111 protein-coding genes, 11 tRNA genes and 1 rRNA gene are annotated in these 115343 nt (G+C 36.1%); 29 read left to right on the top strand and 94 right to left on the bottom strand.

Going from position 1 to position 115343, the window contains the following annotated elements:
- Window positions 1-42: 42 nt before the first annotated feature.
- The 3 genes from PF028_RS00615 to nspC form a co-directional block, all read right to left on the bottom strand.
- A tRNA-Ile gene (locus tag PF028_RS00615) sits at window positions 43-119 on the bottom strand.
- A 223-nt stretch (window positions 120-342) separates the two neighbouring features.
- A 16S ribosomal RNA gene (locus tag PF028_RS00610) occupies window positions 343-1853 on the bottom strand.
- 354 nt (window positions 1854-2207) lie between these two features.
- A complete protein-coding gene (gene nspC / locus PF028_RS00605) occupies window positions 2208-3362 on the bottom strand; it encodes a carboxynorspermidine decarboxylase (RefSeq protein WP_270860730.1) in 1155 nt (384 codons plus the stop codon).
- A gap of 84 nt (window positions 3363-3446) precedes the next feature.
- On the opposite strand from nspC, the gene PF028_RS00600 reads away from it, so the two are divergent.
- A complete protein-coding gene (locus tag PF028_RS00600; protein WP_270860729.1) occupies window positions 3447-3668 on the top strand; it encodes a MoaD/ThiS family protein in 222 nt (73 codons plus the stop codon).
- 20 nt (window positions 3669-3688) lie between these two features.
- Window positions 3689-4123: a molybdopterin synthase catalytic subunit gene (locus PF028_RS00595; RefSeq protein WP_270860728.1), complete on the top strand. Its 435-nt coding sequence runs from the start codon at window positions 3689-3691 to the stop codon at window positions 4121-4123.
- 225 nt (window positions 4124-4348) lie between these two features.
- On the opposite strand, the gene PF028_RS00590 is transcribed toward PF028_RS00595, so the two are convergent.
- Complete coding sequence (locus tag PF028_RS00590) at window positions 4349-4840, bottom strand: DUF2628 domain-containing protein (protein WP_270860727.1); 492 nt, start codon at window positions 4838-4840, stop codon at window positions 4349-4351.
- A gap of 236 nt (window positions 4841-5076) precedes the next feature.
- Here PF028_RS00590 and PF028_RS00585 point away from each other — a divergent pair, with 236 nt between their 5' ends.
- Window positions 5077-5451 carry a RidA family protein gene (locus PF028_RS00585; RefSeq protein WP_270860726.1) on the top strand — a complete coding sequence of 125 codons (375 nt, stop codon included), beginning with the start codon at window positions 5077-5079 and terminating at the stop codon, window positions 5449-5451.
- A gap of 92 nt (window positions 5452-5543) precedes the next feature.
- Window positions 5544-6455, top strand: a complete 912-nt coding sequence (locus tag PF028_RS00580; protein ID WP_270860725.1) for an AEC family transporter — start codon at window positions 5544-5546, stop codon at window positions 6453-6455.
- Between the two features lie 10 nt (window positions 6456-6465).
- Here the strand turns inward: PF028_RS00580 and PF028_RS00575 are convergent, their stop codons facing one another.
- Window positions 6466-7695, bottom strand: a complete 1230-nt coding sequence (locus PF028_RS00575) for a TRAP transporter substrate-binding protein (protein WP_270860724.1) — start codon at window positions 7693-7695, stop codon at window positions 6466-6468.
- A gap of 222 nt (window positions 7696-7917) precedes the next feature.
- Here PF028_RS00575 and PF028_RS00570 point away from each other — a divergent pair, with 222 nt between their 5' ends.
- A complete protein-coding gene (locus tag PF028_RS00570; protein WP_270860723.1) occupies window positions 7918-9264 on the top strand; it encodes an FAD-dependent oxidoreductase in 1347 nt (448 codons plus the stop codon).
- 52 nt (window positions 9265-9316) lie between these two features.
- On the opposite strand, the gene PF028_RS00565 is transcribed toward PF028_RS00570, so the two are convergent.
- From PF028_RS00565 to ileS, 9 genes are all read right to left on the bottom strand, one after another.
- Entirely contained in the window at window positions 9317-9850 is a 534-nt protein-coding gene (locus PF028_RS00565; RefSeq protein WP_270860722.1) for an adenylate kinase, read from the bottom strand.
- An 8-nt stretch (window positions 9851-9858) separates the two neighbouring features.
- Complete coding sequence (locus PF028_RS00560; protein WP_270860721.1) at window positions 9859-10518, bottom strand: HesA/MoeB/ThiF family protein; 660 nt, start codon at window positions 10516-10518, stop codon at window positions 9859-9861.
- 210 nt (window positions 10519-10728) lie between these two features.
- The gene (locus PF028_RS00555) at window positions 10729-11547 is read right to left on the bottom strand and encodes a carbon-nitrogen hydrolase family protein (protein WP_270860720.1); all 819 of its coding nucleotides are present in this window, start codon (window positions 11545-11547) and stop codon (window positions 10729-10731) included.
- Window positions 11540-11749, bottom strand: coding sequence for an exodeoxyribonuclease VII small subunit (gene xseB, locus PF028_RS00550; protein WP_270860719.1), 210 nt, complete (start codon window positions 11747-11749; stop codon window positions 11540-11542). Before xseB ends, PF028_RS00555 begins: the two co-directional genes overlap by 8 nt.
- Window positions 11742-12842: a homoserine O-acetyltransferase MetX gene (metX, locus tag PF028_RS00545; RefSeq protein WP_270860718.1), complete on the bottom strand. Its 1101-nt coding sequence runs from the start codon at window positions 12840-12842 to the stop codon at window positions 11742-11744. The genes xseB and metX overlap by 8 nt, the downstream gene beginning before the upstream one ends.
- Window positions 12842-14290 (bottom strand): IMP dehydrogenase, encoded by a 1449-nt coding sequence (gene guaB / locus PF028_RS00540; RefSeq protein ID WP_270860717.1) that lies wholly within the window; start codon window positions 14288-14290, stop codon window positions 12842-12844. Before guaB ends, metX begins: the two co-directional genes overlap by 1 nt.
- A 2-nt stretch (window positions 14291-14292) precedes the next feature.
- Window positions 14293-15651, bottom strand: coding sequence for an Asp-tRNA(Asn)/Glu-tRNA(Gln) amidotransferase subunit GatA (gatA, locus tag PF028_RS00535; RefSeq protein ID WP_270860716.1), 1359 nt, complete (start codon window positions 15649-15651; stop codon window positions 14293-14295).
- The gene (locus PF028_RS00530) at window positions 15648-15773 is read right to left on the bottom strand and encodes a hypothetical protein (RefSeq protein WP_270860715.1); all 126 of its coding nucleotides are present in this window, start codon (window positions 15771-15773) and stop codon (window positions 15648-15650) included. Before PF028_RS00530 ends, gatA begins: the two co-directional genes overlap by 4 nt.
- The gene (gene ileS, locus PF028_RS00525) at window positions 15763-18522 is read right to left on the bottom strand and encodes an isoleucine--tRNA ligase (RefSeq protein ID WP_270860714.1); all 2760 of its coding nucleotides are present in this window, start codon (window positions 18520-18522) and stop codon (window positions 15763-15765) included. Before ileS ends, PF028_RS00530 begins: the two co-directional genes overlap by 11 nt.
- Before the next feature lie 131 nt (window positions 18523-18653).
- Between ileS and PF028_RS00520 the strand changes: the two genes are divergently transcribed.
- The 3 genes from PF028_RS00520 (at window position 18654) to PF028_RS00510 (ending at window position 21596) form a co-directional block, all read left to right on the top strand.
- Complete coding sequence (locus PF028_RS00520; protein ID WP_270860713.1) at window positions 18654-19766, top strand: CinA family protein; 1113 nt, start codon at window positions 18654-18656, stop codon at window positions 19764-19766.
- Complete coding sequence (locus PF028_RS00515) at window positions 19759-20484, top strand: hypothetical protein (RefSeq protein WP_270860712.1); 726 nt, start codon at window positions 19759-19761, stop codon at window positions 20482-20484. Before PF028_RS00520 ends, PF028_RS00515 begins: the two co-directional genes overlap by 8 nt.
- Before the next feature lie 92 nt (window positions 20485-20576).
- Window positions 20577-21596, top strand: coding sequence for a hypothetical protein (locus PF028_RS00510; protein WP_270860711.1), 1020 nt, complete (start codon window positions 20577-20579; stop codon window positions 21594-21596).
- 240 nt (window positions 21597-21836) lie between these two features.
- On the opposite strand, the gene ypfJ is transcribed toward PF028_RS00510, so the two are convergent.
- The 6 genes from ypfJ to PF028_RS00480 form a co-directional block, all read right to left on the bottom strand.
- A complete protein-coding gene (ypfJ, locus tag PF028_RS00505) occupies window positions 21837-22718 on the bottom strand; it encodes a KPN_02809 family neutral zinc metallopeptidase (RefSeq protein ID WP_270860710.1) in 882 nt (293 codons plus the stop codon).
- 158 nt (window positions 22719-22876) lie between these two features.
- Window positions 22877-22953, bottom strand: a tRNA-Arg gene (locus PF028_RS00500).
- A gap of 56 nt (window positions 22954-23009) precedes the next feature.
- Window positions 23010-23393, bottom strand: a complete 384-nt coding sequence (locus PF028_RS00495) for a response regulator (RefSeq protein WP_270860709.1) — start codon at window positions 23391-23393, stop codon at window positions 23010-23012.
- A gap of 12 nt (window positions 23394-23405) precedes the next feature.
- Window positions 23406-27614, bottom strand: a complete 4209-nt coding sequence (locus PF028_RS00490; RefSeq protein ID WP_270860708.1) for an ATP-binding protein — start codon at window positions 27612-27614, stop codon at window positions 23406-23408.
- A 207-nt stretch (window positions 27615-27821) separates the two neighbouring features.
- Window positions 27822-29624, bottom strand: coding sequence for an excinuclease ABC subunit UvrC (gene uvrC, locus PF028_RS00485; protein WP_270860707.1), 1803 nt, complete (start codon window positions 29622-29624; stop codon window positions 27822-27824).
- Window positions 29605-29994 (bottom strand): hypothetical protein, encoded by a 390-nt coding sequence (locus PF028_RS00480; RefSeq protein ID WP_270860706.1) that lies wholly within the window; start codon window positions 29992-29994, stop codon window positions 29605-29607. Before PF028_RS00480 ends, uvrC begins: the two co-directional genes overlap by 20 nt.
- A 48-nt stretch (window positions 29995-30042) precedes the next feature.
- On the opposite strand from PF028_RS00480, the gene PF028_RS00475 reads away from it, so the two are divergent.
- On the top strand, window positions 30043-30177 hold the full coding sequence (locus PF028_RS00475) for a hypothetical protein (RefSeq protein ID WP_270860705.1): 135 nt from the start codon (window positions 30043-30045) through the stop codon (window positions 30175-30177).
- Window positions 30178-30234: 57 nt separating this feature from the next.
- On the top strand, window positions 30235-31767 hold the full coding sequence (gene guaA, locus PF028_RS00470; protein ID WP_270860704.1) for a glutamine-hydrolyzing GMP synthase: 1533 nt from the start codon (window positions 30235-30237) through the stop codon (window positions 31765-31767).
- 35 nt (window positions 31768-31802) lie between these two features.
- Here the strand turns inward: guaA and PF028_RS00465 are convergent, their stop codons facing one another.
- The 5 genes from PF028_RS00465 to murC form a co-directional block, all read right to left on the bottom strand.
- Entirely contained in the window at window positions 31803-32006 is a 204-nt protein-coding gene (locus tag PF028_RS00465; RefSeq protein ID WP_270860703.1) for a hypothetical protein, read from the bottom strand.
- Between the two features lie 113 nt (window positions 32007-32119).
- Window positions 32120-32599 carry a class I SAM-dependent methyltransferase gene (locus tag PF028_RS00460; protein WP_270860702.1) on the bottom strand — a complete coding sequence of 160 codons (480 nt, stop codon included), beginning with the start codon at window positions 32597-32599 and terminating at the stop codon, window positions 32120-32122.
- A gap of 108 nt (window positions 32600-32707) precedes the next feature.
- Complete coding sequence (locus PF028_RS00455; RefSeq protein ID WP_270860701.1) at window positions 32708-34915, bottom strand: endonuclease MutS2; 2208 nt, start codon at window positions 34913-34915, stop codon at window positions 32708-32710.
- On the bottom strand, window positions 34912-35268 hold the full coding sequence (locus PF028_RS00450; RefSeq protein ID WP_270860700.1) for a hypothetical protein: 357 nt from the start codon (window positions 35266-35268) through the stop codon (window positions 34912-34914). Before PF028_RS00450 ends, PF028_RS00455 begins: the two co-directional genes overlap by 4 nt.
- A 39-nt stretch (window positions 35269-35307) precedes the next feature.
- Window positions 35308-36615, bottom strand: coding sequence for a UDP-N-acetylmuramate--L-alanine ligase (murC, locus tag PF028_RS00445; protein WP_270860699.1), 1308 nt, complete (start codon window positions 36613-36615; stop codon window positions 35308-35310).
- Window positions 36616-36802: 187 nt separating this feature from the next.
- Between murC and PF028_RS00440 the strand changes: the two genes are divergently transcribed.
- Together PF028_RS00440 and PF028_RS00435 are read left to right on the top strand one after the other, a co-directional pair.
- Complete coding sequence (locus tag PF028_RS00440) at window positions 36803-38212, top strand: multiheme c-type cytochrome (protein ID WP_270860698.1); 1410 nt, start codon at window positions 36803-36805, stop codon at window positions 38210-38212.
- A gap of 142 nt (window positions 38213-38354) precedes the next feature.
- A complete protein-coding gene (locus PF028_RS00435; RefSeq protein WP_270860697.1) occupies window positions 38355-39560 on the top strand; it encodes a multiheme c-type cytochrome in 1206 nt (401 codons plus the stop codon).
- Between the two features lie 58 nt (window positions 39561-39618).
- On the opposite strand, the gene recR is transcribed toward PF028_RS00435, so the two are convergent.
- The 3 genes from recR to PF028_RS00420 are packed head-to-tail and all read right to left on the bottom strand — an operon-like array spanning window position 39619 to window position 42112.
- Window positions 39619-40194: a recombination mediator RecR gene (recR, locus tag PF028_RS00430; protein WP_270860696.1), complete on the bottom strand. Its 576-nt coding sequence runs from the start codon at window positions 40192-40194 to the stop codon at window positions 39619-39621.
- 11 nt (window positions 40195-40205) lie between these two features.
- A complete protein-coding gene (locus PF028_RS00425) occupies window positions 40206-41441 on the bottom strand; it encodes an ArsS family sensor histidine kinase (RefSeq protein WP_270860695.1) in 1236 nt (411 codons plus the stop codon).
- On the bottom strand, window positions 41438-42112 hold the full coding sequence (locus PF028_RS00420; protein ID WP_270860694.1) for a response regulator transcription factor: 675 nt from the start codon (window positions 42110-42112) through the stop codon (window positions 41438-41440). The genes PF028_RS00425 and PF028_RS00420 overlap by 4 nt, the downstream gene beginning before the upstream one ends.
- A 122-nt stretch (window positions 42113-42234) precedes the next feature.
- Here PF028_RS00420 and dnaJ point away from each other — a divergent pair, with 122 nt between their 5' ends.
- Window positions 42235-43329 carry a molecular chaperone DnaJ gene (gene dnaJ / locus PF028_RS00415; RefSeq protein ID WP_270860693.1) on the top strand — a complete coding sequence of 365 codons (1095 nt, stop codon included), beginning with the start codon at window positions 42235-42237 and terminating at the stop codon, window positions 43327-43329.
- Window positions 43330-43374: 45 nt separating this feature from the next.
- Here dnaJ and PF028_RS00410 read toward each other — a convergent pair whose 3' ends face one another.
- The 33 genes from PF028_RS00410 to PF028_RS00250 form a co-directional block, all read right to left on the bottom strand.
- Window positions 43375-43905, bottom strand: coding sequence for a hypothetical protein (locus PF028_RS00410; protein ID WP_270860692.1), 531 nt, complete (start codon window positions 43903-43905; stop codon window positions 43375-43377).
- A 210-nt stretch (window positions 43906-44115) separates the two neighbouring features.
- On the bottom strand, window positions 44116-45084 hold the full coding sequence (locus PF028_RS00405; RefSeq protein ID WP_270860691.1) for a hypothetical protein: 969 nt from the start codon (window positions 45082-45084) through the stop codon (window positions 44116-44118).
- A 233-nt stretch (window positions 45085-45317) separates the two neighbouring features.
- On the bottom strand, window positions 45318-47393 hold the full coding sequence (gene fusA / locus PF028_RS00400) for an elongation factor G (RefSeq protein ID WP_270860690.1): 2076 nt from the start codon (window positions 47391-47393) through the stop codon (window positions 45318-45320).
- A gap of 10 nt (window positions 47394-47403) precedes the next feature.
- Entirely contained in the window at window positions 47404-47874 is a 471-nt protein-coding gene (rpsG, locus tag PF028_RS00395; protein ID WP_270859211.1) for a 30S ribosomal protein S7, read from the bottom strand.
- Window positions 47875-47948: 74 nt separating this feature from the next.
- Window positions 47949-48323, bottom strand: a complete 375-nt coding sequence (gene rpsL, locus PF028_RS00390) for a 30S ribosomal protein S12 (RefSeq protein ID WP_270860689.1) — start codon at window positions 48321-48323, stop codon at window positions 47949-47951.
- Between the two features lie 207 nt (window positions 48324-48530).
- Window positions 48531-49460 carry a tetratricopeptide repeat protein gene (locus tag PF028_RS00385; protein WP_270860688.1) on the bottom strand — a complete coding sequence of 310 codons (930 nt, stop codon included), beginning with the start codon at window positions 49458-49460 and terminating at the stop codon, window positions 48531-48533.
- 171 nt (window positions 49461-49631) lie between these two features.
- Window positions 49632-49808 carry a hypothetical protein gene (locus tag PF028_RS00380; RefSeq protein WP_270860687.1) on the bottom strand — a complete coding sequence of 59 codons (177 nt, stop codon included), beginning with the start codon at window positions 49806-49808 and terminating at the stop codon, window positions 49632-49634.
- Between the two features lies 1 nt (window position 49809).
- A complete protein-coding gene (locus PF028_RS00375) occupies window positions 49810-50097 on the bottom strand; it encodes a type II toxin-antitoxin system RelB/DinJ family antitoxin (protein WP_270860686.1) in 288 nt (95 codons plus the stop codon).
- 91 nt (window positions 50098-50188) lie between these two features.
- Entirely contained in the window at window positions 50189-50575 is a 387-nt protein-coding gene (locus tag PF028_RS00370) for a DoxX family protein (RefSeq protein ID WP_270860685.1), read from the bottom strand.
- 50 nt (window positions 50576-50625) lie between these two features.
- On the bottom strand, window positions 50626-55137 hold the full coding sequence (gene rpoC, locus PF028_RS00365; RefSeq protein WP_270860684.1) for a DNA-directed RNA polymerase subunit beta': 4512 nt from the start codon (window positions 55135-55137) through the stop codon (window positions 50626-50628).
- Window positions 55130-59272 (bottom strand): DNA-directed RNA polymerase subunit beta, encoded by a 4143-nt coding sequence (gene rpoB, locus PF028_RS00360; RefSeq protein ID WP_270860683.1) that lies wholly within the window; start codon window positions 59270-59272, stop codon window positions 55130-55132. Before rpoB ends, rpoC begins: the two co-directional genes overlap by 8 nt.
- A gap of 97 nt (window positions 59273-59369) precedes the next feature.
- Window positions 59370-59747: a 50S ribosomal protein L7/L12 gene (gene rplL / locus PF028_RS00355; protein WP_270860682.1), complete on the bottom strand. Its 378-nt coding sequence runs from the start codon at window positions 59745-59747 to the stop codon at window positions 59370-59372.
- Window positions 59748-59768: 21 nt separating this feature from the next.
- A complete protein-coding gene (rplJ, locus tag PF028_RS00350; RefSeq protein ID WP_270860681.1) occupies window positions 59769-60248 on the bottom strand; it encodes a 50S ribosomal protein L10 in 480 nt (159 codons plus the stop codon).
- 108 nt (window positions 60249-60356) lie between these two features.
- Window positions 60357-61058, bottom strand: a complete 702-nt coding sequence (gene rplA, locus PF028_RS00345; protein ID WP_270860680.1) for a 50S ribosomal protein L1 — start codon at window positions 61056-61058, stop codon at window positions 60357-60359.
- Window positions 61059-61114: 56 nt separating this feature from the next.
- Window positions 61115-61540: a 50S ribosomal protein L11 gene (gene rplK / locus PF028_RS00340; RefSeq protein WP_270860679.1), complete on the bottom strand. Its 426-nt coding sequence runs from the start codon at window positions 61538-61540 to the stop codon at window positions 61115-61117.
- A gap of 15 nt (window positions 61541-61555) precedes the next feature.
- Window positions 61556-62086 carry a transcription termination/antitermination protein NusG gene (nusG, locus tag PF028_RS00335; RefSeq protein WP_270860678.1) on the bottom strand — a complete coding sequence of 177 codons (531 nt, stop codon included), beginning with the start codon at window positions 62084-62086 and terminating at the stop codon, window positions 61556-61558.
- A 12-nt stretch (window positions 62087-62098) separates the two neighbouring features.
- Window positions 62099-62275 (bottom strand): preprotein translocase subunit SecE, encoded by a 177-nt coding sequence (gene secE, locus PF028_RS00330; protein WP_270860737.1) that lies wholly within the window; start codon window positions 62273-62275, stop codon window positions 62099-62101.
- 12 nt (window positions 62276-62287) lie between these two features.
- Window positions 62288-62363, bottom strand: a tRNA-Trp gene (locus tag PF028_RS00325).
- A gap of 14 nt (window positions 62364-62377) precedes the next feature.
- Entirely contained in the window at window positions 62378-62551 is a 174-nt protein-coding gene (gene rpmG / locus PF028_RS00320) for a 50S ribosomal protein L33 (RefSeq protein WP_270860677.1), read from the bottom strand.
- A gap of 64 nt (window positions 62552-62615) precedes the next feature.
- On the bottom strand, window positions 62616-63815 hold the full coding sequence (gene tuf / locus PF028_RS00315) for an elongation factor Tu (RefSeq protein WP_270860676.1): 1200 nt from the start codon (window positions 63813-63815) through the stop codon (window positions 62616-62618).
- Between the two features lie 76 nt (window positions 63816-63891).
- Window positions 63892-63966, bottom strand: a tRNA-Thr gene (locus PF028_RS00310).
- Between the two features lie 117 nt (window positions 63967-64083).
- Window positions 64084-64160, bottom strand: a tRNA-Gly gene (locus PF028_RS00305).
- Window positions 64161-64183: 23 nt separating this feature from the next.
- A tRNA-Tyr gene (locus PF028_RS00300) sits at window positions 64184-64268 on the bottom strand.
- 34 nt (window positions 64269-64302) lie between these two features.
- Window positions 64303-64378 (bottom strand) — tRNA-Thr (locus tag PF028_RS00295).
- Between the two features lie 83 nt (window positions 64379-64461).
- Window positions 64462-64620 carry a hypothetical protein gene (locus PF028_RS00290; RefSeq protein WP_270860675.1) on the bottom strand — a complete coding sequence of 53 codons (159 nt, stop codon included), beginning with the start codon at window positions 64618-64620 and terminating at the stop codon, window positions 64462-64464.
- Window positions 64621-64623: 3 nt separating this feature from the next.
- Window positions 64624-65715 (bottom strand): HP0729 family protein, encoded by a 1092-nt coding sequence (locus PF028_RS00285; RefSeq protein WP_270860674.1) that lies wholly within the window; start codon window positions 65713-65715, stop codon window positions 64624-64626.
- A gap of 7 nt (window positions 65716-65722) precedes the next feature.
- The gene (locus PF028_RS00280; protein WP_270860673.1) at window positions 65723-67303 is read right to left on the bottom strand and encodes a GTPase; all 1581 of its coding nucleotides are present in this window, start codon (window positions 67301-67303) and stop codon (window positions 65723-65725) included.
- Window positions 67297-69054, bottom strand: coding sequence for a hypothetical protein (locus PF028_RS00275; RefSeq protein WP_270860672.1), 1758 nt, complete (start codon window positions 69052-69054; stop codon window positions 67297-67299). Before PF028_RS00275 ends, PF028_RS00280 begins: the two co-directional genes overlap by 7 nt.
- Entirely contained in the window at window positions 69035-69619 is a 585-nt protein-coding gene (locus PF028_RS00270) for a hypothetical protein (protein WP_270860671.1), read from the bottom strand. Before PF028_RS00270 ends, PF028_RS00275 begins: the two co-directional genes overlap by 20 nt.
- Window positions 69619-70425: a GTPase gene (locus PF028_RS00265; RefSeq protein ID WP_270860670.1), complete on the bottom strand. Its 807-nt coding sequence runs from the start codon at window positions 70423-70425 to the stop codon at window positions 69619-69621. The genes PF028_RS00270 and PF028_RS00265 overlap by 1 nt, the downstream gene beginning before the upstream one ends.
- A 141-nt stretch (window positions 70426-70566) precedes the next feature.
- On the bottom strand, window positions 70567-70872 hold the full coding sequence (locus PF028_RS00260; RefSeq protein ID WP_270860669.1) for a hypothetical protein: 306 nt from the start codon (window positions 70870-70872) through the stop codon (window positions 70567-70569).
- A 58-nt stretch (window positions 70873-70930) separates the two neighbouring features.
- The gene (locus tag PF028_RS00255) at window positions 70931-71407 is read right to left on the bottom strand and encodes a hypothetical protein (RefSeq protein ID WP_270860668.1); all 477 of its coding nucleotides are present in this window, start codon (window positions 71405-71407) and stop codon (window positions 70931-70933) included.
- Between the two features lie 58 nt (window positions 71408-71465).
- Window positions 71466-72386, bottom strand: coding sequence for a helix-turn-helix transcriptional regulator (locus PF028_RS00250; RefSeq protein WP_270860667.1), 921 nt, complete (start codon window positions 72384-72386; stop codon window positions 71466-71468).
- A 161-nt stretch (window positions 72387-72547) separates the two neighbouring features.
- On the opposite strand from PF028_RS00250, the gene PF028_RS00245 reads away from it, so the two are divergent.
- Window positions 72548-72772 carry a hypothetical protein gene (locus tag PF028_RS00245; protein WP_270860666.1) on the top strand — a complete coding sequence of 75 codons (225 nt, stop codon included), beginning with the start codon at window positions 72548-72550 and terminating at the stop codon, window positions 72770-72772.
- Between the two features lie 50 nt (window positions 72773-72822).
- On the opposite strand, the gene PF028_RS00240 is transcribed toward PF028_RS00245, so the two are convergent.
- From PF028_RS00240 to hemB, 6 genes are all read right to left on the bottom strand, one after another.
- A complete protein-coding gene (locus tag PF028_RS00240; RefSeq protein ID WP_270860665.1) occupies window positions 72823-73839 on the bottom strand; it encodes a hypothetical protein in 1017 nt (338 codons plus the stop codon).
- Window positions 73840-73962: 123 nt separating this feature from the next.
- Window positions 73963-75237 carry a (Fe-S)-binding protein gene (locus tag PF028_RS00235; protein ID WP_270860664.1) on the bottom strand — a complete coding sequence of 425 codons (1275 nt, stop codon included), beginning with the start codon at window positions 75235-75237 and terminating at the stop codon, window positions 73963-73965.
- A gap of 1 nt (window position 75238) precedes the next feature.
- On the bottom strand, window positions 75239-76600 hold the full coding sequence (hemN, locus tag PF028_RS00230) for an oxygen-independent coproporphyrinogen III oxidase (protein WP_270860663.1): 1362 nt from the start codon (window positions 76598-76600) through the stop codon (window positions 75239-75241).
- On the bottom strand, window positions 76590-77111 hold the full coding sequence (locus PF028_RS00225; protein ID WP_270860662.1) for a DUF2603 domain-containing protein: 522 nt from the start codon (window positions 77109-77111) through the stop codon (window positions 76590-76592). Before PF028_RS00225 ends, hemN begins: the two co-directional genes overlap by 11 nt.
- Window positions 77084-78004 (bottom strand): ornithine carbamoyltransferase, encoded by a 921-nt coding sequence (gene argF, locus PF028_RS00220; protein WP_270860661.1) that lies wholly within the window; start codon window positions 78002-78004, stop codon window positions 77084-77086. Before argF ends, PF028_RS00225 begins: the two co-directional genes overlap by 28 nt.
- Window positions 78001-78978: a porphobilinogen synthase gene (gene hemB, locus PF028_RS00215; RefSeq protein WP_270860660.1), complete on the bottom strand. Its 978-nt coding sequence runs from the start codon at window positions 78976-78978 to the stop codon at window positions 78001-78003. The genes argF and hemB overlap by 4 nt, the downstream gene beginning before the upstream one ends.
- Window positions 78979-79040: 62 nt before the next feature.
- Here hemB and ribA point away from each other — a divergent pair, with 62 nt between their 5' ends.
- The 6 genes from ribA (at window position 79041) to lysM (ending at window position 82345) form a co-directional block, all read left to right on the top strand.
- The gene (gene ribA / locus PF028_RS00210) at window positions 79041-79604 is read left to right on the top strand and encodes a GTP cyclohydrolase II (protein ID WP_270860659.1); all 564 of its coding nucleotides are present in this window, start codon (window positions 79041-79043) and stop codon (window positions 79602-79604) included.
- Window positions 79601-80176, top strand: coding sequence for a 16S rRNA (guanine(527)-N(7))-methyltransferase RsmG (rsmG, locus tag PF028_RS00205; RefSeq protein WP_333720454.1), 576 nt, complete (start codon window positions 79601-79603; stop codon window positions 80174-80176). The genes ribA and rsmG overlap by 4 nt, the downstream gene beginning before the upstream one ends.
- Before the next feature lie 10 nt (window positions 80177-80186).
- Window positions 80187-80414: a PP0621 family protein gene (locus PF028_RS00200; RefSeq protein ID WP_270860658.1), complete on the top strand. Its 228-nt coding sequence runs from the start codon at window positions 80187-80189 to the stop codon at window positions 80412-80414.
- Complete coding sequence (locus PF028_RS00195) at window positions 80415-80963, top strand: hypothetical protein (protein ID WP_270860657.1); 549 nt, start codon at window positions 80415-80417, stop codon at window positions 80961-80963.
- 4 nt (window positions 80964-80967) lie between these two features.
- The gene (htpX, locus tag PF028_RS00190) at window positions 80968-81831 is read left to right on the top strand and encodes a zinc metalloprotease HtpX (protein WP_270860656.1); all 864 of its coding nucleotides are present in this window, start codon (window positions 80968-80970) and stop codon (window positions 81829-81831) included.
- A 91-nt stretch (window positions 81832-81922) separates the two neighbouring features.
- Window positions 81923-82345 carry a peptidoglycan-binding protein LysM gene (gene lysM, locus PF028_RS00185; protein ID WP_270860655.1) on the top strand — a complete coding sequence of 141 codons (423 nt, stop codon included), beginning with the start codon at window positions 81923-81925 and terminating at the stop codon, window positions 82343-82345.
- A gap of 77 nt (window positions 82346-82422) precedes the next feature.
- Here lysM and PF028_RS00180 read toward each other — a convergent pair whose 3' ends face one another.
- The 8 genes from PF028_RS00180 to PF028_RS00145 form a co-directional block, all read right to left on the bottom strand.
- Complete coding sequence (locus PF028_RS00180; RefSeq protein WP_270860654.1) at window positions 82423-83361, bottom strand: DUF3137 domain-containing protein; 939 nt, start codon at window positions 83359-83361, stop codon at window positions 82423-82425.
- 119 nt (window positions 83362-83480) lie between these two features.
- Window positions 83481-83786 (bottom strand): DUF1493 family protein, encoded by a 306-nt coding sequence (locus PF028_RS00175; protein WP_270860653.1) that lies wholly within the window; start codon window positions 83784-83786, stop codon window positions 83481-83483.
- A gap of 241 nt (window positions 83787-84027) precedes the next feature.
- On the bottom strand, window positions 84028-84801 hold the full coding sequence (locus PF028_RS00170; RefSeq protein ID WP_270860652.1) for a TPM domain-containing protein: 774 nt from the start codon (window positions 84799-84801) through the stop codon (window positions 84028-84030).
- Window positions 84798-85406, bottom strand: coding sequence for a hypothetical protein (locus PF028_RS00165; protein WP_270860651.1), 609 nt, complete (start codon window positions 85404-85406; stop codon window positions 84798-84800). The genes PF028_RS00170 and PF028_RS00165 overlap by 4 nt, the downstream gene beginning before the upstream one ends.
- A 3-nt stretch (window positions 85407-85409) precedes the next feature.
- Complete coding sequence (locus PF028_RS00160) at window positions 85410-86105, bottom strand: LemA family protein (protein ID WP_270860650.1); 696 nt, start codon at window positions 86103-86105, stop codon at window positions 85410-85412.
- Window positions 86105-87118: an alanine racemase gene (locus tag PF028_RS00155; protein ID WP_270860649.1), complete on the bottom strand. Its 1014-nt coding sequence runs from the start codon at window positions 87116-87118 to the stop codon at window positions 86105-86107. Before PF028_RS00155 ends, PF028_RS00160 begins: the two co-directional genes overlap by 1 nt.
- Entirely contained in the window at window positions 87111-87350 is a 240-nt protein-coding gene (cmeU, locus tag PF028_RS00150) for a CmeU family protein (RefSeq protein ID WP_270860648.1), read from the bottom strand. Before cmeU ends, PF028_RS00155 begins: the two co-directional genes overlap by 8 nt.
- A 1-nt stretch (window position 87351) precedes the next feature.
- A complete protein-coding gene (locus PF028_RS00145; protein ID WP_270860647.1) occupies window positions 87352-88719 on the bottom strand; it encodes a phosphomannomutase/phosphoglucomutase in 1368 nt (455 codons plus the stop codon).
- Between the two features lie 91 nt (window positions 88720-88810).
- Here PF028_RS00145 and PF028_RS00140 point away from each other — a divergent pair, with 91 nt between their 5' ends.
- Together PF028_RS00140 and ccsA are read left to right on the top strand one after the other, a co-directional pair.
- Window positions 88811-89287: a CreA family protein gene (locus PF028_RS00140; protein ID WP_270860646.1), complete on the top strand. Its 477-nt coding sequence runs from the start codon at window positions 88811-88813 to the stop codon at window positions 89285-89287.
- 426 nt (window positions 89288-89713) lie between these two features.
- Window positions 89714-92926, top strand: a complete 3213-nt coding sequence (ccsA, locus tag PF028_RS00135; RefSeq protein WP_270860644.1) for a cytochrome c biogenesis protein — start codon at window positions 89714-89716, stop codon at window positions 92924-92926.
- Between the two features lie 174 nt (window positions 92927-93100).
- On the opposite strand, the gene PF028_RS00130 is transcribed toward ccsA, so the two are convergent.
- From PF028_RS00130 to lepA, 4 genes are read right to left on the bottom strand one after another with little or no spacing between them, the layout of a single operon-like run.
- Window positions 93101-93562 (bottom strand): hypothetical protein, encoded by a 462-nt coding sequence (locus tag PF028_RS00130; RefSeq protein WP_270860643.1) that lies wholly within the window; start codon window positions 93560-93562, stop codon window positions 93101-93103.
- A gap of 12 nt (window positions 93563-93574) precedes the next feature.
- Window positions 93575-94468 (bottom strand): radical SAM protein, encoded by an 894-nt coding sequence (locus PF028_RS00125; protein WP_270860642.1) that lies wholly within the window; start codon window positions 94466-94468, stop codon window positions 93575-93577.
- On the bottom strand, window positions 94468-95490 hold the full coding sequence (hemE, locus tag PF028_RS00120; RefSeq protein ID WP_270860641.1) for a uroporphyrinogen decarboxylase: 1023 nt from the start codon (window positions 95488-95490) through the stop codon (window positions 94468-94470). Before hemE ends, PF028_RS00125 begins: the two co-directional genes overlap by 1 nt.
- A 21-nt stretch (window positions 95491-95511) precedes the next feature.
- Window positions 95512-97302 carry a translation elongation factor 4 gene (lepA, locus tag PF028_RS00115; RefSeq protein ID WP_270860640.1) on the bottom strand — a complete coding sequence of 597 codons (1791 nt, stop codon included), beginning with the start codon at window positions 97300-97302 and terminating at the stop codon, window positions 95512-95514.
- Between the two features lie 193 nt (window positions 97303-97495).
- On the opposite strand from lepA, the gene PF028_RS00110 reads away from it, so the two are divergent.
- Window positions 97496-98311, top strand: coding sequence for a transporter substrate-binding domain-containing protein (locus PF028_RS00110; protein WP_270860639.1), 816 nt, complete (start codon window positions 97496-97498; stop codon window positions 98309-98311).
- A gap of 328 nt (window positions 98312-98639) precedes the next feature.
- Here the strand turns inward: PF028_RS00110 and PF028_RS00105 are convergent, their stop codons facing one another.
- On the bottom strand, window positions 98640-99185 hold the full coding sequence (locus PF028_RS00105) for a YceI family protein (protein WP_270860638.1): 546 nt from the start codon (window positions 99183-99185) through the stop codon (window positions 98640-98642).
- Window positions 99186-99319: 134 nt separating this feature from the next.
- Between PF028_RS00105 and PF028_RS00100 the strand changes: the two genes are divergently transcribed.
- Window positions 99320-99481: a hypothetical protein gene (locus PF028_RS00100; RefSeq protein ID WP_270876332.1), complete on the top strand. Its 162-nt coding sequence runs from the start codon at window positions 99320-99322 to the stop codon at window positions 99479-99481.
- 73 nt (window positions 99482-99554) lie between these two features.
- Here the strand turns inward: PF028_RS00100 and PF028_RS00095 are convergent, their stop codons facing one another.
- From PF028_RS00095 to PF028_RS00075, 5 genes are all read right to left on the bottom strand, one after another.
- Window positions 99555-100490 (bottom strand): ribose-phosphate pyrophosphokinase, encoded by a 936-nt coding sequence (locus PF028_RS00095; protein WP_270860637.1) that lies wholly within the window; start codon window positions 100488-100490, stop codon window positions 99555-99557.
- A 66-nt stretch (window positions 100491-100556) separates the two neighbouring features.
- Window positions 100557-102347, bottom strand: coding sequence for a DNA polymerase III subunit gamma/tau (locus PF028_RS00090; protein WP_270860636.1), 1791 nt, complete (start codon window positions 102345-102347; stop codon window positions 100557-100559).
- A 208-nt stretch (window positions 102348-102555) separates the two neighbouring features.
- Complete coding sequence (locus tag PF028_RS00085) at window positions 102556-103128, bottom strand: c-type cytochrome (protein WP_270860635.1); 573 nt, start codon at window positions 103126-103128, stop codon at window positions 102556-102558.
- Between the two features lie 78 nt (window positions 103129-103206).
- Window positions 103207-104439 (bottom strand): major outer membrane protein, encoded by a 1233-nt coding sequence (locus tag PF028_RS00080; protein ID WP_270860634.1) that lies wholly within the window; start codon window positions 104437-104439, stop codon window positions 103207-103209.
- Window positions 104440-104663: 224 nt separating this feature from the next.
- A complete protein-coding gene (locus PF028_RS00075; RefSeq protein WP_333720459.1) occupies window positions 104664-105098 on the bottom strand; it encodes a hypothetical protein in 435 nt (144 codons plus the stop codon).
- 144 nt (window positions 105099-105242) lie between these two features.
- On the opposite strand from PF028_RS00075, the gene PF028_RS00070 reads away from it, so the two are divergent.
- Window positions 105243-105635, top strand: a complete 393-nt coding sequence (locus PF028_RS00070; protein WP_270860632.1) for a hypothetical protein — start codon at window positions 105243-105245, stop codon at window positions 105633-105635.
- 188 nt (window positions 105636-105823) lie between these two features.
- Window positions 105824-105915: transfer RNA gene (locus tag PF028_RS00065), tRNA-Ser, on the top strand.
- Window positions 105916-105970: 55 nt separating this feature from the next.
- Here PF028_RS00065 and PF028_RS00060 read toward each other — a convergent pair.
- Entirely contained in the window at window positions 105971-106558 is a 588-nt protein-coding gene (locus PF028_RS00060) for a transglycosylase SLT domain-containing protein (protein WP_270860631.1), read from the bottom strand.
- A 141-nt stretch (window positions 106559-106699) separates the two neighbouring features.
- Here PF028_RS00060 and PF028_RS00055 point away from each other — a divergent pair.
- From PF028_RS00055 to PF028_RS00045, 3 genes are all read left to right on the top strand, one after another.
- Window positions 106700-106775, top strand: a tRNA-Val gene (locus PF028_RS00055).
- A gap of 17 nt (window positions 106776-106792) precedes the next feature.
- Window positions 106793-106869, top strand: a tRNA-Asp gene (locus PF028_RS00050).
- Window positions 106870-106876: 7 nt separating this feature from the next.
- Window positions 106877-106952 (top strand) — tRNA-Lys (locus tag PF028_RS00045).
- A gap of 136 nt (window positions 106953-107088) precedes the next feature.
- Here the strand turns inward: PF028_RS00045 and PF028_RS00040 are convergent.
- The 8 genes from PF028_RS00040 to rpsB all read right to left on the bottom strand — a co-directional run bounded on the left by PF028_RS00040 (window position 107089) and on the right by rpsB (window position 114771).
- Complete coding sequence (locus PF028_RS00040; RefSeq protein WP_270860630.1) at window positions 107089-107835, bottom strand: DUF3108 domain-containing protein; 747 nt, start codon at window positions 107833-107835, stop codon at window positions 107089-107091.
- A gap of 147 nt (window positions 107836-107982) precedes the next feature.
- Window positions 107983-109587, bottom strand: a complete 1605-nt coding sequence (argS, locus tag PF028_RS00035) for an arginine--tRNA ligase (protein ID WP_270860629.1) — start codon at window positions 109585-109587, stop codon at window positions 107983-107985.
- A 3-nt stretch (window positions 109588-109590) separates the two neighbouring features.
- A complete protein-coding gene (locus PF028_RS00030; protein WP_270860628.1) occupies window positions 109591-109800 on the bottom strand; it encodes a twin-arginine translocase TatA/TatE family subunit in 210 nt (69 codons plus the stop codon).
- A gap of 11 nt (window positions 109801-109811) precedes the next feature.
- A complete protein-coding gene (gmk, locus tag PF028_RS00025; protein ID WP_270860627.1) occupies window positions 109812-110414 on the bottom strand; it encodes a guanylate kinase in 603 nt (200 codons plus the stop codon).
- A 1-nt stretch (window position 110415) separates the two neighbouring features.
- Complete coding sequence (locus PF028_RS00020) at window positions 110416-112200, bottom strand: hypothetical protein (protein ID WP_270860626.1); 1785 nt, start codon at window positions 112198-112200, stop codon at window positions 110416-110418.
- Between the two features lie 77 nt (window positions 112201-112277).
- Window positions 112278-112922 (bottom strand): ABC transporter ATP-binding protein, encoded by a 645-nt coding sequence (locus tag PF028_RS00015; protein ID WP_270860625.1) that lies wholly within the window; start codon window positions 112920-112922, stop codon window positions 112278-112280.
- A 2-nt stretch (window positions 112923-112924) separates the two neighbouring features.
- Window positions 112925-113977 (bottom strand): translation elongation factor Ts, encoded by a 1053-nt coding sequence (tsf, locus tag PF028_RS00010; RefSeq protein ID WP_270860624.1) that lies wholly within the window; start codon window positions 113975-113977, stop codon window positions 112925-112927.
- Window positions 113977-114771, bottom strand: coding sequence for a 30S ribosomal protein S2 (gene rpsB / locus PF028_RS00005; protein WP_270860623.1), 795 nt, complete (start codon window positions 114769-114771; stop codon window positions 113977-113979). The genes tsf and rpsB overlap by 1 nt, the downstream gene beginning before the upstream one ends.
- Window positions 114772-115343: the final 572 nt, after the last annotated feature.

Here is a 115343-nt window from a genome sequence, read left to right as displayed (position 1 = left end):
CCTAATTTGAAAGCTAAAATTTAGCGCTCAAATTAAACTTTATGGTGGGCCTAACAAGACTTGAACTTGTGACCTCACCCTTATCAGGGGTGCACTCTAACCAGCTGAGCTATAGGCCCATTTGCTCGTTCTTTTTGCTTTATACTATGTCAGTTTTTTAAAAATCTGCGTCACATACAATCAAGTATGCTCCTTGATTTTCTCAAAACTTCCTTGTCTAAAACAAAAATAACTTTGCAACAAGACTAATTTAACTACTTCTAAATCAATCCCTCAAACCTAAACAAGGACGATTGAGTTTATGATGAATATCTTGTGAGAGAATATTCATTTGTACTCTAGAAAGGAGGTGATCCAACCGCAGGTTCTCCTACGGTTACCTTGTTACGACTTCACCCCAGTCGCTGATTCCACTGTGGACGGTAGCTAGTTTAGCATTCCGGCTTCGAGTGAAATCAACTCCCATGGTGTGACGGGCGGTGAGTACAAGACCCGGGAACGTATTCACCGTAGCATGGCTGATCTACGATTACTAGCGATTCCGGCTTCATGCTCTCGAGTTGCAGAGAACAATCCGAACTGGGACATATTTTATAGATTTGCTCCATCTCGCGATATTGCGTCTCATTGTATATGCCATTGTAGCACGTGTGTCGCCCTAGGCATAAGGGCCATGATGACTTGACGTCGTCCACACCTTCCTCCTCCTTACGAAGGCAGTCTATTTAGAGTGCTCGGCCGAACCGTTAGCAACTAAATACGTGGGTTGCGCTCGTTGCGGGACTTAACCCAACATCTCACGACACGAGCTGACGACAGCCGTGCAGCACCTGTCTCAACATTCTAGCAAGCTAGCACTCTCTTATCTCTAAGAGATTTGTTGGATATCAAGCCTAGGTAAGGTTCTTCGCGTATCTTCGAATTAAACCACATGCTCCACCGCTTGTGCGGGTCCCCGTCTATTCCTTTGAGTTTTAATCTTGCGACCGTACTCCCCAGGCGGTATACTTAATCCGTTAGGTGGATTACTGCCATGACTAGCATAGCAACAACCAGTATACATCGTTTAGGGCGTGGACTACCAGGGTATCTAATCCTGTTTGCTCCCCACGCTTTCACGCATTAGCGTCAGTTAAGTTCCAGTAGATCGCCTTCGCAATGGGTATTCTTCTTGATCTCTACGGATTTTACCCCTACACCAAGAATTCCATCTACCTCTCCCTTACTCTAGATTACCAGTTTCCCAAGCAGTTTAACGGTTAAGCCGTTAGATTTCACAAGAGACTTGATAATCCGCCTACGCGTCCTTTACGCCCAGTGATTCCGAGTAACGCTTGCACCCTCCGTATTACCGCGGCTGCTGGCACGGAGTTAGCCGGTGCTTATTCGTTAGGTACCGTCAGTGTTCTTCCCTAACAAAAGGAGTTTACGCTCCGAAAAGTGTCATCCTCCACGCGGCGTTGCTGCTTCAGGGTTTCCCCCATTGAGCAATATTCCCTACTGCTGCCTCCCGTAGGAGTCTGGACCGTGTCTCAGTTCCAGTGTGACTGATCATCCTCTCAGACCAGTTATGCGTCATAGCCTTGGTAAGCCATTACCTTACCAACTAGCTGATACAATATAGTCTCATCCTACACCGAAAAACTTTCCCGACTTAACTTGTGTTAAGAAGGAGTATGGAGTATTAGCAGTCATTTCTAACTGTTGTCCTCCAGTGTAGGGCAGATTAACTATACATTACTCACCCGTGCGCCACTAACTCATAAGAGCAAGCTCTTACTTGTCCGTTCGACTTGCATGTATTAGGCACGCCGCCAGCGTTCACTCTGAGCCAGGATCAAACTCTCCATAAAAAATGTATCAAAGATAAAAAGAAACTTTTTATCTTTTAACTTCAATTTATGAAGTTTTTAATCTAAAAACTTAATTGTTTGTAACTTTTAAATTTGACAATTATAAAAATTGCCTTTGGCTCAATCGATCACTTGTTTAGATTTCAAAGATTGACTAAAAGATAGTTTAACAATACTAATTTAAAAAACGCTTTTTAACAAAAACAAAATCTAGGATTTAGTCCGAGAAGGTTGTTTCCGTGAAAAGGAAATGTGATTATATATGAGGGTTGCTTAAAGCTACATTAAATTTTGTAAAAAATTTGCCAAATTTATAAAAATTTTTCAAAATTTGGCAAATTTTATCTAAATTTTCTAATTTCTACGACTAAATTCGTCATAGCCAAATTTTTTGATTTTCAAAATTTCTCCGCTTTCATCAACCAAAACCAAATCAGGTAACTTTATGCCGTTAAAGGTCGTATTTTTGACGATAGTGTAGTGAATTTGGTCTTCAAATATCACTCTATCGCCGATTTTAAGCTCGTTTTCAAACCTATATATAGGATTTCCCGCTTCCAAGCCCACAATGTCGCCAGCCAAGCAGGTATTTCCACCAAGCAGATAGGCAAATTTACCATCTTTGCTCTCGCCACGCACAGCAGGGCGATACGGCATAAGCACGGTATCGGGCATGTGCGCTTCTGCCGAAGTATCCAAAATAGCGATTTTTTCGCCATTTTCTACAATGTCAAGCACGCTAGCTACCAAATAACCGCACTCCCAGCCCACAGCTTCGCCCGGCTCTAAATAAACTTCCACGCCGTATTTAGCGCGAAATTCTTTTATCAAATTTATTAAAAGCTCCCTATTGTAGCCTTTTTTGGTTATGTGATGACCGCCGCCGAAGTTGATATGGTGCATTTGCGGGATAAATTCTCCAAAATCTGCTTCAAATTTAGCCAAAACTTTTGCCAAACTTTCGCTACTTTCTTCGCAAAGTGCGTGAAAATGAAGCCCCGAAATGCCTTTTAAAAACTCGCTATCTGCGTTTATTGCCTTTAAAAAATTCTCTTTTGTTATGCCAAGACGGCTAAATTTGCCACACGGATTGTAAGCATCAGTGGGCGAAAACGAAGTTTGCGGATTTATGCGAAGTGAGCATTTTACACCACTTTCAAGGGCTTTTGAGCGATATTTTTGCCACTGAGCGTGGCTGTTAAAAACTATATGATCTGAAATTTGCAAAATCTCATTCATATCATCATCTTTAAAAGCAGGAGAATATGTGTGAATTTCACCTCGCCCAATAAATTCTTTGGCAAATTTGGCTTCGTGCAAACCGCTGCAAGTAGCCCCGCTAAGGTATTTTGCGATATATGGCATAGCAAAAGAAAAGGAAAATCCTTTCAAAGCACATAAAATTTTTGCGCCACTTCTATCGGCTACTTCTTTTAAAATCCCTAAATTTGCGATAAGTTTTGCTTCTTCGCAGACATACGCAGGAGTTTTGATTTCATCTATTTTCATAATTTTACCTTTAAATTTTTTGGTTAATTATATTAAATTTTATGAAATTTTGGTTAGAATTTGGCGAAATTTAAAGGATAAGGTATGGTAAAAGTTGAATTTTTAGGACCGATTGGGCTAGAAAGTGCCGAATTTAACGCTTCAAATTTAAAAGAGCTAAAAGAGATTTTATCAAAAGATGAAAATTTGAAAAAATGGCTTGAAATCTCAGCAGTTGCGATAAATGATAAGATGATTTTTGATTTATACCACGATTTAAAAGACGGCGATGTCGTTAGCATCTTACCACCTGTTTGCGGCGGCTAAAACTCCAAAAAGGCGATAAAATGGAACTTTATGACGGCAGTTTAAATGTAAATGAGATAACGGCTCGTTGGTATGATGAGATAAAAGATAAAAATTGTGGTGCATTTATCACTTTTGTCGGCATTGTTCGCGCAGAAGACGGCATAGAAGCTTTGAGTTTCGACATTTACGAGCCGATTTTGCGCTCATGGCTTAGCGAGTGGGAGCAAAAGGCAAAATCACAAAATGCGTATGTAAAATTCGCCCACGCAAAGGGCGATGTAGCAGTGCATACAAGCTCGTATGTGGCTGCGGTCATCAGCCCGAAACGCAAAGTCGCGCTAAAACTTATCAACGAATTTGTGGAAGATTTTAAGGCAAATGCGCCGATTTGGAAGTATGATGTTGTGGGCGGAAGACGAGTGTATGCCGAAAGTAGAAGTCAAAAGCTAAAAGGTGCAGGTTTGCTTGGCTAAATTTGCAATTGAAACTAGCCTAGTTTTAATTCCCCATACTTGACGGATTAAGGTGCAAATTTAGGCAATTCCTACGCTCATTACCGACACAGGTAACTTCGCTTAAAATTGCCTAAATTTGCACCTTGCTACGCCTATTCTGTCTTGAATATTTTTGTATAAAATTAAATAAATTTAAAACCGTCGACATTTGTTATTTAAATTTGCCATTGATTTTTTTTAATATTAAATTTTCAACACGCCAAAAGCCCAAATTATAAATACAATAAATAAAACTAGTAAAACATAAGCAAAATAATTTACTCCACCCTTTTTCACAAGCATTTCATCGTCTTGCAATTCTAAAATTTTTAAAAATCTTAAACAAACGCAGTATCTACTAAAAGCGCCACATAAAGCAGATATGCCTATCCTTATTACTCTATCTACTGTATCGTTCGCATCAGGAAATACGATTACACTCAATATAATAAAGGCTATAATCAGCCCTACTAACCAATAAATTTTTCTATAAATCAAAAAGAAAATAGTTCCAAAAAATCCCCAAAAGCTAAAAGTACTTCCATCTATGACTAGCTTTTCGCCATTTCCAGCTTTAAAAAATTTTTCGCAATCTTTTGCATAAAGTTCAATTTTGCTTGGCGTTTTTATATACAACGCCAATTTTTCTCTCAATAAATTTGGGTCAGAAAATACTGATTTTGCATATTCTGTCATATTATTCCTTTTAAAAAATTTTCAAAAGCGGTATTTTACAAAAAAAAAAAAAAACAAATCAATAAATTTGGGGATTAAAAACAAAAATTTAGCGAATTTAAAAACCAAAATTCGCTAAATTCTGCGAATTTGAATTTATATCAAAATTATAAAATTTAATAAATTTCATCAAATTTAAGCTCTAAAATGCCCTTGTTGTGCTAGAATTTATGAATTTTTTACCGAAAGGATTAATAATGCAAATTATCTCAACACATAGCGCTCCACAAGCCATAGGACCGTATTCGCAAGCGATTATCGCAAACGGATTTTTATTTACTTCCGGGCAAATCGCCCTTAAACCTGACGGCTCGTTCGTAGATGGCGACATAAAAGCCCAAACCGAACAAGTTATGGCAAATTTAAAAGCCGTTTTGGCTGCTTGTGATACCGAAGTCAAAAATGTCGTCAAAACAACCATTTTCTTGGCAAATATGGACGATTTTGCAGTGGTAAATGAAATTTACGGCGCGACTTTTAGCGAACACAAACCGGCTCGTTCTTGCGTGGCTGTAAAAACGCTACCAAAAGGCGCATTAATCGAAATCGAACTTATCGCAAAAGTAAAATAAATTTGCAAATTTAGCATTTAAAAACGGCAAATTTAGATAAATTCGCCGTTTTTAAATAAGAATTTAACCAAAATTTCAAAAAAAGGCTAAATATGCAAACTATCGTGAGTGCGATTTTATCGATATTTTTTCTCATTATAATCGGCTTTGTTTTAAAACATAAATTTTATAAAGTTCAAAAATTTTGGGACATTTTAGATAGCTTGACCTATTATATTTTAATGCCTTCGCTCTTGATTTATAAAATCGCGGTTGCCAAAATAGACGGAAGTAGCGCTATGATGAGCGGTTTTTTGGTCGTTTTGATAGCATTTTTTATAATTTCGCTTTTGTCTGTTTTATCAAATTTTATTTTCAAATTTAGCCCTAGCAAATTTACTTCCGTATTTCAAGGCGCAATTCGCTATAACACATATATTTTTCTAGCGATTGTGGGCGCACTTTACGGCGAAGAAGGTTTTGTGATCGCGGCTTTTTTAATGGCGTTTATGATACCGTTAATCAACATTTTTTGCGTTTGCATTTTTGCGATTTATGTTAGAAAGGGTAAATTTTCTCTGCGTTTGACTATAAAAAATATATTTAAAAATCCACTAGTTTTAGCCTGCATCATAGGAATTTGCGCAAATTTGATAAATTTGCCAAGCGTAATTTTTGAGCCTTTTAAACTAATAGGCTCAGCAGCCGTTACAACGGGACTTTTATCGGTCGGAGCCGGACTAAAATTTGGAGCCATTAAAAATTTAAAAAACGATTTATTTGTTTCGTCATTTTTAAAACTCGCACTTTATCCATTTTTAGTTTATATAGGCGTTACGGCTTTAAATTTGCCCGATTTTATCGCAATGGTTTGCATATTTTTTGCTGCTATGCCAACAGCCACATCAAGCTACATTTTAGCAGGACAGCTTGGCGGAGATAAAGAATTAATGGCTGTGATAATCACGCTAGAAACGCTACTTTCGATGATAACGATATGGGCGATTTACATTTTTGCTAGATAGGCGAATTTGACTACTTCGTCAAATTTGCTTCATCACCTGTTATCACAGAAGTAGTTTTGTTTTTGTCATTAGTTGAATTTTTATCCAAATTTGGCAAATTTAGCGAATTTTGCGTTTCGTTTTTATCACTAAATAACGCCAAATTTTCATCATTTTTTGGCTTGATATTTTGCGAATTTAAAAAGGCTATTTCGTTTGTCATTTTCCACTCTCTGGCGATTTTTTGAAATTTTTGCTGACTATGCAAAATCTCTTTAAAAAGTGGATCTTTTGCCGAATTTTCTTCTAAAATTTCTTGCGTTGCATTTTTAAAAGCGTTTATAATTTCATCGGAAAAGTGCTTGATTTGGATATTTGGATAATCAGTTTTTAATTTTTCTAAATTTTTTGCATTGCCAAAAAAGCTTTTGTTTTTAAAATTTTCACCCGCAAGTCTGGCAGAAGTTTCTAAAATCATCTGCAAATCTTTTGGCAAATTTTCAAAGGTCTTTTTATTAGCTAATAAATGCAAATTTGCGCTGGGTTCTTGCCAGCCGATATAATAATAATCAGCAACCTTATGCAAATTTAAGCCCATATCATAAATAGGATTTATCCATTTTACTGCATCGATTGTCCCCATTTTAAAGGCCTTGTAAAGCTCGTTTGTTGGCACCGTGTTTATCGTTACGCCAAGTTTGCTCATAACTTCTGCCCCAAAGCCTGTAATCCTAACTTTAAGTCCGTTCAAATCATCAAGAGAGTTTATCTCTTTTTTAAACCAACCGCCCATTTGCATTTGCGTTGAGCCCATTAAAAATGCCTTAACGCCGTATTTTGACAACATTTTTTCGCTTAGTTCTTTTCCGCCACCGTAATAATACCAAGCGTGTCCTTCATCGTTTGTCATACCAAAAGGAACAGCCGTAAATAGCGTAAATTTGGGATCTTTTTCGTGATAATAATAAAGCGCAGTATAACCTAGATCAAATTTACCGTCTTTGACAAAGTCAAAAATTTGCCCATTTGATTTGTGTTGCGACGGGGTGTAAATTTGGATTTTAAGCTTTCCCCCACTCATAATTTCAGCATAATTTTTAAATTCCAAAGCGCTTTGGTTAAGCAAAGGAAGCGTATTTTCCCAAGCAAGAGCTAGTTTTAGTATGTAATGTTTTTGAGATTTATTTGGTGTTTTATTTTGATTACCTGCGCCAAAAGCAAATACCGCAAAAATCGCTAAAATAATGGCAACCTTTTTCATTTTTTTCCTTGATATTTTTTTTTAAGGTTGGTATTGTATCTAAAAAAAATAAATTTAATTTCAATTAAATTTTGCTTAAACAAATTCATTATTTATAAAATCAAGTTGAATTCGAAATTTAATCTATTAAATTCAGCAAAAAATAATAAATTTATAACTAGATTTTAAGCAAAATTTTAGCAAAATTCTATGTTTAAACATTTTAAAAAAAGGATAAACAAAATGCAAGAAAAGCACTACGAAGTTGTCGTTGTCGGCGGCGGTATCAGCGGCTGTGCGTTGCTTTATACACTGGCGCGTTACACGGATATTAAAAGCATTGCCCTGCTAGAAAAATACGAAGGCGTTGCAACGCTAAATTCAAAAGGCACAGCAAATTCTCAAACTATCCACTGTGGCGATATAGAAACAAACTATACGCTTGAAAAGGCTAGAAAAACAAAGCGAACTTCCGATATGATTATCAAATACGGGCTTCAACACGGATATAATGAAAAGTTTATGTTCCAAGGTCAAAAAATGGCAATGGGCGTAGGCGATGAAGAAGTAGAAGCTATAACACAAAGATTTGAAACTTTCAAAGAACTATTTCCGTATTTGGAATTTTTTGACAAAAATACCCTAAAAGAGATCGAACCAAGAGTTATTTTTGATGAAAACGGCAATGAACGCCCTGAAAATGTCGTTGCAATGGGAGTTAAAAGCGGAGTTTATACAACGGTTGATTATGGTGCAATGTCAAATTCGTTTATAGAAAATGCAAAAAAAGAAGCTAAAAAAACTTGCGAAGTTTATCTAAACTCAGAAGTGCAAAATATCACAAAAGTGGGCGAAAAATTCTATATTCGCACGGCAAATAAGCTTTCGCTTAGTGCCGATTTTGTCGTAGTTGATGCAGGAGCTCACTCGCTTTGGTTAGCGCACAAAATGGGATACGGCAAAGATATGGGCTGTTTATCTGTTGCCGGAAGTTTTTATCTAACTAAACAAAAACTTCTAAATGGAAAAGTTTATATGGTTCAAAATCCAAAACTTCCGTTTGCCGCACTTCACGGCGATCCTGATATTTTAGCAGGTGGTTGCACTCGCTTCGGACCAACAGCTCTTGCTATGCCAAAATTAGAGCGATACAAAGGCATGAGAAGCTTCCCAGAATACTTACAAACTTTGAATTTTAGCAAAGAAATTGCCGGAATTTTGTTTGATTTATTTAAAGATAGCGAGATTAGAAACTATATTTTTAGAAATTTTGCATTTGAAATTCCGGGATACGGCGCACAACTTTTTATAAAAGATGCTAGAAAAATCGTTCCATCTCTTCGCGTTGAAGATGTTTATTATGCCAAAGGCTTTGGCGGCGTTAGACCGCAAGTTTTAAATAAAACAGAGAAAAAACTAATGCTAGGCGAAGCTAGTATTGATTCTGGCGATGGAATTATCTTTAATATGACGCCAAGTCCGGGCGCAACTAGCTGTCTAGGAAATGCGGAACGAGATGCGATGAAAGTTTGCGAATTCTTAGGCAAAAAATTCGACGAGAAAAAATTTAGCGCTGAGCTTGTTAATTAAATTTTTAAAAATTATCCCACAAATTCCAAAGTTCGCTTTGGAATTTGGCTTTTTATTTTAAATTCTCACTTAAAAGATTATTTATAGTTTTTTCGTAATCATCGTTTATTAAAACGATTTTTTCGCTGTTGTTTAAAAAGCCCTTTATAAAATTTTGATTATCCGCTTTTAAATTTTCTTTTGTGCAGGTCGTATCATCAAGCCTATTTTCTATATCACAGCTATGTTTTTTGATTTTATCAAAATTTTCATCGATAAATTTATCGCTCATCGCTAGGGCTATAAAACGAATTTGGCGCAAATATTTTTCACTAAAATCGCTCCGCCAAGAAAACGGCACATAACAACCTTCGATAATCAAATTTTGCCCATTTTCTATGGCGGTTTTAATTATTTCACGCACGATTTGCCACAGATACGGCGTTAGTGCTTCATCGTCATTTGGAGTGAGATTTGTATTTTTTGAGCGAATTAGCCCCATTTTTAGGTGGTCGATTGAAAAAGACGAAAATTTATAAATTTCAACCATTTTTTGTGCTAAAAGCGTTTTGCCCGTGTGCGAAGCGCCCGTTATGAGTATAACCATTTTTTGCCTTAAACAAGAGCGATTTTTTTGGTTTCAAATTCGCCCGAGAAAAAATTTAAGTAATAAAGCGTATCTTTTTTGACTTCCAAATTTGCCAAATAACGAAGTGCTAAATTTGCCGTAAAACTCGCCGCAAACATAACGATAGGCGCAGCAAGCCCTGCTGGTGCCACTTTCGTAGTAGGGAAAAATTTAAAATCGCTTTTTTCGATAAAGCAGACTTGCACCTGCCAGCTATCAACCGAAGTAAAAATCCACGGTGTCTCCGTTTTTTTCGCAAATTCGTCGATTTGCATACGCGTGGCAAGATTATCGGTCGCATCTAAAATAAGATCAAATTTTTCGGCGCAGGTTTTAAAAAATTCGTCAGCTTTCATCTTAAAAGGACGAACGCAAACCCCGTCAAATCTACTTTCAACACGAGTTTTAAAAATATCAGCCTTAAATTTACCCTCATCTTCGAGCGAAAAAAGAATTTGTCTATGGATATTATGAAGCGAAACCGTGTCAAAATCCACAACACAAATCTCGCCCACACCGCTAGACCCAAGCGCATAAGCAAAAGATGAGCCAAGACCGCCTGAGCCGATGATGAGAATTTTTTTATCTTTTAGCGAATTTTGCCTGTCTTCGCCCCAAAGCTGTATTTGTCTGTGAAAATATTCCATTTTTTACCTTAAATTACCACAATATTATTGCATTAATTTTGCAAATTTAAAAATTTAACCTACTTTAAAATTGCCTTGTAAGGGGGAAGTTGGCTGACTTGCGAAGCGCCCCCTTCCCCCTTACAATCCCCCAACCCCTGCACGCTAGGAGTGGCAAATTTAAAAGCTATCGCTTTTAAATTTGCGGATTTTACACTATATTATCGCTATCTAAATCAGCCCTTTTTTGGCTGAAATATCTCTAAATTTCCATAAATTTTTTGCAAAACTTAGCTCTTTTTTGGAAATTTCGCTTAGCAACACGCCCTCTTCATCTTTTAGCGAATTTATGATTTCTCCAAGCGGAGAAAAAACCGCGCTTCGCCCGTAAAAATCGCAATTTTCTTTGCCAAATTTCGCTTTTCCGATACGATTAGCTCTGATTATAAAAACAGAATTCAGCCACGAGCGAATTTTTAAAAGCTCTTCCCAACGCTCATTTGAGTCAAATGTCGAAGCGCACGGCAATAAAACACAATCAACCTTCTTTTTCATAAAATACACCCAAGCGGCGTCAAAATGCGCTTCAAAGCCAAATAAAATTCCATATTTCACACCGTTGTCACTAAAAATCGGAAATGAAATTTCGTCATTTTGCTCTTTTTTTGCATTTTTTGAATTTATAAAAAAACCATCTTCGTCCCAGTGAGCGTAGTTTATCAAAATATTTTGATCGAAATATTTAGTCGAGCTTGGGCTAAATTTAGCAACACTTTTTGCATAACCGCCGTTTTTAAGCAAAACAATCGGCGCAATTATCGTTAAATCATATTTTTTTGCCAAATTTGCAAAAAGAGTTTTTTTGTGATCGCTCTGCTCTTTTATCATCGGTTTTGGCATTTTTTTAAGCTCGGTAAAAAAGCTATTTAGCACATATTCGCCAAGAAGCACGATTTTAGCGTCATTATCTTTGGCGATTTTCATATAATAATCAATCCTGCTTTCGTTCATAGAAAGTGTCGGAAGCTGTAACACACAAACTTTACTCATTTTCGCCACCAAATTCTTTTATATCAAGTTCGGCGTTTTGCAAAATTTGCTTTGCGTCTTTTAGCAAATTTACGCCGTTTTTATAAAGCTCAACGCTTTCTTGCAGCGTCAAATCTTTTTCATTTAGCTTTTCTAAAATTTCATTTATTTTTTCTAATTTTTCTTCAAAATTTTCACTCTCATTTTGCAAATTTTCACTCATCTAAAACCCTTTTAATTATAAAATCAAATTTTTCTACTTCAACCAAAAACGCATCATGCCCGTAATCGCTGTCAATCTCGGCATAATGAGCTAAACTTTTTTTACCCAAATCCACCAAACAATCATAAATTTCCTTCATCAAATGTGGCGGAAAGAGATAATCGCCTTCAAAAGAGATAATATACATTTTTGATTTAATTTCGCTAAGTGCGTTTTTTAGGCTTCCATAATGTCTAGTACAATCAAAAATATTCATCATTTTAGCGATATATAAATAGCAAAGCGGATCAAATCGTTTGGCGAAATTTGCTCCGTTGTATTCAAGATAGCGATCTACTTGAAATCTGCCGTTAAGCTCGTATAGACCGTCTGTTTCTACATAGTTTCTGCCGAATTTTTTCTGCATTGAATTCGGACTAAGAAAGCTAATATGACCTGCCATTCTGCCGATTTCCATACCTTTTAAGCCGTTTTTTGCGATTTCATCTTTGTCGTAATTTCCGTTTTTAAAATTTGGATCACTAACAATGGCTTCGATTGAGATTTTATTAAAAGCTATCGCCCACGGATTTGTAGCATAAGTGGTCGCTAGTAAAAATATATTTTCGGCAAATTCTGGGTATTCGATAGCGTAGCAAAGTGCTTGCATGCCCCCTAACGAACCGCCAATGACGGCTTTTGCGTGAGTTATGCCTAGACGAGCAAAAAGCTTCATTTGCGCCTTTACCACATCGCTAATGACGATAACAGGAAATCTCGTGCGATACTCGGCGCCCCGCTCGTCCAAATCCAAAGGACAAGTCGAACCAAACGGACTAGAAATGATATTTACGCAAATTACAAAATATTTTTCGGTATCGACTGCTTTTTTATCGCCGATTAGATTGTCCCACCAACCGGCTTTTGTATCGTTTTCATATCTACCTGCTGCATGGTGAGAACCGGTCAGGGCATGGCAGACTACAACGACATTTGATTTTTCTTCGTTTAACTCGCCGTAAGTTTCGTAAGCGAGTTTAAAATTTGATAAAATTCGACCGCTCTCTAAATGGAGCGGTTCGTCAAAGTATTCTATTTTGGTTTGAATTTTCACTAATTTACTCGGTAATTTGGTGCTTCTTGCGTGATGATAACATCATGGACATGGCTTTCTTTAAGTCCGGCACTTGTAATCTCAACAAATTCGGCTTTTTCTTGGAAAGTTTTTATATCTTTACTACCGCAATATCCCATAGAGCTTCGTAAGCCCCCAACTAGCTGGAACACAACATCTTTTAAATAACCAGCATAAGGAACGCGACCTTCTATGCCTTCTGGGACTAGTTTTTCTTTTGCCGTGCCGTCTTGGAAATAGCGATCTGCACTTCCTTTTTGCATAGCTCCAAGTGAGCCCATACCGCGGTAAGTTTTGTATTGTCTGCCTTGGAAAGTGATTAACTCGCCAGGAGTTTCATAACAACCTGCTAACAAACTTCCTATCATAACTGAACTTGCTCCTGCTGCAAGGGCTTTTGCGATGTCGCCTGAGTATTTTATACCGCCGTCTGCTATGATTGGAATTCCAAATTTTTTAGCAGCTTCTGCGCAATCGCTAATAGCCGTGATTTGCGGCACACCGACACCCGCTACAATGCGAGTTGTGCAAATACTTCCCGGACCAATACCGACTTTAATAGCATCGGCCCCAGCCCCAGCAATATCAGCCACACTTGCAGGATTTGCTACATTTCCGACTATGACATCTACTTCGTAATTTCGTTTTAACTCTTTTAGCGTGTCTATTATGCCCTTTGAGTGTCCGTGTGCTGAGTCCATAACAAGCGCATCAACTCCTGCTTTTACCAGTGCTTCGGCTCTTTCAAAATGCCCTACGCTAATAGCAGCTGCAACTCTTAAACGACCAAATTTATCTTTATTTGCGTTTGGATATTCTATTCTTTTTTTCAAATCTTTAATGGTAATCAAACCTTCTAAATGTCCGTTTGCGTCGATTATAGGAAGTTTTTCAACTTTGTTACTTCTAAAAATAAGTTCAGCGTCATCCAAAGTGCAGCCTTTTGGAGCTGTGATTAGTGGAGCCTTTGTCATTTTTTCGCCGACTAATGAAGCTGTATCAGTTTCAAAACGCAAATCACGATTTGTTAAAATTCCGATTAGTATGCCGTTGTCATCGACAACAGGAACACCGCTGATATGGTATTCTGCCATTAAATCAAGCGCGTCTTTTACGGTCGCATCGGCTTTGATTGAAATTGGATCAAAAATAATACCGCTTTCGCTTTTTTTCACTCTTTTAACCATTTTTGCTTGGCTTTCGATGTCCATATTTTTATGGATTACGCCGATTCCGCCCATTCGCGCCATCATAATAGCCGTTTTTACTTCTGTAACCGTATCCATAGCAGCACTGACTAATGGCGTATTTAGCGTAATATTTCTTGTCAAATTCGTTCTAATATCAACATCTTTTGGCAAAATTTCAGAATACTGCGGCACTAACAAAACATCTTCAAATGTCAAAGCTTTTTTCAAAATTTTCATCACTATCCCCTTATAATTTTTTCTAAATTCAAACCGCCATCAAGAACCGCTTGTTCGTCATAAGCCTTGCCGATAAGCTGTGCGCTTATGTTTAAGCCGCCAGAGTTTTTACCCACAGGCACAGAAATCGCAGGAAGTCCTGCTAAATTTACGCCGATTGTATAAATATCGCTTAGATATGCACTTAGCGGATTGGCTAACTCGCCAAATTTATACGCTACACTTGGAGCAATCGGCATAAAAATAAGATCTGCTTCTTTAAAAATCTCTTCATATTCAGCCTTGATATAGGCTCTTGCTTTTTGTGCTTTTATGTAGTAAGCATCATAATAACCACTACTTAAAACAAATGTTCCAAGAAGCATTCTTCGTTTTACCTCATCGCCAAAGCCCTCGCCGCGGGTGTTTGCATAAAGCTCTTTTAAATTTGCCGATTTTGCACGATTTCCGTATCGCACGCCGTCGTAACGACTTAAATTCGCACTAGCTTCGGCAGTTGCGATGATATAATATGTCGCAATGTCATATTTTGAATTTAATAAATTTTTATAAACGATCTTATGTCCGAAAGCTTTAAGCTTATCGATAGCCAAATTTAACGCCGTTTTTATCTCATCACTAGCTTCATTTAAATAATTTTCAATCACGGCGATTGTAAATTTTCTATCACTATTTAATTTATCTGCCGTTTTTATAAACTCACCTGCGTAGCTTGTGCTATCCATTTTATCGTGTCCTGCGATAATATCATACAAAATCGCAGCGTCTTCGACATTCCCTGTAATCGGTCCGATTTGATCTAAGCTACTTGAATACGCCCCAAGCCCATAACGGCTCACTCTGCCGTAGCTTGGTTTAAATCCCACGCAACCGCAAAATGCAGCAGGTTGGCGAATACTTCCGCCTGTGTCGCTTCCAAGAGCTGCGATTGCAATTCCTGCACCCACAGCAGCCGCACTTCCGCCGCTACTACCGCCCGGAACGCGTGAGCTATCAAGCGGATTTAGCGTTTTGCCGTAATATGAAGTCTCTGTCGTGCTTCCCATAGCAAATTCGTCCATATTTGTGCGACCAAAAGGCGCAAGTCCTGCGTTTCGTAGTTTTGTGATAACGGTTGCGTCATAAGGCGCAACATAGCCTTGCAAAATCTTCGAAGCAGCCGTTACACTCCAATCTTTTACTTGAATATTATCTTTTATCGCAATCGGCACACCTAAGCCACTTTCATTTAGCTCTTCGCCTGTTAGCTGTTCGACATAAGCCCCTAAATTCTTTGTTTGTGCGATTTTTTCTTTTAGCTCTTTGCGTAAATTTAGTATCTCATCTGGCGTTAGCTTTAATGCTTCTTTTAAACTTATCAATTTTTCTCCTTTTTGATATTTTTTGCTTTTTTATTTACAAAATAAACGCCCACAAAGCTAAGTGCGATTATAAGGGCGATTGTAGAAATTATAAAGGCAAATGAAATCGGCTCACTTAACATTTAAAACCTTTGCACATCTTTGGCACAAGCTTTCGTCCGTTGCGGCGTTAAATTTCCAGCATCTTGGGCATTTGTGATTTTTTGCCTTGCAAAGTCTAAAACTTTCATCGCCGATTTTAAATTCAGCAAGAAATTCGCTATTATCAATATTTGAAATCTCGCTAACCATATACCAATCGCAAATTTCATCACTATCGCCACCTAAAATCTCAGCGCAACTAGTTTGCAAATTTAGCTCCAAAGTCGATTTTATGATTTTGTCTTTTTTAAGACTATCGATGATTTCAAAAAATTTCTCTCTTGAAGCCGTAAGTATCTCGCTAAATTCGGTAAATTTATCAAATTTAATCGCTTCATATTCTAAATCAAAAGCGTCATTTTTGCCGTCTTTTACGATATTTGGAGCAAATTCCATAACTTCATCGATCGTATAAGTTAAAGTCGGTGCTATCAAAGGTAAAAGCGCTCTTGTGATGATAACCATAACGCTTTGTGCGCTTCGTCTGCGAGACGAATTTACATCATCACAATACAATCTATCTTTGCAAATATCAAGGTAAATTCCGCTTAAATCTGCACTTAGGAAATTTAAAAGCAGGTTAAAGCCCTTTGAAAAATCATAATTTCTAAATGCGCTCTCAACTTCGCCAAAAACGCTTACCGCTCTTGTTAAAATCCATTTGTCAAGCTCTGTGAAATTTGCCGTTTCTAAATTTTGCAAATCGCTAACATTTGCTAGTAAAAAGCGAATTGTATTGCGAATTTTGCGGTATTGTTCGCTGACTTGTTTTAGGATATTTTGGCTGATTTTAAGATCTGTTGAATAGTCACTCAAAGCAACCCAAAGGCGTAAAATTTCCACGCCGTATTCTTTGGCTACTTCTTGTGGTGCGACGACATTTCCGACTGATTTACTCATTTTTTGACCTTTTTCATCAACCGTAAATCCATGCGTCAAAATGCTCTTATACGGCGCACACTCATTTATAGCGCAACTTACCAAAAGTGAGCTTTGAAACCAGCCTCTATGTTGATCGCTTCCTTCTAAATACATATCAGCCGGAAAACCACCGGCTTCGTAAATTCCGCTTTGCAAAACGGCTTTCCAAGTGCTTCCGCTATCAAACCAAACATCTAAAATATCCATAACTTTTTCTAAATTTTCAGCTTTAAATTTGCTATTTTTTGGCAGAAGCTCAGAAATTTCCATTTCCCACCAAGCATCAGCCCCGTTAGTTTTGAAAATTTCATAGATATTATCCATTAGTTCTTCATCGAAAATCGGCTCTTTTGTGGATTTATCACGGAAAAATGCAATCGGAACACCCCAGTCTCTTTGCCTTGAAATACACCAGTCAGGGCGATTTTCTATCATCGAAGTTAGACGATTTTCGCCGCTTTGTGGATAGAATTTAATCCTTTTTATTTCATCAAGTGCGATTTGACGAAGCGTTTTGCCATTAGAAAATTCTTTATCCATTGCGATAAACCATTGTTTTGTAGCTCTGTAAATCACGGGCTTATGCGTTCGCCAACAATGCGGATAAGAGTGCGTAAATTTGCCGACTTTTACCACCGCATCGCCTAGAATTTCGACGATTTTTTCATTTGCTTTAAAAACATGCATACCGATAAACTCATCAACAACGCTATCTCTAAATAGCTTTTTACCACGAAGCGTCTCATCATAACAGCCGTTTTCATCAACAGGCATTAAAACTTCGATATTGTATTTTAATCCAACAAAATAGTCATCTTCGCCGTGCCCAGGTGCAGTATGCACTAGTCCCGTTCCGCCGTCCATTAAGACATGTTCGCCAAGGATAAATTTAGAAAGTCTATCATTTAAGGGATTTATCGCATATAGATTTTCTAGCTCTTTTGCGCTAAATTCTTTGATAATTTTGCCACTTGTGATACCTAAATTTACCAAACTCTCCACCAAAGGCTTTGCAAAAATCAAATTTTCAGCCGTTAGCGCATAAATTTCATTTGGATTTAGGCTGATTGCGTTATTAGCAGGAAGCGTCCAAGGCGTAGTCGTCCAAATGACTGCCTTTGCACCTTTTGCACCGATTTTAGCATTTGCTTCGTCGCTTAATGCAAATGCCACATAAATCGAGTAATCTTCTTTATCTTTGTATTCGACTTCTGCTTCTGCTAAGGCACTTTTTGCCGCCCAGCTCCAAAAAACAGGCTTACTTCGTTCTATCAAAATGCCTTTTTTAGCGATTTGCGTTAGGGCTTTGTAAATTTCAGCTTCAAACTCAAATTTCATCGTCAAATATGGATTTTCCCAATCGCCCAAAATGCCTAAATCTTTAAATTCATCTCTTTGGATTCCCATAAATTCGGTAGCGTGAGCCCTGCAAAGTTTGCGAATTTCGCCTTTTGAAGTCTCTTTTTTCTTTTCCCCTAGTTTGATTTCGATTTGTTGCTCGATAGGCAGTCCGTGGCAGTCCCAGCCCGGCACATAGTTTATATTTTCGCCGAAAAAATAGTGAGTTTTTGTAATAATATCTTTTAAAATTTTATTCAACGCATGACCGATATGCAGGTGTCCGTTTGCATACGGCGGTCCGTCGTGCAGGTTAAAACTAACACTAGCATTTTGCCTTTTGGCTCTCATTTTTTCATAAACTTTTCGTTCATCATACCAAGATTTAAATCTTTTTGGTTCGTTTTGTGGCAGATTTCCGCGCATAGCAAAATCCGTCGTAGGGAGAAATAGCGTGTCCTTATAATCCATTTTTTGCCTTTTTAAAAGTATAAATTTTGATAAATTTGTGAATTTTATCCAAGTAGCCATTAAGAAGTTCTGAAAATTGAAAAATTTATAGAATTTATTGTGGTATAATGTGCCAAATTTAAAGGAATTTTATGAAAAGTATCGTTTTGCTTATCGGCGAAGAATTGCGACTAAACGGAAATTTTTTGGATTATATTTTTAGACATTGTCGTAACGGGCATTTAGAATTTGATGAGATTAAATTTGCAAACAAAAATGACAAAAATTTGCCAAATTTCATAGAAAATTTAGCCAAAAAGTGCGAATTTATAACGATTTTTGCTAGTAGCGAAAGCTATGGTATAGTAAGCAAAATTTTAGCCACTCTAACTTCTGATTTGCTCGAACTAAAAAACGAAACTTTGGTTCCGTCAATGGTAAAAAATGTCGCCAAAAATAGCTTTTTAATGCAAATTGGAGAGTGCCAAATCAATGTTTTAAAAGCTAGTGCGAACGAAAATTTACCGCAAATTTTAACGCCTTGCGAACAAAATAGCAGAATTTTTTATATTTTTGGATACGGGCTTAATTATGTAAAAACTCGCATTGAGCCACTGCTTAAAACCTACGATATAAGCGTAGTTTTATCACAATTTAACGAATTTTTAATCTGCATAAAAGCAAAAGAAAATAAATTTTACGGGCTTAATGATTTCTTGGGTGGCGTAAAGAAAATTTTTGATAATTTTGTGATTGATAGTGAAAATTTTATCGAATTCATTGCACGAAAACTTATACAAAATAACCTTAAAATCACATTTGCCGAAAGTTGCACGGCAGGGCTAATTTCGGCAAAATTTGGCGAAATCTCAGGCGTTTCGGAAATTTTTGAAGGCTCGCTAATCACATATAGCCAAAACGCAAAAAACGCTTGGCTAGGCGTTAGCGACGAGACTTTGGCGAATTTTGGCGTTTATAGCAAAGAGTGCGTTAGCGAGATGATTGACGGAATTTTAAAGCTTAGCAAGGCAGATTTTGCGATTGCCGTTAGCGGCGTAGCAGGTCCGTTTGATGACGGCGAAATACCTGCTGGAACGGTGTTTGTGGGCGTAGGCGACAAAAACGGAGAAAAAATCGTAGAAAAATTTCAAATTCACGGAGATAGAAATTTCGTGCGAAATGAGTGCGTAAATATCGCATTTTGCCTACTTTTGAGATTAAAAACTGAACTATTTTTTAAATTTGAAAGGATTAGCGATGAATAAATTTATCATTGCGGTTTTGGGTTGTGTTTTGTTTTTTGGCTGTTCTAGCGATGAAAAAAGCAAAAAAGATACGCTAAATTTAGAGATAAACGGCACTAAAAAAGGCGTTGCCGTGGGTAAGGCTGAGCCAAATTCTCAAAAATCCCAGCCGAAAATCGAAGCAAATTTAGGCGAGAAAAAAGATGAAAATTTGGCTAAAAATTCGCCAAATTCGGGTGAAAATTCGGCAAATTTAGGCGAAAATTCGCAAAAACCTGCACCGAATTTAGAAAATTTAAAAACAGAAGATATAAACAAAACTATCGATGAAATCGCAAAAAATGCTAAAATTTTAGGCGAGAATTTCGGTAAATTCGGACAAGATTCTATAAATGCGTTAAATGATTTTTTACAAAATAACAAAGAAAATTTAGAAAACTTGCGTCAAAACGGCGAAAATTTGGCAAAAGATTTAAATAAAACCTTTGAAATTTTTGGAAAAGATTTGGAAAATTTAGCCAAAGAAGCTGATAAAAGTTTTGGCAAATTTTTTGGCGATTTAAACGCTACATTAAATGAAAATATCGATAACGGCGAACTTGAAAAGATGTTTGGCGACATTTTGAAAAATTTAAATAAAAGTTTTCAAATGCACTTTAACGACCAAAATTCGAGCAATAAAAACAAAAAACCAAATATAGAAATCGAAGTCTTGCCTGAAAATACGATTAGAATTTGAAAATTTGCTTTAAAAAATTTAAATTCGGCACTAATGGTGGGCAAAATGCCCACCATACGATACTAATTTAAATTGGAAATAAAAGGATAAAAATGAAAAGACTATTTTTAATGATACTTTGTGGAGTGGGGTTGAGTTTGAATTTGGCGATAGCTGATAGTATGCCGAATTTAGAAAATTCAAATTCTGTATCATTGCAACAAAATCAAACCGAACTTAGCGATGAAGCTATAAAAGAACTCGAAAAATATGATAGAAATTTACACAATACACCAAAAACAGAACAAGAAAAAGCTGAACTTGAAAAACTTATTCAAGCTGTTACAAATGCTGATTATAATGCAACAAAGTCGATTTTGGATAAAAGTCCAAATTTAATAAATTTAAACTATGATATTTTTACAACGCCGATTAGTGCGTATTTCGATAGTTGTATTAAATTTAGAGATGATGATTTAAATTCAAAAATGCCATTTCAAAGCGATGAATATGTGAAAGAAAGAAAAGAAAAAATTCAAGCCATAACAAAAGGCAAGGTTTTTGATGAAAAAATGTTTGAACTTTTGATGAGCTATAAGCCAAAATTATACACAAATGATTTACTTCCGTTTATAATCATTGCTAATGAAAGCATTGACGATAATAAAACTGCACAAATTATGCAAATTATGTTTGATGAGGGTATGAGTGCGGAACTTTTCTACCCGCCAGTTTTCGCAAATGATATTTTTCCAAATTTAAAAAAATACCTAATAAAAGAACCACACCATATGGATAAAATCAAAACTATGGAGCTGTTTTTTCAAAATTTAAAAGATAAAACATTTACAAGTATGATAGGTATATCGACTGGACTTGGTAGTCTTGGCTTCGTTGATAATATGAGTATTAATATAAAAGAACCAATTAACGAAAAACAAAAAGAATACGCAAAAAGCGAAAAATATAAAAAAATGCGTGATAGACAGATAGAATATGCAAAATTAGTTAAACAATATGGCGGAGATGAAGCTTTGCCTTCATTAATTTCACTAGAAGTAACTTTTAAATATATAAACGACCAAGAAGGATTAGAAATACTAAAATCTCTTGGATATAAAGAACAACGATAAGTATTATCGTAGCTTCGTAGGGTGGGCATCCTTGCCCACCAAAATTTAAATTTTCTTTCCATCGTTATCACAAGAAGCGATTTTTGTTTTGGTGGGCAAGGATGCCCACCCTACAATACTAAATTTGTCTGTCCGAGTTTGCGTGACGAAAAAGCTAGGCTCGTTTCAATTTCAAATCAAAAAACCCGTGCAGGGTCGCAAAAATTCGCCAAATTCGCTAAATTTACTAAAATTCATAATTTACCAACTCTCCAAGCCCGTCAAACACGCATTCAAATCGCCTGTTTTAAAGCCTTTATAAAACCACTCTTTTCTATCTTTGCCGCTTCCGTGCGTAAAAGAATCAGGCACCACATAGCCACGAGCCTTTTTTTGCAAGGTATCATCGCCTATCATCGTGGCGGCATTTAGAGCTTCTTCCAAGTCGCCGTCTTCTAAAATTTTGTATTGATTATGTCCCCAAATTCCGGCAAAACAATCGGCTTGAAGCTCGACTTTGACCTGAATCGCATTTGCGCCAGATTCGTTTGTTCTAGCTTTTAATTTATCGGCATTGCTTAAAATTCCTAGCAAATTTTGCACATGGTGTCCGACTTCGTGGGCGATGACATAACCTTGTGCGAAATCGCCTGCTGCGTTATGATTTTTTGCTAAATCGCTAAAAAAGTCCGTATCTAGGTAAATTTTTGTATCAACAGGGCAGTAAAATGGTCCTACTTGTGAGCTTGCATAGCCACAACCGCTATTAATCGCTCCGTGAAAAAGTAACAATTTTGGCTCTACATATCTTGCATTATGGCGCGAAAAAATCGCTCCCCAAGTATCTTCTGTCTGTTTTAAGACGGTAGCGACAAAGTCTTTTGCTTCTTGATCGGCTTGTGTGTTTTGGAATTTTGAAGCACCTGCATTACCGCCAATGGCAGAGAAATTTAAAAGATTTAAAGGATTAAAACCTAAAAACGCTGCTACGACGCCCACTAAAAGGATAATTCTACCAAATTTAGTTTTTATCAAAAATTTTACAATCGGAATCAACAAGGCAAGATTTATCCCACCGCCACCACCTGAACTAGCTCTTTTGTCATCGACATTTAAGCTTTGATTGCCACCACGCCATTTCATTTTAATATCCTTTAAAGTTAAAATCATTAGATTTTAGCACAAAATTCCTTAATTATTTTGCGTAATTGATAATATTTAATAAATTTACTTAAAATTCTAGATGTTTTATATATTATACGCTTTATTTAGTTGGCAACAATATTTCAAATGGAAAATAATGGTATCCCCGACAGGATTCGAACCTGTGGCCTCAAAATTAGGAATTTTGCGCTCTATCCTACTGAGCTACGAGGACAAAAAAATAAAATTGTAGGGAAAATAAAAAATTTAGGCTGAGAACCAGCCTAAATTCTAATCTGCGATGATATTCATAACATCATCAAGTTTGCGAGCTAAATCCTTGTCATAAACAGGCTTTGTCATAAAGTCATAAGCACCTTTATTTAGTGCTTCTCTTTTCGCTGTTTCATCTGTCGTTAGGACGATAACAGGTATGTGAGCGACTTCGTCCCTAGCATGAAGGTTATCTAGGAATTCAAGCCCGTTCATAACCGGCATAACTATGTCAAGCAAAATAAGATCAATGTCCGGCCTGTTCTCCAAAATACTTAATGCTTCAAGACCATTGGCAGCTTTGACGATTTCATCAACTCTGCCATACTTTTTAAGCATAACTTCCAAAAGTTTCAAGTTGATAGCGTCGTCATCAACTGCTAAAATTTTAATGTTTCTCATATTTCTGTCCCATTATATAAATTTTTTGGCTAATTTCTCTAAATCAGCTTTTGTTATACTATATTTCATAACTTCATTAAATTTACCGCCAAATGTGCCATCTTCCGGATCTGCAAACACAACAGATCTTAATTTGACTTCGCTAGCCTTGTTATGTTGAAGGATAGTATCTGCTAGTTTATCAGCATCAAATCCACTTAGCTTTTTATCAACCATAACGAGCTTATAATTTTCATTGACAATTTGTTTTAGCAATTCATCAAAATTCGAAACAATATCAACATCTTGATATGTATGTTTCAAAATACTTCCGAAAATTTTACTCTCCATGATACTATTTTTACAAATCAAAATATCCTTTGCAGGAGCCGAATTCGTAGCGACACTTTGTTCAACTACCGCTTGCGCGTTAATCGGTTCGCTAACAAAAGCTTTTGTAACTTTTGGCGCCACACTTGAAGCAGGTCTTTCGACTTGAATTTCTTTTTTAACTACAACAGGTTTTTGTTTTATAACCTTTTGCATTACAGTTTTTGGAACTTTAACAGTTTTTACAACAGTTTTTGGAACTTGCTTTTTGACAAGTTTTTTAACTTTTACTTTTTTGGTTGCATTGCTTGGAGCAGTAGCACCGGCTCCGCCATCTGAGCGTTTATTACCAACAAAATGGTCGAGCATACCAGCTAAAATATCCTTTTTGATTGGTTTTGTGCAGTATTCATCAAGTCCCGCACCCATAAATTTTTCTCTATCGCCTTTAAGTGCATTTGCCGTAACCGCAACAATAGGAACATGTTTTAAGCCATTTTCTGTCTCGTATTGCTTAATTTGTTTAGTAGCTTCAACACCATCCATAACAGGCATAGAAATATCCATAAATACCAAATCAAAATCATTTGCTTTTCTAGCTTCTAGTGCCAATAAACCATTTTCAACAATAGTAACATTCATCTCAAAGCTGTTTAGCGTATGTTTCATAAGTTTTTGGTTAATTTCATTATCTTCCGCAATCAAGATATTTGCATTGTACTTTCTATTAACTAATGGAACATTTGGATCGCCTACTGCTGGTGCAGGAGCACTATCATCAGGAACTTCGACTTCTTCTTCGACTTCGACTTCGACTTCTTCCATAATGGTTTCGCTTTGTTGAACTTCTTCGTAGATAGTTACAGGCTCTTCGACTTCTTCATCTACCATGATTGTTTCTTCAACAATAACAGTTTCAAACACAGGCTCAGGAGGAGTTATAGGTTCTTCGATTACTACTTCTGGTGCAGGAGCAACAACTTCTTCAACCGCTTCTACTACTTCTTTTGATTCTTCAACGATAGGCTCTTCAATCTTTTCTATAATCGGCTCAACTATCGGTTCAGGCTCAACCATTACTTTTTGAACAATAGGTTCTTCAACAATAGGTGCTATTGCTGGTTCAGGCTCAACAATAGCTTGGATAGCAGGTTCTTCGATTACAGGTGCTATAAATTCTTCAACTTTTTCTGCAATCGGCTCAACTATCGGCTCAGGCTCAACAACCTTAACGACAGGCTCTTCAACGACTGCTTTTGGCACCTCCATCACAGGTATACTCATATCTTCGCCATCTTCATCTAGTAGATAATTTGTCTCTTCTTTGATTTCTACTTTTGCTTCTTCTACTATCGGCTCTTCTTTTTTAGCAAAAATATCTATATTAGGTAAATCATCTAAATCAAGAGTATTACTTTCTACTACACTAGGTTTAGGCTCTTCAATCGCAGGAGAAACAATGCTACTAGCCGTAGTGGTTGCTGAAGTAGATATAATAGGCTCTTCTATGACAGAAGATGACATAAAGTTTTCTTCTTGCTGTCTTCTACTTTGTAAAATATTTCTTAAATCATTAGCCGCAGCATCAGATCTTTGAGCAGCATTTTGAGCAGAAGCTATCACGCCACCTTTTGGAGCAAGATTTGATTTTATAATCTTTTCGATTGTTTTCATCAATTTAGTGATATTTACAGGCTCAGATAGTGTAAATACTGCACTATTATTGATATTAATACTTTGTAGTTCTTTTGGTTTTAGTGTCAAAACAACAGGTAAATTTGTTACTCTATTTAACTCAGCATAGTTTTTAAATCTACCCATTACCGCATTTACTTTATTATTATTAAGTGCAGTTCTAAATTCAGCATTGGTTTGATAGATACTAATTTGACCACCAAGATTTTCAATATAATTTTTAACGATAGAATTATACATACTATCGCTTTCATCTGTTAGCAACGCAAAGTTAAATAATTTTACATTATCAAACATTACATCGGCATTTGATTTTTGGGTTTCTTTAAATGCTAGCGTAAAGAAGAATCTTGTTCCTTTTCCAACTGTCGATTTGACATCTAACTTGCCACCCATCATCGCAACATATTTAGATGAAATGGTTAGTCCTAGACCAGTTCCACCGTATTTTCTTGTAATAGTAGAATCTGCTTGCGAGAAAGCATTAAATACATTTGCTAATTTATCTTCTGAAATACCAATACCGGTATCTTCAACGCTAAATGTTACAACTGCTTCACCAGGATTTTCACTAGGGTTTCTTACTATTTCAACCATAATCTTACCTTGTTCAGGCGTAAATTTAACGGCATTTGACATAAGATTAATAAGAACTTCTTTAATCTTAGTAATATCACCATATAGGTGATGAACAAGGCTAGGATCGATATATAGTAAGATATCGATATTTTTCTCTGCTGCTTTTGCAACATAAATCTCAACCGCACTTTCGAAATCTTGAATAGGGTTAAATAAAATATCTTCAAGCTCAACTTTGTTGCTTTCGATTTTAGAAACATCAAGAATGTTATTAATAATGGTTAATAGGTTCTCTGATGATTTTTCAATCGTATCGACATAGTCTCGTTTTTCTTCGTCCAAATCTGTATTTTTAAGAAGCTCCGTAAAACCAATAATACCGTTAAGCGGGGTTCGAATTTCGTGAGACATATTCGCAAGGAAGATAGATTTTGCTTTGTTTGCATCTTCTGCCACTGTTTTTTGGTAAGCAACCAAATCCAAAGCATCTTGGATAAGTGCATACGCTTTTGTAATACCTTCACTTGTTTGAATATCAACGATTTCATCTTGGTCAGAAAGCTCACCGATTCGGTTAAGAACGGTGCCAAGTTGTTTAATGTTATTTCTGAAATTTCTAGCAACACCATAGGCAAAGATACCAAGCAATACAGCTAAAATCCAAAGAGTTAATGCTATGATAAGTTGTTGTTGTTTTTCAGCTTGATACGCAGTTACTTGTGCGTCAAATTCATCGTATAGTTTATCTACAATATCATCTGCGACTTTATATTTTTGAGTCATAATAGTAAACCATTCGATAAAAGAGACCGAATAATCACCTTCAAGTGCCTCATTTTGCAATTGAGCATCCAATTGAGCAACTTCATTTAATACATTTTGGGTTTCAACACTATTTACAATCTTTAATATCTCATCTTTTGTAGCCGAATCAGGTAAAAGTTGATATACAGGAAGCGAACTTCTTAGGCTATAATCGTTCCATTGTCTAAGTTGTTCAGAATTTACAGCATTATTTGAAACTATATGTTCGATAACATAGTCCCGTTCGCCAGCAATCGATATCATCGCAGTTGATGTATTTAGTAGCGTAAGAGCAAGAGCCGTAATATCAGTAGTTACCAGTTTTTCACTAATGGCTGCTTGCGATCTTAGAAATGCATTATCAATCTTTTGAAAATAAGTTTGGAACACTTCACCAAATGAAACTTTTTCTCCATCGATATTAGCTCTAATACCGATAAGTTTTGTTAATTCATCAGCAATCTCATTCTCTGCATTTATGGCAACAGTAGATTTTTTGTCAAAGAAATCTAACAAGGCATTTCTAGTATTTTGGTTTTTAAAATTCTCAAATTCCCTGATAGCTTCGTTTGTTTGTATCCTTTGGGTGTGTAAAATCTCACCGCCACCTATATTTCTACCACTAGCCAAAAACGCAGCTGTTAAGCCTCGTTCTCTACCTAAATTTTCCATAACCTTTTCGATCTTTTCATTCATCCGAACCTGTTCGTTCAGACCCTCAGCCTTTGAGTAATCTACAACCGCAGTGTAAAGATACCAAGACGCAAAGACGAAAACAATCATAAGCGGAATACCGCTGATGAGAAACAATGAACTGGAAGTGTTAAGTTTCATATTTGATCCTTACCTTGCAAAAATGCAAATTTTAGTTTAAATTCTAATATTTTAAAAAACCAAATTAAATCTCATCTACACAAATGCTAACATAGGTGTAAATTTGCGATTTAAAACTTCAAAAAGCACACAAAAATGCTCATATACAAACCGACAAGTTAATTTTACTTCAAGTAACTTTAAAGAAAGCTTTGTTTTAGCGATATTTTAACGATTTTTAAATAATTTTTCTGCTGTTTTTGTATCTGTGAGCGATTTTATCTCATCAAAACTCGCCAAATAGATACTTTCAAAACTTCCGTAAAAATCTAATAATTTTTTTAATTTTCCTTGCGAAATTCCCAAATTTACAAGTTTTGAGCTTTGTAAATCCTGTTTTTTCTTTGTTTTTTGATGAAAAGAAATGGCAAAACGGTGTGCTTCATCTCTTAATTTTTGAAAAAATTGCAATTTTTTATCATCGGTTGAAAGTGAAAAAACGCCGTTTTTGGTGCAAATTTTATCTTTTGCCGACCCTTTTGCACGATGAGCTTTTGAATCAATTTTTTCTTTTGAGATTGCGATTATATCGACATTTACACCGCTACTTGCTATTATATCACTAGCCAACTTTAAAAGCGCAGTTCCGCCGTCAATCAGCCACAAATCAGGCGGAGAGAGCTTCTCAAAGCGTTTTGCCCGTTCGCTTAAAAATTCCAACATTTGATCGTAATCATTGTTTGAGCTTAAATGAGCGTGGCGATATTTTGATTTATCAAATTTATCCCCGCTCCACGCCACCATAGCCCCCACAGGCGCAGTTCCAAACATGTGCGAATTATCAAAAATTTCTATATTTATCGGCAAATTTTCTAAATCAAAATACTCTTTTAACTCATTTTGAAATTCAAAATTATGCGTTTTTAAATGCTTATTTATATTTATTTCGCAGTTTTGATATGCAATCTCGCAAATTCTCCGTTTTTCCCCCATTTTTGGCGTTATGATTTTAAAATTTCGCCCGTGTCTGTTAGATAAAATTTCAGCCACTAGCTCATTATCGTCAAATTCGTCATAAACATAAATTTTTGTGCTCGCAATCGGCGAATCCTGTGGAAAAGAATCTAAAATAACTTGCGTATAAACGCTTTTAATATCGCTAAAATCAGCATTTTTGCAGTTTATGATATTTGAATTTGATGAAGCGATTTTTCCACCACGCACACTAAAATGCACCGCACAAATCAAATCTGAGTGTGAATTTACCGCAATTACTTCGAAATCATCAAGCTTAGCCAAATCAACTTGGGTTTTAATCTCAATATCTTTTAAAATTTCGATTTTATCCCTAATCCCGGCCGCTTCTTCGTAGTTTTCGTTTTCGGCATATTTCATCATTAAATTTAATAAATCAGGTATCATGCTTTGTGGATTTTTCAGTGCATTTAAGGCATTTTGCACGATTTTTGCATACTCATCTTTTGAAATTTTATTTTCGCATGGTGCCTTGCAACGCCCGATTTGATGAAATAAACAAGCTTTTTTGGCTTTTATGCACGATTTTTTTTGCACGAGAGCAAATTTCATATATAAAATTTCTAAAATTTCTCGTCCGCCACGAAAATATGGTCCAAAATATTTTATATTCGAGCCTTTTACAAGCTTTCTTGTGATTTCAAAACGCGGAAATTCATCGTTTAAATTTACAAAAATATATGGATAAGTTTTATCATCTCTTAGCAAAATATTGTATTTTGGGCGAAGTTGCTTGATAAATGAATTTTCTAAAATCAACGCATCACTTTCGCTTGGCGTTACGATATATTCTAAATGCGTTGTTTCGCTTATCATCTTGCAAATTCGTGCGCTGTTTTTTGAATTTGGCGAAAGCTTTGGCGTAAAAGAAAAGTAGCTTTTTACGCGGTTTTTTAGGTTCTTTGCCTTGCCGACATAAAGCAGCTTTCCGTTTTTATCAAAATATTCATAAACGCCGGGTAAATTCGGCAAAGTTTTAATCTCGTCTATTAGCAAGGATTAGCCCCCGAATTTCTTCAAAAATGGCGTGAATTTTCTCATCTTTTATATCGTTTTTAAATTTGCCCTTTGATTTTTCAAAATATGGCAAAATTTCCTTTTTTTCGCTCAAATTTGGATTTTTAAATTTGTATTTTTTTGCCATAAATCTATCGGCAACAAAAAATTTTATATCTTTGACACTCGCAAATTCCGAATTCGGACGAAATTTGACAAACATTTTTAATAAGTCTTTTATCAAATTTATATTACTATCTTTTTTTAGTTCTACTTTCCCAAGCGGGTGTTTTAGAGCTATCATCAAAATATTTTCTTTTATATAGATAAAGGCAATCAAACTTTTATGAGTCGCCGAAAAAAGGTTCAAAAAGTCCGCTCTATCGGTAAAAGAAGTATATAAAGGATCGGTTTTAATATGAGAAATAATTTCTTTGGCACTTTTCATTTTGGTATTTTAGCATTTTTATTTTTAGTTTTGCTTAGTGGCTGTGGATATAAAGCTCCGCCTGTTTATAACGGCGATACTACCACAAAAAGCGTAAGCAAATAGTTTATTCAGTTTAGTTTTGTTATACTTTGCAAATTTTATTTTTAAGGACAAATTTTTATGCAAACAGCAGACATTTTAGTTTTGGATTTTGGCTCTCAATACACTCAGCTAATCGCACGCAGACTAAGAGAGCAAGGCGTTTATACCGAGTTAATCCCGTTTAATGCAAGTATCGAGCAAATCAAAGCAAAAAGCCCAAAAGGCTTGATTTTAAGCGGCGGACCGGCAAGCGTGTATGCAAAGGACGCTTATTTTTGCGATGAGAAAATTTTTGATTTAGGTTTGCCTATACTTGGGATTTGCTATGGAATGCAGCTAATCGCCCATAAATTTGGCGGTAGCGTAATACCTGCAAGCCACAAAGAATACGGCAGAGCAGAGCTTAAAATCGCTAAAAATTCTCAGCTTTTTGATGGCGTTGGGGACGATTCTGTCGTGTGGATGAGCCATGCCGATAAAGTAGAAATCTTGCCAAAGAATTTTGAAGTTTTAGCGACTTCAAAAAGTAGCGAGTATTGTGTATTTGCCGATGAAAATCGCAAAATTTATGCTATGCAGTTTCACCCAGAAGTCATACACAGCGAATTTGGCACAGCGATGCTTAAAAATTTCTCCAAAATTTGCGGAATTTCAAGCACTTGGAATATGGGAAGCTTCGCAAAAGAGCAAATCGCAAAAATCAAAGCAAAAGTAGGCAATGACAAAGTCCTTTGTGCGGTAAGTGGCGGCGTAGATAGCTCTGTGGTGGCAGCTCTGCTTGCTCACGCAGTGCCAGAGAATCTAATTGTAGTTTTTGTAGATAACGGACTACTTCGCACAAACGAAGCAAGGCAAGTCGAAGAGATGTTTAAGCTCAAACTTGGCGTAAATTTAATCAGCGTCGATGCGAGCGAGCTGTTTTTGAGCCGCTTAAAAGGCGTAACTGAGCCTGAGCTTAAACGCAAAATTATCGGCGAGACTTTTATCGAAGTTTTTGATAAGGAAGCCAAAAAATTTGAAAATGTAAAATATCTAGCACAAGGCACACTTTATACCGATGTGATCGAAAGTTCGCCAAGCGGGGCAAGTAAGACGATAAAAAGCCATCACAATGTAGGCGGACTGCCTGAGTGGATGAAATTTGAGCTAATCGAGCCATTGCGTGAAATTTTCAAAGACGAAGTGCGCCAGCTAGGGCTTGAACTTGGACTTTCGCGAGATGTCGTATTCCGCCACCCTTTCCCGGGACCGGGCCTTGCTATTCGCATTATGGGCGAAGTAAATACGCCAAATTTAGAGCTACTTCGCAAAGCCGATGTGATTTTAAGAGAAGAGCTAAAATCGAGTGGTTGGTATGATAAAACTTGGCAGGCATTTTGCGTATTATTAAATGTCCGAAGTGTCGGTGTCATGGGCGATAACCGCACTTATGAAAATGCAGTTTGTATCCGCGTAGTCGATGCAAGCGATGGCATGACGGCTAGTTTTTCGCGTCTTCCTTACGACCTGCTAGAAAACTGCTCACGCCGCATTATAAACGAAGTAGAAGGCATAAATAGAGTAGTTTATGATATTTCGTCCAAACCACCTGCAACTATCGAGTGGGAATAATTTTTTAATTTTGACGGGCGTTTTGCCCGTCTTTTTTATTTTTTTCGCAAATTTAATCTCAAAATAAACGCCAAATCAAATTTATCCACAAACGCCATTATAAGGCGAGTGGAGAGTTTTGTTTTATTTTTTAGCATTTTTCGTGCAGTGGCGAAAAACGGCGTTTTGCTTAAAATTTCACACTCGCACTTACCGGCAAATTCGCCCATATTTTGCACGCAAAACTCCATTTTAGCCATATCTTTGCCAAACCGCCCAACATAAAAATTCGCGCATTTTATGCCAAATTTTGTCGTAGCATCAAAAATAAGCTCGGAATTTTTAAAATTTGCCTTTAAATTTGCGATTAAATTTAGTATTTTTTCTCGGTAAAATACATAAAAACGCCGTTTGCGACAAAAATCGTAGGCAAGCTTTTATCTAAAATTTCTGTCCATTTCATATCAAATAAATCGCATGAAATCAGAGTTTCATTATCATTTTGTGGTAGCAAATTTTGCCTAAATTTGATAACTTCTGCCAAATCAACGCCGTAAAATTTCGCCCCATTTTTGCCGAAACGAAACGCCAAAGTCTCCAAGCCACAGCCCAAATTTACGACATTACAAACGCCGTGTGTGGCAATAAAATCCTTTATCATAATGTCGGTTTCATAGTATCTTGCCGCAGAAGCCAAAGACTCGTATTCGGACGAAATTTTTAGGAATTTTTGCGGGATTTTATCTTCAAATTTCATCGCCGTCTCATCGTAAAAATACTGCTTGAAATTTTTACTTGCATGAATTCTTGCGATCAATGGAATAAATAGCGTATTTGCGATTTTATTTTGCATAAATATCCTTTTTACGGGATTTTTTAAATTTTAATAACGATATATTTTATCAAAAATTTACACAATTTTAGATTAAATTTATGGATTAAAAATTTTAAATTTAAAAAATCAAAATCTCACGATTTTGCTTCCAAAACCGCCTTCACTTGGGCTTCCGTCGCGAAATTCTTTTACGCTTGGGTGCGTTTTTAAAAACTCTTTTACAGCAAAAGCTAGTTTTCCTGTGCCTATGCCGTGTTTGACTATAACTTCGTCAAAGCCCATTACAAGGCTTTGGCTGATAAATTTATCAAGTCTTTCGATAGCTTCTTCGGCTCTTAGTCCGTGCAGATCTAGCACCACAGAAGCCGTTTGCGGTTTTTGCACTTTGATATTTACCGAATTTGGTTTTGGCGACGGCATATTTCCGCTTCGTTTTAGCAAATTTAGTGGCACTCTAAGGCGAATTCCGTCGCTTTCAATCGTAGCATCGTTTTTACTCATCGCAACAATTTCGCCTTTTATTTTTTCATATTTCACCCTATCGCCGATTTTAAATTCTATCGGCGCAGAGTCGCCCCCTTGCGGTAGCGTAACCGAATTTTTAAGCTCATTTGCCCTATTTATCGCTCTTTGTTTCTCTTTTGTATCGTTTAGTTTTAGCGTTTTTTTGGCTTCTTCTATGGCGAAATAATACTCCCTTTCAAGCTTATTTAAAACCGCTCTAAATTCGCTATCGTTGCGCTCTTTTTGCTCTTTTAAACTCTGCGTTAAGATACCCAGTTTTTGCTCTTTTAATTTTACCTTTTCAAGCTCCGCTTTTAGCTCTAATTCCAAATTTATCGCCTTTGAAATGGCTTCGTTTAGATTTTCTTTATCTTCGCCGTAAGTTTGTTTTGCAAGGCTCACCAAATTCGCATTTATGCCATATCTAAGTGCAGTTTCAAAGGCATAAGACTTGCCAATCGTGCCTTTTAAAAACTCATATTTTGGGACGGAGTTTTTTTCATCATAAAGTGCAGCACACAAATCCACGCTTTTATCTTTTGCTAGTAACATAGCAAGGCGTTTGTGGTGCGTTGTGATAACCATTTTTATGTCATTTTGCATTAAATTTGAAATTATCACGCTATAAAGACTAGCTGCTTCTTCAAAATCGGTTCCAAGCTCGATTTCATCGACACCGATAAGCAAATTTTTGCGTCCAAAAAGCTTTGAAAAACTCATCATTCGCCCCGCAAAAGTCGAAATGTCATTTTTCACGCTTTGCGGATCTTCCATGATGAGTTCAAATTCTTTGAAATTGCCGATTTTAGAGTGCTGGGCGCCAATTTTCATCGGCAAAAGATATTTGCTTAAAATACAAGCACTTAAAATCGATTTTAAAAGCATACTTTTTCCGCCGGCATTAACACCGGTAATCAGCAAAACTTTGCCCGTAAAACTGGCACTTACGGGTTTTGGATTTTTTAGAGCCGGGTGAGAAAAATCACGCAAAATAATGTCTTTTGAACTATCGTTTAAAACTATCTCAAAATCATTATTTCTCATCATCATCGCCCTAGCGATAAGTCCGTCAAAGCCGTCAAATGCGTGATTTATAAATTTTAAAAATAGATAATTTTTATTAAAAATTTGCGAAATTTCTTTGCAATGTTCAAAAATAAGCTCTTCTTTTTTATCCAAAATCTCGCTTTGGGCTGATTTGAGCCTAGAAATGCTATCAGGCGTTACATAAAAATATCCGCCGCTACTTCGCCCGATGACACTTCCTTTTAGCGCGTGATTAAATCCGCCACGCACCAAAAGCGCTTCGCTTTCGCCAATGTAGTGAATTTGAGTATCAACTAAATACGGGCTTATTGATTTAGCATAAATTAGCCTTTTAAGCTCAACATTTATCTCTTCCTTTTTGATTTTATAGGCTTCATTTAACGCAGAAAATCGCTCATCAATGCTGTCTTTGAAGTTTCCGTCTTTATCAAAATAACCTGAAATTTCGACAATCACGCTAGGAATTTCGATTTTTAGCAAACTCTCGGCTAGTTTCCCGCTAAATGGCTGTTTTTTAAGATACAAAAAATATTTTATAATTTTAGCAAACTCGTAAATTTCGCTTATGTGAAGCACGGCATGCTTGGTGATTCGCATTAAAGCGTCATCCAAATTTGCTACTTTTTCACAAAGCGTGATGTCAAATTTAGCAAATTCGTAAATTTTTTCATAGTTGATTTTGCTGTCGCCTTCTAAAAATAGTGGTTTTTCACGCGATAAAAAGGCGTTAAATTTATCCAAATATTCGCTCAAATCAAGGCGAGAAAAAATATCATTTTTCATTTTATCGTGCAGTCTTTTGCGTTAAAAGTTTTGTTTTTAAATTCGTTTTCGGCGTCCCTTTTTGCGATAAATGAGCTAGTGGCAAAGGAAAATTCAAAATTTTGCAAATTTACTTGCGTTTGCGATTTTCCGTCACTGCAAATAAGCGTTTTTCCTTGTTTAAATGCCGTAGAAAGCTCGTTTAAATCCTTTGCTTTGCTTTGGGTAAAAGTTTCAAAAGAGTAAGCAAATATCGCAAAAATCGCAATCACAGCCGTTATAATAAATTTCGCTTTTTTGCTTAATTTTTCATCGTCAATCAAAAAAATCGAAATCATAAAAAGTGTCGCAACAATAAAAACTACAAATCTCAAAATTTGCCCCTTTAACACTCTGAATTTATCAAATTTGCCCTAAAATTCGCCACGCAACTGATACGAAATATCCCCTGCGCCAAAACCGATAACCAAACCGCTGTTTAAAATATGTTTCACGCCAAAAATATCATAAAACTCTATGCTATCGCCGTTTCGCGAAATTCTCTCGGCAAAAAGCGGATTTAAAGCTTTAAATTCGTCTTTTAAATTTATCCCGTTATCGCTCTCGCCTGCTGCATATACAGGCAAAATAACAAGCTCATCGACATTTTTAAAACACTCTTTAAAACCTTGCAAATTCGCCTTTAATCGAGTGTATCTGTGTGGCTGGAAAATCGCCGTAATCTTGCCAATGCCTAGCAAATTTGCATACTCTTTTGCACTTTGTAAAGTAGCAGCTATCTCGGTTGGGTGATGCCCGTAGTCGTCAATCAAAACAAAATCTTTACTTGCTGTTAAAATGTCAAATCGCTTTTTAATGCCCTTAAAATTTAGCAAATTTGCTCTAATCTCTTCAAGCCCTATTTCGCAATTTGCAGCTAGTATCGCTAGACTTGCGTCAATGGCAATGTGTTTGCCAAGCCCCCAAACTTCGAATTTACCAAGCTCTTTGAGATTAAAACTCATATACGGCTCGTTATTTCGCAAAACCTGCTTAACTTCTGTTATATCACGGCTAGGATATAGCTTTATGCAATCGATTTTTAGCGTTTTTAAAAACTCATCTTCTGCATTTATAACGCGGATTTTCGCCCTTTCTAAAAAGCCCCTGTAAGCTGCGTGGAATTTTTCAATATCAAAATCATAATGCTCCATGTGTTCGGGCTCTGCGTTGGTTACCACCGCCAAATACGGATTTGAATTTAAAAAACTGCTATCGCTCTCATCGGCTTCAAAAATAATATTTTCGCTTTTGCTGTATTTCATATTTGAGCCAAATTGCTTTGAAACTGCGCCGATGATGACGCTTCCGTCGATTAGGCTTGAAAGCATAGCGCTTGTCGTGCTTTTGCCGTGAGCCCCAGCAACTGCAAAAACTCGCTTAAATCGCAAAATATAAGGCAGAGTTTCCTTGCGAGAAAGACATTTAATGCCTTTGTTTCTAGCTTCTACTAGCTCGACATTGTCATCTTTTATCGCAGCACTATAAACGACAAAATCTTGATTTTCAATCGCGCTTTTATCGTGAGGCGTGTTGATTTTCATACCTTGTTCTCTAAGCTCGGCGATAGTTTCACTCTCTTTTATATCAGAACCGCTGATTTCATAGTTTTTTTCATGTAAAAATTTAGCAAGAGCAGAAATTCCAATCCCGCCAATGCCTATAAAATGAACTTTTTTCAAATTTATCCTTAAAATTTATAAAAATTTTTGTGCGATTTTACCAAATTTGGGCTAAAAATTTTATAACGAAATGAAAAAATAATTTTTTTATTTTCTCTAAATGTTTTTAAACAAAAATTAAATAAAATAAAGATATAATCCCAAAATTTTATGAAAGCGCAAAAATACAAATTATGAGGAAAATACGATGAAAGCTTTATTTGCTACAATTTTTTCAGCATTACTTATAAGTTGTGCATTTGCACAAACTCCGCAAGAAACAGATAATGAAAATACGCTTAGCGAAACAAATGCCACTATGGCTAGTGAAACACTGTCACAAGATCAAACTCTTTCGGATTCCACTGCCACAGATACACAGATTGTATCAGAAGAACCTGCGGAAAAAACATTATCTATCTCAGAAATATCGACAACTTCTGGTACGATTTCATCAGATGCCGTAGCAGAAGCAGACAATGGAAACATAATGAATCCGATTGCTTGTTTTGCTTGTCATAAAGAGCAGTTTGCCGACTGGGAAACTTCGCTTCATGCTAAATCACACGAAGATTTAAATCCGCTTTATGAAAAAGCTATCACTCTTGTAAGTAGCCAAACTCGTCAAATTCGCGAGCAGGTTTTATTAAGCTGTGGAACTTGTCACAACCCAAAACTAGAAAAGAAATTTGTCAGTGAAAGCGCGGCTCTTGCGATTATGCTTGATATAGATTCAACAGTGAAAAATGAGCTAAAAAATGCACTAGAAGCTGAGCATATAAAAAGCGGAATAAGCTGTTATATTTGTCACAATGTCGATAGTATAAATCATAGAGATAATTATACAACAGTCGGTTATCAGATGCTAAATTGGACAAAAGGAAATTTGATAGTAGGTCCTTATGATTTAAGCTCTCAACAAACGATTTTCCACTCTTTTGGGAAACGAGATTTTTTCAGAGAAAATAACGATCTATGCCTATCTTGCCATCAAGGACAAGCCACTAAAAATGAACTTTCTATGTATAACACAGGTGAAGAGTTAAATTCAAGTGGCACAGACGATAAATGTGTAGATTGCCACATGGGAAGCATAAAAAAAGGAATACTTGCCCCACAAATCAAAAGAGATAATATGGTCGAACGCGATATAAAATCACACTTTTTTGCAGGTGCTAGGAATAGTAATATTCTAAAAGATATAATTGATATAAATATGGAAAAAACAGCATCAAGCACTGCTAAAATCATCGTTTCAAATTCTATACCACACGGGGTGCCAAGCGGTTTTAGTGGTAGAAGTTTGGTTTTAGAACTTTTATTTTCAAACGGAGATGAAGTCATCAGAACCGAAACAATCGATTTCAGAGCTACTTATGAAGGCAAATTTGGATCAGAAACTCTATCGTATTCAGCAAAAGCTCTATTAAGCGATACACGATTAAAGCCAAAAGAAAATCGTGAAATTCATATTCGCATTCCAAATGAAACAAATAGTATAAAAGCAACTTTAAGTTATTACATTTTAGCACCACAATTGCAAGAAATTTTAAAAATTGATGACAAAACTTATACAAAACCTTACGAAGTCATATCGAAAGAATTCAAGGTAAATTAGCCTAAATTTGGCGTTTAAATTATATCTTAAACGCCAAATTCACAAATTTACCACTAAAATACTATGAACAATGCAAATTTAAAGATACTTTAAGATTAATATTATATTATACGGAAATTTACCTTATTTTGGGAGTTTGCAAATGAAAAAGTTCTTTGCAGTGCTTATTTTGGTCTTTTTTAGTTCAAATTTAGTTGCCGATGATGAAGTTTCTATCATGGCTGATCCACAAAACTGTCTTGGATGTCACGACGATATACATGCTGATTGGACCACTTCGCTCCATGCTAAATCGCACGAAGATTCTAGTGAGCTATACAAAAAAACTGTTGAGCTAGTCGCAACGGAAACAAAGCAAATTTATGAGCAAGTTTTGGTAAGTTGTGGCACTTGTCATAATCCACGCTTAGAAACCAAAAACATAAGCGATGATGTCGCTCTTGCTTCTATGCTTGGAATTCAAACTGATGAAACAAAAAATTTACATAATAAAATCGAAAGCGAAAGTGTCAAAAACGGCATTAGCTGTTTTGTTTGTCACAGCGTAGAACATGTCAAAATGCGTGATAATCAAACTCAAAACGGATATAAGCTATTTGATTGGACAAAAGATGATTTAATTGTGGGGCCTTATGATTTAAAAAATGAAGAGCCGATTTTTCATAAAAGCGAAGAGCGTAGATTTTTTAGAGAAAATAATGATTTGTGCTTAGCGTGTCATCAAGGTCAAGCTACTAAATCAGAGCACTCGCTTTATAATACAGGCGAAGAAATGCGAATTGTAAGCAGTAGAGAACTTTGCACAGACTGCCACATGAAAAATAGTAAAACCGAAATTATAGCCCCTGATATGCAGCGAGAAAATATGGTTCCAAGAGAGATAAAATCTCACTTTTTTGAAGGCGCACGAAATAGTGATATTTTGAAAAATGCTATCGAATTAAGCTTTGAAAAAGTCAGTCAAAATGAAGTAAAACTTTTTGTAAAAAATTTGATAAGCCATGGAATTCCAAGCGGTTTTAGCGGTAGGAGCTTGGTTCTTGATATAGATTTTTTAAAAGATGGTGAAGTTTTACAAACTAAAAATATAGATATGAGAGCAATTTACAAAAATGCACTTTTATATGAAACGCTTTCGTATGCAGCCAAAGCAAAAGGCGAAGATACAAGGCTAAAACCTTATGAAAAAAGAGAAATTTCGCTAGAAATTCCAGAGAACACAACCGCCATAAAAGTTTCTGTTGGATACTTTGTAATCGCACCTCAACTCCAAGAAGTATTGCAAATTCAAAACGAAGAATTTACAAAACGATATGATGTCACAGAACAAACATTTAGTGTAAAATAAAATCTCTTTAACTTCTAATTCTCGGCGAATTTATCTAAATTTGCCGAGAATTTTAAATTTAAATTCCAACCCGTCCGTTCATAGCCTTTATAAGCGAAAGCATATCGACATTTTCAAGGCTGACATTTGTAGGAATTCCTTGTGCGATTTTGCTAAATTTAATGCTTTTGTGTTTGAGTTTATCTTCTATATACAGCATAATGCCGTCTGAATTCACACTTGGAGTGAGTGCAAAAATAAGCTCATCTGAGCCATTTTCATCGATCATTTTTTCAAGACGAGCCAAAATTTGCTCATTTACATCATCAAGCACAAAATAAAGCCCGTCAAAAATGTTATTATTTTCAAAAATAAAAATATCTTTTGGCGTTTCAACTATGCAAATTTTATCTCTATTTCTGCCAAAATCGGCACAAACTTCACAAATTTCGCTTTCGCAAATTCCGCCACAAATTTCGCAGCGGCGTAAATTTTTAACTGCCTCTTCTATGCAGTGAGCTAAATTTAGCCCCATAAAAGAGTTTTCAACTCCCACAAAATAGGCATATTTTAAGGCTGATTTTTTACCCACGCCCGGAAGCTTTTCAAAAGAAGCAACAAGCTCGTCAAATTTTTGTGCTAAATTTTTTTTCATAAACTCATCTTTTAATCATTTTTATTTAAATTTAGGCAAAAAAAGTGCCGTCCGTCGCTGTAATTGTAATCAAATTTAAACTTATGCATTTCGCAAATTTTATCCACGATATAAAGCCCAAGCCCCATTCCGCTTGTTTTTTCGCCCTTATTGCGGATAAAAGCTTGTTTATAATATTCAAACGATTTTGAAAGCGCATTGCCTTGATTGCTAACGCAAATTCGGTTTTTATCGCAAACAACTAGTGCCTTTTTGTTATCCGAATATTTAAGCGCATTATCGATTAAATTTTTCAAAGCCAAAGAAAACAGCTGAAAATCGACATTTACAATATCATCGCTATTCATCTTAACTTCGACTTTTTCGTCCCAGTTATCGAGCATTGCTATGTCTTTGACTTGCTCTAAAATCAAGCTAAAATGGCACTCTTGATAATTTAATGAATAATTTCGCGAAAGCAGTTGTTCGATTTTTGCAAATTCATTTATCAAAATTTCAAGCCGTTCAAAAACCCCAACTAGCCTTGATTTTTGCGTTTCATCTTCTATCATTTCTGATATTATGCGACCTTTGCCAATAGGTGTTTTAAGCTCATGCATAATGGTTCGCAAAAAAAGTTGGCGAGAGCGAATTAGCTCTTGAATTTTACTAACTGCGTTATCAAATTCGATTGCAACCTGCCCTATTTCATCTTGGCGTGGCTTGTCTAAAATTTTTATCTCCATATCACCACTTGCGAAGCGTTGAATATTTCGATTAAGTTTTTTAAGTGGCGTAAAACTGCGAATCATCGAAAGATAAAGTGAAATCAAAACAGAAATGACTATCAAAAAACCTATCCACAACGGATCGTTTAAATTCTTTGTTCCCAAGCTCTCAAAGGCGATTGCAAAAGATTCATTTTTGATATTTAAAAAAAGCGAATCATTATAGCGAATCGACTCAAACTCTCCAAGTGGCGTTTTTTGAGCAAAAACTTTTTCTCCGCTTGTGATGATATTTACCATAACATTTTTATCTTTTACCAGTTCAAGACCAAAATTTTTAAAATATTGTTGTATGTCTTGCGGTGGGATTGAGCGATCATAAAGCTCCAAAAGATAGTTGATTGCGTTGATTTGGTTTGCCTGCATACGAGACAAGGCTTTATTCATCTGAATTCTGCCAAAGGTTATAAAAAGCACACAAACAAGCATCAACGCAATAACGAAAAATATCGTTATTTTGGTAGTTAAAGAGTGTTTCATCCGATAAGTTTATAACCTATCCCACGAACTGAAAAGATGTATTTCGGATTTTTCGAGCTATCGCCGATTTTTGTGCGAAGGCGACCGATGATGACATCAAGGCTTTTTGAATCCTTGTCTTTTAGGCTTTTGCAGTTATAAACAAGCTGTTCTCTTGAAACTGAAAAGCTATGTTGTTTGATTAGGTATTCTAAAATTTCATATTCAGCCGGAGTTAGCGTTAAAGCTTCATCTTCAAAATAAATTTCATGCCTTTTTTCATCGATTCTAAATACGCTATCAGCGACGACTTCTTCTTTCTCGGCATTTGTTTTTCGGTAACGGCGGATTAAGCTCATAATCCTTGCGTGCATCTCTTTTGGATCATACGGCTTTGGCATATAATCATCAGCTCCGATTTGAAGTCCTACGACTCTATCGCTAACATCGCTTCTAGCAGAACTTATGATAATCGGAATATCATATTTTTCGCGAATTTCTTTGCAAACTTCAAGTCCGTCAATGCCCGGCAATGTCAAATCCAAAATCAATAAATCAAAATTTTTAATCCCTGCACTAAGCCCTAAATACGGATCTTCGTAGTTTGTAACTTTAATATTAAATTTGCTTAAATACTCAGATAGTAGCGTTGCAAACTCAGAATCATCTTCAATCATCAAAACATTTACCATAATTTATCCTTTGTTAAAAATTTTGGTAGCACATTATACAGAAAATTAGTTAAAAATTTATTGAGTTTTCAAGTAATTTAGGTAAAATAAGCGTTTTATTAAAATCAAAGCGGAGTTAAAAATTGGCTGATTATTATGAAATTTTAGAAATCACAAGAGAAGCAAATTCTGACGAAATTAAAAAAGCTTATAGAAAACTAGCTCTTAAATACCACCCTGACCGAAATCAAGGCGACAAAGAAGCCGAAGAAAAATTTAAAGAAATCAACGAAGCCTATCAAGTTTTAAGCGATGAAAACAAACGCAGAATGTATGATAGATACGGCAAAGAAGGCGTAAATAACGCAGGTTTTGGCGGATTTAGCGGTGGTTTTGAAGATATAAATTTAGGTGATATTTTTGAGTCATTTTTCGGCGGTGGCGGATTTAGTGGCACTAGACGCCAAAAAAGCGTAGATCCATACCCGCTAGATACTGAAACTATCGTAACTTTAAGCTTCAAAGAAGCTGTTTTTGGCGTAAGCAAAGAGTTAAAATACAAAATCAAAAAACCATGTGGGGCTTGCGACGCAACAGGCTCAAAAGATAAGAAAAAAGAGAGTTGTTCGCATTGTGGCGGAAGCGGTAAATTCGCAAGGCGTCAAGGTTTTATGAGCTATATCCAAACTTGTCCGCATTGTGGCGGAAGCGGCGAAATCGTCAAAAACAAATGCTCCGATTGCCACGGACAAGGTTTTGTTGAAGAGAGCATAGAAGTCAAATTTGACATACCAAAAGGCGTGGATAACGGCTTAAAAATTCGCCTTGCAGAGAAAGGAAATATCTCAAAAACGGGCGAAAAAGGCGATTTGTATGTAAATATTCGCGTAAAAGAAGATAAACATTTCGTGCGAGAAGGCGATGATTTGTATATCGAAGTGCCTGTGTTTTTCACTCAGGCGATACTGGGCGAGACTATCGAAGTGCCTACGACAAGCGGAAAAACCGAGCTTAAACTCAAAGTCGGCACCAAAGACAAAGAGCAATTTATCATCGAAAACGAAGGCGTGGAAAATATCCGAACCAAGCAAAAAGGTCGCTTGATAGTGCAAATTTCAGTCCAAACGCCAAAAAAACTAAACGAGCGACAAACCGAGCTTTTAAAAGAGCTTCAAGAGAGCTTCGAAAAAGACAACGGCGAAAGCTTTTTTGATAAAATCAAAAGCTGGTTTAAGTAGAAAAATTCGGCAAATTTAAATGTCAAATTTGCCGAATTTACAATTTTATTCTTTTGTATAAAATCCCATAATCTCACAAATATAAACTCTGTGAAAATCCTTGTTTTGATACCAAAAATTCGGTATTTCATCGCTTAAAAAATTCTTTTCTTCAAGATAGCTTGTATAAAGCTTTTTGCATTTTAGTATCAAATTTGCTTCTTCAAAACCGATTAAGTCCCGCTCTAACAAAACTGCATTTAAGCCGATATTTTTCGCCTTGTCTTCGTCTTTTCCGCTTATTTTCCCACAATACCCAAGAGCCTTTTTCTGACCACCGCCAAAAAACGAAAGGCTTATAAATTCGTTCTCTTCGCTAAATTTAAAGGTGTGGCGTTGCGGACGGATGTAGATGTGCGCCACCGGCTTTTCCCAAAGATAGCCAAAACCACCCCATGAAGCGGTCATTGTGTTATAAAGCGGATATTTTTCGCTAGTTCCTGCGCTAACTAGCATCCACTCTTTTCCTACGCTTGAAAACGGCTTTAAAACTGTGTCTAAGTCCGATATTTTGGCTTCGTTAAACTTAAAACTCATTGTTTTTCCTTTTGAAAAATTAGGCAAATTCTAGCGATTTTTTGTTTAAATTTGCAAATTTTTTCCATTACCATTGCAAAATGTATAAAAAACGAACTCGGTAGCTAATGTTTAAATTTAGTGCTTGATTTTTTTAAATTTATTGTAGGGTGGCAAATGCCTACCATAAGATTATCAAATTTTTCGGTGGGCAAGGATGCCCACCCTACGCTAAAACTCATCGTTCTCTCCTTTATATTGAAGTTTATTTTCTAAATTTTTTATCTTGTTAATTTTTTCTTTCCATTTGGTAGATATTTCAAAGTCGAATTCGCTACTATATCGTGCTTCTGAAAATCTTTCGTAATCTGCAATCTTAGCCGTATAACTTTTATCGTGAATCGCTATTTTTTTGAAATAGTAGAATTCTTCTAACTCGTCTATACTTTTATCATAAATGTTTTTATAGTGCCTACAAACTCTTCCAAAATCAATTCTATCGTCTAACAATTCTGACGCAAAAACAGTAAAATGTGGATTTTGTGGAATAAGCACATAGTATCGCTTATTTCTTTTTTCAATAAACGCATAATTAGTAAAAAAGTCAATCTGAAAACCTTTATAAAAAAATGGCTTAATGTATATAAAATTTTCTATAAAATCTCCGTTTTCATCGATTAAATCTTTTTGTGCGAACGGGTCAAATAACTCTTTTTTTGGTAGCGGATTACTTTCTAAAATTTCTTCATAATTTGCTTTAACACTACCATTGTTATCGCAAATTTTAGATACGATATTCATCAATTTTTCTAAATTTAAATTTTTATCTATTTTCCAAAATCTACAATTTGTCTTGCTACTATTATACAATGTGCAATCCTGATAATCCGAGTATGTGTTTCTAAGTTTCCAATCGCCCCTTATGTGCCTCATTGTCTTAATTTCATCTTCGCTAAAATTATCAAGCTTATACAGTTTTTGCAAATGGTCTCTTAAATTTTGCTCTACCAACTCTTTAACGCTTACTTTGCCATTTTCCGTTATTTCTTCAAATGTTGCGTTATGATTATAAAAATACTCCCTATCTTGCCTATCTTGTTCTCTTTCATTAGCAATATTATAATTTTTGTAAAAAACATAACAAGATGCTATTAAAATATAGGTACCTATTATAAACAATTTAATTTTCCAATTTTCCATTTTATTTCCTTTTTAATACAAGCAAAGAGATTTTAAATTGCAAAATTATTTCTACTTTATTTGTATGGTGGGCATTTGCCCACCATAAGGTTATCAAATTTTTCGGTGGGCAAGGATGCCCACCCTACGCTTTTATAAATTTAATTAAAAGCAAAATTAAAGCATAAAAAAAGCGAAGAATTCAGCAAATTCGCCGAATTCTCCGCTTAAAAAGTATTAAAACTAGCTAAATTTTAGCCATTGCGTTTTTTGATGATTTCTTCGCTTACATTTTTTGGAACTTCATCGTAGTGGTCAAATTCCATAGAGTAAGTCGCACGACCTTGTGTTTGGCTTCTAAGGTCAGTAGAGTAACCAAACATTTCTGAAAGCGGACAAAATGCGTCGATGATTTTATTTCCGCCGCGTTCGCTCATATTATTTACTTGACCGCGTCGTTTATTTAAATCGCCGATAACATCACCCATATACTCTTCTGGGGTTTCTACTTCGACTTTCATCATAGGCTCTAAGATTACAGCACCTGCTTTTCTAGCGCCTTCTTTAAAGCCCATTGAAGCAGCTAGTTTAAACGCCATTTCAGAGCTATCGACTTCGTGGAAGCTTCCGTCATAAACGGTAACTTTAACATCTTCGACAGGATAACCCGCCAAAACGCCGTTTTGCATAGCTTCTTGGCAACCTTTATCAACAGCAGGGATATATTCTTTTGGAATAGCACCACCTTTGATGTCATTTACAAATTCATAACCGCTGCCCGGCTCTTTTGGCTCTAAGCGCAAGAAAACATGTCCGTATTGACCGCGACCGCCTGATTGTTTTGCGTATTTGTATTCTTGTTCGATAGTTTTGCGAATAGTTTCGCGGTAAGCAACTTGCGGTTGTCCTACTTCTGCTTCGACTTTAAATTCGCGTAACATACGATCGACGATGATTTCAAGGTGAAGTTCGCCCATACCTGAGATGATAGTTTGACCGCTTTCTTCATCTGTTGCCACACGGAAGCTTGGATCTTCTTGTGCAAGTTTTTGAAGCGCGATACCCATTTTTTCTTGGTCTGCTTTTGTTTTTGGCTCAACAGCAACGCTAATAACAGGATCAGGGAATTCCATGCGTTCTAAGATAACTTTATCTTTTTCATCTGCTAGTGTATCGCCCGTAAGCGTATCTTTTAAGCCCACGATAGCGCCGATTTCACCTGCGTAAAGTTCTTTGATTTCTTCTCTTTTGTTTGAGTGCATTCGTAGCAAACGACCGATACGCTCTTTTTTGTTTTTACCTGTGTTATAAACATAGCTACCGCTTTCTAGCACACCACGATAAACACGAACGAAAGTTAGTTGTCCTACAAACGGGTCAGTCATAATCTTAAATCCAAGACCTGCAAACGCTCCGTCATCAGTAGATAAAACTTCTGTTTCGCTTCCGTCTTCGTATTCGCCGCGAATCGCAGGAACTTCATCAGGCGCAGGTAGATAATCAACAACAGCATCAAGCAATGGTTGAACGCCTTTGTTTTTAAACGCAGTTCCGCACATCATAGGGATAATGCTAAGCTCTAAACAACCTTTTTTGATACCTTTTTTGATCTCTGCTTCGCTTAATTCTTCGCCGTTGAAATATTTTTCCATTAAAGCTTCGTCAGTTTCGGCAACTGCTTCAACTAGTTTGCTTCTATATTCTTCTGCTTTGTCTTTTAGTTCAGCTGGAATTTCGCCGACTTCTGGCGCACTTGGACCTTTTGCGTCGTCCCAAGTAAGAGCTTTCATAGTTACTAAATCAACTACGCCTTTAAAAGTATCTTCTGCGCCGATTGGAATTTGAATCGGAACAGGATTTGCTTTTAGTCTGTTTTTGATTTGAGCTTCAACATTGTAAAAATTTGCACCTACGCGGTCCATTTTATTTACAAAAACGATTCTTGGAACATGATATTTGTTTGCTTGGCGCCAAACGGTTTCACTTTGTGGTTGAACACCGCCGACTGAACAAAATACTGACACAGCGCCATCTAAAACACGCATAGAGCGTTCAACTTCGATAGTAAAATCAACGTGTCCCGGGGTGTCGATTAGGTTGATTTGGTGATCATTCCAAAAGCAAGTTGTCGCAGCAGAAGTAATAGTAATACCTCTTTCTCTTTCTTGCTCCATCCAGTCCATAGTAGCAGCACCCTCATGCACTTCGCCGATTTTATGGCTCATACCTGTGAAAAATAGAATTCTTTCGCTTGTTGTTGTTTTACCGGCGTCGATGTGAGCAGCGATACCGATATTTCTAACTCGGTTTAAAGGAGTTTTTCTTGCCATGATTTACTCCTTACCAGCGATAGTGAGCAAATGCTTTATTAGCTTCTGCCATTTTGTAAGTGTCTTCTTTTTTCTTAAATGAAGAACCTTTTGAATTCGCTGCATCAAGTAGCTCGTAAGCTAAACGCTCAATCATAGTTCTTTCGCTTCTTTTTCTAGCAAAAGTGATTATCCAGCGGATTGCCAAAGCTTGTTGGCGAGCTGGGCGAACTTCGATTGGAACTTGATAAGTTGCACCACCTACGCGGCGAGATTTAACTTCCATAAGTGGTTTTACATTTTCGATAGCGTCGTTGAAAACATCGATGCCTTTGGCTTCACCGCCTTTTTTGTCGATTAAATCAAGCGCACCATACATAATCTCAGTCGCAACGCTTTTTTTGCCGTCATACATAAGTGAATTAATAAATTTAGTGATTACTTTGTTGCCATAAATTGGGTCAGGCATAACTTCCCTTACGGGAGCTTTTCTTCTTCTCATTTTATTATTCCTTCAAATTTGAAAATTTTACTCAAATTTAACCAAAACTAAGGGTTAAATCTGTCTTAGCTAAACTATTTTTTAGGGCGTTTAGCACCGTATTTAGATCTAGAAACTGTTCTTTTTGCGACACCTGCGGTATCAAGCGCACCACGAACGATGTGATATTTAACGCCCGGTAAGTCTTTTACACGACCGCCGCGAACTAGAACAATGCTGTGTTCTTGTAGGTTATGACCTTCACCGCCGATATAGCTGATGACTTCAAAACCGCTTGTTAGCCTTACTTTGGCAACTTTTCTCAAAGCTGAGTTTGGTTTTTTAGGAGTTGTTGTATAAACTCTGGTGCAAACTCCGCGTCTTTGAGGACACTCTTTTAGCGCAGGTGATTTTGACTTTACATTCACTTTTTTGCGCTCTTTTCTGACCAATTGATTTATGGTTGGCACAGTAAATTCCTTTCATCAAAAAATTTATTAAATAAAAAAGAGATTGATTTTACAAAAAAAATACTTAAACTACTATGAATTTATGCTTTTTCTAAGAAATGAAATATTTTGTCTATTAAATTTAAAATGTAGGATGGGCGTTTCGCCCACCATAAGGTTGCCAAATTTTTCGGTGGGCAAGGATGCCCCACCCTACCTATCTAAAAATTATTTAGAATTTTCGTAACTATCACAACTGCCTTTATCTCCAAGCTCACAAGCTTTTTTGCAATATTTTTGAGCTTCTGTTTTATAGCCTTCTGATTTATAATCGTAATCGTGTTCTGAACCTAAATCGTAACAAACCTTACTACAATTATCATTAAAACCAAATTCACAAGATTTTTTATAATACTTTCTAGATTCTGTTTTATTATTGTCATTATTATATAAAAAACCCAAATCGTTACAGGCTATATCGTATCCTAATTCGCAAGATTTTATAGCAAATTCATCGGCTTTTTCTTTATTCTGCACTTTGGTTTGTGTAGCATACTGAGCGTATGCACTATAACAAGCATCAGAATTCCCAAGCTCACAACTTTTTTCATATAAATTTAACGACTTGTCAAAATTGTTTTCTATACCAGTAGAAAAACTATGTTCATCATACATACTTCCTAAATACAAACATGCTTCTGCGTTATTGTTTTCGCACTCGATAGAATATAACTTTTCGGCTTTTTGTCTTAATTCTATTGATTTATCTCGATTATCATGCATATCAGCCAGTAAATCGCAACTTCTTGCTATATCTTTTTCGCAATCTTTTTCATACAAATTCATAGATTTTTGAAACAGCTCTTTTGCTTTTTCTTCATCTTTTTCTATCCAAATACCATTACTATAATAACTAGATAATGCGGCACACGCTTCGGCGTTATTACCATTACAGCCTTTTTCAAAATATTGTATTGCTTTGTTATATCTATCATTATTGTCTGATTTATCAACTATAACTTTTCTATTTTGTCCATACAATAGCCCAAGTTCGTAGCAACTTTTACCGTCGCCTTTTTCGCAAGAAGTTTCTAAATTTGAAACTTCGTCTGCAAACATTATTGCAAATATTAAACTAAATAATACAAATTTTTTCATTTTTATCCTTTTGTTTTGTTATAAATTCGGCATTGTATCAAAAAAAACGCAATTCCAAACCATTGTGAATTTTTATTTATACGCATTTTCTCTTGTTGTGATTTCGATAACTTCGATTGTCAGTATATCATCGTGTTTTTCGCCGATTACTCGGTAATGAATTCCTACATACTATTTCCAGCGATTTTCGTATCCTTCCATTTTGCCACAGTTTTTCAACGCAAATGGATTTTCTATTTTTTCAAGCTCTCTTAAAAATGTTCGTATTTTCAAAGCAGACTTTTTATCGCCTTTTTCTATTTTGATTAGACCTTTTTCGGCTTTGTTTTTTAAATTGATTTTATACATTTTATTCACCAAACATTTCGGCTCTTACTTCTTTGATTATGGCTTCTTGTTGGGCTTTTGGTAACTTTTCAAATTCTCCGTCAAGTCTTTTGATAGTCGGCGATTCGTCTAATGAATAACCATTTCTTTTTTCTTTCAAAACCTTAAACGGCAAACCGCCTACTTTTAAGGCTTGTTTTAAAAATATTCTAAGGGCCGTTGTGGTATCAAGTCCCAAATCAGCAAACAACTCATCTGCTTGTTTTTTTAATTTTTCATCTACTCTTAATTGTATTAAACTTGTAGCCATTTTAAATCCTTTTGTATGAAATTTAATTGATTTTGTATTATATCATATTTTTAATTCATACAAATAAGAAATGTCAAAATAAATTATAAATTCAATCTTTAATAATCGCAAAGCGTCCGCCGCCGCAGACTAGCAAACAAAAAGAAATTCCGATATAAAGGTATAAAATTTCGGCTGCAAAACCGCCGTGAGAGCTCATCGCAGTTAAATCAGGGTAAGCAACATAAAGTATAATGCCACATAGTCCTAAAACTAGCAAGGCACCGATTCGGCAAAATAGCCCAAGAATAATCATCACAGGCGCAACAATCTCGCCCAAATAGACACCATAAGCTACAAATTCAGGGATATTTTTTGCTACAAGCATACTTTTTACGCCACCAATGCCGTTCATTATCTTTGCAACGCCGTGCATAAAAAGGCAAACGCCAAGCGCCAAACGCAAAATTAAAAGCCCAAAATTTGTATAACTTCTCATAATATCTCCCAAATTTAAAAAAGGTGGAGCTATTGCCCCGCCTTTGGAAGTTAGTTATTTTTTATTTTTACGATTTTATCTTGATACAAGCCTGTTCCGACTGGAATCGTGCGACCTAAAATAACATTTTCTTTTAAGTCTTCAAGATAATCAAATTTACCTGCTATCGACGCTTCTGTTAGAACTTTTGTAGTTTCTTGGAACGAAGCAGCCGAAATAACGCTATCAGAACCAATCGCCGCTCTTGTAACACCAAGCAACACAGGCTCAGCAATCGCAGGTTCGCCGCCCATAGCCATAACTTTTTCGTTTTCTTCACGGAATTTTCTACGGCTGATTAAATCGCCTGTGATGAAATTTGTATTTCCGCTATCTACGATTCGCACTTGGCGAAGCATTTGCGAAACGATGATTTCGATATGTTTATCGTTAATCGCAACGCCTTGTGAGCGATAAACTTGTTGAATTTCGCTTATCAAATAGTAGTGAAGTGCCTTTTCGCCTAGAATTCTAAGCACATCGTGGCTACTTACGAAACCTTCTGTCAAGCGTTCCCCTGCATGGACAAATTCGCCGTTTCGAACTTGAATTTGGCGAGATTTATCTATTAAGTATTCAGCCGTTGTGCCGTCGTTTGCTTCGATGATGATTCTCTCTTTTGAGCGAAGCGGTTTATCTAGTCTGATAACGCCGTCGATTTCAGCGATGATAGCCGTATTTTTTGGTCTTCTTGCTTCAAAAAGCTCAGAAACGCGAGGCAAACCACCGGTAATATCTTTTGATTTCGCAACGGCTTTTGGCGTTTTTGCCAAAATATCGGCTACTTTTACCATATCGCCGTTATTTACGAAAATCGCAGTATTTGCGCCAAGATTATATTTAACTAGCTCTTTTTTAGAAGTTGCGATTATAATCGCAGGTTTTACGCCTTGCGGTAAGTATTCATTGATAACCAAACGGCTTTGACCTGTCATTTCGTCATATTGCTCACTAGCAGTGTATCCTGGTTCAATATCTTCAAACGCAATCACACCTTCGCTTTCTGCGATAATCGGCGTAGAGTAAGGATCCCACTCAGCGATAACTAGTCTATCATCTTTTTGTGGTTTAGCAATAACGCTTTTTGCTTCGACTTTTGAGTTATCATCGTATTGGATAACTGATTCGCGTGGGATATAGTGGCGAATCGCCTCTCTTCCGTCTTCATCGGCAATAACGACAAACATACCTTTTTCAGCGACTATGTAGCCTTTTTTAAGATCTTTTAATCTTTCTAAATAATCACCTTTTAAGATGAAATATTTTAGCACACCTTTTGCCCCTGCTTTGATGATTTGCGTTACAGGTTCGCCGTCTTTTACCATCAATTCACTAGCAAAAGGAATTCGGTTTGGCACATTCCAGCCTTCTTTGATAACCTCAACCAAACTTTCGTTTTCTTGAATTTTCTCGCCGTTTGCATAAGGTAGGTGGAATTTACCTTCAACCTTACCGCTAACACCTGCTAACTCGTTTGGTTTAGCCAAATCGTGGCGTCTAATGGTGTATTTAAATTCTTCTTTTTTGTTTTTAACAGAGATATTAACATCATCATGGGTAATATCTATGCTTACAACGCCGTCAATCGGAGCTTTTATTTTAGGCTCAACAAGCAATACGGCTGAATTTCGTCTATTCATAACGATTTGTTTTCCGCCGTTTTCTTGTGTGTTGATATTATAATATCTAATAAAGCCCTCTTTTTGCGCTATAACTTGACGATCTTGTTGTTCAGTCGAAGCAGTACCACCTTGGTGGAAAGTTCGAAGTGTAAGCTGAGTTCCCGGTTCGCCGATTGATTGGGCTGAGATGATACCGACTGCTTCACCCGGTTTTACTAGTTTTCCTTCGCCCAAATTCACACCATAACATTTCGCACAAACGCCTTTTGCAGCTTTACAAGTAATCGGAGTTCTAATGCTAACAGATTTAATACCTGCATCAACGATAGTTCTAACAGAAATTTCATCAAGCAAAGTGCCTTCGCTAAATAAAACTTCATTTGTAATAGGATCGATAATATCAGAGCTTAAAACTCTACCCATAATGCGGTCTTCCAAGCTCTCTACTAACTCGCCGTTATCGGTGATTTCAGTTATTTCGATACCTTCGTGTGTGCCACAATCGTCCATTGTAACTTTTACATTTTGAGCGACATCGATTAGCTTTCTTGTTAGGTAACCAGCATTTGCAGTTTTAAGCGCGGTATCGGCAAGACCCTTTCTAGCGCCGTGCGTAGAGATGAAGTATTCTAGCACATTTAGACCTTCGCGGAAATTTGAGATAATCGGAGTTTCGATAATACTTCCGTCAGGTTTAGCCATAAGTCCCCGCATACCTGCAAGTTGCCTAATTTGGTTAGCACTACCCCTAGCTCCTGAGTCAGCCATCATATAAATAGAGTTAAATCCGCCCTTGTCGTTTCTAACAAGCTTCATCATCTCTGTTGCAACTTGGTTGTTTGTATCGGTCCAAATATCGATGATTTTGTTGTATCTTTCGCTATCGGTTAGCAAACCGGCACCATATTGGTTTTGAATTTCTCTAACGCTTTTTTTCGCTTCTTCGATAAATTTGTGTTTTGAATCAGGCACGATAATATCTGCAACTGAAATCGAAATTCCCGCTTTTGTCGCTGATTCGAAGCCTAAATTTTTAAGATTATCTAAGAACTGAGCACTGACTTCAAGTCCGCCTTTTTTATAGACATTATCGACCAAATTCGCAATGTCTTTTTTCTTCATAACTTTATTCCAGTCATCTTCTGTGATAAAATCAGGCAATATTGATTTTATAATCAAGCGACCGGCAGTTGTAAATGTAGTTTTGCCATCAACGATAGTTTTGATTTTTGCGTGAATATCAAGCGAATTTGCTTCAACGGCAACCATAACTTCATCGACATTTGCAAAAATTTTGTTTGTGCCTTTTGCGTTTTCTTTTTCCAAAGAAAGATAGTAAATTCCAAGAACCATATCTTGCGACGGAACTGCAACAGCCTTACCGCTAGCAGGAAGTAAGATATTCATAGAACTTAGCATTAAAACCTTACACTCAGCAATCGCTTCTTGGCTTAATGGAACATGCACAGCCATTTGGTCGCCGTCAAAGTCGGCGTTAAAAGCTGCACAAACTAACGGGTGCAAGCGAATTGCCTTTCCTTCAACAAGCACAGGGTGAAATGCCTGAATAGACATTTTGTGAAGTGTCGGCGCACGGTTAAGCATAACAGGGTGATCTTGAACTACTTCTTCAAGGCACTCCCAAACTTCGTTCATCTTGTTTTCAATCATTTTTTTGGCTTGTTTAACGGTTGTTGCGTAGCCTTTTTCTTGAAGTCTAGCTATCAAATGTGGCTTGAAAAGCTCCAATGCCATAGTTTTAGGAAGACCACATTGATCCATTCTTAGTTTTGGACCAACGACGATAACAGAACGACCAGAGAAATCAACCCGTTTTCCTAGCAAATTTTGTCTAAAACGACCTTGTTTTCCTTTGATGATTTCGCTTAGTGATTTTAACGGGCGTTTGTTTGCACCTTTAACGGCATTTGCTCGTCTGCCGTTATCAAAAAGCGCATCGACTGCTTCTTGAAGCATTCTTTTTTCGTTGCGAATAATAATCTCAGGTGCATCAAGCTCCATAAGTCTTTTAAGGCGTGAATTTCTGTTGATTACTCTTCTGTATAAATCATTTACATCAGAAACTGCGAATTTACCGCCATCAAGGCTTACTAACGGTCTTAAATCAGCCGGTAATACAGGCAAATTCGTAATCATCATCCACTCAGGTCTATTGCCCGAATTTAAGAAGCTTTCGATAACTTTTAATCTTTTTACGATAGTTTTTTTCTTAGCTTCTGAATTTGTGTTTGCCATTTCATCTTTTAAGCTATTTAAAATTTCGACCAAATCAAGCTCTGCAAGCATATCTCTGATAACTTCGCCACCCATTTTAGCCACAAAACCGGTATGGGCGTATTTGTTATTTAAAGATTGATATTGCTCTTCATTTAAAACTTCATATTTTTCAACTTTTTTTGAATTTTCGCTATCGTAATACGCTTCACCTGCATTTTCTACGATATAAGCTTCATAATACAAAACGCGCTCTAAATCTTTCATTTTTACATTTAAAAGCGTTCCGATTCGGCTTGGGAGCGAATTTACATACCAAATGTGAGCCACAGGAGTAACTAGCTCGATATGACCCATTCTTGTGCGGCGAACTTTTGAAGTTGTGATTTCAACGCCACATTTTTCGCATTTCCAGCCACGATAGCGCATTTTTTTGTATTTTCCACAAATACACTCGTAATCCCTAACAGGACCAAAAATTTTAGCACAAAATAGTCCGTCTCGCTCAGGTTTTAGTGTGCGATAATTGATAGTTTCAGGCTTTTTAACTTCGCCGTAGCTCCATGATTTAATCTCATCAGGACTAGCTAGTTTTATCTGAAACGCATCAAAATCGTGTGGTCTTTGATCTTCTTTTACATCAATTTGTCTTAAATTCTCACTCATTGTCATCACCGCTTTCATAAATTTCAACATCCAAAGCAAGAGATTTTAACTCTTTTGTCAATACAAAAAATGTCTCTGGGATACCAGTAGATGGAACATTTTCGCCTTTTGTTAAAGCTTTATAAGCTGCAAGTCTGCCCTCAACATCATCTGATTTGATTGTTAGCATTTCTCTTAGCGTGTAAGCCGCGCCATAAGCTTCTAATGCCCAAACTTCCATTTCACCAAATCTTTGACCGCCAAATAGTGCTTTACCGCCGACTGGTTGTTGTGTAACAAGGCTGTAAGGTCCTGTGCTTCTAGCATGGACTTTTTCATCGACAAGGTGGTGAAGTTTAAGGTAATACATACAACCCACATTTACGCGTTCTTTCATCTTTTCGCCTGTGCGTCCGTCATAAAGCTCGGTTTTGCCGTCGCTATCGATTCCTGCCATTTCAAATAGTTTTTTGAAATCTTCCGGCACGATGCCTTCGAAAATCGGAGCGGCAAATCTAACGCCTTTGCTCCAATCTCTTGCGTATTTTAACAACTCTTCATCGCTTAAATTTTCAATCGCTTTTTTAGCGTTCATTAGTTTTGAAGTTCCTGCGATTTCAACCATTTTAGCTCTTAAATTTGCAAGCCACTCGCCTGTTTTTTCTTCTAAAATTTGCTGAATTTGCTCACCCAAACGCCAACCGACAAGTCCTAAGTGGCTTTCCATGATTTGACCGATATTCATACGGCTTGGAACGCCTAGCGGATTTAGAACAATATCCACTCTTTGACCGCTTGGCAAGTAAGGCATATCGACTTCCGGGACGATGTTTGAGACGATACCTTTATTTCCGTGTCGTCCTGCCATTTTATCGCCGACTTTTAGTTTGCGTTTAGTTGCGACATAAACTTTTACAAGCTTAACAACACCGCTTGGCAAAATGTCATCTTTTTCCAAAATTTCGATTTTTTCATCGTGTTCTTCTTTTAGCTTTTTCTTTTCATTTTGGAAATGGTTTTTAAGCTCGTCGTATTGTTTTTGAATTTTCTTTGAATATCCTTTAACAAACGAATTTAGCGTAAATCTATTTGAATTTTCCAAATCTTCTTTTTTAACAAAATCGCCTTTTTTATACTCAGTTTTATTTAGAGTTTGAGCGCTTTCTAGCGGATTTTTAGAAAGAAGCGAAATAACTTTTAACATCTCTTCTCTATCTAACATTAAAAGTCTATCGTGGTGTTCTCTTTCTAGCTCTGTTCTTTCTTCTTCATAAGCACGAATTGTTCTAGGATCTTTTTCGTAACCTTTTTTAGTGAAAATTTTCACATCAATTACAACACCTTCCATAGAACTTCCGGCATATAATGATTTATTTACCACATGCCCTGCTTTTTCGCCAAAAATAGCTCTAAGAAGTCTTTCTTCCGGGGTTGGTTTTACTTCGCCTTTTGGAGTTACTTTTCCTACCAAAATCATACCCGGTTTTACATGGGTTCCGATTTTTACGATACCGCTTTCGTCCAAATGAGTTAGCTCTTCTTCTTTTACATTTGGAATATCTTTTGTAATCTCTTCAACGCCGTCTTTTAGCTCTCTTGCTTCAATCTCTTTTTCGTAGATATGAACGCTTGTGTATTCGTCTTTGCGAATCATTTTTTCACTTATTACAACGGCATCTTCGTAGTTATAACCATGCCACGGCATAAACGCGATTAGAGCATTTTTACCAATAGCCAACTCGCCGCCGTCCATACTAGCGCCATCTGCGATGATTTGACCTGCTTCAACGCTATCGCCTTTTCGCACAATCGGGTGTTGAGTAAAGGTTGTATTTTGGTTGGTGCGTAAATTTTTCTCCATTGAATAATGGTCAATAAACGGACCTTTTTCATCTTCGCCTAAGATAAAGATATTTTTATTATCTACTTTTTCTACGATTCCGGCTCTTTTTGCTTTAATGGCTTCCCAAGAATCTCTTGCGATAGTTGCTTCCATACCTGTTCCTACGATCGGAGCAGTTGAGTATAAAAGCGGAACTGCTTGGCGTTGCATGTTTGAACCCATTAGCGCACGGTTGGCGTCATCGTGTTCCAAGAAAGGAATAAGCGAAGCTGCCACTCCTGCAACCATACCGCTACAAAGGTCGATTAAATTTATATCTTCTCTTCTTGCCATTATGGTTTCGCCGTCTTTTCTAGCTTCAAGTAGCTCTTCGGCGATATTATTTTTAGCATCTAATTTCGCAGAAGCAGGTGCGATATAAAGCCCTTCTTCTTGTGTTGCGGTTAGATAAACGATTTCATCGGTTACTTTGCCATCAACGACTTTTCTATACGGAGCTTCGATAAAGCCAAGATCATTTACTTTTGCGTAAGTTGCAAGAGTATTGATAAGACCGATATTTTGACCTTCCGGAGTTTCAATCGGGCAAATTCGTCCATAATGCGTCGGATGAACATCTCGCACTTCAAAACCGGCTCGTTCTTTTACTAAACCGCCTTCGCCAAGAGCTGATAATCTTCTTTTATGCGTAACTTCGCTAAGCGGATTTGTTTGATCCATAAATTGGCTTAACTGACCGCTTGTGAAAAATTCCATTAAAGTTGTAGTTATCATTTTTGGATTTACAAAATCATAAGGCATAAGCTCTTCGATATTATTGCTTAGGCTTGTAAATTTATCTTTTATAGCTTTTTGGACTTTGATAAATCCTAAATGAAGCTCATTTGCCAAAAGTTCGCCGATAGCACGAATTCTTCTATTTCCCAAGTGATCTCTATCGTCGATAAATCCTTGTCCGTTTTTAACTTTAATCAAATATTTTGCAGTTTTGATAATATCTTCATTTGTCAAAACGGTTACAAATTCAGGCACACTAAGACCTAATTTGTGATTCATTTTCATTCGTCCTACTTTTGTAAGATCGTATCTTTCAGGGTTGAAAAATAAATCATTTACAAATGCTCTTGCAGCGTCTTTTACGACAGGCTCTCCCGGTCGCATAACTTTGTAAATTCTAATCGCAGCCAAATCATTTTCGTCATCAACGCCTTCTGTTTGTTGCAAAAGTTTTAGCGTTTCTGCATCTTGGATAAATGAATTTATGATTGAGTTATCAACACCGATAGCCAAATCATTTGCTATGTTAAATTCGCTTGTGATTTCGCCGATTTTGGCTAATTTTACTTCATCAAGCGCAGTTAAGGTATCAAATAAAACTTCGCCGCTTTCGCTATTTATGACAGGATCGCTTAAATATCTTTCAACCAAAATTTCAGTCGGATACTCTATAAATTTAAGCCCGTCTTCGACTAGTTTATCTGCTTTTTTCTTGGTTAAGCGTTTTCCTGCTGAGTGTAAAATCTCGCCTTTTTCGTTTTTAATATCATAATCAACCCTACCGGCGCTATATTCATCAGGATTAAAATCTGTCAAAAATTTGCCGTTTTTAATATAAATAGTTTTAATCGGATAAAATAGCTTGATAATGTCTTGTTTTTTATATCCTAATGCCCTAAATAAAATCGTTATAGGCATTTTTCTTCTTTTATTAATTCGAACATAAAGCACATCTTTTGCGTCATATTCGAAATACAGCCAACTTCCCCTATCAGGGATAATTTGAGCCGTAAAAATTAGTTTATTAAGCACAGTTGGGCTTTCTTCTTCTTTAAAGATAACGCCAGGACTTCTGTGGAGTTGATTTACAACAACTCTTTCAACACCGTTTATAATAAATGAAATTCTATCTGTCATCAAAGGAATTTCACGGATAAAAATTTCTTGTTCTTTTATATCTTTTACGCCGATTTTTTCGCCTGTTTTTTCATCTTTATCATGGACTATTAGGCGAATTTTCATTTTCAAATTTACACAATATGTAAGACCTCTTTCCATGCACTCTCTAATGGAGTATCTAGGTTTAGAAATCTCGCTACTTACATATTCTAAACTCAATCTATTTTGAGAATCATGAATAGGAAAAATTGATTTAAAAACCTTTTCGATTCCACTTTCATCGTCAGAATTGTCAAGATTTAAAAAGTGATCAAAACTCTTTTTTTGAAGTTGTAATAAATTTGGAACATCAATCTCTTTTGGAACTTTGGAAAAATCCACTCTAAGACGATTTCCTGAATATAAGCTATTTAGCATTTAGACTACCTCGTAGTTGTATATTTTAAAAAGAAAGAAGTGCTAAATTCAGCGAATTTAGCACACATTAGTTTCGAAAAGAAAATTCTTTTCTCAATTATTTAAGCTCGACTTTTGCTCCGGCTTCTTCTAATTCTTTTTTAGCTTTTTCAGCTTCTTCTTTATTTAGTCCTTCTTTAAGAACTGACGGTGTTCCTTCAACAGCGTCTTTTGCTTCTTTTAAGCCTAGACCAGTTAAAGCTCTAACTACTTTAATAACACCGATTTTATTTGCACCAGCGTCAGTTAAAACAACATTGAATTCTGTTTTTTCTTCTGCTGCTTCGCCACCTGCTGCACCACCAGCTGCACCAGCTACCATAACAGGAGCTGCGCTAACACCAAATTTTTCTTCGAATTCTTTTACCAATTCGCTAAGTTCTAAAACTGAAAGATTAGAAATAAATTCTAATACATCTTCTTTTGTAATTGCCATTTTTAATCTCCTAAATTTTTATTATGCTGTTTGTTCTTTTTTTTCTTTAAGCGCATTTAAGCCGATTGTAAAATTTTGAATCGGTGCGTTCCAAACTTGAAGTAACATTGCGATAAGTTCGTCTCTTGAAGGCATTTTTGACAATGCAACGACTTTTTCCACACTTGCAACTTCGCCGTCGATAAAAGCTGTTTTTAATTTGAAAAATTCATTTTTTTCTTCAAATTTAGCAGCGACTTTACAAACTGAAAGCTGATCGCCCCATAAGAAAATATTTGTATCTTTAAAACTCATACCTTCTTTTTCGGCATTTTTAAGAGCGATATTTGCTAGTGTATTTTTTATGATTTTAACTTTTACATTTTGTTCTTTTGCGCTATTTCTTAAAACTTCAAGTTGTTTAACGCTAAGACCTTTAAAATCGGAAACGACAATAGCTTCGCTAGCTGCGAATTCATCTTTAAGTTCTGCTAAAATTTTAGCTTTTTCATCTCTCGTCATACAGGTTCTCCTTTCCGATCGGTGATTTCAGGAAGAGCGGGTTAAATTTAACCCGATTAAGCAAAAGCCTCTAACCCTCTCCAATCTAAGATAAAAAAATTTATTTAATTATTTTAAATCCATTAGTTCTTGACTATCAAGTGCAACAGACGGGCTCATTGTCAATGACAATGCAGCTGATTTGATATATTTGCCTTTTGCAGTTGATGGTTTGTGTTTATTCAAAGTTTTTACAAACGCATTAACATTATCCAAAAGTTGTTCTTTGCTAAAACTTACTTTTCCAAGACCTGCATGGATATTTCCTTGTTTATCAACACGGAAATTTACTTGACCGCCTTTTGCGTTTTTAACAGCTTGTGCAACATCCATTGTAACAGTGCCTGTTTTTGGGTTTGGCATAATGCCTTTTGGTCCTAGAATTCTACCAACTTTACCTACTAAGCCCATTAAATTTGGAGTAGCGATTAAAACATCAAAATTTATATTGCCTTTTTGAATTTCTTCGATTAAATCATCGCTTCCAACTACATCAGCACCTGCTGCTGTGGCTTCATCTGCTTTTGCATCTTTTGCAATAACGCCAACGCGAACTTTTTTACCGGTTCCAGCAGGAAGTATAACAGAACCTCTAACCATTTGATCAGCGTGTCTTGGATCTACATTTAATTTTAGTGCTATTTCAACTGTTTCATCGAATTTAGCAGAAGCTAGTGTTTTTACTGTTTCAACAGCTTCACTTAAAGCATAAGCTTTGTTTGTATCAACTTTTTTTAAAAGTTCATTAAATCTTTTTGAATTTTTTGACATAAATTTTCCTTCGCATTAGTTTGCTTCCGCCTTTATAACCTTGGCGGTAAAAGGTATTAATCTACTATGGTTATACCCATAGAGCGTGCAGAACCAGCTATAATTTTAGCAGCTTGTTCTTTATCTTTTGTGTTTAAATCAGCGATTTTTTTATCAACAATCTCGAAAATTTGAGCTTTTGTCAATTTGCCGACTTTATTTTTTAACGGATTATCCGAACCTTTTTGAATTCCAGCTGCTTTTTTGATTAGATCAGTTGCAGGTGGTTGTTTTGTAATAAATGTAAAACTTTTATCAGCATAAACAGTGATAACAACAGGGATATTATAACCTGCCATATCTTTTGTTCGCTCGTTAAAAGCCTTACAAAATTCCATAATATTAACGCCTTTTTGACCAAGCGCAGGACCAACCGGTGGGCTTGGGTTAGCTTTTGTAGCGGCAATTTGTAATTTAATTTCGCCTATAACTTTCTTAGCCATAAACTTTTCTCCTTATCAAACTATCTTTTCAACTTGTGAATATAAAATTTCAACCGGTGTGCTTCTACCGAAAATAGAAACATTTAAGCGAAGTTTTCCATGAATCATATCGTATTCTTCGACTATGCCGTTGAAATTTGCAAACGGACCTTCGGTTATTCTAACCGTTTCGCCTTCGTCAAAGAAAATTTTTGGCTTAGGTGCTTCTCGGTTATTTACCTTTTCTAAAATAACTTCAATATCTTTTTCCGAAAGCGGAGACGGCTTTTTTGCTTCGCCGATAAATCTGCTAACTCTCGGTAAAGTTTGAATTTTATGCCATAAAGCAGTATCCAAATCCAAATTTGCAAAACAATAACCCGGATACAAGCTTCTTTCTTTTATGGTTTTTTTACCATTTTTTACTTCGATAACATCTTCTGTGGGAACTAAAACTTCCCCTACTTGCTCGGTCATTCCATAATCTTGTGCAAGTGCCTCAATGGCTCTTTTAACAGCCATTTCGCTTCCTGCATAAGTTTGGATAGCATACCATTTATGTGCCATAGCAGACCTCACTTACGATGCGCTAATTAGACCTGACATAATCGCATCAACCAAAGCCAAAAATAACGCTATAACGAAAACTACTACGATTACCGCTACATAAGCGTTTCTAGTTTGTTCTTTGGTAGGAAAGATAACCTTGTCTAATTCCGATTTTGATTGACTATAATATTCTTTAACTTTTTCCATATTAAACCTTCGTGGCAGGGCAAGAGGGATTCGAACCCCCAACCATCGGATTTGGAATCCGGCGCTCTACCGTTGGAGCTATTGCCCTAAATGGCGTAAATACTAGCTCTTTAACTTAACTTCTTTATGAACTGTGTGTTTTTTAAGTCTTGGGCAATATTTTTTAAGTTCAACTTTTTCAGTTGTAGTTTTGCTATTTTTATAAGTTGTATAATTAATATCACCGCATTCTGCACATTTAAGACCGATTTTTATTCTACTTGAATTTTTTGCCATTTTAATAAACCCTTTAAAAATTAAAAATGCAAACGGCGTAAATTTGCCGTTTGCATAAATTTAATTAAGCTAAAATTTTTGATACAACACCTGAACCAACTGTTCTACCACCCTCACGGATAGCGAATCTTGTTCCTTCTTCAAGTGCGATTGGAGCGATAAGCTCAACAGTGATTTTAACATTATCACCAGGCATAACCATTTCAGTTCCTGTTGGTAATGCGATAGAACCTGTAACATCTGTTGTTCTAACATAGAATTGTGGTCTATAATTGTTAAAGAATGGAGTATGGCGACCACCTTCGTCTTTTGTTAGAATATAAACTTCGCCTTCAAATTTAGTGTGTGGGTTGATTGATTTTGGTTTGCATAGAACCATACCTCTTTCAACTTCTTCTTTTTTAGTTCCTCTTAGCAATACGCCGACATTGTCGCCAGCTTCGCCTTGATCCATCTCTTTTCTAAACATTTCAACGCCGGTTACTGTTGTAGTTTGAGTTGGTCTGATACCTACGATTTCGATTGTGTCGCCTACTTTAACAACACCTTTTTCGATTCTACCTGTTACAACTGTTCCACGACCTGAAATTGAGAAAATATCTTCGATTGGCATCAAGAAATCTTTATCAGTGTCACGAGTTGGAGTTGGGATATAGCTATCAACAGCATTCATAAGTTCCATAATTTTTGCTGACCATTCGCCGTCGTTTCCAGCTTTTGCTTCTTCAAGAGCTTGAAGAGCTGAACCTTGGATAATAGGAGTATCATCTCCCGGGAAATCGTATTGGCTTAGTAGATCTCTAATTTCCATTTCAACTAGTTCGATTAGTTCAGGATCGTCCATCATATCGCATTTGTTTAGGAAAACAACGATATATGGAACACCTACTTGGCGAGATAGCAAAATGTGTTCTCTTGTTTGTGCCATAGGACCGTCTGTCGCAGCGATAACTAGAATCGCGCCGTCCATTTGAGCAGCACCAGTAATCATATTTTTAACATAGTCAGCGTGGCCAGGACAATCAACATGAGCGTAGTGTCTATTTTCTGTTTCATACTCAATGTGTGAAGTTGCAATAGTAATACCGCGTTCTTTTTCTTCTGGTGCGTTATCAATATTGTCATAGTCTTTTAGCTCAGCTAGACCTTTTCTTGAAAGAACAGCAGAAATAGCAGCTGTCAAAGTAGTTTTACCATGATCGACGTGACCAATAGTACCGATGTTTACGTGTGGCTTGTTACGAGTAAATTTTTCTTTAGCCATTATCTTCCTCCGTAATAAATGTTTTTTTCGTAATACCTAAATTTGCATTTTTAAACAGCGGCTCTACATTTCCTAATGGAGCTCATAGCGGGACTTGAACCCGCGACCTCTTCCTTACCAAGGAAGTGCTCTACCTCTGAGCCATATGAGCGCTTAAAGGCTTGGCAAAAGTAGAGTTTGGACACTATTAAAAAACACAAATAAACCTTGGAATCTAAAAAGTAACTGTATAAATTTAAGTTTTACAGCTCCCAGTAAGAATCCAAAATGGAGCGGGAAACGGGGCTCGAACCCGCGACCCTCAGCTTGGAAGGCTGATGCTCTAGCCAACTGAGCTACTCCCGCAAGTCGCTTCCATTTTATTGCCATGGTGGTGAGACGTGGATTCGAACCACGGAAGGCAAAGCCAGCAGATTTACAGTCTGCCCTCGTTGGCCACTTGAGTATCTCACCTAAAAAAATCTGGTCAAACACTGTTACAAAAAAATGGAGCTGGTGAACGGACTTGAACCGCCGACCCACTGCTTACAAGGCAGTAGCTCTACCAACTGAGCTACACCAGCCCGATTAATTTGAAGTTGTGATTATATCTTAAAATTAAACTCTTGTCAAGGTTTTTTTAAAAATTTTATGCAAATTTAGATATTTAATCTTTTCCCTTTGCTGTTTTTGGCGGTATTGTGCTTTTGCATTTTTCACACACCGCAAACGGCTTCGTGCAACTAAAAACAAAAATTTGCAAATTTCCACATTTTGGGCATTTTACCAACTTTGGTTTGCTAGGAATTACACCGCTGATTTTCATTTTTTATCCTTTATAATCGATTTTTCGTTTTTCTCGCAAAAGCGCAGGTATCGCGCCGTCTCGCCCTATGCCTAAAATTCTGCTTCTTAGCAAATTTATCTCACGCAGGCTCGCCTTTTTTTCATGCACACTTGCGTTTCGCACACTTTGCAGGGCAGTTATCTCGCCAAGCAAGGTGTAAAACAGGAAATTTTCTAAATTTCTATCATTTAGCCTTTTGATAGCGTTTTTTATTTTGATTTGATTAAATAAAAATTTGTAAGTGCCTAAATTTGGGCGAATTTCAAACATATCTCGCACGGTGTAGTCCTTGCCCTGCACCGAGTAAGGCACGGCTAAAATCTCTTTGTCAAAAATGCAAAGCCTTTTAAATAAAATTTTGACAAATTCGTAAATTTCAAGCTCCATAACCTTAGAATATCTCATCGAAATGGCGCTAAAATCGTAAATTTTATCATCTTTGTTGGCTAGGTATTCGATCTCGGCTGAGACTAAATTTTCCACGCTGTCGATATGCAAAATGTGAAAAATATCGCCGAAACAATACCTTGCTAAATTTTCTTTTACGCCCAAAAATTCGGCACTTTTATAGACATTTTTGTAAAAACACTCGCCGCTAGAAAAATAATCAAGCGAATTTTTTTGTTCTACCACGAGCGGATAAACATAGTCGTTGCCGTAAATGCGGTAAGTCCTACCCCGCACCAAAAATCCGCTTAAAAAATCATCTCGGACACTCTCAAAATCATTTCGCACAAGCTCACGCAAATCACCTAAAATAAACCATTTCTCCACTTCTAAATCTGCATAGTAGCTTGGGCTTATCTCATCATCTAGTGTGTCTTTGACAGCGATGACCTTTGCGACATAAAGGCTAGAAAAATCGCTCAAAAACAGCTGAAAATAGCCGTTTTCGTCTGCGTTTGCACCGGCATAAATTTCATTTAGGGCGTTTTCGTCTAAATTTTGCATATCCCTATCCTTGGCTCTGACCTTGCCAAATGCGACCTTGCCTTTGCTAAGCAAAATTTTCAAATGCTCTTCGATGACATTTGCCTTAAAATATGGGTTATAAAGGATAAGGATATTTTGCATTTTTCACCTACGCTATTTTTTCTGAAATTTTTGAAATTTGCTTTTGAATTTGCTCTAAATCATCGTTTTTCGATGACAACTCTCTAAAAATTGTGCTATAAGTATTCAAAAGTGGATTGAAAATTTCATTTGTAATCTTGTTAAATTCTTTTTTGAAATTTACTTCCAAATCATCTGCTATGTTACTAGCTGTATTATTTATACTTGCAATTCGTTCTTTTTCTTTTTTTATCATCTCTTTGTGTTCTTTATTGGCTTTATATATGTCACTGGCACTAGTTATTACTGTTATGATAATGCCAAGCCGTTTTCCAAGCGTTTGAGAAGTTTTTTCTATCCAAACTTTACCTTTTCCTTTCATTAATTTAGGCAAATATTCTTTGATATATTCCAGTGCTTTTTTTGTAGCACCAGAAACTAACTCTTTGTCATTTACTAATCGCATTGCATTATTTTTTAATTCATCAGGTATCAAAAATTCGCCCATTTCGCTATTTGATACTAAATTTGGCAAATTTATATCTACGCTTACGCCACCTAGTTTGCTAAAATTTCCTTGAAATTCATCTACTTTGCGTGAAATTTCACTGCTTATATCATTTACTCCTTGTGAAAATTCATCGCATATCAAATTTGTTTTTGCGTCTATTAGCTCGTATAGTTTTGCTTCGCTAGGATTTTCACTAGATAAAACCGCAACAAGATTATCTTTTAAATTTAAAATATGTCTTCTTAATCCGTTATTTTGCTTGATTTTAAAATTATCTTTTTGTTTTTCAAGGTAGGCTATGAGTTCTGAAATGCTTTTTTGTTTTTCGCTTTCAAAATTTAAATCACAAATTTGAGATATTTTTTCTAATTTCTCTTTTAAAAATTTATTGATAGTATTCTCGACATCGTTTGTGCTAGAATTTTGCATTAAATTTTTTATTGCAAGTTCGATTTGTAGGTAGCCGCTTTTTTCAAGCAAAAGATTTTTATTTTCCATTTTCGCTTTTAACGCAGATAAAGCATTTACAACCTTGATTTGGATATTTTCAGCTTCCGCTCCATACTCAGATGAAATTCTTTGTAAATTTTGGGCTACCTTATCTGTGATTTTTACACTCTCTTCACTATCAAACCCATGACACTCTTTATCATTTACAACGACCAAAAGCTTTTTATTGTTTTTTAAAATTTCAGCCATTGCAGTGTAGATATATCTTGCTTCGACAGAGCCACCATTTTGCATTACAAATATCACGGCATCGCTTTTTTGCAAATGTTCCTGCGAGATTATATCATCTTCATTATTTGCATTAAGTCCGGGAGTATCATAGATAGTAAAGCCGTTAAATTTATGCTCGTGTATCTCTTTGGTAGTAGGCACATCGCCCATAGGTGCTACTTCTTTGCCAAAAAGAGCATTTAGCAGGGTTGATTTACCGCTATTATATGTGCCGTAAATCATAAATGTCGGATTAAAATTTGCTAGTTTTTCATCTAGCGTTTGATTTATACTATCTAAAATTTCTTTGAAATTTTCGTTATCTTTTAACAAAGAATTTAACTCATTTTGGATACTTTTGTAGTTTTTGATTAACATTGTAGCTCCTTTTTAAAAGTTTGTATTTCATTTTCAAATTTATTTAAAATTTCGGCGATTTTAGTAGATTTTTCTTCAAGCGGTTTAAAAATTTTCTCCTGCAAGGCTTCATAAGCTTGTTTTGCTATTTCGGCAAAATGTTTAGTTCTAACTTCTTTAAAATTTAAAATCACTTCTTCGCTATTATCGCCGATTGATACCCACTCGTATTTATCTTTGCCTGTGACTTCTCCGATTTTACCACCGACATAACCAGCGACAGTAGTAGCACCAGTATAAATAGCAGCACCAGTCCAAGTTAATACATTTATACCTGGCACAAGCGAAAGAGCACCCACCACTGCTGTACCTAGTAGAGCACGACCGACAGCCTTATTTCTAGTCTTTGTAGAATATTTTATTTTTTCTCGTTTCTCTTTTATCTCATAATCATAATTTAGTTCGCTTTCAAATTCATCGACAACCTTTTCATAACTTTCAACAACATTTTTAATTTTCATCTCTAAATCTTTTTCAAATTTAGCCTTTATCTTTTTATCTATCTTTTCTAGCGTTTTCTTTAAATCCCTATTTGAAAGGTTTGTCGCATATTTGCTAACCACTTCATCTACTATCAAGCCTACTTCGCTCATAGAATTTAACTTCAAAGTATCAAATTTTTCATTTGTTTGTCTTGTTTCATCATCAAATTTATCTATACTTTCTTTAATTTGAGCTATCGAATTTTCTCTATCTTCCAAAATTTCATCTATGAGTGAATTTAGCGTTAAATACGGACTTTGCTCTTTTAATTTTGTAGCTTTATTTTTCACAATATCAGTTAAATTTTCATACAACTTTGAAATATTGCTATTTTCAAATTTTTCCTTATCATCGTTTTCTAGCCCAATCTTTGCCATTTTTGTCGAAATAGAAAAAATATCTCCCACTTCTTTGCCAATCTGCTCTTTTATGCGTTTTTTGCAATCTTCTTCTTGACCTTTTCTGATTTCTGGCGATTTATTATTTGAAATAAGCACTATTTCTCCATTTATTTCATCTTCGCCGCTTATATCTGATTTAGTGATAATTGTAGTAACTTCTTTATTTGCTCTGAAAATTTCATCAAGTTCTCTATTTTCATCCATTTGAAAAGGGTCAAGCGAGTGAGACGGATAAATAACATAATCAGCACTGCTTAGATATTTTTTAGCAAGTTCGCCATTTTTATCAGTCATCGAGCCAAGACCAGGTGAATCTATCCAAGCCAAACCGCTTAGCTTAAATCCTTGAATAGAGCTTGTGCATTCCAAAAGATCTGTCTTAAACTCTTCGTCATTTATCTCGGCTAACTCTTTGATTTCATCTTTTTTACCTGCTTCATCGTATTTAAAAAACGAAACATTTTGATTTGCAAGTCTATTTTTGGCTATAAAATTTCCTAGATAACTTTTTCCTGCTTTTACTTTTCCAAAAATCATAACTATAAAATAGTTTTTAAGCTCACTTCTCAATTTTTCATTTTCTAAATTTTTCTCGAATTCGGCGTTCCAGTTTTCTATGCTAGATTGTGCCGTGTTTTTGATACTCTCAAATGTCTCAGCTAATGCTTCATTTGCTTTACGCAAATTCTCATCTAAGCTGACATTGCCTAAATCGTCTCTTAAATCATTTACTAAATTTTGAAGCTTTTGTCTTTTTTCATCTATTTTAGAATTTCTGACGCTTATCTCATCAAGAGATTTATAAAATTCAACCATTTTTGATTTCATCTAAAAACTCCTTTAATTCATTGATTTCATTTTGTAAATTTTCATTTTCTTTCTCTATATGGCTAGTGTCAATGCCGTGAAAAACTATTTCATCGTTGTCATTGGAAACCATAGCACAAAGAGCTGATTTATCAGAAACTTGCTCGGAAACTACCTTAGCAATTTTGTGGTATATCGAAGATTTTTCTTGGGTATTTAATTTATCAGAAACTTGCTCGGAAACTACCTTAGCAATTCCAATCCCAGCAGCAACAACACCTGCGACGCCAACAAAAGGAGCCGTCATAGCCGCCGTAGCCATGCCCAGCGGATTAAGTTTATGCTGCACTTTAACCCCAAAATCTCTTTCTATGGAATCAAACACACCTTTTTTATACTTTTTAATACTTGCGTAAATTTTCTCATTATGAGATAACTCTTTTTTCTTTTTTTCTTCTTCTAACTCATTGCGATTGCTTGTAGTCGTTGTCGATGATTTATCATCATCATTAAAAGCTTTTACTACTGCACCTACTACAACGGCACCAACGGCGGCGGCTGCCCAGCCTATCAATGGAATTGGCATTATCTTAACCTCGCTTTCATATTTTTTATAGTTTTGTTTGCTTCTGCTACTTTTTCTTTAATTTGCTCTTCTTTTTCTTTTATATTTTGCACGGCTTTATTGTTTTCTTCGATTTTTTCTTGCAGTGATAAAATCAGCATTTTTACGGCTTTTTCTAATCTTGCATTTCGATTTTTATAAATTTTATCCGGTCTGCACATTTTATTTATCTGCTCTTTTAGCTCATTTATACCGCTGTTTTGAACTAGCAAATTTTTATTTTCATTTTTGCCTTTGATATAACTTGGCGTTTTTATGCTCAAAACTTTCACACTAGCACTAAATTCATTTTGAATTTGCTCTTTTATCTTTTCCATACCCCTTTTTATATCTTCATCGCTTTTATCTTCTATATGATTTATCACAAAGATTGTCTTATCAAAAAACGATTTTGCATTATTTAGCTCGTTTATCAAGCTATGCAAATAACCTATCTCGTCTTTTTTCAGCTCTCCGCCCGATAAAGAGTGCAAAAATATATTCACATCAGACATAAACTCACCGCCAAGAGCCTTTTCATCGTCATCAGGCGTAGCATTTAGTCCAGGTGTGTCGATGTAAATAATACCCCCATACTCCACACTTTTAATTTCTGGCGTTTCTCGCTTGTCAGCCACTTCAAAAGTTTCGTTTTCAAAATCATCTATCAAAGCGTTTAAAAGCGAACTTTTTCCACTATTATAAATCCCTATACACAAAACATTCGGTTTTATGTTTTGAGAAAACTTTAAAGCTTCAACTAATTCTCGTATTTCATCGATACTCATAAGAACTCCTTTGTTTTGAATTTTGAGTTTATAAATCCCCGCTCTAACGCAGACTTATAAACTCAAATTTAAAATTTGCCGTAGAATTCACAGAATTCCACGGCAACTAGGTAAATTCGTAAATTTTAGCGATTTGCGAATTTATTCGGTTTCTGCTTCGATAGTAATTTCGCTACCTTGTGCAACACTTGGGGCAGGTTTTGCACTCTTGCCCCAGCCAAAAGCTTCATCTATCTCTCCAAGCTTTTTTTCAACGCTATCATAAACTTGCGAAGCCGTCTCTTCGATAGCGTCTTTGGCTCTACCAAATCCATCACAAACGCTCTCTATGACATCATCGACTTTTTCGGCGAATTCGTCATCTTCTTCGCACCTATTTTTGACATACATTAATGCACCTACTCCTGCTATCGCACCTGCGCCTAAACCTAAGAAAAACTTCCACATTTTTCATCCTTTCGTAAAAAATTTATGGTATTTTACGAAACTCTTGCGACAGGATTTGTCATATTATCAAATATGCTTCCACTATCGCCTTTTTCATCTTCAATCTTGCTTGTAAATCTTTAATCTCTTCTTTAAATCTCTCAATGCTTTCCTTTTTAAAATCTATTTCTTTTTGAAGCTCTTTCGTTTTCAAATATAGAATTTCTTCTTTGATTTTATCGATTTCTGCTGATATAATGGGTCGCTCCGGCATTAAAATATCTGCGACATGTATGGTTTCATCGCTATGATTACGATAAAAATCGCCTGAAATCAAGTGTTTGATTTCGGACACAAGCTTAATTCCATATTTTTGCTTTATATATAAAATCGCTTCGTTTTCTAGCTCTGTATCATCGCCGTTTGTTTTTTGGGCTATGATTTTTAAAAACTCAGGTGTTATTTCTTCAATCTTTTTTAATAAACCCCGTTTTTTGGCAAATTTTAATTTCAACTCCATTACCCTTTTTTCCGTAGCTGTGACAAATTCGTTCATTTTTCTTTCCTTAAAGTAAATTTTTATCGCACCAAAAAGCACAATAAATTTACTCATTTTAAGAAATTTTCCCGTCAGTATTTGTCGCATTGGCACTTTTTTCCAAATAATCTTGCAGAATTTTTTCAAATTTACTTTGCAAATTCGCAGGTTCGATGATTTTCACATAGGGCAGATAGAGTTTGGCGAAATTTAAAATTTCATCTTCAAACGCCGCCGTTACGCTAAGATACGCAAATTTATCATCTTGTTTTGTGATTTTTTGTTTTATAAAAAACTGCTTGTGATTTAGATACGCCGTCGCCGTGATACTTAGTCGCAAAACAGCTTCCACAGGAGCCGATGAAAACCAGTGGTTTTTGTTTTCTTTGATTTGTGCCAGTTTTTCATTTTCTGGCGAAAAAGTTTGTTCCAAAACATCTAAATTTGAAATTTTCTCAAATGTAAATGTCTTTAAAACGCCCTTTTCATCGCACAGCGCATACCAAACCCCAAGACGGAAAATAAAGGCATAAGGCTTTGCGGTGCGTGGTTTTTGCGCGTAAGTGAAATTTAAAATATAGTGATTTTTGATAGCACTGCAAATATCCTTGAAATCATTTTTCAGCGTAGAATTTGCAATGAATTTTTCAAATTTGGCATCTATTTTATAAACGCCGTTTAATAAATCTGTGATTTCGTTCTCCCCAAAGCTAGGGAAAATCTCGCTAACGCCTAAATTTCGTGCTAGGCTAAGCGAACAAGAATTTAAAAAGCCCACTCCCAATGCAGTTGCGTGAGTTATGCCGTTTTTGGTTTTAAACTCAAAGCCATGCACTCTAAGCGCTTCTAAATCCCTTTGTATAGTCCTATCGCCCACGCCAAATTCGTTTTCTAAGTCTTTCTTTCTAAAACTCTCGCCTAAAAATGCTAACTGCATAAATCTAACAAGCCTAATGGCGATATTATCGCGGTCTGATTTTAGATTTCGCTTACTCACTTTTTGCCTTTTTGTTTAAATTTAATTAAATTCGAATTATATCAAAAAAAAAAAAAAACGGAAATAAAAAATCTGCTCAAATTCTTGCTATGTCGCCATTGTGAGCGAAATTTAAATTTGTGCTATAATTATGCTTTGAAAAATTTGTAAAAGGATAAAAAATGAAAATTTTGCCTTGGATTGTCATAGTTTTTTTGATTTATGTGATATATTATTTTTTAAATCGCTACGAAAAACGGACAAAAGAGCTTGAAAAAAGGATAAATTTAAATCAAGAAAAAATCGAACAACTCGAAAAACTCATCGAAACAAACAGGCTTATGATCGAAGAAAATAAATTCAAAATCAAAGAAAACAGCGAAAATGTAAGCAGTCTGCTAGAATAAATTTTCAAAGAATTCTCAAAATACCTACACCAAATTTGCTAGAATAAATTTTAATTTATCACAAAAGGTTTGCTGAAATTTCCGTGCTTATCAAGGCTTCTTAGTAAAAATTTTCTAGTTTTGAATAAATTTAGCTCTTTTTCGATTAATTTTATGCTAAATTTGCCCAATTCATCGCTCATTACTCGTTTTATTTCATCGAAGCCGTTTTGTTCGTTTATAGAAAATAAAATTACTTTGCACTCGCTACTTGCGCCGTCTCCGTAAATTTCGTTAAATTCCAAATTTGCCTTTAAAATATCATCGTTACTAAATTTAACCCACAGCACGAAATGCTCTTCTTTTGGCTCTTTTGTGCCATCGCTGTCGAAGTATCTGACGACAAACATATACTTACCTTCAAGTAAAAATTTGCTCTTGCAGATAAAAACAAAATAGTCTTTTTCAAACAAAATTTCTCCGTCGATAAAATCAGGCTCTTTAAATAAATGGTCGTTAAAACCGATGACAGATAGCTTAAATTCGTCATAATCGCTAACCTTGAATTTAAGCACAGGATAATGCTCGTTTGTATATAAAATTCGCTCAATGTCAAACTTAACATCGGTTAAATCCATTAAATCGATTAAAAAATTTGTTCCGTTTTGCGAATTTGCTTTATAATTGTGATTTTTTAAAATCTCAACCGCTCGTTCTTCGTTTCGATTTGCTCGAAAAATAGGCTTTTTTGTGTCGATTAAAATAACAAATTTATACCTAAATCCGCTCGAATTTTCGCTAGAAATTAAAATTTCAAAATTTAACCTATCTCTTTGTTTTTGTGAATTTATGCGAAAAATCGCTTCGCCTTGCGAATTTGCGTTAAGTTTGATAAATTCGTTTTTTGTTTTTAAATTTACGATAGAAATTTCCGCATTTGGATTTGTGATGATTTTGACTAAAATAGCAGTAAAATTGCACTCATAGATATTTAATCCGTCTATTATTTGCGAATCAATTATATCGTTAGAATTTTCAGACGATATTATAATCTTGGGCTGTAACTGCCCGTGCAACCTTTTTTCCACCATTTCCGCCTAATTATATTTTCAAATTTTGCCTAAACTCGGACTTTTCCGACTTTTAGCACAAAACTGGCTATTTTATCCTAAATTTTTTAAAAAGCATATAAAGCAAATTTTCAAATTCGCTTAATCTTTCAAAACCTTTGCGATTAACTCAATCGGATTTATGCACTCTTTATTTAGCCCAGCGATATGCAAAGCATTATTTAGCTGCATTTTACATGCACTACACTCGGCACTAACCACATTTAAAGGCATATCTTTTAGCATTTTTACCTTACTAAGACCTGCCTTGCGAGAGAGTTCGTAGTGATCGGTTTGCATAGTAACACCGCCAAAACCGCAACATTGATTTGAATCTTTCATCTCTTTTATATCATAGTTTATAGAAAGCAAATTTCGTGGCTCTTTAAAAACGCCTTGCATTTTTCGTGCATGACATGCGTCGTGATAGGTTATGACCTGAGTCGTTTTTCGCTTTCCTGCTAATAACGCTTTTAAATTTGTGAATTTATCAAAATACTCTGTCGCCATAAAAATCTTTTCGCTCACTTTTTTTGCTCGCTCGCACCACTCGGGGTCGTTTTCGAAAAAATGAGCGTAATCAACCTTGATCATCGCCGAGCAGGTCGCTTCCGGCACAATGATAGCCTCTACGCTTTGAAGTATCTCTTCAAAATATGCGATATTAAATTTAGCTGATTTTTCCACTGCACCAAAATCGCCCGTAAAATACATCGGCGCACCGCAACAGGCTTGTTTTTTCATCAAATGCAAATTCAGTTTTAAAGCTTTTGCTATCGTAAGAATTCCTTCACCAATGCCAGTATATGCGTAGTTTCCCATACAGCCGATAAAAACGCCGATGGTTTTAGCCCCGCCGTTATCGATAAATTCAGGGTAAGAGTTCATAAAACTTTTTTTAGCGACACTTGGGAGCAATCGCTCTTTTTTTACAAGCGGAAAATTAAATCTTGCACTCATCGAATTTGCAAATTTATCGCTCGTTTTAAAACCGCAACTTTTAAAAACAAAGCCAAATTTAGCTGCTAAATCTAAAATTTTTCTATGACCCAAAAACCAAAAAGCAACCCGTTTATACCACGCAATGCCGAATTTTTCGGCTATGTCACGGCGAACATTTTCTATCATCGTATCAACAGGTAGTGAATCGTTACAGCTATCTACGCAGTTCGTGCATAAAAAACAGCTCTCAAAGATTTTTTTAGCGTCCTTATCAAGCTCTAATTCGCCCCGTTTATACGCTCCAAGCAAATCTAAAAACCCACGCGGAGATGTTACTTCGTCTGCGTTTATATTATGAATAGTGCAAACTTGGATACATTTTCCGCATTTTACGCACTTGTCGCTTATTTTTGTAAAGTCAAATTCGCCACTCATCTTACACCGTTTTTGAGAATTTTTTCTCGCCTATATTAAATTTCATATACTCATCAAAACACATTGCGATATTTCGTATCAAAAGCGTTCCTGTCGGCGTTACGCTGATTTTTTCATCGCTTATTTGCACAAAATCTTTAAGCTCTTCAAGCTCTCTTAGGCTATCTTTGAAATGCTCGAAGAATTTAATGCCAAATTTAGCTTCAACTCCCTTAATATCGACGATAAAGTTACTCATCAAATTCATAACGACTTCTTTTCTAAGTAAATCTTCATCGCTTAGCAAAATTCCTTTAAAAAACGGCAATTTGCCCTGCTCTATCGCATTTTCATATTCGCTCATATCTTTAAAATTTTGTGCGTAGTAGCGTTTGCCTTCGCCGATACTAGTTAAGCCAATTCCCACTAAATCCGCTCCGCCTTTTGTGGTATAGCCTTGAAAATTTCTATGAAGAGTGCCGTTTTTAAGGGCAGCGTGAAGCTCGTCGCTTGGTTTTGAGTAGTGATCCATGCCTATTGGTTCATAACCGTTAGCAGTTAAAAAATCGTGTGTAAATTTAAGAATTTCAAGCTTAACCTTTGGGCTTGGCAGGCTAGTTTCATCAAATTTACGCATAGATTTTTTTATCCACGGAACATGAGCGTAGTTAAATATCGCAAAGCGATCGGGATCAAGACTTAAAGCCAATCTCAAAGTCTCTTTAAAACTTTCCAAACTCTGATAAGGAAGCCCGTAAATCAAATCCATATTTATAGATTTTATACCCCTGTCTCGTGCCATTTTTGTCGCATTTTGTGTGATCTCAAAAGGTTGAATTCGGTGAATTTCTTTTTGCACCTTTTCGTTAAAATCTTGAACGCCGTAACTTATGCGGTTAAATCCATGCGAAATCAAAACATCAAGTTGTTCTGGCGTTAAAAATCTAGGATCAATCTCACAGCTAATCTCGGCATCATCGCTAAAATTTTTAAAATATTTTTTTATATTTTTTATATGGCGATCGAGTTGTCCCGCATCAAAATATGTCGGAGTTCCACCACCAAAGTGCATTTGAGTTACGCTTCGCGAAGTATCCAAAAAATTGCTTAGAATTTGCATTTCTCTTTCAACAAAATCCAAATATCTATCCATTTTGTCGCTTTTGCTCGTATAGATCACATTGCAACCACAAAAATAACAGGCACTTCTGCAAAATGGCATGTGAAAATACAGCGACAACGGCGTTTGTGAATTTTGATTTTTTAGTTCATTTTGATACTCATCTAAACTAAAATTTCTACCAAATTCAAGGGCTGTGGGATAACTAGTATATCTTGGTCCCGGTTTTGAAAATTTCGCATAAGCGTCAAAATCAATCTTCACTTATATTACCTTTCTGCTCAATAAACTCTTTAATATCTACAAATAAATTTGGGTGCTCTTTTTTTACATTATCAACAACGCTATCCAAATCTATATTTATGCGTGAAATATTTGGATTATGTGCCGTAATCTTACGAATTTCGTCCATACACACAACCCAAACATCGCCAAAATCAACAGGCACATGTTGCCAAATACTTTTTTCAAGTTTGAGATCGAAATTCTCTTTCATCGCATTTTTGGCGATTTGAATTAAATTTGAAAGAGATTTTATCGAAACCATCGTATGAAGTTCGCCCTTTTCATCGATCCCAAACCAAGGCTCACCCTGCTCCCATGAACCGCTTTTTAAAACAAGCTTTTTTTCGTTTGTTTGCGGGTCATTAGTGATTTCAAAAATGGTTTTTTCATCATCGCTAAGACCCAAAATTTCACTTGCTTTATCGATTTTTTTGTAAATTTCGTCCTTTTTTACGGGAGAATTTATTTTTTCCTTTGACGATCTAGCCAAACCATAATTCCTTTTTGCGCATGAAGTCTATTTTCAGCTTCTAAAAATACTTCATTTGCGTGTTTTTCAAAAACATTTTCGCTAACTTCATAGCCCCTATAAGCTGGCAAACAATGCAAGAAAATAGCGTCTTTTTTCGCCAAATTCATCATACTTGTTTTAACGCAAAATCCTTCAAATTGTTTTACTTTGCGATCTTTTTCATCTTCTTGACCCATAGAAATCCAAGTATCTGTCGCAACAACCTCAACGCCTTCGATTGCCTCTTTTGGATCATTTGTGAAGTGAATTTTTGCGCCACTTGTCTTAGCATTTTCTAATGCTTTTTCTATGATTTTATGGTCTGCTTCATAGCCTTTTGGTGTTGCAACCCTAAGCTCAAAACCTAAAATAGAAGCTAGTGATATCCAAGAGTGAGCCATATTATTTCCGTCGCCTATGTAAGCCACAATGCCCTCTTTGCCAAGCTCTTGCATAGTCATATAATCAGCCATTAACTGCACCGGGTGGATATTATCGCTAAGTCCGTTTATAACAGGCACATCTGAAAATTTAGCAAATTCAACCAAATCGCTTTGTTTATAAACTCTAAGCATTGCCATATCTACCATTTTTGAAATAACTCTTGCAGTATCGCGGATAGGCTCCCCACGACCTAGCTGAATATCACGGCTACTTAAAAACATAGCTTGACCGCCTAGTTGATACATACCTGTTTCAAAGCTAACGCGCGTTCTAGTCGAACTTTTTTCAAAAATCATAGCCAAAGTTTGATTTTTAAGATACGGCTTGTATTCGCCACTTTTTGCCTCTTTTTTAATATCGGCACCAAGTTTAATAATCTCTAAGATTTCTTCTTTTGTGAAGTCATCAAACGATAAAAAATGTCTCATTTTGCTCTCCTTAAAATTTCGCAAATTTCTTTTGCATGATAGCTTATTATCATATCCGCACCTGCCCTTTTGATACTTAAAAGCGTCTCAACCATAACCCTTTCATAATCAATCACACCAAGTTTAGCTCCTGCTTTTAAAAGTGCATACTCTCCGCTTACATTATACGCACAAATCGGAAGTAGCGTTTTTTCCCTTAAATCTCTAATAATATCTAAATAAGCAAGAGCCGGTTTTACCATTAAAATATCAGCCCCTTGCATTTCATCTTCCAAGCTCTCATTTATCGCCTCTAAGCGATTAGCAGGATCCATTTGATATGAGCTTCTATCGCCAAAATGCGGTGTGCTTTCAGCTACATCTCTAAAAGGTCCGTAATAACCACTAGCAAATTTAGTCGAATACGCCATTATCGGCAAATTTTCATATCCGTTGCTATCTAGTCCGTCCCTAAGAGCCGAAATTATGCCGTCCATCATACCGCTTGGAGCTATCATATCGACACCATTTTTAGCGTGAATCAAAGCCTGTTTAACCGAAATTTCAAGCGTTGCGTCATTATCGACGGTTTGCTTGACAGGGTCTATGATACCGCAATGCCCGTGATCTGTGTATTCACAAAAACACAAATCTGTAATAACAAATAAATTTGGAAATTTATCTTTTATCGCTCGAAGCGAAGTTGCGATAATGCCGTTATCACTTAAAGCGTCGCTTCCAACGCTATCTTTTAAATTTGGAATTCCAAATAAAATTATGCTTTTTATACCCAAATTTACCAAATTTTCGCACTCTTTTAAAATTTCATCAAGGCTCATTTGAAAAACACCCGGCATCGAAGAAATCTCTTTTTTCACATTTTCGCCACTTACGACAAAAAGCGGATAGATAAAGTTGCGACTTTCTAATGAAGTTTCTCGCACCAAATCCCTTAAATTCGGATTTATGCGTAATCTTCTAAATCGTTTAAACATTGTTTTTCCTTTTTTAGATACAATACAAGCGATAATTTTATCATATTTGGAGTAAATTTTATATGAAAATTGAAATTTCAGAGATTGCAAATTTGCCATCACGCTTTGGTAAATTTAAAGTGCAGTCTTTTAAAGAAAACGAAAAAGAGCATTTGGTTATCGCTAAAATGCCGTTTAGCGAAGTAGTTAATGTGCGAATTCACTCAGAGTGTCTAACAGGCGATGCGATAGGAAGCTTGAAATGCGATTGTAGAGATCAGCTCGAAGAAAGTCTTAAATTTATTGAATCTAACGGCGGTATGGTGATTTATTTGCGTCAAGAAGGGCGAAATATCGGACTTTTAAATAAAATAAACGCTTACGCACTGCAAGATAAGGGTTTTGATACAATCGAGGCAAATCATCAGCTGGGCTTCAAAGCAGATGAGCGAACTTACGAAATAGTTGATTTTATTTTAAAACATTATGAAATCAAAAAGATAAATTTGCTTACAAACAACCCTGAAAAGCTTTCAAATTTGCATTGTGTGGAGATTGTAAGCCGAATTCCAATCATCATAAAATCAAACGAATTTAACGAAAATTATCTAAAAACAAAAAAAGATAAAATGGGGCATTTGCTGTGAATTTGATTTTGCCAAGTGATTTTGATGAAAAATGCGATAAATTCGGCGAGTGTTTGCGTAAATTTAACCAAATTCACAGCCTGACAAACTATGATGATTTAAAAGAGATTATCGCTGATAGCATAAAAGGCATAGAATTTATCCCAAAATACCCAAAAATCGCACTTGACATCGGTAGCGGGGCAGGATTTCCTGCTATATTTTTGGCTATGATTTTAAATTTAACCAAATGGCATTTATACGAGCCAAATGCGAAAAAGGCGGCATTTTTGACATACGCAAAGGTAAATTTAGGTTTGCAAAATATCCAAATTCATAGAGAAAAAATCGAAAATTCGCTAAAATTAAGAGCCGATTTGATAACTTCAAGGGCGGTTATGAAAACTAAAAATTTAGTTGAAATTTGCGACGGATTTTATGATGAAAAAACGCACTTTTTGCTATATAAAGGAAGTAGCGTAGAAGCCGAAATCAGCGAATTTTTAGAAAAGTTTAAATTTGCAAAAACGCAAATTTTTAATGAAAAAACCAGAAATTATCTTTTAATAAGTGAAATTTCAGAACCAATTTAAAAGGCGAAAAATGGGAAAACTTTTATCTTTAATCATAATTATAGCTTTGATTTATTTTTTTATAGTGCCAAAATTTCGCACAAAAAAAAGCGAAAGCTCAACCAAAAAAAATAAAAACGACGAAAATACCCAAAATTTGGTGCTTTGCGAGTGTTGCGGTGCTTTTGTAAGCGAAGATGAAATTCATACAAAAAACAAACAACAAATTTGCAATGAGTGCGAAAAAAAGGAAAAATAGATGATTATTATCGGGCATAGACTTATTAAATTTGAGCCTTTTACGGCTGTTAGCAACTTTGACGAAGTGGCAAAATACGATAATTTGCTTTTTAAATTCAATCCAAGATTTATCGAAAGTTCGCAAATTTTAGGAAAAAAATTTAGCGTTAGGACAAATAAAATCCAAGAAATCATACTCGCAAACGCAAGCGGAGCTAGTTTTATAGTGGTAGATAAAAAATTTGCAAAAACAGCGCAGGATCTGGCGCAAAATTATCTATTTGACGCAAAAATCGCCTGTATCATTTCAAGCGAACGCCATTTAAAAGATCTAGCCGAAATCGGCGTCGATGCGGCGATTTTCAAAAATGGAATTCGCTTTTTATCACACTCTTTTTTACCGAGTTTCAAGCCAAAATTCGCACTTCCAAAGCTTGAATTTAACAAATTCAAAAAGCAAACGCAAAGTAAAGATATATTAACCAAAAATTCTGATAAAATTCAAACCGATGAATTTCAAAATGAAAATTTGCAGTCATTAAGAGAAATCTTAAATAAGAAAGGTTGAAAAAATGGAAAAATTAAAAACTGCCGGTTTAATGGCGGGCTTAATGCTTTTATTTATGTTTGTAGGAAATCTAATCGCAGGTCAAACAGGTATGATAATCGCATTTTTGGTGGCAGCGGGAATGAATTTTTTCAGCTATTTTTTCAGCGATAAACTAGTTTTAAAGCACTACAAAGCCGTCGAAGTAAGCAGAGCAAACGCAGCAGGGCTTTATAATATAGTAGAACGCTTAGCAGATAGAGCAAATTTGCCTATGCCAAAGGTTTATATAATCCCCGAGCAAGTGCCAAATGCCTTTGCCACAGGCAGAAACCCTAGCCACGCCGCCGTTGCCGTAACCGAAGGTCTTTTAAAACTAATGGACGAAAAAGAAGTAGAAGGTGTTTTGGCTCACGAAATGAGCCATGTAAATCACTATGATATTTTAATCGGCTCGGTTGCGGCTGTTTTTGCAGGTGCGATTGCTATGCTAGGAAATTTCGCCAAAGTGGGTGCTGCCACAGGCAGAAACAACGCAAACAACCGCGGCGGCGGAGCTTTTATGCTACTAGCAGCTATCGTAATGCCGCTTGCCGCTAGTGTTATCCAAATGGCGATTTCACGCACACGCGAATTTAAAGCCGACGCAGGTGCTGCCAAACTCACAGGACACCCTGAGTGGCTGATTTCGGCTCTATCAAAGCTTGATAATTACGCTAAAAATTATCGTATGCAAAATGCAAATTCGCAAACAGCTCACATGTTTATAATAAATCCATTTAGCGGATTAAAAGGGCTTACGAATTTGTTTTCAACGCACCCGACAACGGCTGATCGCATAGAAAAGCTAACGCAAATCGAGCAAGAGTTAAAACAAATTCGCGGTTAAAATTAATTTGAAATTTTACAATCATTTACTAAAAAATTGTAAAATTTCATAATCTTAATTTTTTAAGAAATTACTTTTAAGGAGTCCAAAAATGGGATTACTATCATTTGTTGCAAACGCAGGTAAAAAGTTACTCGGTCTAGGCAAAGACGAAGAGAATATCAAAAGCGAAATCGCTACTAGCCTAAGCTCAGAGCCGGTTGAAAACCTTGAAATCAAAGTTGAGGGCGATACCGTAAAAATCAGCGGCGATGCAAGTCCGGAAGCACTTGAAAAAGCTGCCCTAATCGCAGGAAATGTTAAAGGTATCACAAAAGTAGAAATCGAAGGCGTTAGAGAAGATGAAGGCGATAACTACTACACTATCGTAAAAGGCGATAATCTTTCAAAAATCGCTAAAAAATTCTACGGCGATCCAAACAAATATCCTGTGATTTTCGAAGCAAACAGAGAAGTCATTAAAGATGCAAATTTGATTTACCCAGGTCAAAAAATCAGAATTCCAAAATTATAATTTTGGTAAATTTCATAAATCCTTATACCACAAGGTGCGAATTTTTCGCCCTTGTGGTTTTTTATGGCTGAAAATTGCTACAAATTTGAATTTAAAATTTTCGTCACAAACAAACAATGCAAAATTTGCCTTTTTAGCGGTAAAAATGGATTTTCCCTTAAAACGCTTTTAGTAAATTTGGGTTCAAAATCGCCCAAGCCAGTATTTAGAAAAATATAAATTTTATTATCCGTTAAACTTATAAGCCTTTTTTCAAATTGCATCAATCGTTTCATAAATTTAGGCGTTAAAATTTGTGCCGCACTCTCTGTATCGCCCCCAAGAACGCTAAAAATTTTATTAAATTCGCTGTCATTGATGGCTACTTTTTTGCACTTTTTATTTTCAAAACCAATCTCATTTGGAACTATAAAAATCGCCTGTTTTACACTTTTTTCAAGTGTCGCATGAAAAAATATCCCCCAAAAGTCCCCGCCGTTTATATCATCATGAACGCCAAGTCTAGCAAATTCAAATTTAACACCGCCGCAAATTTCGCCAGATATTTGCATATCTGAGTAAAATGCGTAATGTTTTTTAAAAAATCCGCTTTGTATCAACGGGTCAAATTCGATTTCGCCGTATAAATCGCAATCAAAACTGCATTTTTCAAAAGCCGTGCTTTGAAAAAACATTGAGAATTTTCTCTGCATTTTTTCTTTAATATGTCGCATAATAAAAAAATAAGACAGAACAAAAGAGAGACAAATCATAAGAATTATCAAAATTTCAATTTTAAATTTAGCCAAAGCTATGAAAAGTGCTAGATAAATGCCAACAGTTATCCAAGATGCCACTGTAAATGGTGGCAGACAAATGCACACAGTCGTCGCAATTACAAGCAAAGGCGTAGTGTCAAAAATGTCAGTAAAATAGCAAAACATAGTGGCTAGGGGAACAAACGCCCCAATTAAGCCAAATTTGATGAGATTATAATTTTTAATAAGGTTTAATCTAAAATTTTCTAATTCGTTCATTTTTGCCCCTACGCTTTCGCTAACGCAATTTTTTAAAACCTGCACCGCGAAATTTTAAGCATTATAGCAAAAAAAAAAAAAAACGAAATTCAAAATTTGCAATGTATCAATTAGTAATTTTATGATTTATTTTTAACCCAACGCCCAAATTCTGCCGAAATTATCAAATCATCTACAAAAATCGGCTCTAAATTTGATTTTTTAAATATGTCAAAAATTGAATTTGGAAATTCATTATTAAAATATCTGTTAAATACAAATTCCGATAAATCAACACTAAATTTTTTCGAATACTTTAACATTAAATTTTCGGCATCTTCGCCGTCAATTCTCAAATCCTCTAAAAGTGTCGTAGTTGCCGTGATTTTTTGGCATTTAATCCCAGAAAAATCACTAATAAATTTAATAATATCATCACTAAGCATAATAAATTTCCCAAATTTTTTGGTAGGCAAGGATACCCACCCTACGATACTATTTTGCAAATTTGTTTAATTCGCTAAAAATATTCAAGACAGAGCGGGCGTAGTAATTTAAAAAATTTTACGCTTCCTAGCGTAGCACACTTTGTCGTGTGTGAGCGAAGGAAGCGTGAAATTTTTTAATTTAATCCGTCAGGTATGGGGAATTAAAAGCTAGGCTGAATTCAAGGCAGAAAAAAGCTAACTACCAGCTTCCGCTAGCTCCGCCTCCGCCAAAGCCTCCGCCCCCACCGCTAAATCCGCCGCCAAAGCCACCACCGTGAGAAAATCCACCGCCAAATCCACCGCCCGAACGCATAGAATTTCGCAAAATTTCACTTGCTATATCGCCCAAAATTATAGTGTCGTCGCTGTTTCGTGCCCTGTAAGATCTATTATCCCTGCTCATCATATACAAAATAATGAAAAAGAATATCATAAAAATAATAAAGCCAATGTCGGCCTCTTCGTCATTTTTGGCGATTTTTTCAAATTTCAAATCGCCGTTTTCGATAAAATCCAAAATGCTAAGCACCCCGCTAACAACGCCACTTTCGTAGTCCCCTGCCCTAAAATGCGGCAGAATTTTATAATCAATTATCCGCTTTGCTATGCCGTCAGTTAAAACGCCTTCAAGCCCATAACCAACTTCTATGCGTACTTTGCGTTCGTTTGGAGCGACGAGAAGCAAAACGCCGTTGTCATACTTTTTTTGTCCCAAAGCCAAAAATCTAGCCTGTTCGTTAGCAAACTCTTCGATTTCATAACCGCCAAGCGATTTAACACTTACAACCGAGATTTGATTTGTAGAGTTTTCATCAAATTTGATAAGCAAATCATTTAACGCTTCTTCTATTTGCGGGCGTAAAATTCCAGCTTCATCGATGACGGCACAATTATTTGGCTGGGCTAAATAATCGCTGATTTTTGCGTCACTAAAACAAAAACAAAGCATTAAAAAAAGCAAAATTCTTTTCATTTTATCTCCACAAATTTTTCTTTAATGTCGTCTTTGTCATCGGCTGTTTTAGCGACTTTTTCGACCACTAACTCGCATAAATTTTTAACCGAATTTTCTAAAACTTGCCCTAAATTTTGCGAATTTACGCTTTGGCAAAATTCGTTTATGATGTCTAAAAATTCGCTATTTGGTATAACTTCTGCGATATTTTTTCCACAGATTATGTGAGCGATTTTTTCATTTACGCAAACGCAAAACATAACCGTATCATCGCATTTATCGTATCCGAAAAGTTCAAATTTGCTAAACGCAAAATCATAAGTTAGCCTAAATTTCATCATCTTTGGAAGCATAAATTCCAAAAATTTTGGAAATTTATAAAATAGAAATTTAAAGAGCAAAAATACCAAAACCACGATTTCAAATGCCGTTATTTTGCCGATTTGCGGAAAAAACATAAGCACGGCTCCCGTTATAAAAGCTAGTGTTGCTGCCACGCTCCACGAAAGCGGAGCATAATCAATAGCTTCGTTACTCAAAACGCAGATAAATTCGGCATTTGAGCGTTTTTCGGCTTCCGTTATAGTCTTCGTTATGCTAGTTTTGTAAATTTGCTCTATCATTTTTTATTTAAACGAAACTTGCGGGGCAGCTTGTTCAGCTTCACTGGCTGCAAAAACCGGCTTACTTCCGCCCATACCGACAAGTTTTGCGATGATATTTGTCGGAAAAACCCTGATGACTTTGTTATACTCTTGCACCACGCCGATATAGTCTTTTCTAGCCACAGCAATGCGATTTTCAGTGCCTTCAAGCTGTGTTTGAAGTTGCGTGAAATTTTCGTTTGCTTTTAGTTCAGGGTAGCGTTCAACCACAAGCATAAGGCGAGAAAGTGCCGAATTTAGCCCGGTTTGTGCTTCGTTAAATTGTTGTAGGGCTTCCATAGTTTGCGGAGCCGTGTTGGCATCGACATTTACGCTAGTTGCCTTTGCACGGGCGTTTATCACGCCTTCAAGAGTTTCTCTTTCATGACTTGCATAGCCTTTGACGGTTTCAACGAAATTTGGGATCAAATCAGCCCTTCGTTTGTATTGATTTTGCACCTGCGCCCACGCCGCATTTACATCTTCGTCCATTTTAACGAGCTTGTTGTATGTCGGCACGGCGATAAAACCAAAAACAACGGCAATCGCCACCAAAATTCCAACAACTTTAAGCCAACCAAAACTGCCTTTTTTCTCGCTTTTTGGCGAACTTTCATAGTTTCGGTCGTATTCTACGCCACCGCCATTTTGTGAATTTTTGTTTTCTAACTCTTCCATTAGACCCACCTTCTTTGGATTTTTTCATGTAATTTTACTAAAATTTCGTATTCAATCGTATTAAAAAATTTCGCCCACTCTTTTGCGTTGTCGATGACGCAAATTTTTTCGCCAAAATCTTCGCAAACGAAGCTATCCATCGACATTTTGCCAAGCATTTTTGCTCCATTTGCCACCATTAACTCGCTCTCGCCGTTGTAGCGAAAAATGCCGTCAGCATATCCTAAATCATAAGTTGCGATTTTCATATCATTTGGTGCTTCAAATTTAGCACCATAACCTACTCTCTCGCCTTTTTTTAAAATGCGAGAGCTGATTTTATCGGCATAAAGCTTTAAAACAGGCTTTAAATTTAGGCTATCATCAAACTGAGCGTAACCAAACTGAGCTATGCCAACTCGCACAAACTCATCATCAAATTCAGCGCTTCGCTCGATAGCAGCGGAGTTGCAAGAGTGGAAAACGATATTTTCAAAGCCAAATTCTTTACATTTTTCTTTGGCGATTTTCTTAAATTCGCTAAAATTTTGCCTTTGCGTGAAAAAATCGCTTCCAAATTCATCGGCTTTGCGAAAATGCGTGTAAAAACCTTTCAGCTTAAATTCGCCTGATTTTGCCAAATTTAGGGCATTTTCAAGCTCATCTGTGCCTATGCCGTTTCGGTGCATCAAGGTATCAACAGCAATATGAATTTTCAAGCCTTTTTTTAGCGTTTTAAAATTTGAAATATCATTTATAGCATAAACAAATCGCTCATCTTCGTCCCCATTTGGAATATGCGATAAAATCAGCACTTCATCAAAAAATTCAGCAATCTCAATCGCTTCATCAAGTGTGCGAACCACACCTTTTTTTATGCCAAGAGTTTTAGCAAATTCGCAAATCAGCCTTGCACCATGCCCGTAGGAGTTATCTTTTGCGATTAGGCAAATTTTTTCTATACCGCCGATTTTAGCGGCGATTTGGTTTATATTATGCTTGTAAGCTTCCCTATCTAGCGTGATTTCAGACATTAAATTTCACCCCATACGCTTCATAAAGATACGGCAAAAGTTTTCGAATCGCATAGTCGTATTTGTGAAATTTTTCATAAATTTCTTTAATATCGCAATCTTTTGCATTTTTAAAATCAAAAACATCGGTATCACCAAATTTTGGAATTTTTTCATCAAAAAGTGCGTAAAATTCGGCTCTGTTATCAAGCAGTTTTTCTATATTTTCTTTTACGATTTGGCTTTTTTCCATTTTATTTTCCTGCGATTTCATTTAAAATTTTTAAGAATTCAGCTTGGAGCAAATCCCTAAATTCAGGCGTCTTTGCTTCAAATCTAGTTACTATTACAGGCGTTGTATTACTAGCTCTTACCAAAGCCCAGCCGTCATCAAATCTCACTCTAACGCCATCAATATCGATAATATCAACGATTTTTGGTAAATTTGCAATTCCGTTTGAAATTTGCATTTTTAATTTTTCTATAATCTCAAATTTCTCTTCTTCGCCCGTTTTAAATTTAATCTCATCAGTGCTGTAAAACTTCGGTAGTTTGGCAAGTTCGGCTTCCAAATCAAAACCAAGCTTAACTAGTTCAAGCACTCTCATCATCGCATACACGCCATCATCAAAGCCAAAATATCGCTCTTTAAAGAAAATATGACCGCTAACTTCGGCTGCAAGGTCGATTCCTAGCTCTTTCATCGCTTTTTTTATGTTTGAATGCCCCGTTTTTCCCATAAAGCTTTTACCGATTTTATTTATCGTATCATACATAGCTTGCGAGCATTTTACTTCGCCTAAAATTCGCGGATTTTTCATATTTAGAGCCAATAAACATGCCAGTTCGTCGCCTTTTATGTTATGATTTGGCGTTAAAACTGCTATTCTATCGGCATCTCCGTCAAAACCAAAGCCGATTTTATAGCCGTTTTTTGCCATTTCGTTTTTAAGATCAGCTAGATTTTTTTCTTCGCTAGGGTCTGGGTGATGGTTTGGGAAGTTACCGTCAGGCTGTGGGTAAAGGATTTTTGCCTTTAAATTTAGTCTTTTGCAAATTTGCGTTGCACTAACGCCGGCAGCTCCGTTAGCGCAATCTATCACAAAAGGAAAATCAAAATCTTTCAAATTTGCAAATTCTTTTTCAAAAAAGTTTAAATAATCGCTTAAAATATCGAAATTCTCAACCTTTGCATTTGTAGGAATTTTTTCGCCAGAATTTATAAATTTAGTCACTTTTTTACCTAAATTTTGCAAATCTTTCCCAAAAAAACTATCCGTGCCAAGCGTGATTTTAAAGCCGTTGTATTCTTTTGGATTGTGAGAGCCTGTTATCATAATGTTTGCGTCAAATTTGTTTGTAAATACGCTAAAATAGCCAATCGGCGTTGGTAAAAGCCCGATATTAAAAACTTGCAAATTTGCGTGATTTAATCCGCTCACAAAGCTCTCAAAAAGCGAATTTGCACTAAGTCTTGCATCATAACCTACGCTAACTTTTTTTAAGCCCCTGTTTGCTATTTCTTTGCCAAGCTCAAAGCCGATTGCTTTAACGCTAGTCTCGTTTAATTCGCTTCCAAAAATTCCGCGAATATCGTATTCTCTGAAAATATTTTGTATCATAAAAATTTACCTTTTTTATAAAAAATCTTGTTATTTTACCACTAACGGCTAAATAAATGATAAAATTACGAAAAAATTTAAAGGAAAAACTATGAAAAAAATATTTTTGGCTTTCGTTTTTGCCATTTTTGCATTTGGCGATGATTATGAAGTCATCGATTCTGTGCCGACTTCGTGGCGGTTGCTAGGCAAAAACGACCGCATTGAAGTCATTTCTGTTAAAGACCCTAAAATAGACGGCATTAGCTGCTATGTATCGTATGCCAAAAAAGGCGGCGCAAAGGAAATCGTGGGTGTCGAAGAAGATACATCTGATGCTTCTGTTTGGTGCGTTCAGACTGCACCAAAAATCATCATAAAAGAAAAACTTGAAAAAGAGGACATTTTTAAGAAAAAAAGCTCGATTTTGTTTAAAAAGACCCATGTCGTGCGTATGTTTGACGAAAAGGAAAAAACGATAATTTATCTAGCTTATTCTGACAGGCTAATTGATGGCTCACCGAATAACTCAGTTTCAGCCATAGCGTGTAATCAAGCAGTGGGAAGTGTTTGCGAATTTAGGTATTAAATTCTATTTAGAAATCAGCCTAGCTTTTAATTCCCCAGACTTGAACGGATTAAGGCGCAAATTTATGCAGTTTCATCGCTCATTACCGCCACAGGTAACTTCGCTTGAAACTGCATAAATTTGCGCCTTACTACGCCTATCCTGTCTTGAATATTTTCTAGCAAATCAACTAAATTTCAAAAAAATTCAACTTAAATTTAAACTGCGTATGCCGACGATTTTCAAGGAAATATTTTTGCTTCGCAAAAAAACGCTTCGCCTGTTTTGCTACGCAAATTCTCGCAATGACAATGGAAATGAAATTTGCAAATTTAAATTTTAAAGTAACAAACACACAAAATAACGCAGTTTAAAAAATTTTTAGCTAATAAAAAGTCTTTATATTGTAAAATCACTCGGTTAATTTTAAAAATTTAAAGGACGAAAATGAAATACTTTTTAAGCATTGGTGCTGCGTCGTTTTGGCTACTAGTATTTGCCGTAGCTTGCGCCGTCGCAACGATAATAGAAACAGTTTATAGCACCGAAGTTGCTTGGGCGATGGTTTATAACACACTTTGGTTTGGCGCTATAATGGTGCTTTTGGGCATAAATTTGGCTTACAACATAGTAAAATACAATCTTATTAAAATCAAAAAACTTCCTGCGTTTTTATTCCATTTTAGCTTTTTATTTATCCTTTTGGGTGCGATTTTGACGCGATATTTCGGCTTTGAAGGAAATATTCACATTAGAGAAAACGAAAGCTCAAATTTGGTTTCGACAAGAGATTTTTATATCCAGCTTGTTGCCCACGATGAAAAGGGCGAATTCGTAAGCGCTAGTGAGAAAAACTACCTTTCGCTAACGGGCAAAACAAATTTTGACATCTCGCTTCCTTATAAAGGCAAGAGTGCAAATTTAAAATATACAAAAAGCGTCGCAAACGGCGGTATGAACTGGGTTGAAGGCGAAAACGGCGAACCGCGAGTCGAGTTTTTGTTTTCAAATAGCCAACACAAACGAAACATTTCGCTAAAACAAGGCGAAAATATCGAAATCGGCGACTTTGATTTTGCTTTTAATACTATGCCAAAACAGCCAAAATTCATCTATATCAAGCTAAAAGACGGCAAATTTTATCTAAATACAAATTTAGAAATCACGCAAACAAAAATGGCTGATATGAGTAAATCGGTTTTAGAAAAAAACACCGACATAGAGCTTAGCGAGTTGGGGCTTTATAGTTTTGAAGATTTAAATTTTGCCCCTGTTTCGCTTTTGAAATCCGCAGTTAAGGGCTTTACAGAGCTTCCAAAAGATACTCGCGGCGAAGAGGCGATTTTAGCGAATTTAAGCTACAACGGCGAAGAAAAAGAAGTTTATCTTATATATGGTCGAAGCGGCGAGAATTTTAGCGTTGGCGGAGAAAATTTTGTTGTAGCGTGGGCGCCAAAAAGTGTAACGCTTCCTTTTGAGATGAAGCTAAAAGATTTCAAACTTGATCGCTATCCGGGCTCAAATTCGCCCTCAGGTTATAGTAGCGAAGTCAGCGTCATAGACGGCGAAAAAAGTTTTGATTATGAAATTTATATGAACCATGTGCTTGACTGGGCGGGTTATCGCTTTTTCCAAAGCTCGTATGATACAGACGAAAAAGGCACGATTTTATCGGTAAATAGGGATCCGGGTAAAATGCCTACATATATCGGGTATGGGCTTTTGATTTTGGGTATGTTATTTAACTTTTTCAACCCAAATTCAAGGTTTATAAAACTATCAAATTTGATAAATGAAAGCACGAAAAGAGAGAATTCTATGCCAAATTCGCAAAATTCAAAAACACAAAATTCAAAAAACGAGAATTTGCCAAATTCAAATTCTAATAGCGAAAATTCGCAAAACGAAAACCCACAACCAAAGAAAAAAAATAAAAAATCTAAAAAATCAAAAGGCGTGGTTACTGCGCTATTTTTAGCTTTTTTGATAGGAATTTTCACTCCAAATTCGCTAAAAGCCGACAATTTACCACAAATCGACAAATCTCACATAAATGAGCTTAAAACGCTTGTTATACAGGGTTTTGACGGGCGTATGGAGCCGTTTGATACCGTCTCACGCGAACTTTTAAGCAAAATTTATCGCAAAGAAAATTTTCAAGGGCTAAATCACAACGCCGTAATGCTATCTTTTATGGCAAATCCTGAGTTTTGGAAGAGTGCTGAAATCATAAAAGTAAGCGAAAAAGAGTTAAAGAAAATTTTAGGCATTGCCGAAAATAAAACTCACGCTAAAATGGCAGATTTTTTCGAAACTGGCGAAGATGGGACACCACACTATAAACTTACGAAAATGGTCGAAGAGATAAATCGCAAACCGCTTGGAAATCGTGGTGTCTTAGATAAAGAGATTTTAAAAGTCGATGAGCGAGTAAATATCTTTTATATGTCGTTTGTGGGCGAATTTTTCCGTGTCATACCAAAGCTAAATTCGCAAAATAACGAGTGGTTTTCTTATGTTGGTGCTAATATGTATTTTAGTGGAGACGAGAAAGAAAAAGCACTTGGAATTTTAAATAAATATTTTGATAGCGTAGTAAATGCACAAAAAACAGGCGACTGGGAGAGCGCAAATTCGGCACTTCGTGAGCTAAAAGAGTATCAACTAGCTCACGCAAAAGAGATTATGCCGACCGATACGGCGATTAAATTTGAAGTGTTTTTTAATAATTTTAAAATTTTTACTCGCTTAATTCCTGTTTATATTTTGGCAGGGCTATTTTTACTAGCTTTTGTTTTTGTGCGTATGATGAGCCCAAAAACGCAAATTTCGGGTGCATTTAAGGCTGTTTATATCGTAAATTTTATAGCTTTTGTGCTTCATACCATAGGGCTTATTATTCGTTGGTATATTTCAGGTCATGCGCCATGGTCGAATTCATACGAGTCGATGGTTTATATCGCTTGGGCGTTATCGCTTAGCGGTATGATTTTTTCTAAAAAATCGGCTATTTCTTTGGCGCTTACTTCTATAATGGCAGGAATTACGCTATTTGTGGCATTTTTAAGCGGTATGGATCCGCAAATTACTAATATCCAACCGGTTCTTAAATCATACTGGCTTACAATCCATGTTAGCGTTATTACGGCAAGTTACGGATTTTTAGGGCTTTGCTGGTTGCTTGGAATTTTTACTTTGATTTTATTTATTTTTCAAAACCCAAAGAAAAATGCCGAATTTTCACGCAACATAAAAGAAGCAACGCATATTAACGAAATGTCGATGATTTTGGGGCTTTGTCTGCTAACGGTCGGAAACTTTTTAGGCGGTGTTTGGGCGAACGAGAGCTGGGGGCGATACTGGGGCTGGGATCCAAAAGAGACTTGGGCTTTGGTTACGATTTTGGTTTATGCTGCGGTTGTGCATTTTAGATTTATACCGAAACTAAACGATCAATACGCCTTTGCCGTAGCTTCTGTATTTGCATTTTCAAGCGTTGTGATGACATATTTTGGCGTGAATTATTATCTAAGCGGTATGCACTCTTACGCAGCAGGAGAGCGAGTGCCAGTTCCGGCTGTGGTGTGGATTTTGGGGTTAGTGCTGATTTTGTTAGCGTTTTTTGCGTATTTTAAGAAGGATAATTCGCAGAAATTGTAAATTTGAGTAAAAACCGTAGTGTGGGCATCCCTGCCCACCAAATTTTACATTTATTAAATTTATCATTTTAATTATTTGTGTAACCATTATGGTGGGCAAAACGCTCACCATACGATACTAAACAAAATTTGCCTAATTTGCCATTGCGAGAATTTTGCATAAGCAAAATTATCATTAAAATTTTGATATTCTCATTTCAAAAACTTTATTTTCTAATTCAGTACTTTTTTTAATAGACAATCCTGTTACCATAAAATACGGAACAAATTTATTATAAAATCTATTATGCTTATAAAATGATACTGCACTTCCAATCGCAGAAGATACGCAATGTGTACATAAGAAATCTTTTTTATAAATTATTTGTTTTATTCCGAGCAAACTTTCATATTCAATTCTATCTTCATAAATTTCAATATAATCAAAAAGCAAAATATAATATAACCAATGTGAAAAGAATAAAGCAAATAAAAATCCACCACAGCGAGTTATAAAATCTGTTCCATAAAAAGTTGCCAACATAGCAATCATAAATGGAATTCCTAGTCCAATCAATTCCAAAGGCACATATATCCAATTTCTTGTATCCAATCTATAAATTAACTTTGGTTCGTCTTCTAAAATCTGATTTTGCAAATTTAACCTTTATTATAAAACTTTATAAAATCCGTCTTTTAGGGTGATTTTTCCTAAATTTAGCAAATTTGCTAAATTTGCTTTGGAAAGTTCGCTAAATTTGGCTTCTACATCGTTTAGGCTTTGGGGACGGCGAACTAGCATAGATAGAATTTCATCTTCGCTAAAATCGAGCTTTTCGCTATCGTATTTTGGTTTTGCGACTATATTTACGCTTTGATTTTTCAAAAATTTGCTTAAAAATTCTAGCCTCTCGTAACTTACTGGCTTAGCGTTTTTAAACGCAGGCGGACGATCAATCGTGCCTAAATCAATGCGAGTGGGATTTATTTTTTCAAGCACCGAATTTAGAGTTTCAAATTCGCTGGCAGTATCATTAAGACCAGCAACAACCAAAATTTCAATAACTAATTCACCCCTAAATTCAGAGCTAAATTTAATCAAATTTGAGATAATTTCGTCCAAATTCACACTACTATGCGGATTATCGATTTTTTTAAAAGTTTCACTAACCACGCTATCAAGGGAAAATTTGCAAATATCGCATTTCAAAAATGCTTCGTAATTTTGCGAAATTCTGCTCGAATTTGATAAAACTAGCAGTTTTTGAGGCAGTTTTAAAGCCTTAATTTCGCTTACAAGTTCGCCAAATTTAGGGTGAAGACTAGGTTCGCCATTAGCCGTAAGCGTGATGACTTGGGTATTTTTAAATTTATCTAGCGCAGTTTTAAGCTCATCAAGCACGGGCGAAATATCGCAAATCTCGCTCATTTGAGAAATAGGCTTTTTCGCTTTTAACTCGCAATATGCGCAGTTGAAGTTGCATTGCTTCGAATTTGGACTTAAATCAATCCCAAGGCTCTGCCCAAAACGGCGCGAACTTATGGGACCGAAAATGTATTTCATTATCTCGCGCTCATTTCATGCACTAAATTTATGAAATATTTCGCATTTTCCACAGGAATATCAGGCAAAATTCCATGCCCCAAATTGAAAATGTGCGGGCGATTTTTCATAACTTCCAAAATCTGCGAAACACCTGATTTTATGGCTCCTTTATCATAAAGGCGGGTTGGCTCCATATTTCCTTGAAGCGTGTATTTCTCGCCAAGCTTCTGTGCAGCTAACTCTATCGGAGTGCTCCAATCCACGCCAAAAACATCGAAATTACCGCTAATCTTATCCAAATATCCGCTAATGCCTTTTGGAAAAACAATAATCGGCACTTGCGGAAATTTCGCCTTTAAATAGTCGCAAATTTCTAAAATATACTTCCAGCTAAACTCGAAAAATGCGCTTTCTTCTAATGCACTCGCCCAGCTATCAAAAATTTGCACGGCATTTACGCCGTTTTTGATTTGGTTTTCAAGGTAAAGTTTGGTCGCTTCGGTTACGCTTCGCAAAATCTCGTGCAAAAGCTCAGGGTTAGAATACGCCATTTTTTTGCAAATCGCATAAGTTTTAGTCGTGCCGCCTTCGATCATATATGTCGCCACCGTCCAAGGCGAACCACAAAAGCCAATTAGCGCCTTATCATCGCTTAAATTCTGCCTTGTTAGTGCAACCGTATCATAGACATATTGCAGATTTTTCACGGCTTTTTCGGGACTTAAAGCCTTTAAATCTTCCAAATTTTTCAAAGGATTTTTAAATTTTGGACCCTCGCCTGCGACAAATTCCAAATCAAGCCCCATTTCAAGCGGAACAACCAAAATATCGCTAAATAAAATCGCCGCATCGACGCCTAAAATCTCCACAGGCTGGATTGTAACCTCACTAGCCTTGCGAAAGTCCTTGCAAAGCTCCAAAAACCCGCCCACGCTTTTTCGCACTGCCATGTATTCTGGCAGATAACGCCCTGCCTGTCTCATCATCCACACAGGCGTATAAGGTGTCGGTTTTTTCAAACACGCATCTATAAAAATCATCTTGCAACCTTTTTATCAAATTTAATCAATCTTTAACACACTTAAAAACGCTTCGCTTGGCAAATTTACCTTACCGATAGCTTTCATGCGTTTTTTGCCTTCTTTTTGCTTTTCAAGTAGCTTTCGCTTTCTCGTTATATCGCCGCCGTAGCATTTTGCGGTTACATTTTTGCCCATAGATTTGACATTTTCTCTTGCGATTACTTTGTTTCCGATACTAGCTTGGATTGCGACCTCAAAAAGCTGTCTAGGGACGATCTCTTTCATCGCTTTTACCAAGTCCCTGCCTTTTGCAAGAGCTTTGTCTTGTGGGACGATGATAGAGAGCGCATCGACGGTTTCGCCTGCGACTTTAATGTCAAGCTTAATCAAATCGCCCACTCGATAATCGCTTGGCTCATAATCAAAACTCGCATAGCCTTTTGTGCCGCTTTTTAGTTTGTCATAAAAGTCCATTATGATTTCATTTGTGGGAATATCGTATTCGAGCAAAACCCGCTCAGGCGTGATATAGTCCATTTTTGTCTGGATTCCGCGACGATTGTTTAGCAAATTTATCAAATTTCCTAAAAATTCGCTCGGGCTTATGATTGTCGCTTTGACATACGGCTCTTTTATATAATCGATTTTCTGCACAGGCGGAAGTTCGCTTGGGTTGTGAATTTGCACCATTTTTCCGTCAGTTTGATAGACTTCATAGGTTACGGTTGGAGCTGTGGCTATTAAATCGAGATTAAACTCTCGCTCTAAGCGTTCTTTAACCACTTCCATGTGCAAAAGCCCCAAAAACCCCACACGAAAGCCAAATCCAAGTGCAAGTGAAGTCTCAGGCTCGTAGCTTAGTGAGCTATCATTTAAGCGAAGTTTATCAAGGGCGTCGCGAAGTTCTTCAAATTTATCGGTTTCCACAGGGTAAATCCCGGCAAAAACAAATGGTTTTGCCTTTTCAAATCCGCCTATTGGCTCGTCGGCTTTATTTTTAACAAGCGTGATAGTATCGCCGACAGCGACATCTCCAAGCGTTTTTAAGCCCAAAACGACAATGCCGACTTCTCCGCTTGAAATTTGCTTTGTTTTTATAGGCGCTAAGGGGTTTGGATACATGAGATCTAGCACTTGGTGCTTTCCACCCGTTCCCATTACTAAAACTTCGTCATTTTTGCAAATTTTTCCGTCATAAATCCGCACTAATGCGAGAGCTCCCAAATAACTATCAAACCAACTATCATAAATCAAAGCTTTTAGCGGTTTTTCATTGTCTGTTTTAGGGGCTGGGATTTTTTGGATAATTGTTTCGATTAGCTCTTTTATTCCTTGTCCTGTTTTTGCGCTAACTTCGATAGCTTCACTGCAATCAAGCCCGATGATATGCTCGATTTCATCTTTTACTCTCTTAGGATCAGCAGCCGGAAGATCGATTTTATTTAGCACGGGGATTATTTCGAGATTGTTTTCAAGTGCGATATAGACATTTGCGATGGTTTGAGCCTGCACGCCTTGACTCGCATCTACGACCAAAATCGCACCTTCGCAACTAGCTAGTGAGCGAGAAACTTCATAGCTAAAATCCACATGTCCGGGAGTGTCGATTAAATTTAAAATATATTTTTGCCCTTGATATTCATATTCAAGGCGAACGGATTGTGCTTTTATGGTGATTCCGCGTTCTTTTTCTATATCCATTGTGTCCATGATTTGTGAGCTCATTTGGCGATCTTCAATCGCCTTGCACTCGCTAATAAGCCTATCTGCAAGCGTGCTTTTTCCGTGATCTATGTGAGCTATAATGCTAAAATTTCTAATATTATTCAAGTAAAAATCCTAAAATTTGATAAAATTCGTAAAATATTGCCATAAATTCAATTAAATTGCCATAAATATATGAAATTTACTTAATATATATAAATTAAATAAATTATATTGAAATACTAGATATTATTTAACTTTTATTTATTTTTTAGTAGTAGCATTTTATCAAATATTTTTATTTTTAAAGGAGTTAAAGATGAAAAAAGCATTAGGTTTATTGATGAGTGCGGCTTTGACATTTTCATGTGCAAATACGCTAGATCAAATCAAAAGCGCAAACACCATAAGGATTGGCGTTGCAGATCACTCTGCACCATTTAGCAGAATCAATAGAGACGGCGAATTCGAAGGCTTTGAAGTTGATTTAGCGAAAGAACTTGCAAGAGCTATTTTAGGTGACGGCGGTAGAGTCGAATTTATCGCTATAAAGACAGCAGAGCGCGCAAAAGCAGTTACTGAAAATAGAGTTGATTTGCTTATAGATAACTGGGCTAGAACATCAGCCAGAGCCAAAGAAATGGACTTTTCTATCCCTTATCTTTCAGTTACACTTGCGACAGTTTCTCCAAAATCAGCAGCTATCCATAAAGTCGCTGATTTAAATGGTAAAAAACTACTTGTTATCCCTGATAGTAACTCTGATGTATGGGCAAAGAAAAATCCAAATTTAGGTCAAATTGTTTATTGTCATAGCAATAGAGAGTGTATGGATGCTTTGCTTGAAGGTCAGGGCGATGCATATATGCACAATATCGTTAATGTTGCAACTGTTCCATTGCTACATGATGATTTTGAAATAGGTATCCCAAGAATAGGACAAGTTTTGTTTGATTGTGTTGCTACTCAAAAAGGAAATAGCGATCTAATCCATATCATAGATGAAAAGATTTTGGACTTGGCAGATAAAGGCTATTTTCATGATGAATATACAAAAACTTTTGAACCATTTTATAAGGGTATGGTTGATGAAAAATTATTTATCCTAGAAGATATTTACGAAGCTTTCCAATAGGAATCTTTCATATCACTATAACCGACATTACCTTTGGTGGTGTCGGTTTTTTTATGCCTAAATTTTCTCGTTTTTTATATGAAATTTTTAAATGCAAATTTTATTTTATTAAAAATTTGTCACTTTTTTGTAACACAATTTTGAAAAAATTTTATTTTTTGTTTTTTTTTTTTGTATCCTACAACCAAAAAATTTAGAAAATTTTTGCAAATTTGTGTATAGAAAAATAATATAGATTTAGACAAATTTTATAAAAAAACAGAAAAAGAGTATAAATTTGCACAAATTTGGTAAAAATTCGTGCAAATTTTTCATCATAAATTTTAATTTATTTTATAGCTTCAATGTCGATTGAAATTTTAATTTCATCGCCAAGCATTGCAGTAGAGCTATTTGGAGCAAAGTTAAAGTCGCTTCTTTTGATTTTGCCTTCTAAGCTAAAACCGATATGCTCTTTGCCTTTTTGATCTGCTTGAACACCGCCAAAATCATAATCGAATTCGACCGCTTTTGTAACATCTTTTATAGTTAAATTTCCGATGACTTTATCACCTTTAAATTCGCTCATCTCAAATTTCATCTCAGGAAATTTATCGCTATCAAAAAAATCAGGCGCACTTAGGTGCTTATCGCGCATTTCGTTGGCTGTATCGACAGAAGCAGTTTTTATAACACCGGTTAGTTTGTTTAGTTTTTCGCCCTCAGCGTCGATAACGCCGTCAAATTCTTTAAATTTGCCGTTAGTCGTGCTAACGCCCATGTGTTTGATTTTAAAGCCAACATTTGAGTGAGCTTTATCAAGTGCGTATTCGGCTGCATTTACGCTACCGCACAAAAAAGCAAGAGTTGCAACTGAGTAAATAATTTTTCTCATTTAATATCCTTTACAAATTAGAGTTTCGAAATTGTAATAAATTAGGAATAACAAAAGATAAACGAGAGCAAATTTTGCTTTGAATTTGGGCTTTAAATTTGATTTTACGAGAAAATTTTGGTTTTTAATTTTTTTTGATTGAGCTGTTGTGCGAATTTACGCTTTGGCGATTGCTTCGTTTTTTCGCAGAAAAAACTCGCAATGACAATGGAGAGAAATTTAGAATTTCAAAAACAATTCAACTTAAATTTGGTAATCAAATGCCGACGATTTCGCACAAAACTAGCATAAGATAAGACTTATTGCGTCTATCGTTGCGAGTTTTGTGCGAAAGCTAGGCTGAATTCAATTTACAAAAATTTGCAAACTTTATTTAATATCAAACAAGCTATTTACACTCTCATCGTGATAAACCCTGCGTATAACTTCCCCAAAAAGCGGCGCCACGCTAATGACCTTAATATGCTCGTTTTCTTCTTTTAGCGGGATAGTATCTGTTACGACTAGCTCATCGATCGCACCTGTTGCTATGCGTTCATAAGCAGGACCGCTAAGCACAGCATGCGTGCAATACGCCATAACGCTGTTTGCGCCGTTGTTTTTAAACGCTTCGGCAGCTTTTACGATGGTTCCAGCAGTGTCAATCATATCGTCGATTAAAACGACATCTTTGCCATTTACATCGCCGATGATATTCATAACTTCGCTTTTGTTGGCTTCTTCTCGGCGTTTATCGACTATTACCATATCAAGACCAAGCTTTTTAGCAAAGCTTCTAGCTCGTGCCACACCGCCTACATCTGGACTAGCGATGATAGGATTTTTAAGATTTTTAGTTTTTAAATACTCAGGAAATACGATAGAGCCGTAAAGGTTATCCACAGGAATATCGAAAAATCCCTGAATTTGCCCTGCGTGTAAATCCATAGTAACAACACGGTCAATGCCTGCTGCTTGGATCATATTTGCCACAAGCTTTGCAGTTATCGGCACTCTTGGAGCTGCTTTGCGATCTTGCCTAGCATAGCCAAAATACGGAATTATCGCCGTTATACTACTAGCCGAACTTCGTTTTAGCGCGTCACTTAAAATCAAAAGTTCCATTAAATTCGAATTTGCAGGAGCACAGGTCGGCTGGATAATAAAAACATCTTTGCCCCTAACGCTTTCGCCTACTTGGACGCTGATTTCGCCGTCGCTAAAAGTTTTAATCGCACATTCCGATAAAGGAAGCGACAAATATTTTGAAATTTTCTTTGCAAATTCAGGATTTGCAGTGCCGGAAAAGATTTTATAACCTCGCATTTTTTACCTTTTTTTAAATAAAATTTTCGTCAAATTCTACATAAAACTTGCTTTTAAATTTGTTAATTATTCGCTTATTTTTTTGTGCGCTCCAAAAAGCCTATCAAGCTCCCTAACCAAACTATCATTTGTATTTGAAGTGCCGTTAGATATGGTGTTTTCAAGCGCTTTTACGGCTCTAAGAGTTTTGCTTATTTGCTCTTCTTTGTTATCATTTTTGACATAATTTAAAAATTTATTGCTTTCATTACTAACGCTATTTTGAGAATTTTGCGAATTCGTCGAATTTGACGAATTCAAATTTGCTGAATTTATCGAATTCGTCGAATTTACTGAATTTTGCAAATTCGAATTTGCCGAATTTTCTAAATTTTCATCATTTTTTTTTATATCATCGCCACTTTGCATTTTGATTGTCGCGGCATTTCCAAAAACCTTTCGCACAACCGCCATTATGGCTTTTGAAGCGTTGCGAAGTGCGATTTTATCGTTATCTTTGGCATTTGAAAGCAAATGCAAAGTATCATCTTCAAATTTGATAAATTCAACGCATTTTTTAAATCTCTCGCCCAAATCATAATCTCTATCATAAATTTTTTCCAAAAATAGCTCATAGCTTGGAGTTTGATTGCCTTGCGAATTTAAAGCCGAATTTTGCAAATTTGCACTAGAATTTGATAAATTTTTTGCTTGATTTTGCGAATTTGGACTTGGCACAGAAGTTAAATTTTTACTCAAATTTCCGTCAGCCACCGACTGGTTTGATGGCGAATTTATCGTTTTAGAAACTTCGATTAGCTCATCTATACTGCGTAAATTTACTGCTTCCATCATCATAAAAATCATCATAGATAGCGTAAATCCGTTATCTGCGCTAACGCCTAGCATTCCCTTTGCTTCGCTTAAAATTCTAAAAAATCGCTCATACATTAAAGTATTAAAATTATTTTTTACCCTTTTTTCTCTACTCTCATCGCTTTCACTTGGGAAAAATTCATCTTTTAAATTTGCGATAATCTCGTCGATTATGGTCTCGGCACTATAATTTTCAATCTCTTTAACAATCTTAATTGCCTTAGTTCGGTCTTGCTCTAAAACAACTTTTAAAATTTCATCGATTTTATCGGGATCAAGGAGCCCCAGCATATCGGCAACAGCACTTGCACTTACGCTCTCGCCGCTATAAATGATAGCCTGATCTAGCAAAGTAAGCGTGTCTCTTAGCGAACCGCTACCTGAACGAGCCAAAATTTCAAGCGCTTCTTTTTGATATTTTATATTTTCGTTATTTAAAATTCGCTCCAAATGCGCCACGACGGCGTTTTTTGGAATCGGCTTAAAGCGAAAATGCTGTGTGCGAGATAGCACGGTAACAGGAAGCTTTAAAGGGTCAGTCGTAGCTAGGATAAATTTGACATAGCTAGGTGGCTCTTCAAGTGTCTTTAAAAGGGCATTTGAAGCCTCTTTTGTAAGCATATGAACTTCATCGATGATGAAAATTTTAAATCTCGCACTCGCAGGAGAATACTTCGTCTGCTCGATAAGCTCACGAATATCGTCGATTTTACGATGACTAGCGGCGTCCATTTCGATAATGTCGATATGGCGACCTTCATTTGCCATAATGCAACTTGCACACTCTTCGCAAGGATTTCCCGTAGGTCCCTTTTCGCACAAAAGGGCTTTTGCAAAAATTCTAGCACTTGAAGTCTTACCGCTACCGCGAAGTCCGCTAAAAAGATAAGCATGACTTAAACGCCCCGAATTTAACGCATGAGTAAGGCTTTTGGCGATAGTATCTTGCCCGATAAGTTCGTTATAATTTTTTGGTCTATATTTGAGTGCTAATGCTTGCAAAATTTCTCCTTGAAAAATGTAATATTACAAAAAATTTGATAAATTTCTAATAATTTTTGAAGAAAATTTGATTTTAATTGCCAGATAAAGAAATTGAAAAATTTTTATTAGTTTTTAAGTCAAACAAAGAATTTCATTATCTAAATTTACAAATTTCCAAACTAGAAAATTTGTAAATTTAAATTCTTTGTTTGTTTTGAAAATAAATTTATTTCAGATACGAACCTTGCTCGGTCGGGGTTGTTTGGATCGGTTTGTTTTGATTTTCCCAGTATGCACCGCCGATAAAACTTCTATTTAAATATGGATCATCTTCGCCTTTAATATAAGCGATGATCAAATCAAGCTCAGAATCTTGCACCTTCATAGCTTCTGTTCGCATTATCATTTTAAATTTACCGCCATGTTCGCTATCGGTTATATAAGAGTGTAAATTTGTAGCTATCTCTTCGCCTGTTAGATCTTTTAGACGAGCTGAGACGCCGTAAGATCTTTTCTCGCCTTTTTCGCCATGACAAGAAGCACACTTTTGCATAAAAACTTTTCTACCCGCTTCGCTCATAGCTCCTACTTGACGGTATCCGCTCACAGGCGCACCGTTTGCGTTAGGGGCTTTTTCATATACATTTACTGAGACATTTCCGTCTTTGGAATGTTTTTGCACTAACTCTTTTAACTCTTTTGCGAATTCACCTTTTGCTTCAAAAACATAGCTTTCTTCTTCTGCAAAAATAAAACCAAGTAAAAAACATACCAAAAAAGAAATTTTAAATATCTTCATCTAAAAAACCTTTGCTTAGAATTTAAAAAGGGCGAAGCAAAAACTTCGCCCGAGATTTTATCCAATTATAGTAAATAATTAGAATTTGTATTGAGCTTGAACTCTGAAAGTTTTGTCATCAACCATAGTTTCTGGTTCATAGTCGATATGTGAATACCATGAAGTGAAGTTAAGTTTTTTGTTGTATTTGTAACCTAGTCTTCCTACGATTTCTTTTGCTTTGAATTCTTCTAGACCAACTGTGTTGCCTTTGTTGAATTTACCATCAACATAATCTACACCAAAGCTTATGCCTGTATTTGGAATTTTGTAACCAGCAGTTACGAACCAATAATCATTTTTGCCAGCATAAGCGTGATATGAGCTAACACCGCTATCTGGAACCATTACTTGACCTGCTGAGATAAATTGACCATTGTCATCTAGTGAGCTTAGGCTATATTTGCCGTCTTTTGCTTTGTAATATACATAACCTGCACCCAAATCAAAACCGAATGCACCGAATTCTGCTTTACCAGCTGCGAATTTGCTATCTGCTGCATTAGGAACTTTCTCTTTAAGATCTCCGTCCATATCTGTGAAAGCATATTGACCTGTTACGCCAAGAGTTATATCATCAGTGATATTGAAGTTTAAGCCTGCTTCAATAGCAAATAGATTTGCTACATCTTGTAGGCTAGCATACCAAATTTGGAAAGCAAGTGGATCATAAGAACCGATAGCAGCTACACCATATAGGTTATGGCTTAGAACATCTCTTTGCATCGCAGTTCTGATTGCAGTACGAACTGCACCATTTTTACCGTCTAGAACATCGCCGTCATTTTGAAGAGCGTCAGCCCACAATGCTGCAAGAGTTAAACCTTGAATATCAGTATTTACTACTTTAATACCATTACCTAGCATGTCATCTGTGAAGAATGTTCCAAGATTATAGCGACCTACCATTACAGTTGTTCCGCCTACATTGTAGCCTAGTAAAGCTTGTGTTACAACAAAACCTTCTGTATCAAAACCTCTATTGGTTACGCTTTCGCCAGATGAACCAAGGTCTTTATCTGCACCGTATTGGAAACCAGCTAACATAAAGAAATTGTCATCGATTTTTGTTTTTAGAGTAAGAACTGATTTAAATTTCCACCAGTTGCCATCGCCTACATAACCGCTTCTTTTTGCATTTTGATATCTAACGAAAGCCATTCCGCTTAGATCAACATCTTTAATAGCTTCTTCCAAAGCAACTGCACTTGCTGAACTTACAAGTGTGCTTGCAGCGATAGCTGCTGCTAAACTTAGTTTTACTAATTTCATTAGAACTCCTTAAAAAAGTTTTATGGCGAAATTATAGCATAAAAAGACCTATTTTTACTTAAATCAATCTTAAATTTACTAAAATATTGCCAAAAAGTTACCAAACATTTACCAAAATTTACCGAAATTAGGCGATTTTATCTTTTGTTATTTTTTTGTAACTTTCGGACAAATATCTTTTTTTGTTATTTTAGCTTTTATTATTTCCAAAACAAAGCAAAAATTTAAAATTTCAACCCATTTATAGATGAAATTGTCGAGCTATCAAGCGGTATGTATGAGACACTATCGCTATGTTTTAGCTCTCCGGCGTCCATTTTTAGGTATGGTTCGACAACCGAGCCGTCTAAAACCCTGCCACAAAGCCCCGAGCGGTCAATGCGAACTTCCATAACGCGCATTCCGTGAAAAATGAATTTCAAGCACTCTTTCTTTTTTACCTTAAATGCGCTATTTTTAAAATCCACGCTTGTCATTTCTTTGATATTTGTTGAGTAGCGACCTTGCGTGAGATTGTATGCGATAACATCGCTAAGAGCGGTTTTTAGATCTAGTTTAGCGGCGGCGACTAACGCATCATCGCGCGAAGCACTTAGGCGTGGAAGAGCAACTGCTGCTAAAATACCGATAATGGCGATAGCAAAAATAAGTTCAATCATAGAAAATGCTTTTTTCATATTTTATACGCTCCAAATTTTTTATGAATTTTACGAAAATTTTTTAAATTTAGCCATTAAATTTGCAAAAATTTATCAAATTTGATAAGATTTCCGCTTTTAAATTCACAAAAATAGGATAAAAATTTGAAAAATTTATTTTTTAGTGCTTTTTTGGCGATAATTTTTTGTGGTTGTGGTTTTTTAGGTAGTAGTGTTTCGAATTTGCAAAGTGCAGATGGCGTAAAATGCGAAATTTTAAGCTACGAACGCCATAGCAAAACAAACTACACATATAAATTCAAGGTTTTGAAAAATAACCAAATTTACAGGGCAAATTCGCCAAGATATTATTACAACAGCGGCGATATGGTGTTTGTGATGATAAAAAATGGTGTGATTATAAATATGATTTTAGATCAAAGAAATCCAAATTTACAAACTCGAAATAGTGGCGCAAACGACGGCGAAATCGTAAAAAAAGTGCTACGACAAAATAATGAAATTTCAGTTCCAAAATCTGAAAATATTAGTTTTTAAGCACGATTTTTGGAATTCTTACCGAGTATTTACCGAAATAAAATATAATTTCAATATGCAAAAGATGTTAGAACTTCCTTTCAAAGCCCAAAAGAGAAACCTTGTGGAAGGTTTCTCTTTTTTTATGGCTAATTTTTGATTTTTAAGCACAATATTAGGTTTATTTGATATAATTTCGTTTCTTGCTTGGACAGATGGGTGAGTTGGCCGAAACCACACCCCTGCTAAGGGTGCAGCTTCTAACCGGGGCTCGAGGGTTCGAATCCCTCTCTGTCCGCCACCTACTTAAATTTACAAGATTTTAAATTCGTGCAAATCATCGCAAAACCGCTAAATCAATACGGACTTCCGAAAAATGACTCATAATTTTTATAGAATTTATTGTAATAAGGATTTGATTTTCGCTTTCGCATGCCGTAGTTGTAGCACTCGATCGTGTCTTTTATGTTTTTGTTTTTGGCGTTGTAGCATTTTCGCAAAACTTTGGCGCATTTTGTGAGATTAAAAACCGGATTAAAGGCAAATGGTATTTCGTTTGCGCCGAAATTTACCGAATTTAGCTGCCCTAAACCGACATCTATGTTAAAACCGCTATCTATCAGATTTTTAGCAATCGCCGTTGCATAAGCTTCATTTATAGGATAAATCGTAACAACCCATTTAGCGCGATTTAAGCTATAAACGCTAGTTTTTATGATGATATTTGGGGTTTGAAGTTTGGCAAAATGATCGGCATTTGCTTTATTTGTCAAAAAAGAGATGACAAATGGGTTAAAATCGCTCTCAATCTTTACAATCGTGTATAAAATTTCAGGCTTTACGCCCTCTTTTTGCGCCACGAAATTAATCGAATTTAAAATATCATTTGGCGTATAGGCAAACATTTGCACCGAAAAAACAAACAAAAAAAGCAATTTTTTCATATTTTTATCTAAATTTTCCAAAAATTTTTTGTAAGTATATCAAAAATTTAAAATAAATTAGCTTTTTTTATGAAATTTAAGTAAATTTTTATTATCTTGGCTGTATAATTACAATTCTTTTGCAAAAGATAGCAAAGGAAAGGTCGCTTAGCTCAGTTGGTAGAGCGCCACCCTTACAAGGTGGATGTCATAAGTTCGAGTCTTATAGCGACCACCATTTTATTACTGTTTTGTGCGATGGTAGTTCAGCTGGTTAGAATGCCGCCCTGTCACGGCGGAGGTCGTGGGTTCGAGCCCCATTCATCGCGCCATTTAGGTGTCTTGCTAGCTCAGTAGGTAGAGCATCTCCCTTTTAAGGAGGGGGCCGTTGGTTCGAATCCAACGCAGGACACCATTTTTTTTGCTCAAAATTTATGAAATCCGAAAAAAATTGATTGTTAAATTTAAGATTTAGCGTGGTTTTTGCGATACTGCGTCAAATTTTTTAAATTTAAGAAATTCTCAAATTTGGCGCAGTATCTAAGATAAATTTATTCCAAAAGCTCGGCTCTAATATCTCCAAAAAGTAAAACATTTTTCAAAATCGCTTTATTTGCGTATCCGCGTTCGTTTAAACTCAAATAAAGCTCACCCCTAGCGCTAGAAAATATTTTTTGATTTATAAAAACGATATACGGGTCAAATTCGCTTTCAAGCTCATTTTGAACGGCGGTTTTTTGCTTATCTTGTGGGATTATTATGTCAATTCGCCCGTTTTCATTTTTCGCACCGACTGCGGTTGTGTAGAATTTGTTTGATGAGTGCTGGAGTTTTGAAAAGTTAAAAAACAGGCTTAAAAGGTCGTTTGTGGCATAATATCCTAGTTTTTCGTTTGAAATATCCATTTTTTCGCCTTTGTAGCCACTTTCTCGCTTTAAATTTACAGCCGAATTTGCGTGATCAAATGTAAAAATTTTGCGCGAAATTCGCTCTTTGCCTTTTTTATTGCGATTTACTTCGTGCGTGTAAATATCAGGCACCAAAGTATTTCCTATGATTTTGCCTTTTGAGTGAAAATATTCGCGGCGATTTCCGCTAATGGAGTTTGTAAGCCCTGTGGTTTTGGCATCCAAAGTGATTTCGTATGTTTTTTTGGCTTCATCTTTTACAAGCGTGGCATTTGCTACGCCAATCTCGCCAAAAATGCCGAATTTAACGGCATACTTCACGCTGACACTCTCGCCAAAAGCCAAATTTACAAATATTGCTAAAAACGCAAAAAATTTAAATATTTTCATAAATTTACCTTTTTATCAATTTTTTAAAACTCAAACTCTATTGAATTTTAACTCTTAAATTTTACCGATATAGTTTAAATATGTGAAAAATCATAATTTAATGTAAGCAAAAAATTATCACAAAGCCGTTTTTTGGCTTTGTGATAACTACATTTTTTCTTTTGCGTTTAGTCCCATTAAGCTAAATGCCGTGCGTATCGACAGGGCTACAACGGCAAAAAGTTTAAGTTTAGCTTCTTCGTTTTCGCTTCCGACTACTCGGTTTTCGTTGTAGTATTTGTGAAAATCGGCAGCTAGGTTTTTAAGATAATCAGGAATTTTTTGCAAACCCCTACTAGAAAAAGCTTCATTAAGCACTTCATTTAAAGCAAGTGCGTTAAATGCCAAATTTACGCCGTTTTCATCAAGCGAATTAAAATCAGCTTCCAAAATTTCATCGACGCTTTTCTCTGCTTTTGCAAAAATTTGATTAATTCTTGCATGAGCGTAATTTATATAGTAAATCGGATTTGAGCTATCTTCGTTTTTAAGCTCGTCAATGTCGAATTCAAGCGGCGTTTCGCCTTTTTTGCTGATAAACATAAATCGCAAATTATCCTTGCCGATAGCACTTAAAACATCGCTCATCAGCACACTTGTGCCAGATCGTTTGCTCATTTTAAACGCTTCACCGTTTTTTAGCAAATTTACCATTTGCATAAGTGCGATTTCAAGGGCATTTTCGTCATATCCTAAAAAATGAATCGAAGCTTTAAGGCGTGGTATGTAGCCGTGGTGATCTGCCCCCCAGACATTTATGTAGCGGTCGTATCCGCGTTCAAATTTATTATTATGATAAACAATATCACCCGCTAAATATGTAGGACGCCCGTCTTCTCTAACTACAACGCGATCTTTTTCATCGCCAAGCTCGGTTGATTTTATCCAAATTTTGCCGTCATTTTTATACATTTGTCCGCTTTTTTCAAGTTTTGAAATCGTGGCGTCAAGCTCGCCGTAAAGCGACTTTTCGCTAACCCAGTTTTGTATAAAAATTCCGGCATCGCTTAAATCTTTTTTGATGATTTTTAAAACTTCATCTTTGCCAAATTCGGCAAGCTCCAAAACTCTACTTTCATCGTAAAAAATTTCCTTGCCAAATTTGCTAACGACCGAATTTACAAGCTCATCGATATACTCGCCGCGGTAGTATTTTTCAGGATACTCAACGCTTTCGCCAAAAAGCTCTTTAGCTCTTAAAATCATCGAAATGCCGAGCAGCTCGATTTGATTTCCGGCGTCATTTATATAATACTCAGTATCAACCCTAACGCCTAAATAATTTCCCACGCTTTGGAGCACATCGCCATAAACAGCACCCCTGACATGCCCTATATGAAGCGGTCCTGTGGGATTTGCACTGATATATTCAAGTAGAATTTTTTCTTTTAAATTTTCATTAATGCCAGATAATGCTCCGTTTTTGGCAAATTCGTTTTTCAAATTTAGAGCTTTTTTGCTTAAATTTCCTAAAAATTCGGCTTTTAGGTGAAAATTTAAATATCCATTTACGGCACTTGCGCTTAAAATTTCGCTATTTTCAAATTTAAGGGCTAGCTCTTCTGCTATGATTTTTGGGGCTTTTTTAAGCTCTTTTGCGAGTGAAAAAGCCACAGGCGAAGCATAATGCGCTAAATTTTTATCTTTTGGTTTTTCTAAAATAATATCTTTACCAAGAGTTTTTTTAATCTCTTTTAAAACTAAATTTTTCAAACATTAAGCCTTTTTTGTATCGCTAACTTCGGCTTCTTCGTCGCTAGTTTCAGTTTTTTTAGTTACTTTTTCAGGCTCGTCATCTTCCATCTCTTTTTTGAACGATTTTATACCTTTGCCTACGCCTTTTGCTAGTTCAGGGATTTTTTTTGCTCCGAAAAGCAACACGATAATAACTAAAATAATAAGCATTTGTTGGACACTTGGACCCATTTTTTCTCCTTTTACCAGTTATCAATAAATTCGGTTAAATTCAAATTTTTTGTATTGCATTTAATCGATTTAAAGATAGATTTTAAATTTTGATAAGCTTTTTCTAAATCATCATTGATAAGCAAATAATCATAATCTTTTATATGCGACATTTCGCCGACTGCGTTTTCAAGGCGTCTTGCGATGTCATCGAGCGTGTTTGTATTGCGATCTTCAAGGCGTTTTCGAAGCTCGTCGCTGTTTTTTGTCGTAAGAAAAACAGAAGTTATCTCATCAGGAAATATGCCTCTGACAATGTCAAAACCTTGAACATCAATATCAAAAATAACTATTTTATCATCTTCAAAGGCTTCTAATACAGGTTTTAGCGATGTTCCGTAATAATTTTTATGAACCAAAGCCCACTCTAAAAATTCGCCGTTTTCTATGCCTTTTTTAAACTCATCAATGCTTAAAAAATAGTAATCCACGCCATCTTTTTCGCCTTGACGAATTTCGCGTGTGGTGCAAGAAATGGAAAAATAAATATCTTTTTCTTCTTTCATCAAACGATTTATAAGTGTGCTTTTTCCGCTTCCGCTTGGACCTGAAATCAGTAAAATTTGCCCTTTCAAACTATTTATCCTTAAAAGCAATATTTAGATCAAATTTTAGATTTCTTAATGCCTTAGCTAATTTTTCATCACTAGCAACACTCATTTCGAAAGCTTTTTTAAATGTTTCTTCTAGTTTTTCTTTTAACTCATCAATGCTCATTTCTTCGTCATTTTGAGCCAAAATTTGCTCTTTTTCACTTTGATTTTTTTGCAAATTTTCATTGTCTTGTTTTTCGTCTTCGTCTTCCACTTTTTCTTGTGGTTTTTCTGGCAATTTTTGCAACTCATCATCTGCAAATTTGCCGACTTCAACGAGTTTTAAACTAGAAAAATCTTTTGGTTCTTCAACTTTTTTAGTTTCGATTGTTTGTTTTGGGAGATCATTGATGATAGGAATAGCAATCTCATCATCCGATACAAGCCCGATTGGCGCTTCATCTTGTGGCTCATCGACTAAATTTACTTTATTTGTATCATCGTTTAAAATTTCTAACGGAGCCACTTCGTCGCTACTGATATTTTGGGCTTTTCCGTATTTTGTATCATCAGCTAGGCTTGATGGAGTAAAATCATCAATATTTGGAATTTCTAGTGGTGGCAATTCATCATCGTCAAAGCTTATATCGTCTTGTTCTAGCAAATTTAACGGCGCAAAATCATCGTCATTTGGCATTTCTAGCGGCGGCAACTCATCATCGTCAAATAAATTTGTATCATCTTGTTCAGCTAAATTTAAAGGCACCAAATCAATATCATCATTTAGTTCAAGTGGCACAAAATCATCATCTGCCTGTTTGATCTGCGAATTTTCTTCTGTGTTTAAATTTTGAATTTGCGCAAGATTATCGCTAGTAGCCGAATTTTGCCCGTTGTCATCTTTGGCAAAATCATCTTTATCGATGCTATTTAAAATTTGATTAAATTCCTCTTGTTCGTTTGAAACTTCATTTTTTTGCATATTTTGGATAAATTGATCAAGAGGAATATCATCATCTAGCTCAAAATTATCATCTATGCTTATTTCGTTACCGTTTGGTTGCGAATTTTGTAAATTTTCCACACTCTGTGAATTTTGTAAATTTTGAGAATTTTCTGTGCTTTGATTTTGCATATTTTGGATAAATTGATCAAGCGGAATATCATCGTCCATATCAAAATTCTCATCTAACGGTATTACAGGCACAGCCAAATTCTCGCTAGTTTGTGCGTTTTGTGTCTCGACTTTTGTCTCGGCGATATTTGTCGTTTGAGAGCTCTTAGCTTTTTGGTTAAGTTCTTTTAAGATTTCATCGAGCGGTCTATCATCATCTAGTATATCTATGACATTATCTATATTTTCGCTACCGCTAGGCATAATGGCACCCCCTATTTGAATTTTTTCTTGATTTTGTGTAGGCATATCGTCGATTTCTTTGACGATTTGGCTTATGGTTTGTATATCTTGTGCGATTTTTTCGCCCATAGCTTCGCTAAAAGTATTATCTAAATTTTGAGTTTCGTCGCTGTTAGAATTAGAAACAAAAGAGCCAAAATTTGTTAAAAAATTTATCAAATCTATCGGCAAAAACGGCTTTGGCAAAGACAAATTTGACGAAAAGTTACCGATTAAATTTTTCGGAACCAAAAAAAGTGTTTTTGTTTTATCAAATTCCGAAATATCGCAACCATCATCATAATTTTTAATAATCAAATCATATTCGTCTATGTCATTTGAGTATGGCAAAACTTCCGCATTTATGCGTTCGCAACAGATATTTACGACATTTGCGATCGAAGCATTGTTATTATCAAGTAAAATTTTCATTTTGCAACTCTCTTACGACAAATTAATAGGATATTTTAGAACATTTTTTATTATTAGTTGCTTATTTTTGGATAAATTTATGAGATTTTTTCTAATTTTTTTTCGTTTAAGCGATAAACCGTGGAGCATTTTTTGGCCAAATTTTCATCGTGCGTTACTAGCACGAGTGCGCCACTGACTTCTTGGATATAATCAAAAATCACGCTCATTACATCATTTGCCGTATCTTTGTCTAAATTTCCTGTGGGTTCATCGGCAAAAATTATTTTTGGTTTTTTACTTAGCACCCTTGCTATGCTAATTCGTTGTTGCTGACCGCCACTAAGATCCCCTACGCTTTGTTTTACGACACTTTGGATTTTTAGCTTTTGCAAGATTTTCTCATCGATCTCTTGTTTTGTAAGTTTTGCAGCTAGTTCTATATTTTCATACGCTGAAAAGCCCTTAAAAAGGTAGTGTGATTGAAAAATTATACCAAAATCATTTCTGCGAATTTTGATTTTTTCATCATCTTTAAGTGAGTAAATTTCTTTTTCATTAAAATAAACTTCGCCCAAATTTGGCTTTAACAAAGTGCATAAAATGTGCAAAAGAGTGGATTTCCCACAACCGCTCACACCCAAAACGGCTATGCTCTCTTTTTCGTGGATTGATAAATTTATATTTTCAAAGAGCGTATAATCATACGCATGAGTAAGATTAACGCCCTTTAAAAGTTCCATTTTTAGCCAATTTGAGCCGCAACTTCGGCAGCAAAATCATCAACTTTTTTCTCTAAGCCCTCGCCTACTTCGTAGCGAACATAGCTTGTGATAACGATATTTCCGCCAAGTTCTTTGCTTTTTTCAGCGATAACTTGCTCGATAGTTTTTTTATCGTCCATTACGAAAAATTGTCCCAAAAGTGTTAATCTTTGATCTAAAATCGTATTATCGGCAAAAAATCTATCTATTTGACCCGGAATTATCTTATCCCAAATTTGCTCAGGTTTGTTTTGTTTTTTAAGTTCGGCTTTTAAATCTTGCGTTACACGAGCCAAAACTTCATCTGTGATTTGAGATTTTGAGCCAAATTCAGGGATTTTATGAAGCGGTTTGCCTAGTCTTACAAGCTCTTCATTTTCTTTTTCTAGCTCAGCTTTAAGCGCTACAACTTCTTTTTCGATAAAATCTTTATCAAATTCGTTGTAGCTAATAACGCTTGGTTTCATCGCAGCTGCGTGCATACAAAGTGATTTTAAAAACTCGCCCACTTTTGCTTTATCGGCACCACCGCACTCGGCAGCGATGACAACGGCAACTCTGCCGTTTGAGTGCAAGTAGCCGCTTACTACTTCGCCTTTGATAGTATCAAATCTGCGAACAACCAAATTTTCGCCGATTGTAGCGATTTGATTTTTTAAATAATCTTCAAATTTAACGCCGTCGATTTCACTAGCGTTTAGCTCGTCGATTGTTTTTAAGCCTTTTGCTTGAATTTGATTGATTGTTTTTTTAACCATATCGACGAATTTTTCGTTTTTAGCGACAAAGTCTGTTTCTGAATTTACTTCGATTAGGCTTCCTGTTGTGCAGTCATTATTTATCAAAACTTGCGCTAAGCCTTCACTAGCTAGTCTATCAGCTTTTTTAGCAGCTTTGCCAAGACCTTTTTCGCGTAGCCAATCAACAGCCTTTTCCATATCGCCTGCTGTTTCGACCAACGCTTTTTTACACTCTAACATACCTGCTCCGGTGCTTTCACGGAGCTCTTTTACCATTTGTGCTGAAATTTCCATTATTCTGCGTCCTCTGCTGTTTCGAAATCTTCTTCGCTCATCGCTTCTTCTACGATTTCATCTTTTTCTTCTTGGCTTACTTCTGCTTTTTCTTCGCTTACTTCGCCGTCTTGGTCTCTTAGCGCTTTTCCTTCGTTGATAGCCTCAGCCATTTCTTGGCAGAAAAGTTGAACTGAACGGATAGCGTCATCATTGCCCGGAATTGGGAAATCTACAACATCTGGGTCGCAGTTTGTATCTAGTGGAGCTACGACAGGGATTTTTAGTCTGTTTGCTTCTGCTACGGCGATTTTTTCTTTTACTACATCGATGACAAAAATCATATCAGGCAAGCTTTTCATATTGCGAATTCCACCTAGATATTGCTCTAATTTCTCTTTTTTGCGGCGTAGCATTAGGGCTTCTTTTTTTGTTAGAAGGTTGATTGAGCCGTCTTCTTCCATAGCTTCGATGACTTCTAGTTTGCGGATTGATTGTTTGATAGTGCTGAAATTTGTTAGCATACCGCCTAACCAGCGATGATTTACAAATGGCATTCCGCATTTTTCGGCGTATTCACGCAAAGTCGCACCTGCTTGTTTTTTAGTGCCGACAAATAGCACTGTTTTGCCCTCAGCTGCTGCGTCGCGAACGACATTGTAAGTGTAGCGGAAGTAGCGGATAGTTTTTTGCAAATCTATGATATAGATACCTTTTCTCTCGCCGAAAATGAATTTCTTCATTTTTGGGTTCCAGCGGCGTGTTTGGTGACCAAAATGAACGCCACATTCTAATAAATCTCTCATTGTAACCATGAGTTTTCTCCTTATGGGACTAGCCCGAAATTTAGTTTCTTCCTCCGCATTTTTTAGCAAATTTAGGGCTTTTTGGGCGTGAAAATTGCTTTCACAACTTGCCAAATTTGCAACTAAATAAGGATAAATGCGTGTGAAATGAAGTGTGGATTATACTGAAAGTATGCTAAATTTAAGATAAATTTATGGTATAAATTGGAGATTGAACCCAGCCTAGCTTTTTTGTGATACTTCGTTTGGACTTCGTTCGATAGCCAAAACAGGCTTATCTCACTCGTCCAAACTCGTAAGCACAAAAAATCGTCGGCATTTGTCGTTTAAATTTAACATTGAATTGTTTTGAAATTTCAAATTTGCTTCCATTGTCATTGCGAGAATTTGCGTAGCAAATTAGAAGCAATCGCCAATGTTTAAATTTACAAAACAACTCAGTCCAAAAATTTGCGTTAGCAAATTTTCCATAAAACCAAATTTAGAAAAAAGTTTGCAAACTTTTTTCTAAATTTGCCACGATAAAAGCGTGCAGGGTATGGGGGTTGTTAAGGGGGAAAGGGGCGCTTCGCAAGTCAGCC

Source organism: Campylobacter sp. CN_NE2 (assembly GCF_027797465.1).
Classification (GTDB): Bacteria; Campylobacterota; Campylobacteria; order Campylobacterales; family Campylobacteraceae; genus Campylobacter_B.
Note: the sequence above shows the minus strand (reverse complement) of the source record. Positions and strands in the feature narration are given on the sequence as shown.

Coding starts and splice junctions, on each gene's coding strand:
- nspC (WP_270860730.1), bottom strand. CDS start 3,362: ATGAAAATAGATGAAATCAAAACTCCTGCGTATGTCTGCGAAGAAGCA.
- PF028_RS00600 (WP_270860729.1), top strand. CDS start 3,447: ATGGTAAAAGTTGAATTTTTAGGACCGATTGGGCTAGAAAGTGCCGAA.
- PF028_RS00595 (WP_270860728.1), top strand. CDS start 3,689: ATGGAACTTTATGACGGCAGTTTAAATGTAAATGAGATAACGGCTCGT.
- PF028_RS00590 (WP_270860727.1), bottom strand. CDS start 4,840: ATGACAGAATATGCAAAATCAGTATTTTCTGACCCAAATTTATTGAGA.
- PF028_RS00585 (WP_270860726.1), top strand. CDS start 5,077: ATGCAAATTATCTCAACACATAGCGCTCCACAAGCCATAGGACCGTAT.
- PF028_RS00580 (WP_270860725.1), top strand. CDS start 5,544: ATGCAAACTATCGTGAGTGCGATTTTATCGATATTTTTTCTCATTATA.
- PF028_RS00575 (WP_270860724.1), bottom strand. CDS start 7,695: ATGAAAAAGGTTGCCATTATTTTAGCGATTTTTGCGGTATTTGCTTTT.
- PF028_RS00570 (WP_270860723.1), top strand. CDS start 7,918: ATGCAAGAAAAGCACTACGAAGTTGTCGTTGTCGGCGGCGGTATCAGC.
- PF028_RS00565 (WP_270860722.1), bottom strand. CDS start 9,850: ATGGTTATACTCATAACGGGCGCTTCGCACACGGGCAAAACGCTTTTA.
- PF028_RS00560 (WP_270860721.1), bottom strand. CDS start 10,518: ATGGAATATTTTCACAGACAAATACAGCTTTGGGGCGAAGACAGGCAA.
- PF028_RS00555 (WP_270860720.1), bottom strand. CDS start 11,547: ATGAGTAAAGTTTGTGTGTTACAGCTTCCGACACTTTCTATGAACGAA.
- xseB (WP_270860719.1), bottom strand. CDS start 11,749: ATGAGTGAAAATTTGCAAAATGAGAGTGAAAATTTTGAAGAAAAATTA.
- guaB (WP_270860717.1), bottom strand. CDS start 14,290: ATGAAAATTTTGAAAAAAGCTTTGACATTTGAAGATGTTTTGTTAGTG.
- PF028_RS00530 (WP_270860715.1), bottom strand. CDS start 15,773: ATGTTAAGTGAGCCGATTTCATTTGCCTTTATAATTTCTACAATCGCC.
- ileS (WP_270860714.1), bottom strand. CDS start 18,522: ATGGATTATAAGGACACGCTATTTCTCCCTACGACGGATTTTGCTATG.
- PF028_RS00520 (WP_270860713.1), top strand. CDS start 18,654: ATGAAAAGTATCGTTTTGCTTATCGGCGAAGAATTGCGACTAAACGGA.
- PF028_RS00515 (WP_270860712.1), top strand. CDS start 19,759: ATGAATAAATTTATCATTGCGGTTTTGGGTTGTGTTTTGTTTTTTGGC.
- PF028_RS00510 (WP_270860711.1), top strand. CDS start 20,577: ATGAAAAGACTATTTTTAATGATACTTTGTGGAGTGGGGTTGAGTTTG.
- ypfJ (WP_270860710.1), bottom strand. CDS start 22,718: ATGAAATGGCGTGGTGGCAATCAAAGCTTAAATGTCGATGACAAAAGA.
- PF028_RS00495 (WP_270860709.1), bottom strand. CDS start 23,393: ATGAGAAACATTAAAATTTTAGCAGTTGATGACGACGCTATCAACTTG.
- PF028_RS00490 (WP_270860708.1), bottom strand. CDS start 27,614: ATGAAACTTAACACTTCCAGTTCATTGTTTCTCATCAGCGGTATTCCG.
- PF028_RS00475 (WP_270860705.1), top strand. CDS start 30,043: ATGAGAAATAATTTCTTTGGCACTTTTCATTTTGGTATTTTAGCATTT.
- guaA (WP_270860704.1), top strand. CDS start 30,235: ATGCAAACAGCAGACATTTTAGTTTTGGATTTTGGCTCTCAATACACT.
- PF028_RS00465 (WP_270860703.1), bottom strand. CDS start 32,006: ATGGCTAAAATGGAGTTTTGCGTGCAAAATATGGGCGAATTTGCCGGT.
- PF028_RS00460 (WP_270860702.1), bottom strand. CDS start 32,599: ATGCAAAATAAAATCGCAAATACGCTATTTATTCCATTGATCGCAAGA.
- PF028_RS00455 (WP_270860701.1), bottom strand. CDS start 34,915: ATGAAAAATGATATTTTTTCTCGCCTTGATTTGAGCGAATATTTGGAT.
- PF028_RS00440 (WP_270860698.1), top strand. CDS start 36,803: ATGAAAGCTTTATTTGCTACAATTTTTTCAGCATTACTTATAAGTTGT.
- PF028_RS00435 (WP_270860697.1), top strand. CDS start 38,355: ATGAAAAAGTTCTTTGCAGTGCTTATTTTGGTCTTTTTTAGTTCAAAT.
- recR (WP_270860696.1), bottom strand. CDS start 40,194: ATGAAAAAAAATTTAGCACAAAAATTTGACGAGCTTGTTGCTTCTTTT.
- PF028_RS00425 (WP_270860695.1), bottom strand. CDS start 41,441: ATGAAACACTCTTTAACTACCAAAATAACGATATTTTTCGTTATTGCG.
- PF028_RS00420 (WP_270860694.1), bottom strand. CDS start 42,112: ATGGTAAATGTTTTGATGATTGAAGATGATTCTGAGTTTGCAACGCTA.
- PF028_RS00410 (WP_270860692.1), bottom strand. CDS start 43,905: ATGAGTTTTAAGTTTAACGAAGCCAAAATATCGGACTTAGACACAGTT.
- PF028_RS00405 (WP_270860691.1), bottom strand. CDS start 45,084: ATGGAAAATTGGAAAATTAAATTGTTTATAATAGGTACCTATATTTTA.
- fusA (WP_270860690.1), bottom strand. CDS start 47,393: ATGGCAAGAAAAACTCCTTTAAACCGAGTTAGAAATATCGGTATCGCT.
- rpsG (WP_270859211.1), bottom strand. CDS start 47,874: ATGAGAAGAAGAAAAGCTCCCGTAAGGGAAGTTATGCCTGACCCAATT.
- PF028_RS00385 (WP_270860688.1), bottom strand. CDS start 49,460: ATGAAAAAATTTGTATTATTTAGTTTAATATTTGCAATAATGTTTGCA.
- PF028_RS00380 (WP_270860687.1), bottom strand. CDS start 49,808: ATGTATAAAATCAATTTAAAAAACAAAGCCGAAAAAGGTCTAATCAAA.
- PF028_RS00375 (WP_270860686.1), bottom strand. CDS start 50,097: ATGGCTACAAGTTTAATACAATTAAGAGTAGATGAAAAATTAAAAAAA.
- PF028_RS00370 (WP_270860685.1), bottom strand. CDS start 50,575: ATGAGAAGTTATACAAATTTTGGGCTTTTAATTTTGCGTTTGGCGCTT.
- rpoC (WP_270860684.1), bottom strand. CDS start 55,137: ATGAGTGAGAATTTAAGACAAATTGATGTAAAAGAAGATCAAAGACCA.
- rpoB (WP_270860683.1), bottom strand. CDS start 59,272: ATGCTAAATAGCTTATATTCAGGAAATCGTCTTAGAGTGGATTTTTCC.
- rplL (WP_270860682.1), bottom strand. CDS start 59,747: ATGGCAATTACAAAAGAAGATGTATTAGAATTTATTTCTAATCTTTCA.
- rplJ (WP_270860681.1), bottom strand. CDS start 60,248: ATGACGAGAGATGAAAAAGCTAAAATTTTAGCAGAACTTAAAGATGAA.
- rplA (WP_270860680.1), bottom strand. CDS start 61,058: ATGTCAAAAAATTCAAAAAGATTTAATGAACTTTTAAAAAAAGTTGAT.
- rplK (WP_270860679.1), bottom strand. CDS start 61,540: ATGGCTAAGAAAGTTATAGGCGAAATTAAATTACAAATTGCCGCTACA.
- nusG (WP_270860678.1), bottom strand. CDS start 62,086: ATGGCACATAAATGGTATGCTATCCAAACTTATGCAGGAAGCGAAATG.
- secE (WP_270860737.1), bottom strand. CDS start 62,275: ATGGAAAAAGTTAAAGAATATTATAGTCAATCAAAATCGGAATTAGAC.
- rpmG (WP_270860677.1), bottom strand. CDS start 62,551: ATGGCAAAAAATTCAAGTAGAATAAAAATCGGTCTTAAATGTGCAGAA.
- tuf (WP_270860676.1), bottom strand. CDS start 63,815: ATGGCTAAAGAAAAATTTACTCGTAACAAGCCACACGTAAACATCGGT.
- PF028_RS00290 (WP_270860675.1), bottom strand. CDS start 64,620: ATGAAAATCAGCGGTGTAATTCCTAGCAAACCAAAGTTGGTAAAATGC.
- PF028_RS00285 (WP_270860674.1), bottom strand. CDS start 65,715: ATGCAAAATATCCTTATCCTTTATAACCCATATTTTAAGGCAAATGTC.
- PF028_RS00280 (WP_270860673.1), bottom strand. CDS start 67,303: ATGTTAATCAAAAACTACAAAAGTATCCAAAATGAGTTAAATTCTTTG.
- PF028_RS00275 (WP_270860672.1), bottom strand. CDS start 69,054: ATGAAATCAAAAATGGTTGAATTTTATAAATCTCTTGATGAGATAAGC.
- PF028_RS00270 (WP_270860671.1), bottom strand. CDS start 69,619: ATGCCAATTCCATTGATAGGCTGGGCAGCCGCCGCCGTTGGTGCCGTT.
- PF028_RS00265 (WP_270860670.1), bottom strand. CDS start 70,425: ATGAGTATCGATGAAATACGAGAATTAGTTGAAGCTTTAAAGTTTTCT.
- PF028_RS00260 (WP_270860669.1), bottom strand. CDS start 70,872: ATGTGGAAGTTTTTCTTAGGTTTAGGCGCAGGTGCGATAGCAGGAGTA.
- PF028_RS00255 (WP_270860668.1), bottom strand. CDS start 71,407: ATGAACGAATTTGTCACAGCTACGGAAAAAAGGGTAATGGAGTTGAAA.
- PF028_RS00245 (WP_270860666.1), top strand. CDS start 72,548: ATGAAAATTTTGCCTTGGATTGTCATAGTTTTTTTGATTTATGTGATA.
- PF028_RS00235 (WP_270860664.1), bottom strand. CDS start 75,237: ATGAGTGGCGAATTTGACTTTACAAAAATAAGCGACAAGTGCGTAAAA.
- argF (WP_270860661.1), bottom strand. CDS start 78,004: ATGAGACATTTTTTATCGTTTGATGACTTCACAAAAGAAGAAATCTTA.
- hemB (WP_270860660.1), bottom strand. CDS start 78,978: ATGTTTAAACGATTTAGAAGATTACGCATAAATCCGAATTTAAGGGAT.
- ribA (WP_270860659.1), top strand. CDS start 79,041: ATGAAAATTGAAATTTCAGAGATTGCAAATTTGCCATCACGCTTTGGT.
- PF028_RS00200 (WP_270860658.1), top strand. CDS start 80,187: ATGGGAAAACTTTTATCTTTAATCATAATTATAGCTTTGATTTATTTT.
- PF028_RS00195 (WP_270860657.1), top strand. CDS start 80,415: ATGATTATTATCGGGCATAGACTTATTAAATTTGAGCCTTTTACGGCT.
- htpX (WP_270860656.1), top strand. CDS start 80,968: ATGGAAAAATTAAAAACTGCCGGTTTAATGGCGGGCTTAATGCTTTTA.
- lysM (WP_270860655.1), top strand. CDS start 81,923: ATGGGATTACTATCATTTGTTGCAAACGCAGGTAAAAAGTTACTCGGT.
- PF028_RS00180 (WP_270860654.1), bottom strand. CDS start 83,361: ATGAACGAATTAGAAAATTTTAGATTAAACCTTATTAAAAATTATAAT.
- PF028_RS00175 (WP_270860653.1), bottom strand. CDS start 83,786: ATGCTTAGTGATGATATTATTAAATTTATTAGTGATTTTTCTGGGATT.
- PF028_RS00170 (WP_270860652.1), bottom strand. CDS start 84,801: ATGAAAAGAATTTTGCTTTTTTTAATGCTTTGTTTTTGTTTTAGTGAC.
- PF028_RS00165 (WP_270860651.1), bottom strand. CDS start 85,406: ATGATAGAGCAAATTTACAAAACTAGCATAACGAAGACTATAACGGAA.
- PF028_RS00160 (WP_270860650.1), bottom strand. CDS start 86,105: ATGGAAGAGTTAGAAAACAAAAATTCACAAAATGGCGGTGGCGTAGAA.
- PF028_RS00155 (WP_270860649.1), bottom strand. CDS start 87,118: ATGTCTGAAATCACGCTAGATAGGGAAGCTTACAAGCATAATATAAAC.
- cmeU (WP_270860648.1), bottom strand. CDS start 87,350: ATGGAAAAAAGCCAAATCGTAAAAGAAAATATAGAAAAACTGCTTGAT.
- PF028_RS00145 (WP_270860647.1), bottom strand. CDS start 88,719: ATGATACAAAATATTTTCAGAGAATACGATATTCGCGGAATTTTTGGA.
- PF028_RS00140 (WP_270860646.1), top strand. CDS start 88,811: ATGAAAAAAATATTTTTGGCTTTCGTTTTTGCCATTTTTGCATTTGGC.
- ccsA (WP_270860644.1), top strand. CDS start 89,714: ATGAAATACTTTTTAAGCATTGGTGCTGCGTCGTTTTGGCTACTAGTA.
- PF028_RS00125 (WP_270860642.1), bottom strand. CDS start 94,468: ATGAAATACATTTTCGGTCCCATAAGTTCGCGCCGTTTTGGGCAGAGC.
- hemE (WP_270860641.1), bottom strand. CDS start 95,490: ATGATTTTTATAGATGCGTGTTTGAAAAAACCGACACCTTATACGCCT.
- PF028_RS00110 (WP_270860639.1), top strand. CDS start 97,496: ATGAAAAAAGCATTAGGTTTATTGATGAGTGCGGCTTTGACATTTTCA.
- PF028_RS00105 (WP_270860638.1), bottom strand. CDS start 99,185: ATGAGAAAAATTATTTACTCAGTTGCAACTCTTGCTTTTTTGTGCGGT.
- PF028_RS00095 (WP_270860637.1), bottom strand. CDS start 100,490: ATGCGAGGTTATAAAATCTTTTCCGGCACTGCAAATCCTGAATTTGCA.
- PF028_RS00085 (WP_270860635.1), bottom strand. CDS start 103,128: ATGAAGATATTTAAAATTTCTTTTTTGGTATGTTTTTTACTTGGTTTT.
- PF028_RS00080 (WP_270860634.1), bottom strand. CDS start 104,439: ATGAAATTAGTAAAACTAAGTTTAGCAGCAGCTATCGCTGCAAGCACA.
- PF028_RS00075 (WP_333720459.1), bottom strand. CDS start 105,098: ATGATTGAACTTATTTTTGCTATCGCCATTATCGGTATTTTAGCAGCA.
- PF028_RS00060 (WP_270860631.1), bottom strand. CDS start 106,558: ATGAAAAAATTGCTTTTTTTGTTTGTTTTTTCGGTGCAAATGTTTGCC.
- PF028_RS00040 (WP_270860630.1), bottom strand. CDS start 107,835: ATGAAAATATTTAAATTTTTTGCGTTTTTAGCAATATTTGTAAATTTG.
- PF028_RS00030 (WP_270860628.1), bottom strand. CDS start 109,800: ATGGGTCCAAGTGTCCAACAAATGCTTATTATTTTAGTTATTATCGTG.
- PF028_RS00020 (WP_270860626.1), bottom strand. CDS start 112,200: ATGAAAATTTTACTTGATAATAACAATGCTTCGATCGCAAATGTCGTA.
- PF028_RS00015 (WP_270860625.1), bottom strand. CDS start 112,922: ATGGAACTTTTAAAGGGCGTTAATCTTACTCATGCGTATGATTATACG.
- tsf (WP_270860624.1), bottom strand. CDS start 113,977: ATGGAAATTTCAGCACAAATGGTAAAAGAGCTCCGTGAAAGCACCGGA.
- rpsB (WP_270860623.1), bottom strand. CDS start 114,771: ATGGTTACAATGAGAGATTTATTAGAATGTGGCGTTCATTTTGGTCAC.